Annotated in this window: 118 protein-coding genes and 4 pseudogenes; 51 read left to right on the forward strand and 71 right to left on the reverse strand. The window is 70.2% G+C overall.

Going from position 1 to position 109944, the window contains the following annotated elements:
- Positions 1-195: 195 nt before the first annotated feature.
- From BMY61_RS47375 to BMY61_RS03295, 7 genes are all read left to right on the forward strand, one after another.
- Positions 196-1095: a hypothetical protein gene (locus BMY61_RS47375; RefSeq protein WP_244904195.1), complete on the forward strand. Its 900-nt coding sequence runs from the start codon at positions 196-198 to the stop codon at positions 1093-1095.
- A gap of 611 nt (positions 1096-1706) precedes the next feature.
- Positions 1707-2375 (forward strand): DUF4913 domain-containing protein, encoded by a 669-nt coding sequence (locus BMY61_RS03270; RefSeq protein ID WP_052438723.1) that lies wholly within the window; start codon positions 1707-1709, stop codon positions 2373-2375.
- Between the two features lie 17 nt (positions 2376-2392).
- On the forward strand, positions 2393-2920 hold the full coding sequence (locus BMY61_RS03275) for a hypothetical protein (RefSeq protein WP_042448666.1): 528 nt from the start codon (positions 2393-2395) through the stop codon (positions 2918-2920).
- A gap of 122 nt (positions 2921-3042) precedes the next feature.
- Entirely contained in the window at positions 3043-3696 is a 654-nt protein-coding gene (locus BMY61_RS44710) for a winged helix-turn-helix transcriptional regulator (protein ID WP_161791257.1), read from the forward strand.
- 214 nt (positions 3697-3910) lie between these two features.
- Complete coding sequence (locus BMY61_RS03285; protein ID WP_042448213.1) at positions 3911-4255, forward strand: DUF317 domain-containing protein; 345 nt, start codon at positions 3911-3913, stop codon at positions 4253-4255.
- 53 nt (positions 4256-4308) lie between these two features.
- A complete protein-coding gene (locus BMY61_RS03290; RefSeq protein WP_042448216.1) occupies positions 4309-4653 on the forward strand; it encodes a hypothetical protein in 345 nt (114 codons plus the stop codon).
- Between the two features lie 58 nt (positions 4654-4711).
- Positions 4712-5089 carry a hypothetical protein gene (locus BMY61_RS03295; RefSeq protein WP_052438725.1) on the forward strand — a complete coding sequence of 126 codons (378 nt, stop codon included), beginning with the start codon at positions 4712-4714 and terminating at the stop codon, positions 5087-5089.
- 145 nt (positions 5090-5234) lie between these two features.
- Here BMY61_RS03295 and BMY61_RS03300 read toward each other — a convergent pair.
- Together BMY61_RS03300 and BMY61_RS03305 are read right to left on the reverse strand one after the other, a co-directional pair.
- A pseudogene (locus tag BMY61_RS03300) lies at positions 5235-5543 on the reverse strand (GFA family protein); the annotation flags it as partial.
- A gap of 411 nt (positions 5544-5954) precedes the next feature.
- Entirely contained in the window at positions 5955-6302 is a 348-nt protein-coding gene (locus tag BMY61_RS03305; RefSeq protein WP_042448222.1) for a helix-turn-helix domain-containing protein, read from the reverse strand.
- Positions 6303-7097: 795 nt separating this feature from the next.
- On the opposite strand from BMY61_RS03305, the gene BMY61_RS03310 reads away from it, so the two are divergent.
- Positions 7098-7478: a hypothetical protein gene (locus BMY61_RS03310; protein ID WP_042448225.1), complete on the forward strand. Its 381-nt coding sequence runs from the start codon at positions 7098-7100 to the stop codon at positions 7476-7478.
- 125 nt (positions 7479-7603) lie between these two features.
- On the opposite strand, the gene BMY61_RS45850 is transcribed toward BMY61_RS03310, so the two are convergent.
- From BMY61_RS45850 to BMY61_RS03350, 8 genes are all read right to left on the reverse strand, one after another.
- On the reverse strand, positions 7604-7771 hold the full coding sequence (locus BMY61_RS45850) for a hypothetical protein (RefSeq protein WP_169791855.1): 168 nt from the start codon (positions 7769-7771) through the stop codon (positions 7604-7606).
- 26 nt (positions 7772-7797) lie between these two features.
- Positions 7798-8145, reverse strand: coding sequence for a PRC-barrel domain-containing protein (locus BMY61_RS03315; RefSeq protein ID WP_042448672.1), 348 nt, complete (start codon positions 8143-8145; stop codon positions 7798-7800).
- A 167-nt stretch (positions 8146-8312) separates the two neighbouring features.
- Positions 8313-8684: a hypothetical protein gene (locus BMY61_RS03320; RefSeq protein ID WP_042448228.1), complete on the reverse strand. Its 372-nt coding sequence runs from the start codon at positions 8682-8684 to the stop codon at positions 8313-8315.
- Positions 8681-9103, reverse strand: a complete 423-nt coding sequence (locus BMY61_RS03325) for a hypothetical protein (RefSeq protein ID WP_042448231.1) — start codon at positions 9101-9103, stop codon at positions 8681-8683. Before BMY61_RS03325 ends, BMY61_RS03320 begins: the two co-directional genes overlap by 4 nt.
- Before the next feature lie 47 nt (positions 9104-9150).
- Positions 9151-9459, reverse strand: a complete 309-nt coding sequence (locus BMY61_RS03330; protein WP_042448235.1) for a J domain-containing protein — start codon at positions 9457-9459, stop codon at positions 9151-9153.
- Positions 9460-10008: 549 nt separating this feature from the next.
- Positions 10009-10443: an Hsp20/alpha crystallin family protein gene (locus BMY61_RS03340; RefSeq protein WP_042448239.1), complete on the reverse strand. Its 435-nt coding sequence runs from the start codon at positions 10441-10443 to the stop codon at positions 10009-10011.
- A gap of 120 nt (positions 10444-10563) precedes the next feature.
- Positions 10564-10845: an STAS domain-containing protein gene (locus BMY61_RS03345; protein ID WP_042448674.1), complete on the reverse strand. Its 282-nt coding sequence runs from the start codon at positions 10843-10845 to the stop codon at positions 10564-10566.
- Positions 10846-10928: 83 nt separating this feature from the next.
- On the reverse strand, positions 10929-11384 hold the full coding sequence (locus BMY61_RS03350; RefSeq protein WP_042448242.1) for an Hsp20/alpha crystallin family protein: 456 nt from the start codon (positions 11382-11384) through the stop codon (positions 10929-10931).
- Positions 11385-11507: 123 nt separating this feature from the next.
- On the opposite strand from BMY61_RS03350, the gene BMY61_RS03355 reads away from it, so the two are divergent.
- The 6 genes from BMY61_RS03355 to BMY61_RS03380 all read left to right on the forward strand — a co-directional run bounded on the left by BMY61_RS03355 (position 11508) and on the right by BMY61_RS03380 (position 16372).
- Entirely contained in the window at positions 11508-12188 is a 681-nt protein-coding gene (locus BMY61_RS03355; RefSeq protein ID WP_042448244.1) for a hypothetical protein, read from the forward strand.
- Complete coding sequence (locus BMY61_RS03360; RefSeq protein ID WP_042448247.1) at positions 12185-12544, forward strand: hypothetical protein; 360 nt, start codon at positions 12185-12187, stop codon at positions 12542-12544. The genes BMY61_RS03355 and BMY61_RS03360 overlap by 4 nt, the downstream gene beginning before the upstream one ends.
- A gap of 59 nt (positions 12545-12603) precedes the next feature.
- Positions 12604-12921, forward strand: coding sequence for an STAS domain-containing protein (locus BMY61_RS03365; protein ID WP_042448249.1), 318 nt, complete (start codon positions 12604-12606; stop codon positions 12919-12921).
- Between the two features lie 50 nt (positions 12922-12971).
- The gene (locus BMY61_RS03370; protein WP_042448253.1) at positions 12972-13451 is read left to right on the forward strand and encodes a hypothetical protein; all 480 of its coding nucleotides are present in this window, start codon (positions 12972-12974) and stop codon (positions 13449-13451) included.
- A gap of 97 nt (positions 13452-13548) precedes the next feature.
- On the forward strand, positions 13549-15522 hold the full coding sequence (gene htpG, locus BMY61_RS03375) for a molecular chaperone HtpG (protein WP_042448255.1): 1974 nt from the start codon (positions 13549-13551) through the stop codon (positions 15520-15522).
- Between the two features lie 202 nt (positions 15523-15724).
- Positions 15725-16372 carry a hypothetical protein gene (locus tag BMY61_RS03380; RefSeq protein WP_042448258.1) on the forward strand — a complete coding sequence of 216 codons (648 nt, stop codon included), beginning with the start codon at positions 15725-15727 and terminating at the stop codon, positions 16370-16372.
- A 118-nt stretch (positions 16373-16490) separates the two neighbouring features.
- On the opposite strand, the gene BMY61_RS03385 is transcribed toward BMY61_RS03380, so the two are convergent.
- The 16 genes from BMY61_RS03385 to BMY61_RS03460 form a co-directional block, all read right to left on the reverse strand.
- Entirely contained in the window at positions 16491-16898 is a 408-nt protein-coding gene (locus tag BMY61_RS03385; protein WP_042448261.1) for a hypothetical protein, read from the reverse strand.
- Positions 16895-19039, reverse strand: a complete 2145-nt coding sequence (locus tag BMY61_RS03390; protein WP_042448264.1) for a hypothetical protein — start codon at positions 19037-19039, stop codon at positions 16895-16897. The genes BMY61_RS03385 and BMY61_RS03390 overlap by 4 nt, the downstream gene beginning before the upstream one ends.
- Positions 19036-20766 (reverse strand): hypothetical protein, encoded by a 1731-nt coding sequence (locus BMY61_RS03395; protein WP_042448267.1) that lies wholly within the window; start codon positions 20764-20766, stop codon positions 19036-19038. Before BMY61_RS03395 ends, BMY61_RS03390 begins: the two co-directional genes overlap by 4 nt.
- A complete protein-coding gene (locus BMY61_RS48560) occupies positions 20763-21443 on the reverse strand; it encodes a site-specific integrase (RefSeq protein ID WP_342342506.1) in 681 nt (226 codons plus the stop codon). The genes BMY61_RS03395 and BMY61_RS48560 overlap by 4 nt, the downstream gene beginning before the upstream one ends.
- A gap of 894 nt (positions 21444-22337) precedes the next feature.
- The gene (locus BMY61_RS03405; RefSeq protein ID WP_075003734.1) at positions 22338-23018 is read right to left on the reverse strand and encodes an NUDIX hydrolase; all 681 of its coding nucleotides are present in this window, start codon (positions 23016-23018) and stop codon (positions 22338-22340) included.
- Positions 23019-23254: 236 nt separating this feature from the next.
- Entirely contained in the window at positions 23255-23575 is a 321-nt protein-coding gene (locus tag BMY61_RS03410; protein ID WP_052438727.1) for a hypothetical protein, read from the reverse strand.
- Positions 23576-23782: 207 nt separating this feature from the next.
- Complete coding sequence (locus tag BMY61_RS03415; RefSeq protein ID WP_052438728.1) at positions 23783-25153, reverse strand: MFS transporter; 1371 nt, start codon at positions 25151-25153, stop codon at positions 23783-23785.
- 61 nt (positions 25154-25214) lie between these two features.
- Positions 25215-26969, reverse strand: coding sequence for a relaxase/mobilization nuclease domain-containing protein (locus BMY61_RS44715; protein ID WP_042448269.1), 1755 nt, complete (start codon positions 26967-26969; stop codon positions 25215-25217).
- A 3-nt stretch (positions 26970-26972) separates the two neighbouring features.
- A complete protein-coding gene (gene mobC, locus BMY61_RS43885; RefSeq protein WP_052438729.1) occupies positions 26973-27590 on the reverse strand; it encodes a plasmid mobilization relaxosome protein MobC in 618 nt (205 codons plus the stop codon).
- Positions 27587-27778 (reverse strand): hypothetical protein, encoded by a 192-nt coding sequence (locus BMY61_RS03430; RefSeq protein ID WP_042448272.1) that lies wholly within the window; start codon positions 27776-27778, stop codon positions 27587-27589. Before BMY61_RS03430 ends, mobC begins: the two co-directional genes overlap by 4 nt.
- A gap of 153 nt (positions 27779-27931) precedes the next feature.
- Positions 27932-28111 (reverse strand): hypothetical protein, encoded by a 180-nt coding sequence (locus BMY61_RS03435; RefSeq protein WP_042448275.1) that lies wholly within the window; start codon positions 28109-28111, stop codon positions 27932-27934.
- A 98-nt stretch (positions 28112-28209) separates the two neighbouring features.
- Positions 28210-29328, reverse strand: coding sequence for a DUF2637 domain-containing protein (locus tag BMY61_RS03440; RefSeq protein ID WP_042448278.1), 1119 nt, complete (start codon positions 29326-29328; stop codon positions 28210-28212).
- Positions 29325-29855 carry a WhiB family transcriptional regulator gene (locus tag BMY61_RS03445; protein ID WP_052438730.1) on the reverse strand — a complete coding sequence of 177 codons (531 nt, stop codon included), beginning with the start codon at positions 29853-29855 and terminating at the stop codon, positions 29325-29327. The genes BMY61_RS03440 and BMY61_RS03445 overlap by 4 nt, the downstream gene beginning before the upstream one ends.
- 70 nt (positions 29856-29925) lie before the next feature.
- Positions 29926-30393: a hypothetical protein gene (locus tag BMY61_RS47380; protein ID WP_236656029.1), complete on the reverse strand. Its 468-nt coding sequence runs from the start codon at positions 30391-30393 to the stop codon at positions 29926-29928.
- Between the two features lie 494 nt (positions 30394-30887).
- Positions 30888-31169, reverse strand: coding sequence for a hypothetical protein (locus tag BMY61_RS03455; protein ID WP_042448280.1), 282 nt, complete (start codon positions 31167-31169; stop codon positions 30888-30890).
- Between the two features lie 539 nt (positions 31170-31708).
- Positions 31709-32542, reverse strand: coding sequence for an IclR family transcriptional regulator (locus BMY61_RS03460; protein ID WP_042448283.1), 834 nt, complete (start codon positions 32540-32542; stop codon positions 31709-31711).
- Between the two features lie 316 nt (positions 32543-32858).
- Between BMY61_RS03460 and BMY61_RS03465 the strand changes: the two genes are divergently transcribed.
- From BMY61_RS03465 to BMY61_RS03475, 3 genes are read left to right on the forward strand one after another with little or no spacing between them, the layout of a single operon-like run.
- Positions 32859-34157 carry a helix-turn-helix transcriptional regulator gene (locus BMY61_RS03465; protein WP_042448284.1) on the forward strand — a complete coding sequence of 433 codons (1299 nt, stop codon included), beginning with the start codon at positions 32859-32861 and terminating at the stop codon, positions 34155-34157.
- Between the two features lie 27 nt (positions 34158-34184).
- On the forward strand, positions 34185-35093 hold the full coding sequence (locus tag BMY61_RS03470; protein WP_052438732.1) for a hypothetical protein: 909 nt from the start codon (positions 34185-34187) through the stop codon (positions 35091-35093).
- Between the two features lie 18 nt (positions 35094-35111).
- Positions 35112-35816, forward strand: coding sequence for an SDR family oxidoreductase (locus BMY61_RS03475; RefSeq protein ID WP_075003737.1), 705 nt, complete (start codon positions 35112-35114; stop codon positions 35814-35816).
- 1120 nt (positions 35817-36936) lie between these two features.
- Here BMY61_RS03475 and fxlM read toward each other — a convergent pair.
- The 6 genes from fxlM to BMY61_RS03500 form a co-directional block, all read right to left on the reverse strand.
- Positions 36937-38988, reverse strand: coding sequence for a methyltransferase, FxLD system (fxlM, locus tag BMY61_RS03480; RefSeq protein ID WP_075003738.1), 2052 nt, complete (start codon positions 38986-38988; stop codon positions 36937-36939).
- A 29-nt stretch (positions 38989-39017) separates the two neighbouring features.
- Positions 39018-40085 carry a lanthionine synthetase C family protein gene (locus BMY61_RS03485; protein WP_042448287.1) on the reverse strand — a complete coding sequence of 356 codons (1068 nt, stop codon included), beginning with the start codon at positions 40083-40085 and terminating at the stop codon, positions 39018-39020.
- Entirely contained in the window at positions 40082-42115 is a 2034-nt protein-coding gene (locus BMY61_RS03490; RefSeq protein WP_082015049.1) for a lantibiotic dehydratase family protein, read from the reverse strand. The genes BMY61_RS03485 and BMY61_RS03490 overlap by 4 nt, the downstream gene beginning before the upstream one ends.
- 95 nt (positions 42116-42210) lie before the next feature.
- The gene (locus tag BMY61_RS03495) at positions 42211-42393 is read right to left on the reverse strand and encodes an FxLD family lanthipeptide (RefSeq protein ID WP_042448290.1); all 183 of its coding nucleotides are present in this window, start codon (positions 42391-42393) and stop codon (positions 42211-42213) included.
- A gap of 266 nt (positions 42394-42659) precedes the next feature.
- The gene (locus BMY61_RS44720) at positions 42660-42845 is read right to left on the reverse strand and encodes a hypothetical protein (RefSeq protein WP_143094148.1); all 186 of its coding nucleotides are present in this window, start codon (positions 42843-42845) and stop codon (positions 42660-42662) included.
- Between the two features lie 193 nt (positions 42846-43038).
- Positions 43039-43284, reverse strand: a complete 246-nt coding sequence (locus BMY61_RS03500; RefSeq protein WP_042448292.1) for a hypothetical protein — start codon at positions 43282-43284, stop codon at positions 43039-43041.
- A 246-nt stretch (positions 43285-43530) separates the two neighbouring features.
- Between BMY61_RS03500 and BMY61_RS03505 the strand changes: the two genes are divergently transcribed.
- Entirely contained in the window at positions 43531-44805 is a 1275-nt protein-coding gene (locus BMY61_RS03505) for a helix-turn-helix domain-containing protein (RefSeq protein WP_082015050.1), read from the forward strand.
- Entirely contained in the window at positions 44802-45335 is a 534-nt protein-coding gene (locus BMY61_RS03510; RefSeq protein ID WP_042448294.1) for a flavoprotein, read from the forward strand. The genes BMY61_RS03505 and BMY61_RS03510 overlap by 4 nt, the downstream gene beginning before the upstream one ends.
- Positions 45336-45447: 112 nt before the next feature.
- Here BMY61_RS03510 and BMY61_RS48285 read toward each other — a convergent pair whose 3' ends face one another.
- Positions 45448-45684, reverse strand: a complete 237-nt coding sequence (locus BMY61_RS48285) for a manganese efflux pump MntP (protein ID WP_082015051.1) — start codon at positions 45682-45684, stop codon at positions 45448-45450.
- Positions 45685-45835: 151 nt separating this feature from the next.
- Positions 45836-46063, reverse strand: a pseudogene (locus BMY61_RS48720) (hypothetical protein); the annotation flags it as partial.
- Between BMY61_RS48720 and BMY61_RS03520 the strand changes: the two are divergent.
- A complete protein-coding gene (locus BMY61_RS03520; RefSeq protein WP_236656031.1) occupies positions 46036-46401 on the forward strand; it encodes an ArsR/SmtB family transcription factor in 366 nt (121 codons plus the stop codon). The pseudogene BMY61_RS48720 and the gene BMY61_RS03520 sit on opposite strands and share 28 nt — an antisense overlap.
- Complete coding sequence (locus BMY61_RS03525) at positions 46398-47111, forward strand: cation efflux transmembrane domain-containing protein (protein WP_075003739.1); 714 nt, start codon at positions 46398-46400, stop codon at positions 47109-47111. The genes BMY61_RS03520 and BMY61_RS03525 overlap by 4 nt, the downstream gene beginning before the upstream one ends.
- Positions 47112-47139: 28 nt before the next feature.
- Here BMY61_RS03525 and BMY61_RS03530 read toward each other — a convergent pair whose 3' ends face one another.
- A complete protein-coding gene (locus BMY61_RS03530; RefSeq protein WP_236656032.1) occupies positions 47140-47745 on the reverse strand; it encodes a DUF6529 family protein in 606 nt (201 codons plus the stop codon).
- 48 nt (positions 47746-47793) lie between these two features.
- Positions 47794-48321 carry a COG4315 family predicted lipoprotein gene (locus BMY61_RS03535; protein ID WP_042448296.1) on the reverse strand — a complete coding sequence of 176 codons (528 nt, stop codon included), beginning with the start codon at positions 48319-48321 and terminating at the stop codon, positions 47794-47796.
- Between the two features lie 1635 nt (positions 48322-49956).
- On the opposite strand from BMY61_RS03535, the gene BMY61_RS03545 reads away from it, so the two are divergent.
- Both BMY61_RS03545 and BMY61_RS03550 read left to right on the forward strand, forming a co-directional pair.
- Complete coding sequence (locus BMY61_RS03545) at positions 49957-50196, forward strand: hypothetical protein (RefSeq protein WP_236656033.1); 240 nt, start codon at positions 49957-49959, stop codon at positions 50194-50196.
- 43 nt (positions 50197-50239) lie between these two features.
- Positions 50240-50587 (forward strand): hypothetical protein, encoded by a 348-nt coding sequence (locus BMY61_RS03550; protein ID WP_042448301.1) that lies wholly within the window; start codon positions 50240-50242, stop codon positions 50585-50587.
- A 117-nt stretch (positions 50588-50704) separates the two neighbouring features.
- Here the strand turns inward: BMY61_RS03550 and BMY61_RS03555 are convergent, their stop codons facing one another.
- Together BMY61_RS03555 and BMY61_RS03560 are read right to left on the reverse strand one after the other, a co-directional pair.
- On the reverse strand, positions 50705-51814 hold the full coding sequence (locus BMY61_RS03555) for a carboxylate-amine ligase (RefSeq protein WP_042448305.1): 1110 nt from the start codon (positions 51812-51814) through the stop codon (positions 50705-50707).
- 38 nt (positions 51815-51852) lie between these two features.
- Complete coding sequence (locus tag BMY61_RS03560) at positions 51853-53358, reverse strand: CYTH and CHAD domain-containing protein (RefSeq protein ID WP_042448716.1); 1506 nt, start codon at positions 53356-53358, stop codon at positions 51853-51855.
- A gap of 247 nt (positions 53359-53605) precedes the next feature.
- Between BMY61_RS03560 and BMY61_RS03565 the strand changes: the two genes are divergently transcribed.
- A complete protein-coding gene (locus BMY61_RS03565; RefSeq protein ID WP_042448309.1) occupies positions 53606-53827 on the forward strand; it encodes a hypothetical protein in 222 nt (73 codons plus the stop codon).
- A gap of 396 nt (positions 53828-54223) precedes the next feature.
- Here the strand turns inward: BMY61_RS03565 and BMY61_RS03570 are convergent, their stop codons facing one another.
- The 4 genes from BMY61_RS03570 to BMY61_RS03590 form a co-directional block, all read right to left on the reverse strand.
- Positions 54224-54712: a DUF6328 family protein gene (locus tag BMY61_RS03570; RefSeq protein WP_042448313.1), complete on the reverse strand. Its 489-nt coding sequence runs from the start codon at positions 54710-54712 to the stop codon at positions 54224-54226.
- Positions 54713-54733: 21 nt separating this feature from the next.
- Positions 54734-55852: an enolase C-terminal domain-like protein gene (locus tag BMY61_RS03575; protein ID WP_042448317.1), complete on the reverse strand. Its 1119-nt coding sequence runs from the start codon at positions 55850-55852 to the stop codon at positions 54734-54736.
- Positions 55849-56385: a DUF1360 domain-containing protein gene (locus tag BMY61_RS03580; RefSeq protein ID WP_042448321.1), complete on the reverse strand. Its 537-nt coding sequence runs from the start codon at positions 56383-56385 to the stop codon at positions 55849-55851. The genes BMY61_RS03575 and BMY61_RS03580 overlap by 4 nt, the downstream gene beginning before the upstream one ends.
- Positions 56386-56925: 540 nt before the next feature.
- Positions 56926-57297, reverse strand: a complete 372-nt coding sequence (locus tag BMY61_RS03590) for a helix-turn-helix transcriptional regulator (RefSeq protein WP_042448323.1) — start codon at positions 57295-57297, stop codon at positions 56926-56928.
- A gap of 411 nt (positions 57298-57708) precedes the next feature.
- Here BMY61_RS03590 and BMY61_RS03595 point away from each other — a divergent pair, with 411 nt between their 5' ends.
- Together BMY61_RS03595 and BMY61_RS03600 are read left to right on the forward strand one after the other, a co-directional pair.
- The gene (locus tag BMY61_RS03595; protein ID WP_042448719.1) at positions 57709-58500 is read left to right on the forward strand and encodes a SigB/SigF/SigG family RNA polymerase sigma factor; all 792 of its coding nucleotides are present in this window, start codon (positions 57709-57711) and stop codon (positions 58498-58500) included.
- Positions 58501-58546: 46 nt separating this feature from the next.
- Entirely contained in the window at positions 58547-59941 is a 1395-nt protein-coding gene (locus tag BMY61_RS03600; protein ID WP_042448326.1) for an aldehyde dehydrogenase family protein, read from the forward strand.
- 20 nt (positions 59942-59961) lie between these two features.
- Here the strand turns inward: BMY61_RS03600 and BMY61_RS03605 are convergent, their stop codons facing one another.
- On the reverse strand, positions 59962-60522 hold the full coding sequence (locus tag BMY61_RS03605) for a hemerythrin domain-containing protein (protein WP_042448329.1): 561 nt from the start codon (positions 60520-60522) through the stop codon (positions 59962-59964).
- Between the two features lie 428 nt (positions 60523-60950).
- A complete protein-coding gene (locus tag BMY61_RS03610; protein WP_042448722.1) occupies positions 60951-61505 on the reverse strand; it encodes a type 1 glutamine amidotransferase domain-containing protein in 555 nt (184 codons plus the stop codon).
- 495 nt (positions 61506-62000) lie between these two features.
- On the opposite strand from BMY61_RS03610, the gene BMY61_RS03615 reads away from it, so the two are divergent.
- The 6 genes from BMY61_RS03615 to BMY61_RS03640 are packed head-to-tail and all read left to right on the forward strand — an operon-like array spanning position 62001 to position 66267.
- Positions 62001-62813, forward strand: coding sequence for a hypothetical protein (locus BMY61_RS03615; protein WP_052438735.1), 813 nt, complete (start codon positions 62001-62003; stop codon positions 62811-62813).
- A 6-nt stretch (positions 62814-62819) separates the two neighbouring features.
- A complete protein-coding gene (locus BMY61_RS03620) occupies positions 62820-63536 on the forward strand; it encodes a class F sortase (RefSeq protein ID WP_042448332.1) in 717 nt (238 codons plus the stop codon).
- A gap of 26 nt (positions 63537-63562) precedes the next feature.
- Positions 63563-64207 carry a hypothetical protein gene (locus tag BMY61_RS03625; protein ID WP_042448336.1) on the forward strand — a complete coding sequence of 215 codons (645 nt, stop codon included), beginning with the start codon at positions 63563-63565 and terminating at the stop codon, positions 64205-64207.
- A 39-nt stretch (positions 64208-64246) separates the two neighbouring features.
- The gene (locus BMY61_RS03630; RefSeq protein ID WP_075003741.1) at positions 64247-64663 is read left to right on the forward strand and encodes a cupredoxin domain-containing protein; all 417 of its coding nucleotides are present in this window, start codon (positions 64247-64249) and stop codon (positions 64661-64663) included.
- Between the two features lie 10 nt (positions 64664-64673).
- Positions 64674-65153 (forward strand): hypothetical protein, encoded by a 480-nt coding sequence (locus BMY61_RS03635; protein WP_063773259.1) that lies wholly within the window; start codon positions 64674-64676, stop codon positions 65151-65153.
- Between the two features lie 43 nt (positions 65154-65196).
- Positions 65197-66267 (forward strand): hypothetical protein, encoded by a 1071-nt coding sequence (locus tag BMY61_RS03640; RefSeq protein WP_042448338.1) that lies wholly within the window; start codon positions 65197-65199, stop codon positions 66265-66267.
- Here BMY61_RS03640 and BMY61_RS03645 read toward each other — a convergent pair.
- Positions 66206-66643: an SRPBCC family protein gene (locus BMY61_RS03645; protein WP_042448341.1), complete on the reverse strand. Its 438-nt coding sequence runs from the start codon at positions 66641-66643 to the stop codon at positions 66206-66208. The genes BMY61_RS03640 and BMY61_RS03645 overlap by 62 nt on opposite strands.
- Positions 66644-66671: 28 nt before the next feature.
- Entirely contained in the window at positions 66672-67088 is a 417-nt protein-coding gene (locus BMY61_RS03650; protein ID WP_236656034.1) for a VOC family protein, read from the reverse strand.
- Between the two features lie 298 nt (positions 67089-67386).
- On the opposite strand from BMY61_RS03650, the gene BMY61_RS47020 reads away from it, so the two are divergent.
- Positions 67387-67575, forward strand: a complete 189-nt coding sequence (locus BMY61_RS47020) for a helix-turn-helix domain-containing protein (RefSeq protein ID WP_042448344.1) — start codon at positions 67387-67389, stop codon at positions 67573-67575.
- A gap of 64 nt (positions 67576-67639) precedes the next feature.
- Here the strand turns inward: BMY61_RS47020 and BMY61_RS03660 are convergent, their stop codons facing one another.
- Complete coding sequence (locus BMY61_RS03660) at positions 67640-68797, reverse strand: epoxide hydrolase family protein (RefSeq protein ID WP_042448346.1); 1158 nt, start codon at positions 68795-68797, stop codon at positions 67640-67642.
- 63 nt (positions 68798-68860) lie between these two features.
- Here BMY61_RS03660 and BMY61_RS03665 point away from each other — a divergent pair.
- Positions 68861-69822 (forward strand): annotated as a pseudogene (locus tag BMY61_RS03665) (helix-turn-helix transcriptional regulator).
- Between the two features lie 16 nt (positions 69823-69838).
- Here BMY61_RS03665 and BMY61_RS03670 read toward each other — a convergent pair.
- Positions 69839-70246, reverse strand: a complete 408-nt coding sequence (locus BMY61_RS03670; RefSeq protein WP_143094150.1) for an SsgA family sporulation/cell division regulator — start codon at positions 70244-70246, stop codon at positions 69839-69841.
- A gap of 357 nt (positions 70247-70603) precedes the next feature.
- Between BMY61_RS03670 and BMY61_RS03675 the strand changes: the two genes are divergently transcribed.
- Positions 70604-70840 carry a hypothetical protein gene (locus tag BMY61_RS03675; RefSeq protein WP_042448348.1) on the forward strand — a complete coding sequence of 79 codons (237 nt, stop codon included), beginning with the start codon at positions 70604-70606 and terminating at the stop codon, positions 70838-70840.
- A gap of 218 nt (positions 70841-71058) precedes the next feature.
- Positions 71059-71538, forward strand: a complete 480-nt coding sequence (locus tag BMY61_RS43910) for an SsgA family sporulation/cell division regulator (protein WP_161791260.1) — start codon at positions 71059-71061, stop codon at positions 71536-71538.
- A gap of 34 nt (positions 71539-71572) precedes the next feature.
- On the opposite strand, the gene BMY61_RS45865 is transcribed toward BMY61_RS43910, so the two are convergent.
- Positions 71573-71737, reverse strand: a complete 165-nt coding sequence (locus tag BMY61_RS45865) for a CFAP20 family protein (RefSeq protein ID WP_161791261.1) — start codon at positions 71735-71737, stop codon at positions 71573-71575.
- 199 nt (positions 71738-71936) lie between these two features.
- Between BMY61_RS45865 and BMY61_RS03685 the strand changes: the two genes are divergently transcribed.
- Positions 71937-72224, forward strand: a complete 288-nt coding sequence (locus BMY61_RS03685) for a hypothetical protein (RefSeq protein WP_042448351.1) — start codon at positions 71937-71939, stop codon at positions 72222-72224.
- A gap of 873 nt (positions 72225-73097) precedes the next feature.
- On the opposite strand, the gene BMY61_RS03690 is transcribed toward BMY61_RS03685, so the two are convergent.
- Positions 73098-73337, reverse strand: a complete 240-nt coding sequence (locus tag BMY61_RS03690) for a hypothetical protein (protein WP_143094151.1) — start codon at positions 73335-73337, stop codon at positions 73098-73100.
- 271 nt (positions 73338-73608) lie between these two features.
- Between BMY61_RS03690 and BMY61_RS03695 the strand changes: the two genes are divergently transcribed.
- From BMY61_RS03695 to BMY61_RS03705, 3 genes are all read left to right on the forward strand, one after another.
- Entirely contained in the window at positions 73609-74022 is a 414-nt protein-coding gene (locus tag BMY61_RS03695; protein WP_042448743.1) for an ATP-binding protein, read from the forward strand.
- A gap of 232 nt (positions 74023-74254) precedes the next feature.
- On the forward strand, positions 74255-75769 hold the full coding sequence (locus BMY61_RS03700) for an MFS transporter (RefSeq protein WP_042448746.1): 1515 nt from the start codon (positions 74255-74257) through the stop codon (positions 75767-75769).
- Between the two features lie 276 nt (positions 75770-76045).
- Positions 76046-76936: a SigB/SigF/SigG family RNA polymerase sigma factor gene (locus tag BMY61_RS03705; RefSeq protein ID WP_042448357.1), complete on the forward strand. Its 891-nt coding sequence runs from the start codon at positions 76046-76048 to the stop codon at positions 76934-76936.
- Positions 76937-76954: 18 nt separating this feature from the next.
- On the opposite strand, the gene BMY61_RS03710 is transcribed toward BMY61_RS03705, so the two are convergent.
- Together BMY61_RS03710 and BMY61_RS03715 are read right to left on the reverse strand one after the other, a co-directional pair.
- Positions 76955-77278, reverse strand: coding sequence for an ATP-binding protein (locus tag BMY61_RS03710; RefSeq protein WP_236656035.1), 324 nt, complete (start codon positions 77276-77278; stop codon positions 76955-76957).
- A gap of 116 nt (positions 77279-77394) precedes the next feature.
- The gene (locus BMY61_RS03715; RefSeq protein ID WP_042448362.1) at positions 77395-77775 is read right to left on the reverse strand and encodes an STAS domain-containing protein; all 381 of its coding nucleotides are present in this window, start codon (positions 77773-77775) and stop codon (positions 77395-77397) included.
- Positions 77776-78080: 305 nt separating this feature from the next.
- Here BMY61_RS03715 and BMY61_RS03720 point away from each other — a divergent pair, with 305 nt between their 5' ends.
- Entirely contained in the window at positions 78081-81533 is a 3453-nt protein-coding gene (locus BMY61_RS03720; RefSeq protein ID WP_042448365.1) for a HAMP domain-containing protein, read from the forward strand.
- Here BMY61_RS03720 and BMY61_RS03725 read toward each other — a convergent pair.
- The 3 genes from BMY61_RS03725 to BMY61_RS03735 form a co-directional block, all read right to left on the reverse strand.
- Complete coding sequence (locus tag BMY61_RS03725; protein WP_082015055.1) at positions 81526-83841, reverse strand: SpoIIE family protein phosphatase; 2316 nt, start codon at positions 83839-83841, stop codon at positions 81526-81528. The two genes, BMY61_RS03720 and BMY61_RS03725, sit on opposite strands and share 8 nt — an antisense overlap.
- A 479-nt stretch (positions 83842-84320) precedes the next feature.
- Positions 84321-84812 carry a hypothetical protein gene (locus BMY61_RS03730; RefSeq protein ID WP_052438739.1) on the reverse strand — a complete coding sequence of 164 codons (492 nt, stop codon included), beginning with the start codon at positions 84810-84812 and terminating at the stop codon, positions 84321-84323.
- The gene (locus tag BMY61_RS03735) at positions 84809-85396 is read right to left on the reverse strand and encodes a hypothetical protein (RefSeq protein ID WP_052438740.1); all 588 of its coding nucleotides are present in this window, start codon (positions 85394-85396) and stop codon (positions 84809-84811) included. Before BMY61_RS03735 ends, BMY61_RS03730 begins: the two co-directional genes overlap by 4 nt.
- Positions 85397-85626: 230 nt before the next feature.
- On the opposite strand from BMY61_RS03735, the gene BMY61_RS03740 reads away from it, so the two are divergent.
- Positions 85627-85977 carry a PRC-barrel domain-containing protein gene (locus tag BMY61_RS03740; protein WP_143094152.1) on the forward strand — a complete coding sequence of 117 codons (351 nt, stop codon included), beginning with the start codon at positions 85627-85629 and terminating at the stop codon, positions 85975-85977.
- Between the two features lie 51 nt (positions 85978-86028).
- Here BMY61_RS03740 and BMY61_RS03745 read toward each other — a convergent pair whose 3' ends face one another.
- The 3 genes from BMY61_RS03745 to BMY61_RS03750 all read right to left on the reverse strand — a co-directional run bounded on the left by BMY61_RS03745 (position 86029) and on the right by BMY61_RS03750 (position 86952).
- A complete protein-coding gene (locus tag BMY61_RS03745; RefSeq protein ID WP_042448366.1) occupies positions 86029-86328 on the reverse strand; it encodes a hypothetical protein in 300 nt (99 codons plus the stop codon).
- A gap of 82 nt (positions 86329-86410) precedes the next feature.
- Positions 86411-86578 (reverse strand): hypothetical protein, encoded by a 168-nt coding sequence (locus tag BMY61_RS45870; RefSeq protein ID WP_169791856.1) that lies wholly within the window; start codon positions 86576-86578, stop codon positions 86411-86413.
- A 20-nt stretch (positions 86579-86598) separates the two neighbouring features.
- Positions 86599-86952, reverse strand: a complete 354-nt coding sequence (locus BMY61_RS03750) for a PRC-barrel domain-containing protein (protein WP_425314665.1) — start codon at positions 86950-86952, stop codon at positions 86599-86601.
- Positions 86953-87503: 551 nt separating this feature from the next.
- On the opposite strand from BMY61_RS03750, the gene BMY61_RS03755 reads away from it, so the two are divergent.
- Complete coding sequence (locus BMY61_RS03755) at positions 87504-89594, forward strand: catalase (RefSeq protein WP_042448369.1); 2091 nt, start codon at positions 87504-87506, stop codon at positions 89592-89594.
- A 170-nt stretch (positions 89595-89764) separates the two neighbouring features.
- Here BMY61_RS03755 and BMY61_RS44730 read toward each other — a convergent pair.
- The 13 genes and pseudogenes from BMY61_RS44730 to BMY61_RS03815 all read right to left on the reverse strand — a co-directional run.
- Positions 89765-90235, reverse strand: a pseudogene (locus tag BMY61_RS44730) (DUF421 domain-containing protein); the annotation flags it as partial.
- 109 nt (positions 90236-90344) lie between these two features.
- The gene (locus BMY61_RS45875) at positions 90345-90521 is read right to left on the reverse strand and encodes a hypothetical protein (RefSeq protein ID WP_161791262.1); all 177 of its coding nucleotides are present in this window, start codon (positions 90519-90521) and stop codon (positions 90345-90347) included.
- A 96-nt stretch (positions 90522-90617) separates the two neighbouring features.
- Positions 90618-91673: an AI-2E family transporter gene (locus BMY61_RS03765; protein ID WP_236656036.1), complete on the reverse strand. Its 1056-nt coding sequence runs from the start codon at positions 91671-91673 to the stop codon at positions 90618-90620.
- Between the two features lie 1228 nt (positions 91674-92901).
- On the reverse strand, positions 92902-93210 hold the full coding sequence (locus tag BMY61_RS45880; protein WP_052438741.1) for a sigma-70 family RNA polymerase sigma factor: 309 nt from the start codon (positions 93208-93210) through the stop codon (positions 92902-92904).
- 56 nt (positions 93211-93266) lie between these two features.
- The gene (locus BMY61_RS03775) at positions 93267-94133 is read right to left on the reverse strand and encodes an acyl-CoA desaturase (RefSeq protein WP_236656037.1); all 867 of its coding nucleotides are present in this window, start codon (positions 94131-94133) and stop codon (positions 93267-93269) included.
- A 372-nt stretch (positions 94134-94505) separates the two neighbouring features.
- Positions 94506-94955, reverse strand: coding sequence for a hypothetical protein (locus tag BMY61_RS03780; protein WP_342342508.1), 450 nt, complete (start codon positions 94953-94955; stop codon positions 94506-94508).
- Between the two features lie 112 nt (positions 94956-95067).
- Positions 95068-96945 (reverse strand): complex I subunit 5 family protein, encoded by a 1878-nt coding sequence (locus BMY61_RS03785; RefSeq protein ID WP_042448377.1) that lies wholly within the window; start codon positions 96943-96945, stop codon positions 95068-95070.
- 15 nt (positions 96946-96960) lie between these two features.
- Positions 96961-97314: a sodium:proton antiporter gene (locus BMY61_RS03790; protein WP_042448380.1), complete on the reverse strand. Its 354-nt coding sequence runs from the start codon at positions 97312-97314 to the stop codon at positions 96961-96963.
- Positions 97311-98072: an MnhB domain-containing protein gene (locus BMY61_RS03795; protein ID WP_042448382.1), complete on the reverse strand. Its 762-nt coding sequence runs from the start codon at positions 98070-98072 to the stop codon at positions 97311-97313. Before BMY61_RS03795 ends, BMY61_RS03790 begins: the two co-directional genes overlap by 4 nt.
- Complete coding sequence (locus BMY61_RS03800; protein ID WP_236656038.1) at positions 98069-98404, reverse strand: Na(+)/H(+) antiporter subunit B; 336 nt, start codon at positions 98402-98404, stop codon at positions 98069-98071. The genes BMY61_RS03795 and BMY61_RS03800 overlap by 4 nt, the downstream gene beginning before the upstream one ends.
- On the reverse strand, positions 98401-98712 hold the full coding sequence (locus tag BMY61_RS03805; RefSeq protein WP_042448385.1) for a monovalent cation/H(+) antiporter subunit G: 312 nt from the start codon (positions 98710-98712) through the stop codon (positions 98401-98403). The genes BMY61_RS03800 and BMY61_RS03805 overlap by 4 nt, the downstream gene beginning before the upstream one ends.
- The gene (locus tag BMY61_RS03810; protein ID WP_052438742.1) at positions 98709-99002 is read right to left on the reverse strand and encodes an MrpF/PhaF family protein; all 294 of its coding nucleotides are present in this window, start codon (positions 99000-99002) and stop codon (positions 98709-98711) included. Before BMY61_RS03810 ends, BMY61_RS03805 begins: the two co-directional genes overlap by 4 nt.
- A complete protein-coding gene (locus BMY61_RS03815; RefSeq protein ID WP_042448387.1) occupies positions 98999-99487 on the reverse strand; it encodes a Na+/H+ antiporter subunit E in 489 nt (162 codons plus the stop codon). The genes BMY61_RS03810 and BMY61_RS03815 overlap by 4 nt, the downstream gene beginning before the upstream one ends.
- 162 nt (positions 99488-99649) lie before the next feature.
- Here BMY61_RS03815 and BMY61_RS03820 point away from each other — a divergent pair, with 162 nt between their 5' ends.
- The 8 genes from BMY61_RS03820 (at position 99650) to BMY61_RS03860 (ending at position 109818) form a co-directional block, all read left to right on the forward strand.
- On the forward strand, positions 99650-101464 hold the full coding sequence (locus BMY61_RS03820) for a thiamine pyrophosphate-requiring protein (protein WP_042448390.1): 1815 nt from the start codon (positions 99650-99652) through the stop codon (positions 101462-101464).
- A 26-nt stretch (positions 101465-101490) separates the two neighbouring features.
- Complete coding sequence (locus tag BMY61_RS03825; RefSeq protein WP_236656039.1) at positions 101491-101919, forward strand: hypothetical protein; 429 nt, start codon at positions 101491-101493, stop codon at positions 101917-101919.
- Entirely contained in the window at positions 101916-104360 is a 2445-nt protein-coding gene (locus BMY61_RS03835; protein WP_082015058.1) for a GMC family oxidoreductase, read from the forward strand. The genes BMY61_RS03825 and BMY61_RS03835 overlap by 4 nt, the downstream gene beginning before the upstream one ends.
- 47 nt (positions 104361-104407) lie before the next feature.
- On the forward strand, positions 104408-106180 hold the full coding sequence (locus BMY61_RS03840) for a glycoside hydrolase family 15 protein (protein ID WP_042448396.1): 1773 nt from the start codon (positions 104408-104410) through the stop codon (positions 106178-106180).
- A 28-nt stretch (positions 106181-106208) separates the two neighbouring features.
- On the forward strand, positions 106209-107228 hold the full coding sequence (locus BMY61_RS03845) for an SDR family oxidoreductase (protein WP_042448398.1): 1020 nt from the start codon (positions 106209-106211) through the stop codon (positions 107226-107228).
- 68 nt (positions 107229-107296) lie between these two features.
- Complete coding sequence (locus tag BMY61_RS03850; RefSeq protein ID WP_042448400.1) at positions 107297-108931, forward strand: phytoene desaturase family protein; 1635 nt, start codon at positions 107297-107299, stop codon at positions 108929-108931.
- A 43-nt stretch (positions 108932-108974) separates the two neighbouring features.
- On the forward strand, positions 108975-109409 hold the full coding sequence (locus tag BMY61_RS03855) for an SRPBCC family protein (RefSeq protein WP_052438743.1): 435 nt from the start codon (positions 108975-108977) through the stop codon (positions 109407-109409).
- Positions 109410-109467: 58 nt separating this feature from the next.
- The gene (locus tag BMY61_RS03860) at positions 109468-109818 is read left to right on the forward strand and encodes a methyltransferase (RefSeq protein ID WP_075003745.1); all 351 of its coding nucleotides are present in this window, start codon (positions 109468-109470) and stop codon (positions 109816-109818) included.
- The last annotated feature ends 126 nt before the right edge of the window (positions 109819-109944 follow it).

Below are 109944 nucleotides of genomic sequence, written 5' to 3' on the forward strand. Positions count from 1 at the left end.
AGCTACCTCGCCGGCCTCCACTTACGCGCCTCGATGATCTGGATCAGAGAGTTCGTCGAAGCCCCTTCTTGATCACGACTCGATACGCGCCCTAGTGCAGTCAACAAGGTGGTGATCGAGAACGTCCGAGGAATCCTCTCCGCCGATGCGGCCGTCCACCCGGCCGACGGCGATCTGGAGCCGTGCCCGTGGTGTGTGGGAGACGCTGGAGGCGAGCCTGCTCTGCGGGCACTGGGTGCCGTACTCGGTGACCTGGCCGACCTCGGGTTCGATGCACGCTGGACGTGCGTACGCGCGTCCGACGTCGGTGCTCCCCACCGCCGCGAGCGGATCTTCCTTGCCGCCTGGGCTGCCGACCCCGAAGGCCCGGGACGCGAAGGGCCCCGATGCCGGTCGGGAGGACCTGGGGCATGTAGTGACGCTGCTCAAGACCCCGACCAGCAACCTCGGTTCGAACGGGGGCTCGCAGCATCCGGACAAACGGCGCTCGGGCGGACACGGCCCGAACCTGCAGGACGAGGTCGAGCACCTCATACCGGCGCCGACGGGCGGGCTGCTGCCGACGCCGAGGGCCAGCGACGGCACCCACAGCGGCCCGAATCAGCGCGGCAGCAAGGGCGATCTGACCCTCGCGTCGGCGACCGCCCAGCTGCTGCCGACCCCCAGGGCCAGCGACAGCGGCACGCCGGGGCGCCGGGCCGGGGAGGGCTTCCGCCCGCCGTTGTCGCAGGTGGTGCTGCCGCTGTGGAATCCCCAGGGCGAGGAGCCACCGCCGGGGACGCCATCGGCGGCAAGAGCCGGTGGGGACCGTACGCCGAAGCCGTCGCCCGCTGGGAGCGAGCCACTCGGCCCGCTCCGGCGCCGACCGATGATCGCGGGCGCCTCGCCCCGGAGTTCGTCGAGTGGGTCATGGGCTTGCCCGCGGGCTGGGTTACCGCCACCCCGGGCCTGTCCCGGCCCGCCCAGCTGACCGCGCTGGGCAACGGCGTCGTCCCCCAGCAGGCCGCCCACGCGCTTCGCCTGCTGCGCCCGCCGCTGCCCTGCCGGTGCACGCAACCGACCGCACCGCGATGCTGGTCTGGTCCTGGCGGGTGACGCTGCCCGCCCGGCGCGGCCGGGCTGGATGGCCTCCGACCCATGCGTCCCGATCGATTCGAACACACCCTCCTCGTCGCTGCGCAGACGATCCCCAGCGTCACCGCGGCTGTCTTCGCCGAAGCAGGGAACGCCAAGCACCCCCGTGGGGTGAGCTTGACGTCCGGCGGGAAGACCAGCCAGTGGCAGATCGTCGCGACCTCGGCGCCCGGGGACAGGTTCGACTAGCCCGAAGCCGAGCCGGTCCTCGGGGACAAGCCGGCCCCACCCGAGCCGGCCACCGCCCAGGAAGGCACACCCGAGCATCTGGAGGCCGCGCTCGCCGCCGCGCTCCTGGCCGCCGATCCGGGCGAGATCGCGGCCATCGACCTGTACTCGCGCCGCGCCGAGCCGCCGAAGATCGGCCACGGCCTGACCCTCTCCTTCCACGACGGGTCGAAGATCTACGTGAACCAGGTCTGACCCCACACCAGGGTTCCTCCACCGCGCGTGGGACAGCCACTCGCCCCGGTGAAGGGCGGGCAACGTACCACAAGATCTGGTAACGGCCATTACCAAGCGGGCCGCCAGGGTCGAAGCACGAGACCGTGCAGACCCTCGGAGGCCCGCCCATGCCCAGCACGCCCCCCGCCAACCGCTCCTCCCGCCACGACAGCCCCGCCACCGTCACCGCGGCCGACGTCGAGCGGATCTGGCGCGCGCTGTCGCAGATGCCGACCGCGATCTCCCAGCTCGCCACAGCCACCACCGCGCAGACCCGGATGACGGCGCAGCTCGTCGAGCACCTCGCCGCCGCCTCCCCCGCCGCCGCCGGCATGGGCGGGGCGATGGGGCTGCCCGGGCAGTCCGGCGAGCTGTCGATCCACTCCTTCGAGCCCGACGCCTACGCGGCCGAGGTCGAGGCGATGACGGTGTGGGTCGACGAGATCGTCCTCGGCGCCTTCGGCGCCGAGGTCACCGCGACCCGCCCCTGGTGCACCCGTTGGCCCGACCACCCCGACGCCGTCGGCATGCTGCACATGCTGTGGCTGGGCTGGCAGCAGCTCACCGCCGGCGACGCCGGGCTGTTGGGGCCGGTGACATGGCTGCGCGATGTCTTCTTCCCCGTCATGGACCGCCTCCGCGCCCCCGACGGGCCGTTCGCCGCGTGCACCACCGATCCCTCCCGGCCCACCCACCGCGTGCTCGCGCCGCCGCAGGAGACCGAGCACGACTCCCTGCCCGTCGCCCCGCCCATGCCCCAGGCTCCTCGGGCTGCGCGGCTGGGCGAGACCGCGTGAACGCGGGGTCAGCCGTGATGTCATCGGTGCCGCTGCAGCCGTTCCACCCGGTCCCGGACCTGCGGCCGGGGGCGCCCAGGTTCGCGTTCTCCGCGCATCCGGACGCCGTGGAGGACCTGTACGATCTGCCCGCCGACGTCCTGGACCAGGCCGTGGAGGTGCTGCGCGGCCTGGTCTGGGGCGACTTCGCCGGCCCGATGCTCCAGCAGCACGGCGAGGTGGACCTGCGGGGCTGCCGCAAACTGCGCCTGCGTGGCGCCGACGGCGGGTGGCGGATGGTGTACACCGAGCGCCCGGCCCCCAGGAACTCCCCCTACGCCCGTGAGGTCTACCTCCTGGCTGCGGGGCCCCGCCTGGACCTTGCGGTCTACCGCGCCGCTGGGGCCCGGCTCACAGCCTTGAGGGCGGCGCCCGCCCCGGCCGGTGCCAGGGCGCGCGCCGCCCGTGCCGTCTCACCCAACCTGGCGACGCGCCACGCCCCGGTCCGGCCTGTGCCGGCCACATCAGCCACGGCTTCGCAAGTGACCGCCGCCCCGCGCCGATGACCGCGCCCACCCGTCCTGTCCCTCGCTCTGATCGGAGTACCGCCGTGCGTGCCCTGACCATCCCGCTTCGCCTCCCGGTCTCGCCGAACCTCCCCGCGCCCGCAGACGTCATCCACGGTGCGATGTCCGTGCTGGCGCCGACGATGACCGCACGGGTCATCCAGCAGCTGCAGGCCGGGCCGGCCGATCACGCCGCGCTGCTGGCCCGCATCGCGGACGGCAACCCCAGCACCCTCAGCTACCGGCTGCGGATGATGCGGGAGGCGGGCCTGATCGAAGCCGACGCACATGACCGCCCCACCTGGCAGCTCACCGCCGCCGGGCGCGCGGCGGTTCCCGTGCTGCGTGCGGTGGATCAGTGGGCGCGGCACCGCACCAATCCCGGGCGCGACATGACCGCGGTAGTCCGGGTTGAGAGGGCGATGAAGGTGCTCAGCAAGGTCCACACCACGCACGTCATCATCGGCCTTGCCGACGGCCCCCTCCTGGTCAAGGAGTTGCTTGTCGCGATGCCCGCGGGGATCAGGGAGAACAACCTGCGCGACCGGCTCCGGTTCCTGGCGGCTGAGGAAGTCCTCGCGCAGGACAACTCCGGCGAGCTGATCCGTTACCACCTGACCCTGGATGGGCTGCGCACCGCGAAGATCCACCATCGGGCCGCCGCTTTCGCCCAGTGGCGCGCGGAAGCTGAGGCGTCCACCCAAGCACGGTCCCGCGCCAACGTGCCCACCCTGAAGTTCTCCCACCAGGACCCACGAGGGCAGGTGGCGGCATGACTCCCGCCACCCCTTCGACTCTGCAGGGATGGTTGCGGGTAGGCCCGGCGCGACTGGCCGGACCCGGCTACCGGGCAAGATCACCGTTGCCCCGGCGCCCGATTCGCCCACGGCAGACAGGTCGGCGCCGAATACCGCTACGACATGTGGCCAGGAGCATGCCAACGTACGGGTGTCCGACGAAAGCGCAGGTCAACGAAGGGATCCCTGCACCATGGCCTCCTCCGCAGGCACGCTCGTTCCCGCCTCATCCACCACCTTTGAGCAGCCCGACCCGCTGGCCGCCGACCACGAGGCCACCGCCGTACTGGAGCTGATCGCCCGTTGCGGCTGGGCCGTGGTTGCCACCCCACTGGGCAACATCCACGCCACCAGCCCCGACGGGCGCATCTACCTGGCCTGGCTCCCCGAGGACGCCTCGGCCTGGGCCCGCCGCATCATCTGGGAGCTCCACGTCCATCCCACCGATGGGCCTGCCTGGACCCAGGAGTTCGGCCCGGACACCCCGAGCCAGGCCGTCGCCGCATTCCTGGCAGCCCTGCTGCCGCCCACGCCCTGACAGACCGACACACCATGTCGCTCCCCTGCCCCAACAACACGAACGGACCCCCCGTGAACGACACCAGCGCGTACCGCTCCGTCCGCCTCATCGACGTCGCCGGATACTGCGCGACAGCCCTCAGCCTCGGCCTCGCCCTCGCCGAGCCCTCCTTCACGACCGTCCTCGCGACGTCCGTGAGCGTCGGCGTGACCCTGGGCCACCAGCGCGGCACGCATCGGGACGCCATCCGCACCCTGGCCTTCCTGGCCAAGCACCCCGCCGCCCGCTACGAGCAGGTCCGCGACGCACTCGACCTGAGCAACTCCGACACCAGCGACGCCTTGGCCCGGCTCATCGACGCCGGACTCATCCACGAGACCCGCGCCCAGGACCGGTCGGCCTTCTCCCTGCGGTGACCGCCGCCCCGCCCACCCAACCGGCGCTCGCAAGCTGACCGCCCCGAAAGGCTCACCCGTGCCTCTGGTGCCCGTTCTCGCCCCCAACCGACGCTTCGCCCTCGCCGCGGTCTGCCGCGATCCGATGCCGCCCGGATCCGGAGGCGCTCTCGTCCGCGCCGTCGCCGGAAGGCTCAACGCCGTCTGGCTTCCCCTCGACCACGAGCCCCTGCCGCCGGGGCTGATCGCTCTCACCTGGACCATTCACGGCGGCGAGGTACGGGTGAGCGCGCGTATGGGCTTTCCCACCGGCGACGAGTTGCTCGGCACGTGGCCCTGCCTTGGCCTGGACTGGACCGACATCGTCGCCCCCACCGTCCGCGAGGCCCAGGGACTGGCTGAGGCACTCGCCGCCACCAGGGCGATGCTAGAAGCCGTCCTCGACTCCTGCCCCTGATCCCCCGCACACGCTGTGGGCCGGGACCGACATCGGTCCCGGCCCACAGCGTTTTCGCACCCCGGCGGGGCGTTCGCCGCTACCGGTCCGAGGTCTCCAGCGTGGCCTGCCGGACTGTGTCGCGTCGGCCCCCGACCGCCTGGTGTTACCGCGGCTGCGGCTCGGGGGCCAGCGTGATGCTCATCCATGTCGGGGCAAGGTCACGAAAGCTGTGCCCGCACGGGACGAGGTCCGCGCCGGTCCGGTCGTCCAGCCCTGCTCCGGTCAGCGAGATCGTCGGTGCGCCGTCCGCGGCCGAGGCCAGATGCGAGCCGCACTTCGGACAGAACGCCCGCTGCAGCGTCGGCCAGGTCGCGAACCAGGCCGGCTCCCCGGTCCAGGTCAGCGCGTCCCGGTCGAACGCCACCCGCCACACGCTGGGCGCGCCAGCGACGCGCGAGCAGTGCTCACAACTGCAGCATTCCCTGTCAAGTCTTTCTGTTCACTCATTAGACGCGGTCGGCGACGGGAGCAAGCCAGTGATCGCGACGCAAGGGGTGTCGCTCGGCCGCATGGGGACCCGGGCGACAGACTCCCGGCAGTGGGACCGCCTCGTCGCCCCACAAGCCTGGCCGACGGAGGCCTCTACCTGCGCCGAGGCTTTTCCTGCCGCCGTCCACCGACCGCATTGCCGCGTCGTGCTTGCTGGCCAGGCCGTCCAATCCGCCCCCGGAGAAGCCGAACTCCTCGCCGATCCGGACCAGTCGGGGACCATGCCTGCGGCTGCTGCAGAAGCCTCCCTCCGACTGATCGCGGGGCCGGCGGGCCCGCGTAGCCGGAGGACGGGTCGTCTTCCTCCCCAGGAAGGGGCGCTTATGGTGCGCTGTTAGGCACCGGTGGTGGGGTCCTGCTCGCTGCTGGCATGGCGCAGTTGTTCGTTGATGCGTAGGGCTTCTTCGAGTTGGTCTTCCAGGATGACGATGCGGCAGGCGGCCTCGATGGCGGTGCCCTGGTTGACCAGGTCGCGGGCGCGCATGGCCAGGCGCAGTTGGTAGCGGGAGTAGCGGCGGTGGCCGCCGTCGGAGCGCATTGGGGTGATCAGGCGGTGTTCGCCGAGCGCTCGTAGGAATCCGGGGGTGGTGCCGGTCATCTCGGCGGCGCGGCCCATGGTGTAGGCGGGGTAGTCGTCGTCGTCGAAGGTGTTGGCGGAGTCGGGGCTGGTCGTGGGAGTCACTGCACCTCTCTGGTTCTCGCGAGAACGCGTCGAGGGGCCCCGGGACCGCTTGGCCCGGGGCCCCGAAGGGATACATCACCATCTACCGGCCTGAGCCGGTCCTGTTCTTCCGCACCGCCCGGGGGGAGGGGGCGTGCGGGGATCGCGTAAGCGTGACCGGAAACCACCGTCCTTGCCTTGGGGTCTGCGGTATCCGCCCGGGCGCGTGTTCACCGGCCGGGCGATCCTGATGGCGCCTGCGCCCTCCTTCGTCCATCTCGTGCTGACGGGGGAAATCTTGGTACTGCCGGTCCTGCCTTGCGGCTGGGCCGTTGGCCGCCGGCCGTCCGAGCGCGGTGACCACTGCTGTCGATGCTGTCCGGCACGCGCGCCCGCAGTCATGGCGCCTTTGCCGGGTTCCCTGCTCTGGTTTTCGTGACTGCGGGCACTTCTGTAACTGCAAGGCGGCGGCCCCTGAAGAACCGCGGGCCGCCCGGTCCGGCAGCCAGCCCCGTCGCCCTTCCTGCGCTTGCCTGGCTTCGGAACTCTGCTGCCGGACCGTCGTGCGAACTTCTGTCCTGCGTACCGCCAGTTCGTGTCTGGCGGGTGTGCCCGACTGCTGACTACGACAGAAACATTAACCGCCGGCAAAGCCAATGTCTACTCCAGCGAGCATAGATTTTGCATCGGCAACGAGAGAGCTAACCTCCCGCCTGGACCCCCTGTCCCGGGATCAAGGGCCCGCGGCACGACCGCCGGGATTGACACGCAGCGTCCCTGCGAAAGGGGTGCCCCGGCGCACTAAAATCTGGCGCCATGTCGAAACCCGATGGGCTGCTCGCCGACATCGCCGCGATGGTGGAGTCCGAGCACAGCAACCAGATGCCACTCACCGTGGTCGTACCCGGCGCTGTCATCACGGGCAGGCTCGCCCCGGAAAGTCTGTGGCGCGAGCGTGTCGCCGAGGTCCTCGAAGCGTCGGAACACCTCAAGCCGTTCTCCGCGCCTTTCGCCGCGGCCGAGGCGCAGCACGCCGCCGACCGGGACGAGAGCGGACGGCCGACCCACTTGCATCTGCACTTGGCGCGGATCCTGCAGGGCAGCTACGGGCTGCCCCACACCGGCGGCATGTATCGCATCCGCATCGAGGACATCAACAGCTGGACCGTCGGAGACCTCAGCTACTCCGATCAGTGACCGCGCGCCAGGACCTGGGGCCGTCCGGCGGCCTCTTGGCCCCGGGGCCTGGCGGGAGCCCGCTGGAGGAACGCGCCGCTCCCAGGATCGTCACCGGCTTGGAGGAGGCCCGGCAAGCGATGGGGTCAGCGGGTGGGTCGCCGGGCGCCGTGGCGGACTCTGAGCCCGCCCAGGAGCAGGGCGGCGAGGAAGACGATCACACCGATGATGAGGAGGTAGAACAGGCCCTTGGCGACCGCGCCGATGATGCCGAGCGCGACGGCCGCCAGGATGAGCAGCAGCACGAGGACCATGGCTTGGGGGCCTTCCCTTGGGTTGGTCAGCGTCGGGCGAGGCGGCGTTCGCCGCCCGCTCCGGGCGTGTAGGGCAGTTCGTAGTGGGCGAAGACCGCGGGTTCTTCCTCGGCGGGTAGCACTGCGTCGGTGTCGATCGCCGGCGCGTCCTTCACCTGGGACTTGGGGTAGGCGACCTTCAGGTAGCTGGGCCCGACCAGGGCGCCGTCCAGCGGCACGAACACCAGACGGTGGCGGGTGGGCAGGCCGACGGTGACGGTGCCGAAACTGGGCTCGTCGGTGGCGGTGTCCACATACACCGACTCGAGCGTGCCGATCTTCTTGCCGTCGGCGTCGACGACGTCGTGCATGCGCCACTCCCGGACATCGGCCATCGCGATCGCCACCACCGGTCTCCCTTCCTTTGCCGTGCTCCTTGGTCGCCAGGGCTGCGGGTGACCGCCGGCCCGGCGATGATCATGTCGTGTGGTGGCAGTGGGGTGCCGCCACCGCGCGCGAGGGCGGGCGGCGCTCCACTCGTGCGGGTGAGGTGTGTCCGTCGTCATGATCCGGGGGTGGGGCCGGTGTAGAGGAGTTCCGCGGCGGTGTGCTGGGCTTTGCGCAGGTGGGTGGCGGCCTGTTCGAGGGCGGCGATCGCGTGGCCGAGTTCGGTGGCCACGGCGGCCTGGATCAGTGAGGGGATGGGCGGGTCGTCCAGGACGGCGAGATGCTCGGCGGGCATGGCGTTGATCGCCGCGGCGGTCTGGTGGAGGGTCAGGGGAAGCTGTTCGAGCATCCCGGCGAGGGCACCGAGGGTGTGGTGGGCGTCGATGGGGTAGGGGTAGCAGCCGGGCCGGGCGGTGAGTTCGCCGAGGCTGCGGACCTGCTCGGCCGCGGAGGCCGCGGCCTGGTGCGGGCTGCGGACGCCGGTCATGGCCGGCTCCGGTCCGGTGCAGGCCGCGCCGGGTCGGGAACCGCGTCATCGATGGCGGGCGGGCCCAGCTGGTCCGGTTGGCGGTGGGTGTGGGCGCCGAGCATCGGGGCGTGGTGGCGCTCGGCGCGGTGACCCACCGGGTCGGTGACCTGTTCGCGGGGCCGGCCGTCCGCGCCCGGTGGAGTGAGGACGGGGCGGCGGGCAAGGATGCGGCCGACCCAGTGGCGGCCGCAGCCGGGACAGGGCTGCGCGCCGCTGGGGGTGTAGGGGGACTCGGCCGGGTGACCGTCGAGAGCGAAGTACTCCCAATCCTGGCTGGTGTCGTCGGTGTAGCGCTGGACGTCGTAGTCGCAGCTCCACTGGTGCCAGCAGTGGCCGCAGGTGAACTCCACCCGTTCCACCGCGAGTTCGGTGATCATCGGTTGTTTCACCTCCCAGCCCGGGGCCGGGGCCCTGCCCCGGACGTTCAGTCGCCGGGCAGGGTGTGGATGCGGACCGGTCCGGCCACCACGGTGGCGCCACGCGGCCGGGCCGGCTCCCGCATGGGCCAAGATCGTGCTTGGGCCCGTTCCGGTGTCAGTTCCTGTGGTCGGATCCGATCCTGTGCCGCCGGTCTGAGCAGGCGGTAGGCGGCGACGATCTCGGCGAGGCGGGCGGGGGAGGCGGGGTCGGGATTGGCGTCCGGGTGCCAGGCCCGGTAGGCGCGGGTGATCTGCTCCGGGCCGGCTCCCGGCCCCAGTCCAAGCACCCGCAACGCCTCGGTCCGGCTGCCCATGGCCACCTCCCTCACACCGCCCTGACAGGTCTTCGACCCGTATCAGCCCTGGCCGGAGGACTTCGCACCCTCCCCGACGCCGCCGAGGGCGCACGGTGCGCGCCCGACGGGGGCCACTTCGGGATATCCCAGGCGGGGCGGACAAGCCACGGGGGCGTCCCCGCGGGGCGGTCGGTCGGCGGGATGCGGTCCGGCGGGGGCGGCACGCAGTCGTGTTCGGCCAGGTCCCGCAGGTCGGAAGCCAGAAGGTCGGGATCGGACCAGACCAGCTCCCAGAAGGCCTCGTCCACGTCCACGGCCTCGGTGGTGTACGTCTGCCAGGTCATGGTGGCTGCCTCGCAGAGGAGTCGGGGTGTCGCGCGGACCGACCGGGGGGATGTGCGTGGTCCGCGCGACACCGTTTCCTATGGGGCACCAGGCCCGACGGGGGGACGGGCCTGGAGTCGTGGGATGCCCGGGTGCGGTGAGGGGTTGCCGTGCGGGCGCCGGGGGGATTGTTCCGCCCGCACGGCCGTTCTCCCTTTCCCGCGTCCAGGCCTGAGGGCCAGGTCAGGCCTGGAGTTCCTTGCGGTCGCTGCCGCCGCTGATCTGGATCTTGCGGGGCTTGGCGGTCTCGGCGACCGGGATCGTGAGGGTCAGCACGCCGGCCTCGTAGGCGGCGGAGATGTGGTCGGTGTCGAGGGTGTCGCCGAGGAACAGCTGCCGGGAGAACACTCCCAGCGGCCGCTCGGAGACCTGGACCTCGGCGCCGTCGCCGCGCTGGGTGGGGCGGCGTTCGGCCTTGACGGTGAGCACGTTCTGCTCCACGTCCAGGTCGATCGCGTCCGGGCTGATGCCGGGAAGGTCGAACTGGACGTAGAACGTGTCGCCGTCGCGCCAGGCGTCCATCGGCATCGCGGACGGTCGCGACCAGGTTCCGGTCGTGCCGAACATCTGCTGGGTGAGCCGGTCCAGCTCGCGGAAGGGGTCAGTGCGCATCAACATCGTCGAGCCTCCTCGTCGAATCCGGTTGCAACATCGACGCGCTCACACATCCGTGATAGCACGTCGTCCAGGAAGTGACAAGTTCTTCGTGTCGCTTGATGGACGACACTTCAGGGATGGTTACGCGTGGTGGGTGAACAGGTGATGGGTGCCGGTGGCCTTGAGCAGCCGGGCCACCAGCGGCGGGGTGCCGCGCAGCACCGGCCTGGGGCGGCCGAGCTCGGCGGCGAGGTTGCGGGCGGCGACCAGCGCGGCCACGGCCCGGCAGTCGGCGAACGTCACGCCCGACAGGTCGACCACGATCCCGGCCGGATGGCGGCGGACCGCCTGCAGCAGCCGGGCGCGCAGGTCCGGCGCGGTGGCCAGATCCACCTCGCCGTTCGCGGACACGACACCCGCCACGGCCGCTCCGCGCGGGCGCTTCGCGGCACGCCGCCCAGGCGGCGGGCCGGCCTTGTGTCGGCACGGGGCCTCGGTCAGGGTGCTCACGCCGCGGCGGGGGCCGTGGCGTCCTGCTTGGGGCGCGGCTGCGTGCCCGCGGAGCCCTGCACGGTGATCCTGCGGGGCTTCGCAACCTGCTTGACCGGCACGGTCAGGGTCAGGACGCCGTCGCCCAGAGCAGCCTGAAGGCGGCCCGGGTCGAGAGTGTCGGCCAGCTCGATCCGGCGGGCGAACACCCCGTGCCGGCGCTCACTCGCCTCGACGCGCGCCCCCTGGCCCAGTTGGGCGGGGCGGCGCTCGGCCCGCACCGTCACCAGCCGGCCGGTCACCTCCACATCCACGGCCTCGGCCGGGATGCCGGGCAGGTCGAGCGCGATCACGAACCGGCCGCCCTCGCGCCAGGCGTCCACGGGGATCGGCGCCGGCCAGGACACGGAGCCCGGCCGAGTCGTCCGGACCGTCGGGTCCACCTGGCGGGTCACCGCAGTGCGCATGAACATCGTCGGACACCTCCGGTCCACAGGGACTTCTCCTTGCGTCGCGCCGGTGTCGGTGCGACGGAAACCGTTGTAGCATGTCGTCCAGACGATGACAAACACGCTGTCAGCGAAAGAGTGACCAGCATGGACGTGCACGACCACACCGGCGAGGCCGGACCGGCCTCGTTCCTGGCCGCCGCCGCCGCTTTGGGCATGATGGACGCCGCCGCCCGCACCGCCCGCCACGCACCCGCCGACACCAGCGACCAGGACGACCCCCGCCAGGCCCTCGCGGCACTGATGCTGCTGCGGCACGTGCGCGAGGAACTCGCCGGCTGGGAGACCGGCCTGATCGAAACCGCCCGCACCGCCGGCGCCACCTGGGCCGACCTCGCCGAACCCCTCGGCGTGCAGTCCCGCCAGGCCGCCGAGCGCCGCTACCTGCGCCTGCGCCCCGACCAGGCGGCGGGCACGACCGCGGGCAGCACCGGCGAGCAGCGCGTCAAGGCCGCCCGCGACCAGCGCGCCGCCGACCGCGCGGTCACCGGCTGGGCCCGCGACAACGCCGCCGACCTGCGCCGCCTCGCCGGCCAGATCGGCGCCCTGGACGACCTCACCACCAGCGCCGCACCCGCCATAGAGCGCCTGCTGGACGCGCTCGGCGACAACGACCCCGCCCGCCTGCTCGCCCCGCTCGCCGAAGCCCGCCCCCACCTGGTCGAGGCCGGCCACCCCAAGATCGCCGACCGGCTCGACCAGCTCACCGCCCGCACCGATCAGCTGCGCGCCGACAACACCCGGCAGCGCCGCACCCCCACCCCATGACCACCGGCGGCATCCCGGTCAGCGTCAGCCGGGATCCGTTCACCGCCGGCAGCCTGGCCAAGCTGACCTGGTTCCTGCGCGACCGCATCCGCGACGCGATCGCCGCCGGTCACCCCCACGCCCGGCAACTGCACGACAGCGTGGAGGACGCGGTGCGCGGAATCCTCGACTACATCGACCAGGCCGCCCACACCGCGGACCCGCTCACCCTCGCGCCCGCCCGCGTCCGGGCCCACGCCCTGTGGAGCGCGCTGCAGACCGCCGCCGACTTCTGGCACGACCACCCCCAACACCCCGACCACACAGTCACCCAGACCCCCAAGGATCCGCGCCGCGTCTACGCCGCCGCCAGCTGACACCCGCCCAACCGCCGCCAGAACGCAACCCGAAACCGAATCCGTGCAGGAGGCAACCGATGCCGCTCACCCGGCCGCTGCGCGCCGCCCTCCACCCCCGCGCCCAGACCGGACCACACCCCGGACAGACGCTCACGGTGCGCGGTGAGATCGACTTCCACACCGTGGGCCAGCTCTGCCGGCAGATCGAGGACCAACTGCCGCAGGCCGGGCACCTCACCCTCGACCTGACCCGAGCCACGTTCTACGACCAGGCCGCGATCGACGCCCTGGCCGAAGTACAGACCCGCGCCACCCGAGCCGGCCACCGCCTCACCGTCACCTGCTCCCCCACTGTGCCGCGGTCGCGCACCACACCGGCCCTGACCCCCGCATAGCGGGAAACCGTTCCCGCCTCCGACCCCTTCGACCCCTTTCCCGATGACCTATGACGCCTTCCGAACTCCAGCAGCTGCTGATCGAGCGCACCCCCGCGATCCCCGGCATCGCCGACGCCGCCAAACGCGACGACGACAGCCCCTACGGACTGACCGTCACCCTCACCGATGGCGGCCGGGTGTGGTGGAGCATCACCGGCGCCAGCGGGCCGGCACCGGCCACCGCCACCACAGCCGACAGCGGCGACATCGACGCCACTGCCGTGGAGGTGCCCGACCTGACCGGCACATCGGTCCCAGTGGCCCACGTCGAACAGGCCCTGGTCGCCACCGCCACCGGCGCGGACGACCCCTCCAGCGGCGTCGTGCGGGCCGACCGGTACAGCCTGCGCCCCAACCCGCCCGCCGTCCGCTACGGCGCCACCCTGGAATGCCGCGACGGCTGGAAGCTCTTCCTGTCCTGCTACGGCACCGCCCGCCCCGGCCGAACCAAACCCGACCAGCCATACCAGCCCCTCAGCCACGTCTGAGACCCCGTGTCCGGGCAGAGCCTCCCCGCCCGGGGCCCCTCGAACCTGACCGACTTTTCCCCCGCACCAACTTCCACCACATCAAGGAGACGCTTCCGTGGCCAGCACGACCGAGACGCTCGAGTTCCAGGCGGAGACCCGCCAACTGCTACAGCTGGTGATCCACTCGATCTACTCGAACAAGGACATCTTCCTGCGCGAGCTGATCTCCAACGCCTCCGACGCCCTCGACAAGCTCCGCCTGGAATCCCTCACCAACCCCGACCTCGACGCCGACACCTCCGACCTCCACATCACCCTGGAAACCGACAGCGACGCCCGCACCCTGACCGTGCGGGACAACGGCATCGGCATGACCCGCGACGACGTCGTCGACCTGATCGGCACCATCGCCAAGTCCGGCACCGCCGGGCTCCTAGCCAAGATCAAGGAAGCCAAGGAGAACAAGGACACGGACACCGACGCGGCCAGCCTGATCGGGCAGTTCGGCGTCGGCTTCTACTCCGCCTTCATGGTCGCCGACAAGGTCACCCTCCACACCCGCCGCGCCGGCACCGACCAGGGCACCGTGTGGGAATCCGACGGCGAGGGCACCTACACCATCGCCGACGCCACCGACCTGCCCGTCGGCACCACCGTCACCCTGCACCTCAAGGCCGAGGACAGCGAGGACGGCCTCGGCGACTACCTGGCCGCCTGGAAGATCCGCCAGATCGTCAAGCAGTACTCCGACTTCATCCGCTGGCCCATCCGCATGGCCACCCAGGCCACCGGCACCGGCACCGAAGATGACGCCGACAGCAGCATCGACACCGACGGCGAAACCGCAGGCACGCTGGAGACCCTGAACTCGATGAAGGCCCTGTGGGCCCGCCCCCGCGCGGAGGTCAGCGAGACGGAGTACCACGAGTTCTACCGGCAGATCAGCCACGACTGGCAGGACCCCGCGCAGACCATCCACATGCGCGCCGAGGGCACCTTCGAGTACGAGGCGCTGCTGTTCCTCCCCGCCCACGCGCCGTTCGACCTGTTCTCCCGCGACACCAAGCGCGGCGTGCAGCTGTACGTCAAGCGGGTGTTCATCATGGACGACTGCGACGCGCTGATGCCGAACTACCTGCGCTTCGTCAAGGGCGTCGTCGACGCCCACGACCTGTCCCTGAACGTCTCCCGCGAGATCCTCCAGCACGACCGCCAGATCACCGCCGTGCGCCGACGCCTCGTCAAGAAGGTCCTCGGCGCGATCAAAAACCTGCAGACCACCAACACCGACACCTACCTCAAGGTGTGGGAACAGTTCGGGCGGGTGATCAAGGAAGGCCTGATCGAGGACCGCGACAACACCGACGCCCTGCTGGAATTGGTCTCGGCCGCCTCCACGCACGACCCGGAGAAGACGACCACGCTGCGCGAGTACGTCTCCCGGATGAAGGACGGCCAGAACACCATCTACTACCTGACCGGCGAGAACCGCGCCATGGTGGAGAACTCCCCGCACATGGAGGCCCTCACCGCCAAGGGCTACGAGGTCCTCATCCTCACCGACCCCGTCGACGAGGTCTGGACCGACCAGGTCCCCGCCTTCGACGGCCACCGCTTCCAGTCCATCGCCAAGGGCCAGGTCGACCTCGACGACACCGACACCGACACCGAGGACAGCGAGGAGGCTAAGGCGAACAAGGCCCGGCAGAAGCAGGACTTTGCCGCTCTCCTCGCCTGGCTGCAGACCACCCTGGACGAGCACGTCAAGCAGGTTCGCCTGTCCACTAGGCTCACCACCTCCCCGGCTTGCCTCGTGGGCGACGCCCACGACCTGACCCCCACCCTGGAGAAGATGTACCGGGCCATGGGCCAGGACCTGCCCACCGTCAAGCGGATCCTCGAGCTCAACCCCACCCACCCCCTCATCACCGGCCTGCGCGAGGCGCACGAGACCAACAGCGACGATCCGGCGCTCGCGCAGACCGCCGAACTGATCCACGGCGCGGCCCTGCTCGCCGAAGGCGGCGACCTGCCCGACCCGGCCCGCTTCACCCGCCTCCTGGCCGACCGCCTCACCAAGACCCTGTAACCCCCGTGGGGTGCGGCCGACCGGCTACGCGACCGGGCCGGCCGCACCGCATGCCCGACACCGCCACGACGCGCCCGGACAGCGTGCGCGAAACGTCTGTGCACGCGGGTAGCCAGGCAGAACCGAACCCACCGCTGTTTTCGGCGCCCAGAACGGAACCGGCCGCTGCCGACGGCCCCGACTGACCACGGAGACCTCAAACGTGTACGAGTACACCGACCGCAAGAACCGCACCCTGACTGAGCGCATCGCCGACGCCGCTGAACGCCGCCCCGCCAAGGGCGGCACCGAGCAGGACAGGGCCACCGCGACCGCCCTGCTCGCCGACATGCTCCAGGCCGCTGCGAAGCACGGCATCGACCTCGACGCCCTCGACCTGGTCACCGACCTGCCCGGCGGCTGCTACCGCGCCGTCACCAGGCACGGCGACTTGGCCGACCGCGTCAGCACCGCCGCCGAACGCCGACCCGCCCACCCGCGCACCGAGCAGGACAAGACCGCCGCGACCGCGCTGCTCGCGGACATGCTCCAGGCCGCCGCGAACCACGGCATCACCCTGGACACCTTCGACTGGGTCACCGACCTGCCGAGCACCTGCCTGCGTGCCGTGGCCCGGCACCGCGAACTGGCCGACCGCATCAACGACGTCTCCGAACGCCGCACCACCCCCGGCACCGAAGAGGAGAAAGCCGCCGCGACGGCCCTGCTCGCCGACATGCTCCAAGCCGCCGCCCAGCACGGCATCAACCTCGACGCCTTCGACTGGGTCACCGACCTGCCCGGCGGCTGCCTCGCCGCCATCGCCTCCAAGCTCCGGGCACGCGCCACCCAGTGGGTCACCGCCAGCTGAACACGCCAAGCCCCATGCATGGGATCCACGAAGCCGGGTCCGCCCGCAACGGTGCTCCGCGAATCAGCCCAGGTTCGCGAGGATGTCCAGCGGGGCGGGCGGCTCCGGTCCAAATGGATCACTGCGGCTGCTGACGGAATGCGATCACGTTTCCGTCCCGGGCCGGAGCAGTTGTGGCGGGCGACTGGAGGAGGAGTACAGCGGCGGCGAGGGCGATCTGCTCGGCTCTCTGCCGTGCCGCTGCTTCAGCTGCCCGCGAGGCCGCGAGGGCTTCCTTGAGTCTCACCACCTCCTTGCGCAGCCGACGCTCCACTTCGGGTGTCTGGTGCGTCTCCGCCCGGACCCGGGCGTAGAACTCCTCTTTCAGGTCGGCGTGGCGCTTCATCAGTGCCATCCGGTGGACGTCTGCTTCGATGGCGAGCGCGGCGACGGTCAGGCTGCCGTTTGAGTGTGTGGGCTGGCCGGCCAGTAGTCGGTCGGTCGCTGCCCGGATGCGCGAGCGCTCGTCCTGGTGCTGCTGCGTCATGCGAGAGCCTCCTGGCTGAGCTGGGTATCGGTGTCGTGCGCATCGGCCAGGGCCCGGAGCCCGCCGGCGGTCCTCCGCAGTCGGCTGCCGAGAGGCTTGGGGAGATGGTCGGCCTTGAGGTCGAGCTGGTCGGCGTGTTCCCGGGCGGCGCGGGCGTGGGAATCGGTCCGAACCGCGTTGCCGCAGCCGAGCTGGCAGGCGAACTGGTTGGGGGCGATGGCGTCGGTGGCTGGCCCGCACAGGGCGGTGCTGCGTTTGAAGGCGCAGATCAGGAACGCGTCGGGGTTGTCGAACAGGACCAGGCCGTCGCGGGCGAGGTACTTCGCGGCTGCTTTGGGGGTGGTCAGGGCTCCTTCGAAGCGCGGGACGGAGGCTGCTCCGACGATGGCGCGGCGGGCGGCTGGGCCGGATACCTTCTCGCCGGCGGCGATGGCGTCGCGCAGCCGGGCCGCGGTGTCGGCTGCGGCGAGGGCGGTCTCGACGTCGAGTTCGGCGTGGATGCCTCGGCGTTCGCGGCTGCCGTAACCGGTGGAAGTGCGGGCGTCCAGCACGGTGCGCATGTGACCGTACTGGATGGCCAGTGCGATAAGGCCGCCGGGACGGCGGGCGATGTGCCAGGCCAGGGTCCTGCGCAGGCGGCTGAGCCCGATGCCGCCGTGCGGGTCGTTGGGGACGATTTGGTCGGGCAGGCCTTGGGCGATGGCCTCGCGGTTGATCCAGGCGATGAATTGCTCGACGCGGCTGTCGATGCTGGTCCGCTTCAGGGCGCCGTGTTGCGTTCGCTGGTTCACGATGTCGTGGTGGCTGGCACTGAACAGTACTTCGCCTTCGGGGACGATTCGCTCCAGGGCGCGAATGGCGTTGACGACCGGTGTGATCGCGACCCAGGGGACATCGCGTTCCTCGCCGGCGGAGACGTGGTGGCCGTCGCTGTCGCGGACGTTCTTGTAGTGATGGGCCCTGATCAGGTGCCGGGGTGTCGTGCCGTCGGGGGTGGGCTCCGGGTCGGGGCAGCAGCCGGACCGCAGGGTCCTGGATTCCTGGGAACGCATCCCGGTCAGGTAGGTGATCACGATTGCTGCGGCGGTGACGAGGTGCCGGACCAGTGTGAGGGTCTCCTCGTAGTCCATGTGCTCGCGCCATGGACGTCCCTCGATGCGGCCGGTCACCGGGATCTGCATCGGTGAGGGGCCCGGGTTGCGGGAGGTCAGCTCCTTCAGGCTCAGCCGGGAAACCAGTTGGCAGACCTGTGACTGGCTGGCTCCGGTGGCGTAGGCGACGTAGTGGTTGGCCAGCGTGAGGCCCCTGCCGCGGTGCACCGTGGCCGGCAGCGGGGTACCGGCGTCGATTAGCGCCGTCACGTAGCCGAGCAGTGCGGCCCGGCTCTCGGGCGAGGACTTGGTGGCGGTGGCGATCGCGTGCATGCGCCGGCGCTCGGCGAAGGCGGCCAGGATGTCGTCGGCGAAGTCGTCGACCATGCGGATCGACCAGGTCAGCAGTGGTCCGATCACTGCAGGGTCGAGGGCATCGGTCCGGTTCTCCCCGGCCGCGCTGGCGGTCTCGGCGGGGAGGTAGTCGTCGATCCCCTGGGCCTCCCATGGCGGGCAGGTGACGCCGCATGGGTGGGCGGAGAGCTGGTCGAAGGCCCAGATGTCCGTCAGCCACCTCAGAATGCCCAGCATGTGGTCGCGGCGGATTCCGTCGGCGGCCCGCGTGGCCGCGAACGCAGCCCAGTGGTCGGCGGTGCAGTCCTGCAGGCGGGTGACGCCCTGGCCGGCGAGCCAGCGTGCGAACTTGAACCACTGCAGGACGCAGTCGCGCATGCTCAGCACGCTGTCACGTGATCGCTGCTGACACGCCCGCTCCTTGACGTAGGTCGGCCGGAGCTCGCCATTGATCATGGTCCAGACGATGACCCTGAACTGCGCCTGGAGGACCGCGGGACATCCGCTCCAGCGGATGCGGTGGATGCTCTCGCCCGGATTGTCGGTCAACGGCCCCAGCGACCAGAGGTCCTCGCTGAAGCGGGAGTTGGGGAAGGTGTTGGCGGGGCTGATCCAGCGGGCCTGGACGACCGGGGTGTCGGGGCCGGGTACGGGCAGCACGTAGGAGTCGAGTTCCGCGGCTCGAACCGTCGTCATGGCGTGAGCTCTCCCCGGAAGACGTGGTCGATGATCTCCCGGTCGCGGTCCGTCGCCCGAGACAGCGCGGCATCCCACGCTGTCTCGTTCACCTTGGACCGCAGGTCGGTTAGCCGCTGGAGGTGCTGGTCCCAGCGCTTGCGCCACAGCTCTTCCGGCCAGGCGGAGCGCATCGCGATCAGTTGGCGGTGCAGGAGCGCGAGCCGCGGGTGGTGTCCGTGGTGAACCCTCGCGTTCTCGCAGGCCAGGCAGAGCAGGAAGTCGGCGCCGCAGCCACCGTCCGGACCGGGCCAGGGGGTGGAGCGCTCATCCGCGCAGTCCGCGGTAGCGGTCTCCTGGTGCTCGGGATCGGCGAAGGTGGCGAGCTGGCCCTTGAAGGTGTACTCGCGGGCCTGCTGGAGGGCCGCTTCGGCTCCGGCCGCGATCACCTCGACAGCTCCCTGCTGGACGTTCCGGTCGGGCAGAACGTAGACGCTCTCATGGGTTCCGCGACTGTGCTGCAGCGGCTTGCCCTCCCTAACGACGGCCGTGCGCCGGCTCCGGCGAAACGGGGAGCCGACACCGTGCGAGGTCGCCCAACGTCGCGCGTCCGCCTTGGTCACGCCGAACGACAACGGCCATACCGGACGGGGCTGGTCAAGATCGGAGTCCGGCCGCCCCGGACTGTGCAGCCGGGCGACCATCAGAAGGTCGACACCGGGAGCGATGACGGCTCCCATCGCCCTGGCATGCTGGGTGGCCTCCAGCGCCAGCGTGATCAGTCGGCCTGGGGAGTCGGCTCCGGAGTCGGTGTGGTTCTCCGTGTCGAACCACCGTCCGCTGCCCCTGCGGCGCTTCTCGATGGTGACGGTGTAGGTCACCGTGGTCGCCTCGCCCACTGAGGCTGTCGTGACGGGGACCGGCAGCCGGTTGTAGGTCGAGTGGTTCCAGCCGAACCGGTCCGTCATCAGCACGGCCAGGGAAGTCAGCTCCCGCCTGGTCAAGAACAGGCGTCCCCAGGTGTAGACGCGCGTGGTCCCTCCCAGCAGAACGCGGCTGCTGCCGGGGATCTTGCCATGCGTGAGCCGGGGGATGTCACCCGTGGTGGCGATGTGCTGGAGGAGCTGGCTGACCTGCCACTCAACAGTGCCCTCGGTCAGCTCCCCGGCGCGAAAGCGGCCAAGGAGAGCCGTGTTCTCCCGAATTCGCAGCAGCGCTGGCCGAAAGCAGCGCTCGGCAGCCAGCATCACCGCAGCACGTTCGGACGGCTTGTAGGAGGACTTCCCTGAGATCTTGCCCTTGTTCGGCACCGGTCGGGCCAGTTCTTCCGCCGCGGGGCCGCGGGCGAGGCGCGGATCCTGGTTCAGCAGGGTCCTCATCTTGGCCATGGCCTCGCGGCCGCCGGGGGTGTCCTTGTGGTTGTTGCGCCAGAGCTTGAGGGTGGCCGCGGTCAGGTCCTCGAGGTCCTGCGCCGGCTGCCCCTGAACCTCGAGGAACCGGGCGAAGACCAGCAGCGACTGCCAGTAGGCAAGGCCGCTGGCGTGGCTGTGCCAGGCCAGTGACTGGTCTGCGTAAAGCCGGGCCAGCGAGCGGCGCATCGGCTCCGGGACGGGCATCTTGGCGAAGTCGAAGACCCGCCCGTAGCCGTCCTTGTTGATCACCGTGACCTGCAGCCCGTTCAGAGCCAGGCGCTCGGCTGCCTGGAAGTCCGCCGGCGGCAGGACCGCCTTGCGCCCTCGGCCACTCATGACACCTCCAGCGCAGGCAGCGCCCCGACCAGGTACTCGATGTCCTGGATACCGGTGGTCTCGCGGGCCAGTCGCGCGAACAGGCTGTTCATGTCCCCGCCTTGCTCCTCGTCCGGCCGGTGGTCGTCGAAGGCGAGGACCGACTCCAGGTGCAGGTGCATAACCGGGGCGAGGTAGTGCTCCTTCGTCGTCTCCACGTCCCGGTGTCCGAGCAGCGTCTTCACCAGCCACCACGGATCGCCGTAGAGCTGGGCGAAGTCGCGCCGGTCTGCGGCGGTCAGCCCGTACTTCTTGTCCATCAGCTCGTTGAGCAGGATCAGCATGTAGAGCGCCATCGAGTGCCGCATGGAGTGCGGCGTGGCGTACGGAACCCGCCCGCGGACCTCCGCGACCCGCAGTAGCCGAGGTGCCTCCCGCTCCTGGGCAGAGAGCAGCGCCTGCTCACACCGCTGGTTCGCCTGCCGGAACACGGTGTTCCACCGGTCCGGCAGCATGGGCAGTCCCTGCTCGGTCAGCCACAACCACGCTGGCTCCGGGCCTTCCGGGCCTTCGACGAACAACCACTGCCGCTCACGCCAGTCGAGCAGGGTCAAGTCGCGCCGGCCCTCGGCGCCGTCACGGTCGACCCAATGAACCACTGTGGTGCGGCCCGATGTGACCTTGGTGATCAGCCGCATCTGCGGCAACCTTTCGTAGCGCCCCCTGCCTCTGGGCCCGCTCGACGGCCCAGGCCCGCTCCGATTCCGCATACGCGCTGACCTGCCGCAGCGAGTCGACCGACGCGTAGAAGGTCCGGTCCCGTTTGGACCGGGACAGCGCCCGGGCCACCTGCCCGTGGCAGTAGCGCCCCGAGCGAAGCGGACGTGACGGCACTTCGAACGTGAGCAGCGCGCCGGACTCCTGCCGCCGCAACCCCGAGCTGAGCGTGAACCCGACGAAGGAGGTGTTTCGCAACTCGGTGCGCCCGTCCCAGCCCCCCATTGGCGCCCCGTCAGGGCCAAGCCCTCGAAGGCCCACGTCCTGCCAGAGCGCCCACGTCCGTGGGGTCAGCCAGGAGACCCGCGAGCTGCGGGCATGGGGAGCGCGGTCCGTCCGACGACGGCTGTCCACTGGCAGCGGAGCGACCCTCGCCCACCGGTAGAGCCGCGTGAAGGCCGGAGCCTCTCGATCCCACTTCGTCCCGCTGATCCGGGCCGGATTGAGCGGTGACTCGCACCGAAACTCCCGGTAGGCCCGCAAGTCCTCGCGCGTAGCGTCTCGCCATGGGATCCCGCGTCTCCACAGCCAGGTCAGCAACAGCCGGATGTCGGTCGCGTAGTTGCGCCGCGTCTCCCGCTCGAGAGGACGGAACTCCGAGGAGAGCGCGAACTGCAGCAGCTCTCGGTCCACTGTGAAGTCGGGCCGAACGAAGACCGGATCACCCGGCCGAAGCCCCACACGATCAAGCGCACCTGGAAGGTCCTGAACCCCGAGCACGCCCTCGTCCGGCAGCGGCCCCCACCGTTCCGGATCCGGAACGAAGACCAGCAACCACTCGTCCACCTACACCCCCGTGAACCCTTTGAACTCACTCAAGCATCAGGGAAGCACAGGTAACTGTCTCGGACGGGGCCAGTCACGGTGTACGCGACGGTGCCGCACTGGCACCTGCCCGTCCTGGTCCCGGGCGCGGCGGCCGGTTCGCTCGGCTGGCTGGACACGGGCAGTTGGACCAGAGCCCGCTGCACGCCTTCGCGGAGCCGGTCGTCGACCTGTGCGTCCATCGGTCGCCAGGCGGTGGCGTGCACTTCGTCGGCCTGCAGCCGGAAGTCGGTGCGCCCGGTCGTCAGCAGAAAGCAGAAGTCCAAGTGGAGGTGGTCGGGTTCGCCGCGGGTCTCGCGCCCGGGGATCGGGAACACATCGATGTGCACGGGCGCGTCCAGCAGCCACACCAGGTCCTGCGGCTTCAGGCCGACTTCTTCCTCCAGCTCCCGCAGGACGGCGCCAGTGAGCGAGGCATCCTCCTCTTCAAGGTGGCCTCCGATCGCGGGCAGCCACTTCCCGCTGGCCGCGTGGGCGATGTGCAGGACCAGGCCGTCCGGGTTCAGCACCACGGCGCTGGCCGTCGCGTGGCCGCGCCACTCGCGCCGGTCAGTCAGATCCACGCCCTGGTCCAGCAGCTGGATCAGCGGATCCACGAAGTCACGCTGCTCGGGCCTCGTGGCCAGGTAGGCGGTCACGGTCCTACGCAGATGATCAGCGGTGATGCCCAAGGCGCACACTCCCTACTGGGTCGGTCGACCCTCAGAGACTGACAGCCGCCGCTGACAACGCGTCACCCACTCGTGTTGCCGCCAAGGCACAGCCCGGTCGGCGTCCCCATTTGGCATGTTCTTGAGTTGACGGCTGATAGCCAGACCGCGCCGCAACCTGAGAGACTTCCTCGCTGAGGGTGGACACCTGGGGCTGATCGTCCACTTCAGAGAAGATCACTTCCTGGCTCCCGGTACTACATGTAGGTGCCGGAGAAGAGGCCGTCGAATCCGGTCGCCTCGATTATGGCCTCGGCGCTGTCGAATTCCTGCTCCGGGTAGATGTACATGGCCTCGAAGCTCTCCAGGTCGAGCTCCGGGTCGATCCACTGGTGCGCGCAGCGGCATCTGATGAAGACTCCCCGGGTGCGCGGCCGGTGAATGAGCAGCCAGTCCCGCTCTGCCCCACAACTCGGGCAGGTGATCGCGAACCCGCGAGGGCGAAGTGGCGCCGAGTGCTTGATGATCCGGACCGGCTGGTCCTGCGGCATGGCCGGGTTCGGGTCTGGGTCGGTCATCTCGTGGTGCCTCTCGCCGGCGCGGTCCCTGCTCCGCGGATGCGGATAGGGAGCACACATACTGCCCCGTCTCACGTGGCAGTCAAGGGGATTCCGCGCGGAGAGAACCGCAGGCCAGCGCCATCACCGGAAGCAGACCCGACGCGGGCCATTCGGTCCGCGCCGGGTCTGCTTCAGCAACGTTGCACTGGGCTGTTCTCCGCTGTGTCACGCGGCCTTGCGGGTACCGGATGCAGCAGCGCGTGCAGGTTGGGCCGCATCGGCGCTGGTGGTGCTGGGGATCGCGTCGAGGACCGCCCGGTGGCGGGCCAGGCCAGTGAAGCAGGCGGCGGCGACCACTGCCTGGAAGATCGCGGAGGCGATGACCACCAGCTGGAGGTCGTTGGGGCTGACGGCGGCGACCAGGGTGCCGGCAACCGGCAGGGGCAGGGTGGTCATCGCGATCGTCGCGGCGAGCGTGGAACTGAACCCGGCGGCGGGAATGAGGCGGGCACGGCCGGTGCGCAGGACCACGGCGAGCGCTCCTTCGGCGGCCATCATCGCGGTGACGGCGGCGGCGTAGAGCGGGAAGGTGGGAGCGGCTCCGGCCGCCAGGGCGGCGGTGGAGGCGCAGGCGGCGGCGACGGCTCCAGTGCGGAACAGGCCGTTGTGGGCGATGGTGCGTCGGGCGAGGGCGACGACGGCGAGGGATGCGAGGGCGCTGGCGGTCCAGATGCCGGTGCTGGCTTCGGCCAGGTGGTGGAAGCGCTGCTGGGTGAGGATGGGTGTGGCCACCAGGAGGACGCCGGAGACGAGGTTGCCGGAGGCCAGGCCGGTGATCAGCAGGGCCAGTGCCGGGGTTCGGGCGACGGTGCGGGTGCCCGCTGCGAGCTGGCGCGGCAGGCTCGGGGCGGGTTCGTCGGTGACCAGGCGCAGCCGGGGCCGCGGGTGGGCTTCGGCGAGGAGGAGGGCCTGGAGTGCGGTTATCGCGCAGAGTCCGGCGACGGCGGTCAGCAGGATCACCGGGGAGCACCACAGCAGCAGGCCGGCCAGGACGGGGCCGACGAGTTGGGCGACTTGGTCGATGGCGGTGGCGGTGGCCTGGACCTTGTGTCCGTCGGGTCCGGCCTTGCGGCTGGCCTCGCTGGTCAGCGACTCGGTGGCCAGCGTGCCGGCCTGGGTCAGGATGCCGCCGATCACGGCGTAGGCGAGCACCGCGGGTGCTCCCGCGCCGAGGACGAGTGCGAGGAGCGTGGCGGCGGTGGCGGCGGTGCGCAGGACGGCTGCGGTGAAGGCGCTGGTCTGCGGGGTGTAGCGGTCGATGAGCGGACCGGCACCGAGGATGGCCAGGATGCGGGGCAGCCACTCGATGCCGAACGCGGTGCCGGTCAGGGCGGCGGAGCCGGTGAGCTGGAGCACGATGAGCGGGACGGCGTAGGCGAGGACCGCGCCCGCCAGGGCGTCGGTGGAGCGCAGCAGGTAGCAGTCGAGCAGCCACGGGCGACGAGGCTGGTCCTGTCGTTGCTCTGCGCGCGGGCGGCGGCGCTCGGTGGAGCCGGTCGCGCGGGTGGGAGGGGTGGTGCGGGCGTGTCGGGGCACGGAAGGCCTCCTGTGTGAAGCGGTGCGGGAGCTGGTGGCGCAGGGGCTGGCCGAGGCTGGGTCAGCGCTGGCGGCCAGGGCCGTCCGGGGTCTGGGGGCGGTCGCCGTGGCGCCCGGTGCGCTCGGGTCGCTGCGTGTCGGCGGCCGGGGCCGGTAGGTCGACGAGGTTGCGGATACGCCAGACCAGGACGGCGGTGACGTCTTGGGCGGTGTCCAGTTCGCGCCATGCGGTGGCTTGGCGCAGGAGTTCGCCGGGGTCATGGCCTTGTTGTTCGGCCTGGTGGAGGGTGTAGGCGAGGGCGTCGAACGTCGCCCGGTCCGCCTCCTGTCGCGGTTGGTGTGGGTGGTAGCGCAGGAGGCTGTTGCGGTGGCGCTGGCGAACGGGTCCGGGGAGCCGTCGGCCTTCTCGCTGGAGTGCTGCGAAGTTGGGGCCGGCGGCTTGCTGGTAGGCGCGGCGCAGGTGTTGGGCACTTTCGCGGGCGGCAGCGGCCTGCTGGTGGTGGCCGCGCTGGGCGTGCCAGTTGGCAACGGCGAAGACCGCGAGGACGAGGGCGGACAGCAGCCAGGCGCTGGCGCCTCCATCCTTGCTGCTGCGCAGCAGGTAGCCGGAGTGCCACAGGTCGTTCGCGGCGCGGCGCAGTGCCCGGTCCTGAGTGCGGACTGCGCGGACGTGGGAGCGGGAGGCGCGGTCGTAGGCGCGGGCTGCCGCGAGCAGTTCTGTGCGCTGCTGACCGGGGGTGGTGGTCTCAGCGAGCGCGTCGAGGACCTCGGTGAGGTCGCTGATCTCTCCCGCTGCCGGCTCCGGTTCCTCGGCTACGATCACGGTGACGGCGTTCTCAACGGCCGCGGCGGCCTGGCGGCGTGCGACGACCGGGCGTTCGATGACGGTGTCGGCGTCGGTCCCGCTGCCGGGGTCGCGGGACTCCTGGACCGGTGCGGGGGCGTCCTGCTCCATCTCTGATCGGAGGAAGCGGCTGCGGATCTTGGGCAGGGACAGGTCCGGGGCCAGCTTGGCGCCCGGGTACCAGATCGGTGCTCCCTCGGCGTTGGTGTCGTCCAGGACCGCCAGGCTGTACCCGCGCGGATCGCCTGAGGGGAAGTAGCTCATCTTGACGAGCACGCCCTCGCCCTCCAGGCAGGAGAAGAACTCCTCCTCGGAGTGGGCACCGGACAGCGCGCGCCGGGCGGCCTGCTGCAGGAGCAGCCGGGAGGGCTGCTCCTGGCCCAGACGCTCGGCCTTGATGATCTCGGCGCTGGTCGGGCGCTTGGCGGCCGTGCCATCACCGGCGTTGAGGCGGCGCAGGCCGAACTCGTGCTCCATCTTGCGGCATTCGGCCTGCGCCTTGATCGCGTCGTTGTGGTAGCGCGGCGCCCGGCCGTCCTGCCGAGCCAGGGTGGCGACGATGTGAATGTGGTCCTCGGCGTGGCGGACCGCCACCCAGCGAACCGCCTGCTCGTCGCCCTCGCGGGCCAGGTTCGTGGCGTGCATGATCCGTCGTGCAACCGTGGCCCATTCCTCGTCGCTGAGCAGCCGGTCCCCTGGTGCGTTGCGCACCGGGCAGTGCCACACCCAGCCGTTCGCGGGGGGCTGGCTGAGCGCCTTGACGGACAGGTCGAGGTAGCGGGCCAGCGCGCTCATCCGCTCGGTGTGCCGGTCGGACAGGAACGGGAACTCGCCCGGGTCCTGGACCAGGAGCGGGTTCCAAGACGCCACGATGTGGGGGTCGGTGTGCTCCTCGCGCTTGCCGGGACCGAAGAGGTAGTACAGCAGCCCTTTCGTGTCGCGGCCCTTGTCCTCGTTGACGTCGGGCACCATCGCTTACCGCCCCGCCAGCTGTTCGGCGGCACGCTCCACCCGGACGACCGCGACAGTGACTCGCGCGAGACAGGCGCGCAGATCTTCGGCGATCACGTCACCGCCCGAGTTCAGGGTGCGCGTGATCTGGTTCAAGTTGTTGCCGACCCAGCCGAGTTGCGCTGACGCGCGCATCAGCTCGTGCACCATCCCGCGCTGGTTGACGATGCCGGCCCGCGCGGACTCCTCGTCCTGGGCCGCGGTGACAGCGGCGTTCGCCGCGAAGCCCATCGGCCGCAGCCCCGTCCAGGCGGCGGCCTGGCGGATCTGCTCGAACTCGCTCCGGCTGAGCCGGATCGAGTGCTTATGCCGCTGGACCCGGCCGTAGGGGCGCTTGCGACCCGACGGCCCGGACTCCTCGGCGCCGACGGGCGGCGAGGAGTCCGCTTCTTCGTCCTGCGCCCCCCGGTGCTGGACGTCCTCCAGCGCGCCCCCCGGTGCGCTGGAGTCAAGCGCCTTGGGGGCTCCAATCCCGGCAGCGCCGGGATTGGAGCCCCCAAGGCTATAGCTTGCTCCCGCCTCGGTGGGGGTCTGGCCTGCGGCGATGTCATCCTCGTCGCGGGTGGGCTCGTGCGTGGTCACGCGACCACCGCCGGCGGTTCAAAGCCGTAGCCGTGGAAGAGGCTGAGCATCACAACGGCGTAGTCGAGCGCCGCGTGGGCGTCGGGGACGGCGAGCAGCGGGGAGGTGTCGCGGACGCGGATGCGCCAGCTGCCGTCGCCCTGGCGGCGCGCGGCGCGCAGGTAGCCGAAGCGGAGCAGGTGCTGCATCAAGGCGAGCGCCTCGTCGTCAGCGTTAGCTGCGGCGCCGGGAGCCTCGGTCGGCTGGGGAAGCACCACAAGGGGGATGGTCTGTGGGGTTGGCATGGCTGGACTCCTTGGCCTGCGGTCGAGTTGGACGACTGGGGGCGGGTTCGGGGGCGGTCAGCCCCAGGACCCGGACATTGCGCGGAACATGCGGGCGCGCTCGGCCTGCTGCTCGGCTTCCTGGCGAGCCGAGAGCAGGTCGTTCAGGGCCGGGTCCTCGACGAACGTCCAGCGGCTACGCAGGAGAAACCAGCGGCCGGTCGGGCGAACAGCGGACTTGGCAGGGAAGCGGGACATGGTGGGGCCTTTCAAGGGCGGTGAGCTGTGGAGTGGTTCGAGCGGGTGGCCTCCGCCGCCGGCGTCGGGCTCGGCGGCGGAGGGTAGAACGGGGAGGCTCAGCGGCGGTGTCTGCCCGGCGGCTTGGCGGGCGGGTTCGGCGACGTGCGCAGCGCCTTCATGACGGCGGTGACCCGCTCATTGCTGATCTTGTGGCCGGAGGCGCGGATCCCGTCCGCGACTACCGCGCGGTTCAGCCGTCCGGCCTGCGCGGCGGCGTCGCGGGCAATCGGCAGCAGGGCGTCGAGGTCGGCGGCCGGATCGACCCGGGCGGTCAGCGCCGGTCGGCGCATCACCTCCGCGCGAGTCGACGGCCCCCAGGAGCCGGGCAGCGCTGCCTGACCGCGGTCAGGGCCAGGACTGACCGCCGGGCCGCCGGTCCCGCCTTGCGGTTCGGGCGTGTCTTCGACCTGCCGACCCGCCTGCGCGTGCCCGGATGGGGCCGGATCGACCGGCCCGGTCAGCTGGTGGTCGGCCGGTGGCTTCGGTGCTGTGGCCTGGGGCTCGCGCGCCTCCTGCGGCGGGGGCCCAGCCGCTTCCTTGACCGCTGCGGGGCTGACCGGAGGTCGGTCGACCGCAGTCCAGGCGCGGACCGGCCTCCGCGTGCGTCGGCTCCGGGCCCTGCGGACGGCGCGGGTGCGGTCAGCGCTCTGACGCAGGCCGGTTGCGGATTCGGCATCCGCGGTTGTCTGGCCTGGTCCGTGCTCTTGGTCGCCTGCCTGCGTGTCGGCGTCCTGGGCGCTGTGGTGGCGGGCGATGACGATGTAGAGGTGGACCGCGCCGCCGAGTGCGAGCGGTGCGAGGGTGCTGAGGATGCCGACCGTGAGGTTGCTCAGCCGCAACCCGGTGGAGGGCCGTTGGGCGGCTTCGTTGTTGAGGGTGACTGCGTGCAGCGCGTTGGCCCATACGCTGGCGGCGGTGGCGGCCGAGAACAGGCTCCAGGCGTAGGCGCGGGCGTGGAGCGCGGCTCGCCGCAGCAGCACCACGGCGCGGACGCCGTAGGCGATGAACCCGTCGAGCAGCAGCGGGAACACGTAGGTCAGCTGGGGGCGGACGTGAATGGCGACCGCCATCTGCCGGAGTGCGTCGTAGGACAGGGCGCTACCGGCCGCGCCGAGTGCCAGGATCGCGGCCAGGTCCCAGCCGGTCAGACGGCCGCGTGTCTGCAGCTTGCTCACGCGGCCTCCCGGGCACGTCGACGGGGTCGGCCAGGGTTCGTGGCAGCGCGCAGTGCGATGGCCCGGCGCTCGTCGGCGATTTTCCGTCGCGCGTATGGGAGTTGAATGTCCAGGGCGCGAGCCAGTCGCTCGGCTGGGAGTCCGAGCTGGATCGTGCGCACGACCGCGAGGTCACGTTCGGCCGGTGACAGGTGGCCTCGTGCACCTGCCAGGACCCGCTCCACGCGCTCCGGGTCGCATCGCCCGAGGCCACGGGCGCGCATGGTGCTTCGTTCCTCGGGGACGGTGCAGGCCCGCACCCCGACGTCCTGACTCTTAGGCCGAGAGACGGCTTCGAGCAGGCAGGGGTCGATGACCGGGCAGTCGCGGCAAACGGTTCGGGCGTGGCGGATCCGCTCCGGGTCCTTGACGTCGGAGAAGAACACGTCTGGGTCGTCGGCATAGGCGCACGCCGCGTCAAGGCTCCACGCGTCGACCGCGGAGGCGATCTGGTCGAGCTCAGGCGCGCTGGTGGGCTTCACGTTCATGGGGTCTCCGAAGTTCCGCGCGGCGACGGCCGTGCGGAGTGAGCAGGTGGAGGTGGAAGCAGGGGGCTGGTCAGGCCAGAGCGAGGGGCCGAGAGGCGCTCTGGGCTGCCCTCCAGGCGGCGCGCACCTTGGCGGCGCCGGCGGCGGATGCGGCTTCACCTGACCCGACCCTGACCTTGCTGCGGTCACCGAGTCCGGCACACGGGAGGCACACGCCGCTCGGGCCAAGCGGGTCGCGGCAGCTGGGGCAGTCGCCGAGGCGCGTCCCTGAGGCGGCACCCTGGTCGGAGCACGCGCCCGAGATCGGCGGCATCTTGCGGGTCAGCCTGATCCGAAGGAGCTTCAGCGGGTTGTAGACCCGGGGCGGCAGACCAGGCAGCAGGGCGTCCGCGAGGTCCCGCTCGCCGACGCGGGCCAGCCACGCGGCCACCAACGGCGCGAGTTCCAGCGCTTCGACCGCGCCTAGGCGAAGGCGCGGCTCCGAGCGGATCACCCGGTACAGGACTGCGACCGCCTCACGGGTCTGCGGATTGCTCACCTCGGCCGGTCTGGTGTCCTCGGTCGGACAGGTCGTGTCGGCCGCCCCTCGCACCTCCGAAGCGTCCTGTGGCCCCTCGCCGCTGCGCTGCGAGGGGAGGGAGGGTCCTTTCCCAACGTCCTTTACGGGGTTACCACCCGGAGAATCGCTAGCCCGACGACCGGAGCCCGGGTTCACGGTGCTCGGCGGCACCGGATCACTGGAATGAGGGGCATCATGGATATGAGTGACAGTCAGGAAGGTGCCGTCTTCCCGCCTGATTCGCTCGATCCGGTAGTAGCCGGCCTCACGCAGCTCCCGAAGAGCCCGAGCCACAGCGGTTCGGCCCTGCGGGCTAGAGTCCGCCATGGCGCGATAGTCTTCTCGCCACCCGTCGGGGCGCGAGAGCAAGTCCGCCAGCAAGCCACGAGCGGTGAACGAGAGACGCCTGTCCTGGGCAACACGGTTGGGCAGAACGACATAGGAGCGGGTGTGCTCCCCTCGGTGGACCCGCATCAGACGACCTCCGCCGTCCCAGCGGCCGCGAAGTCAGTCTCCAGCCACGGGTGCAGTCGGCCCGTCGCAAGATCGAGGGCGAGGTCCGCATCCCAGACCGCATCGGGGTGGTCTGCGGCGATCCATGAGAGGGCGCATCCCCGACCGAGCACCTGGAGGCTGTGCAGACGCAGCCAGGCGACGCCAGGTATGTAGACGCGCAGGGTGGGGGCCAGGTGGCTGGGGACGGCGGGGCTGTCCGGGGCGGGCCGGGGCGCGGCTGTACGCCGGAGCTGGTCCATGACACACTCCACTGATAGGGGCAGTCCGGCGGTGTCTTCCAGGACGGTGAGCCGGGTCTGCTTCGGTTTTGCGAGCCGTGTCCCCAGCGGGTGCGGTCGGGCGTCCGGGAGTTCCCGCTCCTGGACGCCTTTCGCGTGCCCTGGGTCGCGTCTCGGTCGTGCACGGCGGCGGCATCGGGCCGTTGTTCGCCGTCCTTCGGTGGTGATCACCTGCGGACCGCGACCATACGAGCCAATTGGCCACTACAGCAAGCGATTGCCCGGTACCGCTGCAGGCGGCACTCGTGCGTCGGCTTCGCCCGTGGCGAGTGGCCGGGTCGGGCTGAGGCCTCGTGGGCGGCCGCCGATATGTGGACTCTAGGCAGATGCCAAAGCCGGATTCAATACGTTCTCGTGGGTGGGAGGGGTACTTGGGGTCGATATCCCGCGCAGCGGGATGACGGCCCATCACACATGCTGCCGACGCGGAATCCCTGGCACGATCCGGCATTCCGCAGGCCGGTCGAGCAGAGCAGCCCGGCGGCAGGGCCAGCGCGCGACTATTCGCCACGCCGCAGCAATGCTTCGATGCGCGCGGCTGCGGTAATCACCTGTCCGGTGTCGCGCATCAGGTCCGGCCTGAGACGCAGGCTCGATGTGGGCTTTGCCAGGGCGACAGCGCCGATCACGTCGCCCCAGCGAATCGGCGCGGCAATGGTGTCCCAGCCGGACCACAGTTCCTGACAGGCGTGGCCGTAGCCGTCTTCGCGCGCGGTGATGACCGCCGCCCGGAATGCCTCGGGATCGGCAATCGCCCCCGGGCCGTGGTCGTCGGGGAGCGGTTCGGCCGCGACTTTCTTCAGCAGAGTGCGGGGCATGGAGGCCAGCAGGACCCGGCCGGCCGCGCCCACACGCAGGGGGCGGGCGGTGCCCAGGAAGCGGGTGCGGCTGATCCGGAGCGTTTCCAGTTCCCCGTCGTGGGCCCAGAGGTCGATGCATGAGCTGCTGGCTCCGCCCAGCATGGTCAGGCTCTCGATCGTGCAGACACCGCCACCCGTGCTGGCATGCAGTTCTTGGAGGATTGCGCGGCGGTCCAGTCCGTGACCGCGTCGGACCGTCGCCCGGACCCCGAGGGTCGCCGAGAGCGGGCCGAGCCGGTAGGTTCCGTCGCGCTCACGCTCGAACGCACCCGCGGCCGCACCTGCATGCAGGATGCGCTGAACGACGGAGGAACCCAAGCCGGTGCGATCGCCGAGCAGCGTGGGGCCGCTTCCGCCTGTTTCGTCGACAGCCAGGGCCTGCGCGACCCGGAAGACCCGCAGCGGCCCTCGCGCGGGTGCAGTCTCAGGGGCTTCGGATTGGATTCCATCGCCAACTACGGCGTACTTGTGCATCACAACTCCTTGGTCGGTACGGCGGACCCGACCCGCGGAATCAGGCTTCGCGGGGAGCCGGGTCCTTGATAAGTGCCGGAGGCCAAGTTGTTGAGGCGCTCCCCGGCTGCGGGACCATCATCGGGCAGCACCGTGGGAATCCGAGTTCCCATAGGCCGCCCTTCCTTCCATTCGGTCCAGATACGAAGTGACCTAAGCCACTGGGGGCGGCGGGCTTGCCGGATCAGCATTGATCTGGGGGAAGTGACTGGGTCATCGATTCGGCGACGGGGAGTAGCCGCCCAGGTTCATTCCGTAATCCGAAAGTGGATTCTCCATGCATTCCGACAGCCAAGGGCGCGTCGCGTCGTCCACCCCGAGCCTGCGCGTCGCGGCGGCTATCGCCGCCGAGGAGACCATGGCGCGGGCGGGCCTGCTCAAGCGCGCGCGTGCCGAAGCGGGCATCAAGCGGGGCCGCCCAGTGACCCAGGAAGAGGCCGCCGAGGTGCTCGGGTGGTGCCGCAAAACGTACGCGAAGTTCGAGAGAGGCGCGCACCGCGAGCTCACCCTCGACAAGGTCGAGGCGCTCGCGGACCTATTGATGGTCGACGAGGTGGACCGTAATGCACTGTTCCTCTACACCTTGGGCTACATTCCGGGAGGCCCACGTTCTGAGCTTCCTTCCGGTGACACCCATCGGGATCTCCAGCTGCTGTTGGACGATCTGAACCCGAAGCCGTGCTATATGACTGACGGCGCGTGGAACATCATCGGCTACAACGCCGCGATGGCCCAGTGGTTCCCATGGGTGGAACGGCCTGGGGCGAACCTGATCACCTGGGCCCTGTTGGACCCGGAGGCCCAGGATCAGATGGTGAACTGGGAGCACCACGCCCGCATTTACGTCGGCCTGGTCCGCGCCGCCCTCACGGAGTGCCCCGACGACCCCGAGGTCTGCGCCCTGTGGGAGCACATGATGGCCAACCCGAAGATCCACGACATGTGGCATGCCGAGGACCGGGTCGTCGACTACCGCGACGGCGACCACTGGCGACTACACATCAAGCGCTTCGACCACGAGGATCTGGATGTCGAGGTGACCGTGCTGCTGCCTGCCAAGATGCAGCACATCCGCGTGGTGGTCATCCGCTGGCTCGCGGAGGAGACCGCGGATCTTCCCGACGAGCTCGCCCACGACCACCGGGACACTCCCCTCCACCTGGTGCAGCCAGCAAGCTCCGACCTAGTGACCACCAACAGCCTGGGCGAGATCCAGGCCTTCGCCCTGGCCCACCAGTGCCATTCGCTGCCGAACCTCTCCGCCCAGGTCGGGCCGCGCGCAGACCTGCGGCTCGACTGCGGCCAGGGTCGCGAGGACGGGCGGCCCGTCGTGATGTGGTCGACCCGGCAGAGCAACGGCAGCTACAAGGTCCAGCCGGTCGACCTGCGGATCGCACTGCGCCGGCTGTGCCCAGCCGACCCGAACAGCCCCGCCGCCGCCGAATACCTCACCATCCTCGCGGCACTGCTGCCGGACGACCGAGAGCAGGCCGTCGAGCGTCTGGGCGAGCTCGTCGAAGAGACCCAGGCCCGGTCAGCGATGTACGAGCGCATGCTCGCCTCTCTCGCCTCCTGAAGCGCCTCATCATCGACGGAGAATCCCATGATCAGCCCTACCGCTTTCCCTGCTCCCCTGCCAAGCTGCGGCAACCCCGCGGAGACCGCCAAGGACCTGGCCGGTGGCGATACCAGCGTGCCGCTACCCGCCCTGTCCCGCCTGGCGGGCCGAGGGCACATCCTCCACCTGGACGCCGGTGAAACCGCTGACACCACAGCCACGGTGGTTTGGGTGGCCCCGGCCCCCGACGGAACCTCCCAACTGCACATTGTCGAGCCCGCACAGGCCCTGGACGCCCTGCTGCCGGAAGTCCGCGATGACGCCGAACTGGCCGAATGCCGCTCCATCCTGCGAGCGCAGCTCAGCCGCACGCCGGATGCCGCCGCAACCGAGCTCGGACGTCTCATCCACCGCGCCACCCGCGAACTGGCGCTCTACCAGAACCTCGACCTCGGCCCAGGCGCCCGGGAAATCACCGATGCCCACGTCCGTTTCGGCACGTCCAAGGCCAGCACCGCCAACGCTTGGAACTCACCCAAGCGCCCGTACATCCTGCTCGACACCGAGGACGAGGTCGAGCATCTGGCTCCCGAGCACTGCATTCCCCTTCCTGCCCTCGCCCGCGCTCAGGGACCCGGCCACCGGATCTACCTCGATGAAGGCGTGCCCGGCACGTATGGCCCCACCCTCCTGTGGGGATGTGAGCGGCCTGCGGGCGGCTGGTACGTAGAACTGATCGTTATGAGCGACATCGACCAGGTCCTCGACAACCTGCGCCCAGCCGACACCGCTGGCCCCGCGGCGCAAGAGTTCCACCTCCTGCTCGAAACCCGCCGCACCGCAGTACGCGCAGACGCCACCACCGCCCTCCAGCACCTGGCCGACCAGGCATCCATCAGTGCATCGCTATACGAAGCGCTGCGCAAAGAGCTCAGCAACCCCAAAGCTGCCTGACCCCGAAAGGAACATCCTGTGTCCCGCTCTGTGCTGGTCACCGGCGGCAACCGTGGCATCGGCCTCGCCACCGCCCGCGCCTTCGCTACCGCCGGTGACCGCGTGGCCGTCACGTACCGCAGCGAACCGCCGCCCGACGCCAACCTGCTGGCACTCCCTTGCGACGTCACCAGCGCCGAGCAGGTCAATGCCGCATTCGACACAGCCGAACAAGCCCACGGCAAAGTCGAGGTCCTGGTGGCCTGCGCCGGCACTCACGCCGACGAGCTCAGCGTGCGCATGAGCGACCACGACTTCGACCGGGTCCTGGACACCAACCTCACGGGTTCGTTCCGCGTCGCTCGCCGGGCCGGGCGCAGCATGCTCCGCGCCCGTCGCGGCCGAATGATCTTCTTCTCATCAGTACTGTCCAACGGATCCGCCGGGCAGGCCAACTACGCTGCATCCAAGGCCGCAGTCATCGCGATGGCCCGGTCCATCGCCGCCGAGATGGGCTCGCGCGGCATCACGGCCAATGTGATCTCCCCCGGGTTGGTCACCACCGAGATGACCAAGCAGCTCAGCGACGCCCGCCGCGAACAACTGCTCTCACGCATCCCGCTCGGACGCGCGGCAACCCCCGATGAAATCGCCAACCTGGTGCTGTTCCTTGCAAGTGACGCCGCCGCCGTCCTCAACGGCATCGTCCTCACCGCGGACGGCGGTCTCAGCACCGTCCTCTGAGGTCCCGGAGGGCGTCGACCCGCCGAGCAGCTCTCGCAGGCCTTCGATGCCGGCATGCACGGCTGTGTCCAGCGCCAGGCCATGGGCTGGCTTGAGGCTCCCTGCGCCCAGGCCTGACACATCCAGGACCTCCTGAAGCGTACTCAGCTGCTCACCGCTCAAGGTGGAGCGCACCCCCCGGTGGCCGAGGATTTCCCTGGCGGCGTAGGCGTCCGTTGTCCCAATCTCGGCTATCGCCGTGCAGAGCTGAGCGGCGTGGTGGTCCTGGGTGCCGTCGAGGAGATCCAGGGCGGTCAACCCGGCCCGGGCCTGGAAGACCGCCACACCGGCGTCTGCTGTTGAGATCAGGGAGATCACGTTCCGCACCGCAGCGGGAAGACCCAACCGGACGCGCGCGTCGGCGGGCCGGCAGTAGTACCGGAGGAGGCCGGCGACTGCGACTTCCCACTCCTCTGTCGTTGTGGTGCTGTCGATCAGGGCGCAAGCTTGGTCGGGCCGACCCTGCTCCATCAGCGACATGATCTTGATCTGCCGGCCATCGAGCAGTCGGTCTCCGATGCCGCGGTGGGCTGCCATCGCTTCGGCAGCTTCGGTCCAGCGGCCGAGGCTGGCCAGGGCACGAGCACCGTCGATCAGTACCGAGATCCACAGCTCTTTGCAGATCCTCGCGTGGTCCTCGGGATCGTTGGTGAGTGTGGACAGGTCGACGACGTGGCCGCAGATGTCGACCGTGCTGCGGCGCAGGGCAGCAGCGTGGAGCCGGTGGAGCACGTCGTAGGCGGCTTCGCCGTCGCCTTCACGGGTCAGCAGGCGCGCGATGTTGACCAGCGGCATCAGCGCGTACACCGCGATCTCGCCGGAGAGCATGCCGGCTTCGGCGAACACCTGGTGCTGCTCCCAGCAGAGCTGCGCGGCGAGGTCCGGCATGCCGGTGTCGGAGGCGATGAGGGCGGCGAAGTTCAGGACCCCGCAGGCGCGGGCCACCTGATCCTGGTGGCTCGCGCCCGCAGGCGGAACAGTCAGCGCGCTGAGTTCGTCGAAGCGCCGCTGTAGGGGTAAGCCCGGCGCCTTGGAGCGGCGTACCAACGGGATGCGGCTGGCTATCTCCGGAAGCATCGACTCACCCCTTTCGCGGCCAGTCGACGACCAGGCGGCTGTACGACTTGTCGACGACGAAGCGCGGGTCGGCGGCGGTCAGCCGGTGGCGCATGTCGCCGACTGCCATGCGGAAGCCCGGCCTCGGGCCGTCGTTGCCCCAGCCCTCGTCCCAGGCCCGGACCTCCATGACCACCCGTTCGGTGAGGTCGGCGGCACGTGAGCCGTGACCGACGATGCCGAGCTCCCAGAACTTGCCCTGCTGGTTCTCACCCTCGCGGATGGTCATGTAGGCGAGGCTGTCGCCGTCGAGTGCGGCCATCGAGCCCCAGCCGAAGTGCGGGGTGAAGCCTGCTCGCGAACCCGGCAGCCGGGAAAGGCCGTTGGGGAGCACACACGCCAGGTACAGGTACAGCCACTCGAACGGTGCGCCCTTGTAGAACTTCACGCCCGTGTACTGCTTGACCGACGGCTGGTCCAGCACGGTGCGCATGGCCTCACGGTCGACCTGCTGCTCGCTGAAGGTCTCCAGGCGGACGTCGCCGTCACCGTCGTGCTGAACGCGGGTGTAGACGTCGTCGCAGATGCCCTTGCGTAGCGGCACGAAGGTGCTCATCTCGTCGCTGCTTGTCTTCCAGGTCTGGCCGTCGCGTTCGAAGGCGAAGCTTCGGGAGATGCTGCCCCGGATGCGCATCGGGAGGACGAGACGGCCGCCAGGGGCGATCTGGTCGAGGATCTTCACGGGGATGTCGCCGGTGCCGACGGTGAACTGGATGCGGTCGTACGGCGCATGCTCAGGCAGTCCGACCGCGGCGTCTCCCAGGACAGCGGTGGCGTTGTCGACGCCGGTCTGCGCGAGGTTCTTCGCGGCCCCGTCGACGAGGTCCTGGTCGACGTCCAGTGTCCAGACCTGACCGCCGGGCGAGACGAGGCGGCTGAGCAACGCGGCGTTGTAGCCGGTGGCCGCGCCGGCTTCGAGGACCTTGTGTCCGGGCTGCGCCTCCAACTGCTCCAGCTGGGCGGCCACGACGGACGGAGCGGAGATGCACGAGATCATCTCCCCGTCCTCGTCGTACTTCGTCGGGACAGCGTCCTCGGTGTACGCGGTCTGGACATCGACGCCGGGCAGGTAGCGCTCGCGCTCGGTCACGCGGAAGGCGGCGATGACCTCGGGGCTGTGCAGACGGCCGTTGTCGATCAGGCGGTCCACGAGCGCGTTGCGCAGCTCGGAGGGTTCAGCGGTGGTGCTCAAGGTGCTCTCCATTCGTGCGAGGTTACGGGTCCGGTTTCCAGACCAGGCGGTAGACACGAGGGCGTCGGATTCCGTGTCGCCGAAGACAACTTCGCCCCCCAGCCACGCCGTTGCCGCCTGGTCCTCCGGGGTGACCCCGGCCCGGTTGAAGGCGAAGACGGCGTGGTGGGCGAGGACAGCGCGGAGCCCGCGTATCAGGTCACCGGCCGAGTTGAGCCGTCGTAGCTGGCGGCCGGCGTGCTCGAAGGCCGCGACGCGCTCGCCCCAGCCAAGTTCGGCCCCCTGGCGTTGGGCGGCGTCGGCGTACATCAGCCTGCGCATCGCGGCGACGGCCTTCTCGCGGACCGCGCCGGTGGGCGGGGCGACCGGCGGGCGCAGGGCGGCGAGCCGGACCCAGACGTCTCCGGTCTCGAAGGGGTCCAGGCCTGCGGCCCGATACATCGTCGACAGGAGCAGGACGCAGCGCTCCCTGCCGCCGGGGATGCCGAGCTCGGCGAGCCCTGGGCCGCTGTCCGCGCAGAACAGCTCGTGAGCGAGGTCCATGGCCAGGTGTCCGCCGAAGGCTGTGGTCTCCGGCTCGTACACACCAGGGTTCCAGCTCTCGATGGTCTCGCGGGCGACGAGGGTGTCGAGGACGTCTGCCACGGATCGGTGGGTGCGCAGGCGCAGCCCGCCGTCCTTGCGCAGGAAGTGATAGCGCACGCCAGTGAGTAAGGCAGCCAGCTCGGCGGCGGCATGCTTGGTGACCTTCTTGTCGTGGAACGCGATGTTGACGTGCCACCAGTCTCTGTCCGGGCCGGTGAGCGGCAGGTGTTCGTCGTCCATGGGTCGGGCTCTCCTTGCTGCGGGTTGGGTCAGTTGATGAGGAGTGCGCGGGTCCAGCCGGTGGTGTCGTGGCCGTCGAGGGTCAGCTGCGCCCCGGCCCGGCCTTCCAGGAATCCGGGCTTGTCGAGTTGGTCGATGGCGTGGGCCAGTCGGGACTGGATGTCGCTGATGGGCCGGGCGAACTCGTCCGGTGCGAGGCTGTCGCTGGCCATGGAGCGGGCCACGGTGAGCAATCCGGCCCAGCCGTGACACAGCGACGCGTCCGTGACGAGGCGCAGGCGACGTGAGTCGGTCAGCACGTCGACAGCGGCGGCTTCGACCGCGGCCGCGCGGATGCTGTCCCCGAGGGCGAAGCAGGCCAGGTGCCGACTACGGAGCAGGCCCAGCTCGCCGTAGCACCACGAAGGGCGCGAAGACGGCGCTTCGGTGTCCTCGGGGCCGCTGGAGAGGTTGCCGAGGGTGATCCAGTAGCCGCCCCTGTACTGCTCCAGCCAGCCCGTCATCACCTCGATCGCGACCATCTGCCCGGGCACCTGGTAGCCGCGGCGAGCGGCAAGAGACAGCAGGGCGAGGGGCCCGGCGACGCCATGAGCGACACCCAGGTTTGCGTGGCCTCCGGGCATCTCCTCGTCGCATGGCCCGGTGCTGGACCACCAGCCCGGCACCTCGTGTCCCGTGAAGTCGACCGGCCAGGCCAATCGGACCAGGTAGGCCAGGATCTGCGGCAGCAGTGGCGACGTCGTCTCGCGGGTGAGCAACACTGCGCCCAGACCGGTGAGTCCGCGGATCAGGTCGAACTGCGCTGGGGTGGGCAATACGCCGCTGCGGCCCTGCTCCTGCGCGGCGCCGAGGCGTGCCCGAACGACCCGGTCTGTTGCGTCGCGGACCGATCGGGTGTCCTGGCCGGCGCGGCTGAGGACGAACTCCAACCCGGGCGCACCGTGGAACAGAGACGCGTTCGCGCCGGTGCTCACCCCGCCCTCCACCACCTGGCCGACAAGGTGCGCGGCTTCGACAAGATCGCCGCGCTCGATGTGAAGCAGTGCGACACCGAGCTGGCCTTCGGCGAGCTGCTGTGGCCCGGCGCCTGTCGTCACGACGCGACCAGCGGGAAGACGATGCTGTGAGCCCGGCCACCCAGCCAGCCGTTCGCGTCCGGCGGCGGCGCGTCGTACAACGTCACGGCTCCGGTCCGGCTGACGGACAGTCGACGCCGCAGCAGGTCGAGATGCATCGGCTGGTTCAGGTCGAGCGGAAGCTGCTGGTCGTCCTCGGCCACCAGGACGCGGTCGGGCAGCCGGACTCGGCTCCGCCAGGCGTACAGCTGTGTGGTCCACTCGTTGAGGCTCGCGTGCCGGCCCGGCAGGGTCGTGGACTTCAGCTGCCATCGGGCCGGGATCAGCACCGTCCGCCGGTGGCGCAGGGCCGGTGTGAAGGGCAGCGTCCAGGCGGCACCCCAGTCGAACCCGTTCACCTGCGGTGTCGCAGCCCGACTGATCTCCGCGATGAATCGGGTGAGCGGGTGGGTGTAGTTGTTCCACAGGAAGTTCAGCGCGGTTGGGGCCAGCACCTCCAGGCGGCGGCCGGTGGCAGCCTCGGCCAGGAAGAGCTGGTCCTTGTCGATGCCGACGGCCAAGTCCGCCGGGAGCAGCACCCCGGGGCCGGGGTGCCGGAACTCGCCGATGCTGACCACCCTGGGCAGCACCTGAGGTACGCGGGTGAGCAGGTCGGCGTGCACTCGGCTTGGGTGGAAGCTCAGCTGCACCAGCTCCGCGTCCGGGGCGAGGGTCGGCAGCTCGGCATGCTCGGCTGCGAAGTCCGGGAACATGTCCCAGAACCGCCCCGTCATCGACCCCGCTGACCGCGACACGGTGGCGACGCGCAGCCGGAACTCCCCGCGGTTCATCGCCAGCACCGAGGCGGCCTGGACCTGCGCGCATAGTTCGAGATGCGGCGGCGTCAGCTCTCTGCGGCCCGCAGCGGCCTCCAGCTCCTCGATCATCGCCTCGGTCAGGGTGACGGCGTGAGTACCCTCCAGCGCGGCGGTGCCGGCCAGCCCGAGCAGCAGGCGGTCTCGGCGGGTCATCGGGCGCGGCGCCTCGCCCGACTTCCCGAAACCGTCCGGGAAGCCGAGGCCTTGGGCTTGGTCGGTCAGCAGCTCCAGTGCCACCAGCACGCCGTCGCCGTACCTGGCCGCGAACCGCTCGGCGTAGCGCCGCCAAGGCTCGATACCGGTGGGGTGTGCGACGAGACGGGTCAGGACCGTGGCGGCGGTGGCGGCCTCGGTCGCCACCGCCGCCGACAGCACCACAGTTCCGTCCAGTCGTACGTCCGTGGCAGAGGGCATGTCGGGGCTGACGGGCACGGACCGGGGAATGGCGCTCGGTGGAAACACGGTCGTGGCCGGTGCCCGCATGGCTGACCGCAGCAGACGCACGCGAAGCAGCTCCGTCAACAGTTCGTCGCGCTGGACCGCTGTGGTGGTCGGGAAGTCGGCCTCAAGCTTGGCCCCCAGATCGGCGTAATGGATCGGAGCCCTGGCGGTGTCGAGCACCAGCTGCACCGCGTGGTTCAGGGCGAGCGAGAACTCCGCATCGCCCTCGGACGGGATGAAGACCCGGCCTTCACGGACGATGGCGAGGGAGTTGACGCAGACCTCCATCGCCGCCATCCGCTCAGGGTCGGCCTCGACGGCACTGATCAACGCGTCCAGATGGAGCGGGTGGGGCCGACCAACAGCGTGGTGCAGGTCCGCGAAGCGCTGAATCTCCGCATCCTGCTGGACGTCGCAGAGCGCCACACCGGCGAACAGACCGAACGGCGTCGAGCGTTGCGTGTACCTGAGCGCGTAAGAGGCGACGGACAGCGCCATCCGCCTCGCGCGGCGAAGGCTGACCAGCTCTCCGGCAAGGAACGCGTCCACGCGCAGCCCGAGGTCGGGGGTGGCCGCCGAAAGGGTGGTCCGGAAGACTTCGTCGAGCCAGACCGCCGACAGCCAGTCGCGCCAGCTCTCCAACGGCTCGACGGGGTCGGGCCAGGCCGGCAGGTTGGGAGGAGTGAGGTTGACCGCGGCTCGCAGCATCGCACGCGTCGACCGCTGGTACAGGCTCCTGCGCGAGCGCGTCATCGTCACACTCCGGTCGTTGGCTGGGGGGCAAAGGGACCTGCGGCGGGTGCGGGCCGGACACTGTTGCCCGGCCCGCACCCGCTCCGCAGCAGGTACTAGGAGGTGGCGCAGGCGCTCGGGCAGGAACTGCCGCAGTTGTCGCCCGTGCCGCACATCAGGACCGTCTCGGACTCCGGCGTGCCCTCGATGAAGTGGATGTCCAGCTCGAACGGGTTCGCAGCGGGGCTGGCGAGCTCGTCAGGCTTCGTGCTCGGCGGCGTGATCGTCGGTGTGCTCATACGAGATCCACTCCTTGTGGAATCGGAGGATTGCTGCGGCGCGGCCCTCGGCGACGGCGGCTCCCAGGTCGTGGGCCGTCGCCGAGGGGGCGTGGTGGGGACGGACCCGCTCACCTCCCAAAGACGGGAAGGAGAACGATGCTCGGGTCCGTCCCTGAGGCCAACGGTCAATGGGCGGTTCCCCAACCCGGGCACAGAACCATCGCGCCCCTGCCCACTGTCCGCTGACGGTTCCTACCTCTGCCTCGCGAGCAGAGGAAGGAAGCTCAGTCGCCGGTGTCGCGCTCGGCTCGCAGGCGAGCGACCAGCGCAACTGCGGCTTCGGGGCTCAGGCCAGCCATGGCCAGGCCGGTGAGTCCGACCGGTGACCCGTCGGGGTGTCGAACCGACCGGCGCGGGATGACGCGGGTGCGGGTCTCTTCCGTTCGTCGAGGCAGGTCGGTGGCGGTCATGGCTCCTGGTCTCCGATCGACAGTTGGTGAGCGGGTCGCTGCCCGGCCCCGGCGGGGAACGCAGGGCCGGACAGCGACGCGGGGAGGCCGGGACTGCCGGTTTTCAGGCGGCAGACCCGCAGGGCCCTCGGCCCCGCCTCTGGTGTGCGGAGTGAGTCCCCGAGATCGGGGCCAAGGGAGCTTGGGTGGCTGGTCAGTCAGCCGGCAGAGGAGGATTTCGCAACCCGTACGCGAGGGCTCGTGCTTGCCGCGGGGTGAGCTTCAGCGCGGCGGGTACCGCCCGACCGTCACTCAGGTGCGCGTTGACGGGCACCGTCCAGTCGCGGGTCGTCCAGTCGTAGCCGAGCGCGAACTTGCTCTCGTCGCCGGCCGCCAGAGTGAGGTGCGTGATCTCCGGCTGACTGCGAACCGGAGGCGCTTGTTGCTGGTCGGTCGTCATCGTTGGCTCCTGACACAATCCGGTCCCGGTTGCTTCCGGCGAACGCCAGGAGCGGGCAGCTTGCGATGAGTTCGGAACGAGGCCCGGCGGGATCGCCGCGCCGCACTACCCAGAGAACTCGTTGGAGAGGCGGTTCGGGTGAGGGGAAGCGGATTCTGCTTCGTTTAGGCAGATCGTGCATACAGGGCCGACATCGGCCGCTTACGCTCGTTGGACCGGGCAGGATCATGCAGCGCAGGAGGCGCGGTGACACAGACGGATGGTCAGCGGGGTCAAGACCCCAAGCACGTCGGCGCCGTGATCCGGCAGGCTCGACGCCTGAAGGGCCTGACTCAGACTGAGTTCGCCGCCCGCCTCGGCTACCACCAGACCAAGATCTCTCGCCTGGAACGCTTAGGCACCCAGGACATCCAGGTACTGCGGATGGTTGCCGATCAGCTGGACATCCCTCTGCGGGCCCTCGGGCTCTCCAACATCGGCAACACGGATATCGAGACCGAGAACATGCACAGACGGAGCTTCCTCGCCGCAAGCGCCAGCGCGGTCGCGGGGCCGACCTTCGGGCGCAGAACTCGCAGCAACGCTGGTGACCTCGTCCTTGCGCTGATGCCTGGCCGGCCAACCGCACCTTCGCACATGCCGGTGATCGACGAGCTGGAGCAACGCACGCTCGACGCCCGGGGTCTGTTCGGCAGCTGTCGCTACCGTGAGTTGAACGCCAGCTTGCCTGTCTTGATCACCGACCTGCGGTCCGCCCGTGCGGAGCAGGACGATCCGAGGGTCTCCCGACTCCTTGCCACTGCCTACCAGGTCGCCGCCAGCACGCTGTTGAAGCGCGGCGACTTGGGCAACGCCTGGCTCGCCGTCGGCCGAGCCGTTGCGGAGTCTGAGCAGAGCGGTGACCCGGCTGCCCTCGCCGCCAGCGTCCGCATCCAGGGCCACGCGCTCATTCGAGGCGGGCACGCTCCAGCCGCAGTCACCTCCATCCGGCACAGTGCAGGACAGCTGTCCGGCAGTTACGACCACCGCTCGCAGACCCTCCTCGCTGCACTTGGCCTGTTGCTGCTGCGCGGTGCAACTGCCGCGAGTCGTGCGCACGACCGCGGATCAGTCAAGGAATTCCTGACGGAGGCCACGGAGATCGCCCGCTACGTTCAAGTCGACCGTCCCGACTCCTGGGCCAACTTCAGTAGCACCAACCTCGCGCTGCACACGGTCAGCACCCATGTGGCGCTCGGCGATGCGGGGGCCGCCTTGGACGCTGCGACGCCACTGATGAGGCGCCGCATCCAGTCGCCGGAGCGCCGCGCCGCGCTCTGGCTGGACATCGCCCGCGCCAATTCCCAACTGGGTCGGCTCGACGAGGCACACCGAGCGCTGCGCATCGCCCAGCAGGCCGCCCCAGAGGATGTGGGACGCCCCGCAGTTCTCGAGCTCATCGCCGACCTCACCACGCGCGACCGCTCGGGTAAGGTGCCAGGACTTAGGCGTATGTGCGACGAACTGGGAGTTTTGGTGTGACGACCGGGAAACCGTTCCTCTACATCGTGGTCTGCGCTGCCGGCGTCGCCGACGACGTAGACCAGCTGATCCGCTACGCACACCGCGAAGGCTGGGAGACCGGCCTCATCGCCACCCCCAACGCCCTGCCACTCATCGATCAGCCGGCGCTGGAGGAGCTGACCGGATATCCCATCCGCTCTGCTTGGCGAACACCCGGACAAGCACGTCCGCTGCCGCCGGCCGACGCGATCGCTGTCGCACCGGCCACGCTCAACACGATCACCAAGTGGGCAGCAGGGCACGCCGATACCCTCGCCCTCGGCATCCTCACCGAGGCATTCGGGCTCGGTATCCCGACGGCCGTGCTCCCGTACATCAACAAGGCGCAAGCCGCCCACCCGGCGTATGAGCGGAGCCGCCGAGACCTCGAACTGATGAACGTCCGGTTCGGCAGCTACGAACCCCACCCGCCAAAGGCCGGCGGAGGACGGGACCGCTTCGACTGGCCCGAAGCGGTCGACCTTCTTCGAATCGAGCGAACCCGCTAGCCTCGGCACAATCAGAACGTCGTGCCGATTCATTGCACAGCCGTCACCGCGTTCCGCGGCACACTACGCCCTCGATGCGACTGGTCTCCTGCCGCGTGACGGCGACCTGGGTTTACAGCACGTCGGCGAGCACACAGGTGTCGACAGCTACGAGGACCAGGCCGCCGAGGAGCTCTCCGCGTTCCCCGGTCTTCGTGCCGAGGCGGTTGCCGAGTTCCAGGCCGAGCAGGGACAGGGCGACGCTGACGAGGCCGATCACCACGGCGGCGAGGGCAAGGCTGAGGTGGTAGGCGCCGAGTGCGAAGCCGACGGCGAGGTTGTCGATGCTCAGCGCGATCCCGGTGACCAGGAGCTGCCCGGTCGCATCGCTGCCGGGCTTGCTGCCGCGTCCTCGCCCCCGCTGCTGCGGAAAGCGCCGACGAGGCTGTAGGCGCCGGGGCGATCAGCAGCCCGCCGCCGATCCAGTGCGCTGCGCCGCCGAGTGTGCGGGCGAGGCTGTGACCGAGAAGAAGGCCGAGGAGGGGCATGCCGGCCTCGAACAAGCCGAAGACCAGACCGACGCGGAGCCGCGTGCGGGCATCGACCCCGGACACGCCGATTCCGATGGCGGCGGCGAAGCTCGACAAGCCGAGGGACAAGGCGACCAGCAGCAGCACAAACACCCGACAACCCCTATCGATATCCGCGCTAACATCGCCATATGGCGATGACAGTTCCCCGGGCCGCATCCGACAGGAGCAGCCTTCAACCCGCGGCTTCCCTGTTCCGCTCCCTCGGCGATCCGGCCCGGCTGGCGATCATCCGCAGGCTCGCGGTCGGCGAAGCCCGGGTGGTCGACCTGGTCGACGAGCTCGGCCTGGCCCAGTCCACCGTCTCCAAGCACCTGGCCTGCCTACGCGATTGCGGCCTCGTGGACTCCCGCCCGGTCGGCCGAGCGTCGCTGTTCACGCTCACCCAGCCCTCGCTGGCCGAGGTGCTGGCAGCAGCCGAGGCAGTACTGGAGGCCACCGGTCAGGCCGTCGCGCTCTGCCCCACCTACGGCACCCCGGACGGAGGAATCTCGTGACCACCTCCGACCCCACGACAGAGGAGACCGCCGGGGCGGAGGCCAGCGGCGACTGCCGCTGCGAGCCGGGCTGCACGGACGCCTGCTGCCGCCCATCGGTCGTCAAGGACGCCGCCTGGCACGCGGCCGCGCGCAGGGCGAAGCAACTGTCCTGGCTCAGCCTGGGCTACATGGCGGCCGAAGGCGCCGTCGCCATCACCGCAGCCGTATTGGCATCCTCCGTCGCGCTGCTCGGCTTCGGCCTGGACTCCGTCATCGAGGGCTTGGCGTCGGTCGTCGTGGTGTGGCGCTTCAGCGGCGCACGGACCCTGTCCGAGACAGCCGAGACCCGCGCCCAGAAGGCCGTCGCAATCACGTTCTTCCTGCTCGCCCCCTACATCGCCTACGACGCCGTCTCCACCCTCGTGGCGCGCGAGAAGCCCTCCACCAGCTGGCCCGGCATAGCCCTGTCCGTGGTTTCACTGATCGTCATGCCGTTGCTCGGCCGCGCCAAGCGCCGCCTCGGCGCCTCCCTGGGCTCCGCAGCCACCGCGGGCGAAGGTTCGCAGAATCTGCTCTGCGCCTGTCTCGCAGCCGCCGTCCTGATCGGCCTGCTCGCCAACACCCTCCTCGGCCTGTGGTGGCTCGACCCCGCCATCGGGCTCCTCGTCGCCTGCCTCGCCGTCCGCGAGGGCCGCGCATCCTGGCGCGGCGAGGAATGCGCCTGCTGACGGAGAAGGAGGACGCACGGTCATGGGGTCATGAGCCGGGCAGGTGGTAGTCGTTGAGGTACCACAGGGCGGCGCTGTACCAGAGCGCGCCGACGCACACCAGCAGGAGCCCGCCGACGACGGGCAACGCCCAGCCGGGCAGCCTGCGGCTGTGGACCAGCAGGACTTTGGCGGCGAAGGCCCCGTAGAACAGGCAGCCCGCGACGGCGTGAACGGCCACCCTCGGGCTGGACAACTGGACGCCGTAGGCCAGTACGCAGTGCACGGCGACCGGGATCGTGGCGGCGAAAAGCAGCAGGCCGAGCAGGCGATGGAGCAGGGGCACGGCCCGCGGAACCCCGCGGACGGCTGGCAACCGCCTGTACATCCACAGGGCCAGGGCCAGCTGCAGCAGCGCCAGGCCGAGAATGCCCGTGGCCAGCTGCGCCTTGAGCGCGACCGCGTCCACGCCGGCGTTGCCGAACAGGCTTCGGTTGTAGTCGGGCGTGTGATTGCGGCCGAAGGCGAACAGCGCGCCAAAGACGACCAGAGCCAGTACGCCGGCCGTCGCCAGTCGGGTGACGGCCCGGCCGCCTGCGGCGCGTGAGCCGGATGATGGCGGCTCGGACCGCGGGGCCGGGTCGTGGTCCGCCACGTCGTGCCTCCTTCGCGGGTGGGTCGCACCGGCGTGCGGTGCTCCGGGTCAGCTGTTGTCGATCTTGTTCCCGTTGGGCGCCACGACGTACCAGCCGGCGCCGAACGCCTTGGAGCCTTCGCCCTTCGTGTCCCCGGGCTTCTGGTCGCCGGAGAACCGGTAGAGCGGGTGCCCGTGGTAGGTCAGCTGCGTGCTGTGGTCGGTGCGCATCGTCGTGCCGAGCAGGCCGGCGGTGACGCCGCTACTCGCATGCGGTGTGCCGGTCACCGTGGCCGGGGGCCAGGCCGAGGCGCAGGGGCCGTTGCAGGTGGAGGTCGTGGAGGTGTCCTGCTCGAACAGGTAGAGGGTGCGCCCCTGCCCGTCTACCAGGATCTTGCCGAGCGGGGTCTGCTGCACGGCGACGCTCGCGGCCGCCGAGCCTCCGGAGCCGCCCGGCGAGGCGGGAGCCGACGAGGCGGGCGGCGCCGAGGACGCCGGGCTGGACGATCCCCCGTTGGAGTGAGTCGAGCTGCTGCAGGCGGTCGCGGTGAGCCCGACGGCGGCCAGGATCACGACCGCCGAGGCGGCGAGCTTCATGGCGATTGTTCCCTTCCGGATGAGCCGCCACACGAGGTGGCCTGAGGGTGCGGGCCCGCACCGAGAGCTACGCCCCGACTGGCCGAACGGTTCACCTCGGACGCACACGTGTGCACGCCGGGCTCGCTGACACGGCCATCACGGCGGCCGCACACACGGCCGGGGCGTCGCAGGACTTACGGCGTCGTCGGCGAGCTCGCTCAGGAGACGCCTTGGACGGCAGCGTCGGCGGCGGTAGGGGTCGGGCCTGCGTGGAGACCTTCGATGGCGAGCTGGATGTCGCGGCCGCCGATAGTGCGGAGGTAGCTCAGGATGTGGGCGGGTCCGGCTCTGTTGCCGGAGCTAGTGATCAGGGTTCGCCGCGCCGCCTTGATGGCCTCGGCGATGCGCGGATGGCGGCAAGGTTCTCGGGCGTGTTCAGCGCGGTGATGTTTCGGGCGTCCCGCCGCCGGGTCTGGGCTGCGGGGTCGGCGACCGCAGCACTGGATAGGAAGGGTCCAGCGGTGACGGATGCGAGGAAGGGGGCACGGGCTGCCTCGCGCAGCTGCGGCCAGCGATCGAAACCGAGCTGCTTGAGGTGGGGGCTACGGTGGAGACCTTGACGCCGGCACGATCGGCGATCTCGCTGGCTGAGGAGTAGCTGACGGATTGCGGCGCCCGGGCCAGGAGGTGGGCCTCCCGTTCGGCCTGCGGCCCCAGCGCCCCGTTCGGCGCGGTCAGCAAGCCAGCCTCGATGGCGCCACCATCCCCACTCGGCGACCGCCGTCCCCACGGGGGAGCGCGACCGCGGGGGAGCGAAACATTCTGATTCTGATCATGCAGGTCGTGGGGAATTGCACGACCGAGGGCACCTGTTCCTGCACCGGAATTGCTCACGCCCGGAACTCGGACCTGTCTGGTCCACTGCACAGATCCGCCTCGAGCGCTGCCCGCAGCTCCATCAGGTCCTCGAACTCGGCCAGCGCGCTGAATCGGCACAGCAGTTCCTGGGTCGTCCGTGCGTCACCGCACCGGACTGCCTGCACTAGGTGGGCGATCACCTGGGAGGTCCCGCCCCGGAGCGGATTTCGGCGGTCTGTCGTCGATCGGGCTGTGATGTGTCGGGCGCCCATTCAGATCTCCTCAGCCGTCTCCTGGGGGACGCGGCCGGGGGCTGGGGCTGCTGGAACACTGCCGACGAAGCGGCGCTGTCGATCGGCCAGGCCGAGCATGCGCCCACGAACACGGCTTCGCACGCTCACACCGACCAGGGAGCAGGTATTCCACGGCAGACTGTACGGCTGATTCGGTCGTCCCGATACTCCCGAGGCCGTGCTCAGATTGGCTCTGCCGCGCGAAGCAGGGGCAGAGCCTCGTGGGGCGGGCAGGCGACGTGGGGAACGCGCCGCTGCGCACGAACATGCCAGAACACGCCCGGGGGCGGCGCCGCAGGACCCGGCGAGGCGCCAGCGCCCTGACACCGCCTCAGCGCGCTGGAGCATTCACAGCTCGTCGTGCCGGGCTGCCGTCCCCCTGACGCAGGGCCAACCCGGGCTTGACGCCAGGAAGGCCTTCGCAACCTACGCACCGTTTCCGCGCACCGCAATGGGGCAGGCGCGTTGGGAACAGCGCTTGGGCGACCACCACACCGAAAGGATGGGTGAGCTTGTGGGTATTGGAGGTTGCATCCTCGTCTTCGCCGGCGGAGCTGTGCTCACTTTCGGCGTCGACTGGCGCCTCAAGGGCGTCGACGTACCGGTCGTCGGCGTAATCCTGATGATCGCCGGCCTGATCGGGCTCCTGGCTTACTGCGCCGTCTACCGACGCCGTCGTCTTCTCGGCCGCCTGTCGGACACCGAAATCGTCGAAGAGCGGCGCTACCACCAGGATTACTGACGTCTCGACAAGACCAGGCCTGCGGCACGAAAGGGGTAGAGCCATGAGCAGCGAGAACGCTGGCCGGGATCGGCTGAGAACCGCCAAGCACGCCGCCGACGTCGTCCGCTCGGAGGCCGCCAGGGTCAAGAACGCCGTGCGGGACAACGCCAAAGAGGCCACCATGTGGAGCAAGGAGGCAACCGAGCAGGCACGCGAGGCGGCGGAGCTCGCGAGCGGCCGAACCTCCCACCAAGTGAGCGGCGCCTCAGGTTCGTTGATCGCCCGGGCCAGGCGTGCTGCGGGCGGCGACCGCTCGTGGCGGGCGTCGACGGTCGTGACGCTTGCCGCTGCCTGGGCTGTGGGGATGCTGGTGTGGCGTGTGGCCCGGAGCCCGGGCGCCGCCTCCTGAGGATTCCACCCTGAACGAACGGTCGGAGTGCCGATTCCGGCCTCGGCCCCGTGGTGTCGACACGACACCGGACTCGCAGGACCGTTCTGGCAGAACCACGCACCGGGTCGCCGGCACTCAGCACGCCGTGGTTGCGTTTGCAAGATCGGTAACGACGCCGAACAGGTCCCCGTGGTGATCGAAGGAGGCGCGTTGCCGGTCCGCGCCGTTGCCGTGGCGGCGGACCCGGTCCACCAGCTCCGCCGCGAGAGCATCGTCCCCCGCAGCTCGCAGACCGGGCCCGGCGCGTTCCACCAGGGTGGCAAGGCACAAAGCGAGTGGACGCCTATCGCCGGTGACCGGGTCGGGGACGCGGCCACGCAGACCGAACCGGCCGGCCTGCTCATGGGCCTCGAGCAGCGCCGTGTCGCCCACGTGCTCCCGCAGGGGTACGCCCGCGCGGGCCTCAGCGAGCAGGACGGTGCCGAGCCCCCGGAGCAGGACCGCGAGCAGGAGGTCGAGGTCCAGGTCGGCGTTGACGTCACACAATCGGACCTCGAGGGTCGGCCAGCGTTCGGAGGGCCGGGCGTACCAGTAGATCATCGCCCGGTCCCGGATCTCGCCCGCCGCCACCATCCGCCCCGCCAAAGCCTCGTAGCCGAGGGTGTCCAGGACGGGCGCCGGGCCGACGGTGGGCCACTGGGCGTAGCGCGCAGCCCGCCAGCTGGCCCAGCCGTGCTCGCGCCCGGCGGCGAACGGCGAGTTGGCACACAGCGCCTGCAGGACGGGAAGCCAGGGCCGCAACCCGGCGCTGAGGGCGAGTGCCTCGCCGCGGTCGAGGGTGCCCAGATGCACGTGGCAGCCGGACAGCTCGCTCTCGGTGGCCTGGACGAAGGAACCGAGCCGATGGGCAATGTCCCGATAGCGGTGGGTGTCCGTCAGGCGGGGCCGCTCAGTCGTCATCACCGAGCAGCCGGAGCCGACCAGCGCGGCGCCCAGGCGCGACGCGGCGTCTGCACAGGTGCTCCGCGCCTCGGCCAGGTCTGCACGCACAGCAGTCGCACGGAGCGCGGGCGCGCTGCGGATCTCCAACTGGGCGGCGTAGAACTCCTCGCCGACCCGCTCCCCCAGCCCTGTCCCCGCCTCCGCGACCACCTGTGCCGCGCACGGCACAGTCAGGCCCGTGTTCCGGTCCACGAGCACGAACTCCTCCTCGACGCCGATCGTGAGGACCTCGTCGATCACCATCGGGGTCCCGGCGGAACGGCGCGATGAGCGCGGCCGGGTCACAGGCCTGCGGCGCGGCGGGCGGCGTCGATGTCCGCCGGCGTCTCGTCGTGTTGGTGTGCACGCAGGACGCCGAACGCGAAGGCCTCGTCGGAGCGGGTGCCGTCGGTGTGGGCCAGGACGGTCAGGGCCTGTTCCGCGCTGCGGGCGTCCTGGTGCCTCCCGAGCCGTTTGTGGATCTCCCTGTGCCTGGCTTCGCTCTTGCGCGCCGCCGAGCCGAGCACGGGCTCCAGTGCCTCCGACAGGTAGCGGGTCCGTTTGGCCGCCTTCCGGGCACGGTGCAACGCTTCGTCCCGCCGCGCTCCCCCGGGAAGTTCCAGCGCCCTGCGAAGTCGCCTCCTGGTCCGACGCACCTCGTGACGGAGGATGCGCTTCGCCCGGCCGCGGCCCGCCTGCTTCTCCCCTCGGACGGGTGGATCAGCGAGGAACTCCTCCAGGCGGTCCAGCAGCGTGAAGTAGCGGGCCGACGACAGCGCGGCCACGAGTTGGCGGTGCGCTCGGCGGCGCCGACGGCCGAGCACCTTGCGCAGCTTCCACTCGGCCCGGTGCGGGTCGCAGTCGGCGGGCACGTCGCGGGCCTGGGCGGTGAGTCTCTCGCGCAGTGCCTCCGGCTCGCGGTAGGTGCCGAGCTGGTGACCCAGCCAGCGCAGGTCCACCCCCAACTCGTCCGTCGCGCGCGGGTCGAAAAGGCGACTGCAGGCCCGCAGCAGGCTGCGCAGCCTGCGGGCGGTGACGCGCATCTGGTGGACTGCGTCGTGCTCGTCAAGGCGGACGGCCGGGTCGAGGCCGGTGAGACGGTCCGCATGCCGCCTCATTGCCGCGACGGCGGCCTCCGTCGCGGCACCGGCGTGCGCGACGGAGACGCGCGGCACTCGCTGTGTGTCCAGACCGGCCGCGCGCAGTGCCCTGGCAAGTTTGATGCCCCGCTCGGCGGGGTCGAGGCCCTGCCCGGTCAGCTGCCGGGCTGCCGCGTCCAGGAGGTCCGTGTCGCCGCCCGTCAACTCCACCTCGGTCTCGTCCCAGGTGGTCAGCTCGGGCAGGGGCCCGAATGCACCGGGCTGCGCGGACAGGTCCAGGACGCGGGCCGCCACATGGTCGGCGGCCAGTTCCGCGAGCGGCCGTCCCTTGGCGTCCAGCCAGAGCACACGTCGGCGATGGGTCAGCAGATGAGCCACGGGCCTCAGCCGGCCGCCGCGCGCGTAGGCGCAGGCGAGCGTCCGCAGCTGCCGCGGTACCTCCCCCTCGGCTGCTCCGCCGTCGAGCGGACAGGCGATCTCGCGGCGGCCGCCGTGCTCGTCGGCGATCTTCAGATGCCAGCCCGGGTCGTGACCTCCGGCCCTGCGGCGCAGCGTCGCACCGTGCCGCAGCAGGTCGTGTCCGGGGGTGTCGTAGTAGACCGCGTCCAGGACCTCGGTCTCGGCTGCTTGCGTCCGCGCCACGCCGGCCGTTTTGACGTCGGTCAGGTCTCCGGCCGGAATCCCGTCGAAGGTGATCTCATGTTCCATGTGTGCGTTGCTGGGCATGCAGGGCGTCTGCCCTGCACGCCGGACGTTACGCGACAGCGAGCACATGCCTCTTTCACCGCTGCCGCTGCTGCCCCCGAAGGGACGGAAGAGCTGCCCGCATGGGTTTACCCATAGGGCGAGCGGTCATACGCCTAGTGCCGCTGCTGTCCCTCAAGACGTGGCGGCCAGGCGTCCCGGGCCACCCCCCGTACCCGGGGCGCCGCCATCGACTGCTGCGGAGAGCACGATGTCCCGCTACCAGCTGCGTGCAGAAGAGACCTACCCGGACGGACACAACCACACCTGCTGGCACATCGCCCGCCCCGGGGCAGTGTTCACGCTGTGCGCACACCGTCTGAATGCTTCTATGCCGGTGCGCCCCATCGCCGCCGCCGAAGGCATCCGGCCCGACGGCAGGTGCCCCGAGTGCTGGCAGCACGCGTTCGACGACCTGACTCTGCCGACGTGAGCCATGGTCGGGTGCCTCGTCCGTCGCTGAAGCTCACGCCGGGTGCCTGGCGTCGAGATCGCGGACGAGCAGGTGCATGAGCACCGGCCCGGGACGCCCGCGGCACCGTCGAGGGGATACAGCAGGAAGGCCACGTGGTCGCCACCATCGACACAGGCGCCCACCTGGCCCACGAACCAGGCCGCAACCTGGCCGGGCAGCGGCACGCCCTCCGGCCCCGGCCGCAGGGGACCTGCGCGAACCTGTCCGACTCGACCATCAACCGTGCCCCGTCCGTGCCCCGTCCTGCCTCTCCCCCGCGGGGTCCGACCGACGCGAGCCTTCTGGCCGACGCCTCGCACCGGCTCCGCCCCTGTCAACGTGACCGATCCAGGTGACCACGCGAAGGCACCTGCTTCACGTTCCCTGACCGCGCTCATGTCGCTGCTTCAGGAAGATCGGCAGCGCGACCCAGCACAGGGCGAACCAGACCAGTACCAGGCTCGCCACCAGCCAGGCCGCCCACCCCAACCCCGCGACTCGCAGCAGCAGGAGCAGCGCGCAGCCGACGGCCAACGCGAGCAGGGCCGCGCCCAGCCCGACGAGATGGCTGACGGCCGTGACCATGCGGGGTTTGACGTGGTGCCCCGCCAGGATTCGGTGGTAGGTCACGGGTGCGATCAGGGTTCCGGTTGCCACCGCACCCAGAATCACGATCACGACGTAGAGGCTTCGATCGAACCCATGAAGTCGGGCGAAGCGGTCCGTGAAGGCGACGGAGAGCAGGAATCCGAACATGATTTGGGCGCCCGTCTGGGCGATGCGAACCTCTTGGACAAGGTCGGTCCAGCGGCGGTCCGCTGCCTCCTCCACGGTTTCGTGACGGCCTTGGCCGGAATCGGGCATGTCAGTGGCTCCTCCCCCTCGTCAGGTTCCGGTCCGACGCCGCTGTTCGAGTACATCGCGACGGGGTGTCAGGCCGAGGCCTGGCGCCCCGTCGTGCCCGGGGCGGAGCAGACCGCCGGTCGGGTCCAGGCAGCCGTCGAAGAGGGCGTTCTCGATCCGCACGTGGTCGTGGAACCACTCCAGGTGGCGAAGGTTGGGGATGGCGCAAGCGGCGTGGGCGTGGATGTGCGGGGCGCAGTGCCCGGACAACTGCAAGCCGTGGGCCTCGGCCACGGCGGCCGCGCGCAGCCAGACGGTGAGTCCGCCGCACCGGGTGGCGTCAGCCTGCAGGCAGTCGACGGCGGCCGCCATGGCTTGGAAGTACGGCAGGGTGAAGCCGTACTCCCCTGCCGCGACCTCGGTGTCCACGGCGGCACAAATCCGGGCGAGGCCGGGAAGGTCGTCTGAGGAGCAGGGCTCCTCGAACCAGCGGACGTCGTACTCACCCGCGAGCCGGCGCCCGAGCCGGATGGCCTGAGTGACGCTGTATCCGCCATTGGCGTCGACATAGAGCTCGGCATCGGGGCCAATGGTCGTGCGGGCGAGTTCGATGCGCGCCAGATCTCGGTGCTCGAGGCCGCCCCAATCCTCAGCGATCTTGATCTTGACGCGCGGTATGCGGCGCCCCTCGGTCCAGGCACGCAGTTGCCCTTCCAGGCGGGCGTCGTCGTATGTGGTGAATCCGCCGCTGCCGTAGACGGGCACGCTCCGTTGGGCCCGACCCAGCAGGTCAGCAAGGGGCAGTTGCAGCAACCGCGCTTTGAGGTCCCACAGCGCGATGTCGACCGCGGAGAGGGCGAAGCCGCCGATTCCGGGGCGACCGGCGTTGCGCAGGGCCCGCGTCATGGCCTCGTTGGCACCGGGCACGTCCCAGGCGCTGCGGCCCACGACACTGTCGGCCAGCAGGTCGTGGACGACCGAGGCAGCACCCGCGGCACCGTAGGTCCAGCCGAGGCCGGAGGCCGTGCCCGAGCGGGCCTGGACCAGCACCATGGTGGTCGAGCTCCAGGTCGCGGTCCCGTCCGCCTCGGGCGCGTCGGTGGGGAAGTCGAGAACCTGGACGGTCAGTGCCTCCACCACCGGGTCGGTGGCGCTCGTCATGTTCCCTCCTCTGCGGCGTGCTGAGCCCGGACGCGCCCGAACTGGAGGAGGTCCGCAAGGGCGAGGGAGGCGAATGTGGCGGCCGCCAGCCGAGTAGCACGGGGTACGAAGACCGAGCCCGCCGTGAAGCCGGTGGTGACCCAGAGCCCGGTACAGAAGGGGCAGGTGACCAGTTCCCCCACCGCCTTTCTGGCCCCCTGCCCGCGGACCTCCTCGGCCAGTTCCGCAGGCCCACTGGTGCCCTCGAAACGTGTGAACGGCGCCCGTAGCGGGCTGGTGACCGGATCCTTGGCGAGGAGGCGGCCGAGCTGGTGGGTGGCGAGCGCGGTGAGAGTCACATCCCAGGGCGTCGGCTCGGGCAGCGGGCGGCGTGTCCATCGGGCGACCGCGCCGATGCTGATCACGCCGGCGGCGTAGACGCCCATGGCGCCGACGTAAGCGGCAAGCGGGCGCTCGTCATCGGGGGCGTAGGCGCTGGCCTCGCGCTGGAGGCGCTGGCGGAGTCGGTCCAGTACGTCGCTGACGGGGTTCATGGTGTCCTCCGGGAGGGCCTACGCCGCGGCAAAACGGCCATCCGGCCCTTGAGCCTCAGGTCCACCGGACGCGGGCTCGGGCCCACGGCCGGGGCGGCCAGGTGGTGGGGGCGGCACCGGGTCGGGGCCGAGTGGCTCCGGGGGCGGGGGCGGCAATGGGTCCGGACCCAGCGGCTCCGGGCGGGGACCGGGATCCGGGCCCGGTCGCGGGCCGCCCGGCGGTGGGGGTGTCGGAGTCGGCGGGACCGGGTCGGGGTGGGTTGGATCCGCAGCGGACATGAGGTTTCAGTCCTCCTTGGTTCAGATCCGGATCACACGGGGCCGGGGAGGGCGCCTACCCGGGTGCTGCCGATCGAAGCGAACGCGAAGGCGCAGGGTGGCGCGGAGGCCCGAAGGTACGCACCAGGGGCGAACCGTCTTGCCCGGCGGTCTGGAGCTCACCCTGGATGGACGCTCTTCCGGTTCACACCGATCTTGGTGCCCGATGGACGCTCTTCCGGTTCACACCGATCTTGGTGCCCGCGCTTCAGGCCGTGTGCCTCAAGCGGGGCGGTGAGCGCCGGATGCAGAGTCCGCAGCGCCGTCGGACGTGTCGGTGGGGGCGTCGCTGCCGGGAGCGTGGTCACTCAGCAGGGCGAGCAGGTCGGCCACAGACGGGCCGGCGTCGGCAGGGTGCCGCAGGGGGCGGGCGGCTGTGACCCGGTAGAGGTTGGTGCGCCCGACTCGCGTGTGCGTCAGGTAGCCGCCCTGCTCCAGGTCCGTGATGATCCGCTGCACCGCCCGCTCGGTCAACAGACAGCGTGCCGCGATGTCGCGGACCCGCATGCCAGGGTCCTTGGAAATCTGGACCAGCACGCGGGCGTGGTTGGTAAGGAACGTCCACGTCGGGTGGCGTTCGGGCGCCTGATCCATACCCGCTATCGTACGACGGCCGTTTCACGCTTTGTGAAGCTCGACAACTCGTTCGAGCTACTCGGATCGGGTTCGAGCCGACACGACCAAACGCCCGCGCTCGCGCCTCGGGCGACCTTGAACGATCGCCCAACGCCACGCTGGCAGCCGAACTGCGATGGCGCACGCTACGCCTTCCGGTCGCGGCCGGGCACCCGGTCGCCTCGGCCCCAGCCGACCGGAGCCTTCGCGCTCGTGGCTGACCGGGGAAGGGGGATCCGGTCGCATGCCCGGCCGGGGATCGGGTATGGGCCAGATCAGGACGCCCCGAAGAGGGACGGGTCCACGCCGCCCATCGGTGACGCGGACACCACACCAGCTGAGGAGCCCTTCCCCATGTCCCCGACGACGCTCGTCGGCACACAGCCGGCCATGGCCCGTCTTCCCTCGCCCCACGCCGTGGACACCGAGGACGCCCGGGCCCTGTCGCAGCTGCTCTTCCAGCGCCTCACCGAGCTGGAGGAGGGCACTGCCGACTACTCCTACGTGCGGAACACCCTGATCGAGCTCAACCTCGCGCTCGTGCGCTACGCCGTCGCCCAGTTCCGGCACCGCGCCGAACCCACCGAGGACCTGCTCCAGGTCGGCATCGTGGGCCTGATCAAGGCCATCAACCGCTTCGACCCCGCACGCAACGTCGAGTTCTCCACATTCGCCCTGCCCACGATCACCGGCGAACTCAAACGCTTCTTCCGCGACACCAGCTGGTCCGTGCGCGTCCCCCGCCGCCTCCAGGAACTGCGACTGCGCCTGGCCAAGGCCCGCGACGAGCTCTCCCAACAGCTGGAACGCGACCCGGACGACGCCGAGCTCGCGGAGTACCTGCACGTCAGCGAGGCGGACATCGCCGAGGGGCAGGCCGTCAGCAACGCCTACACGGCCGGTACCCTCGAATCGCCCGAAGCCGACGAGGGCGAGGGGCTGCAAACACGGCGCCTGGGCTACACCGACCGCGGCATCGAAGGCATCGAGAACGTCGAAAGCCTCAAGCCCCTGATCGCCGCGCTCCCGGAGCGGGAACGCACCGTGCTGGCGCTGCGCTTCACCGGCGAGCTCACCCAGTCCGAGATCGGCGCCCGCCTCGGCATCTCCCAGATGCACGTCTCGCGAATCCTCTCCCGGACACTCACCGACCTGCGCGAAGCACTGCTCGCGGAGGAGTGATCCCCACCCACCGGCGCGCATCACAGCTGGGAAAGGAGCGAACGGCGTGGCGATCGCGACAATCGACCCGCGGTCCGGAGAGACCCTGGCCACCTTCCCTCCCTACGACGACCAGCGGGTCCAGAGCTGCCTGGCCAAGGCGGCAGAAGCGTTCGACAGCTACCGGACGATCCCTCTCGATCACCGCTCGCGGCTACTACGCGGCGCCGCGGACCTGCTCGCCGCCGACCGCGAGGCGGTTGCTCGCACCATGACGACCGAGATGGGCAAGCCGGTCGGGCAGGCCCGCGCCGAGGTGGACAAGTGCGTCAAGGCCATGCACTGGTTCGCCGACCGGTCACCCGACCTGCTCGCCGACGACATGCCGCAGGCCGAGGACGTCGCCGACAGTGGGGCCCACGGTGTGCGCGTGCGCTTCCGGCCCCTCGGGGTCGTTCTGGCCGTCATGCCGTGGAACTTCCCGCTGTGGCAGGTGATCCGGTGCGCCGCGCCCGCGCTCATGGCGGGCGACACCGTCCTGCTCAAGCACGCCTCCAACGTGCCGCAGACCGCACAGCTGCTCCAAGACCTCTTCACCCGCGCCGACTACCCCGACGGCTGCTTTCAGAGCCTTCTCGTCAGCGCCGACCAGGTGGCCGGAGTGATCCGGGACGATCGAGTCGCGGCAGTCAGCCTCACCGGCAGCGAGAGCGCCGGGCGCGCGGTCGCCGCCGTGGCCGGCGAGCAGCTGAAGAAGTGCGTACTGGAGCTCGGGGGCAGCGACCCGTTCCTGGTGCTGCCCTCCGCCGACCTCGCCGCAGCAGTCGAGACGGCGGTGCGGGCCCGGGTCCAGAACAACGGCCAATCCTGCATCGCGGCCAAACGGTTCATCGTCCACATCGACGTCTTCGAGGAGTTCGAGAGCGCCTTCGTGGCCGGAATGCGTCGCCTCGACGTGGGAGACCCCTTCCTCGAAAGGACCGACATCGGCCCGCTGGCCACCGAACAGGGCCGCACCGAGGTCGAGGCTCAGGTCGACGACGCCCGCGACAAGGGCGCCCACGTCCTGTGCGGCGGTCGCCGACCGCCGGAACAGCCGAACGGCTGGTACTACGAACCCACCGTCCTGACGGAGATCGACCCCGCGATGCGCGTGCACCACGAGGAGGTCTTCGGCCCCGTCGCCACCCTCTACCGGGTCGCCGACCTCGCGCAGGCCGTGACTGCGGCGAACGACACGCCCTACGGGCTCAGCTCCAACGCCTGGACCCGCGACCCGACCGAGCAGGGCGTACTCGCTCGCGAGCTGCAGGCGGGCGCGGTGTACTTCAACGGCACGACCGTGTCCCATCCCGCCTTCCCCTTCGGCGGGATCCGGCGCTCGGGCTACGGCCGTGAGCTCGACGGGCTCGGGCTCCGCGAGTTCACCAATCCGACGACGCTCTGGTACGGCGCCACCTGACTGAGGGCCCGCAGCAGGGGCTACGAGCGGCCCCGGCCGGAGAGCAGGTCGCGGGCGCGGTCGACCAGGCCCAGGCCCGGGGCGAGCAGCTTGTTCATGGGCGGGGTGCCGGGCACCGAGGGATGCGGGCGGGTCGGGGACGTCGCCTTCGCGGAACGGATCTTCTCGCCCAGTTCACTGAGGACAGCGGTGGTGGAGGCGGCGGCCAGCGCCGGGAAGAGGTGGGTCTCCTCGTCGTAGATGTGCGTGGAGACGTCAGCGATGACCCGGGAAACGAGAGCGTCGAAATCCGGGTGGTCGGCGTCCATGCCCTCCAGATGCTTGAGCAGGTCCTCGACCCGCGCGTGGTCCTCGATCTCCCGGTCGGCCATCGCGTTGCCCTCCGGGACGTGCTCACGCACCGCAGGGTAGAGGTACATCTCCTCGGCCATCGCGTGCTGGACCAGCTCGATCGTGAACTCGTCCACGACCTCACGCCGCTGGGGGTCACCTGGCGCCAGGGTATTGATCCTGTCGAATGTGGCCTGCACCTCTCGGTGGTCGGCCTTCAGCTCGTCGATGCCGTTTACGACCTGCACCATGGCGCGACCTCCTTTCACTACTGCGCGGGGCCGGCCCGGCTTCGGACGGCCGTGCCGCTCCCCTGCCCTGCGGCTACCCGCGGGCCGCCGAACAAACCCGGCGGCGTCGCCGACGAGGCGTGACGCCCGCTCGCGAGGGTGGGCGCAGGTCCGAACAGGCGGCATCCGCTGTCCTCGAAGCACCCGCCATGGCCGCTAACGGCAACAGCTTCGCCGCAACCGCAACCGCAGACGCGGGTCGGCGGAGTGCGGGGGCTCCGGATCCGGGTAGGGCAGCGGGTCTGGATCGGGTCCCGGCTGCGGCACTGGTCGGTCCGGGTCCGGCGGCAGCGGGACCGGTGGGTCGGACGGGCCCGGGAACGGGACCAGGTCAGGATCAACAGGGGCGGGGATCGTTGCAGACACGGCGGGTTCCTCCTTGGCGCACGTCAGCTGTGGGCCACCCAAGTGACCAGTGCCTCGTCGAAGGCGGCGAGGTCGTCGGGTTTGCGGCTGGTGATGAGCACGTTGCCGCCGTTCTCGCAGACGACGAGCTCCCGATCGACCCAGTTCGCGCCGGCGTTGGTCAGGTCGGTGCGCAGGCTCGGCCACGAGGTCACGGTGCGGCCGCGTACGGCATCGGCTTCGATCAGCGTCCACGGGCCGTGGCATATCGCGGCGACGGGCTTGCCCGTGTCGAAGAAGGCCCGGACGAAGCGCACCGCGTGCTGGTCGGTTCGCAGCAGGTCGGGATTGGCCACCCCGCCCGGCAGGACCAGTGCGTCGTAGTCGTCGACGTTCTCCTCCCCCACCGCCGCGTCGACCGGGAACTGGTCCGCACGGTCGAGGTGCCGGAACGCCTGGACCCGCCCGGCCCTGGTGGAGAGCAGGCGAGGTGTGCCGCCCGCCTCCTGGACCGCTGCCCACGGACGGGTCAGCTCGACCTGCTCTGCACCCTCCAGGGCCACCAGGAAGGCCAGCTTTCGGCCTTGCAGTGTGATCATCTGCTCACTCCCGTCCATTGCGTCTCGGGCCTGCCCGAGGCTGCTCGCTCTCGGCGACTACCCCGGTCACCAGGCCGTACACCCGACCGCTTGGCGGGTGCGTGGCGCCGGTCCACCACGGCCTGGGCGCCGAGAACGCGCAGCTCCGGTAGGTCTGGTTCAACCGACCCGTCGGACTGCGTGGACCCGACGGCCAGTTGTCGACGAGGAGAAGTAGACCGCGGTGTTGTTCGACCACCTCGGGGCATCCGACATGACCGCGATCGCAACCCATCCGCGGCGCGGTCGGCTCCGAATCACCTGCAGAGGCTCGATTGGATGCGCCCCGGACCTCGGCGCTCGGCTTCTTCTTCACGTCCCTGACTCCGGCAGGCGGCGCGCGCTACCCACCACCGCTGTTCCGGATCCGCCGGAACCGACACGCGGTGCCCTCGTGCAGCGCTTCCCGAGGAGTCTACGAATTCCGAGCACCACCCTGCAGTTCAGGAGAGCGCAATGACGCACACGAAGAAGACGACGGCCAGGGTCCTGGCGATGGCGGCCCCGATGGCGCTGCTCGCCCTGCCGCTGACCGCGTTCAGCGCCTCGGCCGCGACCTCGGCCGCGAGCGCGCAGTCGAGCGGCGGCACCACCTACATGGCGACGCTGAACCCGCTCAACCACGCCAGCGGCTCGGGCATGCTGATGCTCCAGCTCAACGGCTCGCAGGCCGTCATCACCGAGAACGTCAACGGCCTGGCCACGACGTTCATGAACGCGCCGTACCCGCACGTGCAGCACATCCACATCAACGGGATGGGCACGTGCCCGACCACCGCCGCGGACACCAACGGCGACGGCGTCATCAGCACCACGGAGGGCGGCCCGGCCTACGGGGCGATCGGCACCACGCTGAGCGTGAGCGGCGACACCAGCCCGGCGGCCGGCACCGACGTCAAGACCGCGCCGTCCGGCGGGACCTACCAGTACTCCCGGACCATCACCCTCGACTCGGCGACCGTGGCCTCGATCAAGGCCGGCAAGGCCGTCATCGTGGTCCACGGACTGGACCCGACCACGCTGAGCGCCAAGGCCCAGTCCGAGAAGAGCGACCTGGTGCCCTCGCTGCCGCTGGCAGCGACCTCCCCCGCGCTGTGCGGGCCGCTGGCCGTCTCCCAGATGGCCATGGTTCCCGGCGGTGGAGTGAACACCGGTGGCGGCGGGACCTCCGGCGTCCACGACATCGGGCTGTACGCGGCCGGTGCGGGCCTGGCAGCCGCCGCGGGCGGTGCCCTGGTCCTGCGTCGACGGATCACCGTCGAGAAGTAGACGCTCATGTCCTGGCTGACACGACAGTCGGGTCGTGGCCGCCGGCGCCTGCTGGCGTCGGCGGCCACCGGCCTGCTGCTCGCAGCGGGAGGGACACTGGCCCTGGGGGTCTCCGAACAACAGCACGCGCCCAGGCCACCCGCCTCGGCCGCACTCCCGAGCAGCAACCCGGCCATTCCGCACCCGGCCGCCACGCCCGCCGGCGCACCGGGCACCAGCGGCGCCCCGTCCGCTGTTCCGCCCGCACCGGCCGCCCGTGCGGTGACGCCGACCGCGATCAGCATCCCGGCGATCGGTGTGCAGCACGCGCTGCTGAGCCTGGGTCAGAACTCCGACGGCACCTTGCAGGTACCGCCCCTCTCCGACGTCTCCGCCCCCGGCTGGGACCACAACTCGCCGGTCCCCGGCCAGGTGGGACCGGCGGTCGTGGTGGGCCACATCGACGGCACCACCGGAGCGGAGGGCGTCTTCTACTCCCTGGGTGCGCTGCGTCCGGGTGACACCGTGTCCATCACCCGCAGCGACGGCACCGTGGCGGTGTTCCGGATCGACGGCGTGAACGTCTACGCCAAGGACGCCTTCCCCACCCTGACGGTCTACGGCAACACCACCAACCCCCAGCTCCGCCTGATCACCTGCGGCGGGCGGTTCGACCACGCCACCCAGCACTACCTGGACAACACCGTCGCCTACGCCACGCTCACCGGCATCCACCGGGGCTGACCGCGCCGACACACGAGGAGGAGACGATGAACACCCGAGAACGGACCGTCAGCGCGGCGCCGGCGAACGGCCAGCGACGCGGCGGCCGCCGCTTCCTGCTCGCCACCACCGCGGCAGTCGGCGCCCTGGCAGCAGGATGCGCCGGCACGGGACACCTCTCCGCAGGCCCCGCCCGCGCACCGGCATCCCTGAGTGCCTCCGCGGCACCAGGGATGCGGATGCCCGCCTCGGAGCAGACGGCCGGACCGTCGGCGTCCGCGCTGATGGTGTGCTCGCCCGAGATCCGCAAGGACGTCACCAGCATCCTCGCCCCGCTGAAGGTGCCCACCACGACCACCAGCTGGACCGATCACCTCTACACCTGCACGTACCAGCTGCCGACCGGCCGGCTGGTGCTCTCGGTGAAGGAATCACCCGACCCCGCGAGCGCGACCGCCTACTTCGACACGCTGCGCACCCACCTCGGCCGCACCACCGCGCTGACGGCGGCCCAGGCTCTGGGCAATCCCGGTTACGAGTCCGCCGATGGCACGGTCGTCGTCCTCAAGGACGGCAAGACCCTCCGCGTCGACGCCACCGGTATGCCGACCGCGTCCGGACCGCACCAGCTGTCCCGAGGCGACCTGGCCTACGAGATCGCCAGCGACGTCCTCGGCTGCTGGAACGAATAGCCCCGGACCCCAGCCACCCTTCACGCGAAAGGACATGAGATGCCAAGACTTCGCCTCCGGGTCGCGCTCCCCGCAGCCGTCCTGATGCTGGCGGCGGGAGGCTGCTCCTCCGCAGCCGTCCAGTCCAGTCCGACGCCGGCCACTCCCCCGAGCTCCCAGAGCGCTCCCAGCACCCCGGGTCCCCCGAGTTCGCGACCCAGCACCGCCGCCGCGCAGATCGTGATCGACAACTTCGCCTACAGCCCCGCGAACCTCACCGTGCACCCGGGGGAGAGCATCACCGTGGTCAACCACGACTCCGCCACCCACACCCTCACCGCGCGACCGGGCAGTGCCTTCGACACCGGACCCATCAACCCGGGCAAGTCGGCCACCTTCACCGCACCCGCCAACCCCGGCACCTATCCCTACGTCTGCACCCACGCGTCCATGCACGGCACGCTGACGGTCGACTAGGGAGCCACTGATGAACGCGCTGCGCATGGCCCTGCGAGTTGCCGCTGCGGCGGGCCTCGCGGTCGACGCCTACGTCCACCTGAAACTGGCTCACCAGTACTCCGCCGTCGCCTCCACCACCATCAGCGAGGGCACCCTGTTCCGCATCGAGGGCGCCGCCGCCATCGTCGCGGCGCTGCTCGTACTGGTCTGGCGGCACCGGCTCGGCGACGGCTTCGCCTGGCTGACCGCCGCCGCCGGGCTCGCGGCGATCGTGTTCTACCGCTACATCGACCCAGGAGCACTCGGCCCGGTGCCCGACATGTACGAGCCGATCTGGTTCAACGACAAGGTCCTCGCCCTGGCCGGCCAGGCCCTCGCCCTGGCGGCACTGACCCCGCTGATCATCGGAGGGCGCCTACGCCGACGGCACGTCAGCCGTCGCTCTCGGCAGCACGCCGACGAGGCAGCAGCCCACCACCCATCCGTCCACGATCACCCCGGTGCGTGACTGACGCCCCGCGCTCGCCCACCGCCCGGCCCCGGAGGCCGCCATGACCGTCACCCGCCGACACATCCAGATCGCCCTGGGCGTGCTCTGGCTCCTGGACGGAGCCCTGCAACTGCAGTCGTACATGTTCACCAGTGGCTTCGCCCACCAGATCATCGAACCCGCCGCCGCCGGCCAGCCCGTCGCCGTCGCCGCACCCGTCCACTGGGCGGCGCACCTGATCGCGACCGCACCCGTGCTGACGAACCTGATCTTCGCACTCGGCCAACTCGCCCTCGGAGCAGGACTGCTGTGGGTGCGCACCGCACGCTGGGCGCTCGCCGGCTCCATCGCCTGGGCCCTTTCGGTATGGCTCCTGGGCGAGGGACTGGGCGGACTCGCCGGCGGCCACACCCTGCTGCTGACCGGCGCGCCGGGAGCCGTGCTCCTGTACGCCATGGCCGCCGTCCTGGCCTGGCCCCGGCGCACGCCCCGCCCCGTCGGCGCCACCGGCCGGCTGCACGGCGACACACCACCCTCCGCCTGGGCGGCACCGGTCTGGGCCCTGCTGTGGAGCGGAGGCGCGGTCCTCCAGCTCCTGCCGGGCAACGGCGCGGTACCGGCCATCGCCTCCTCGGCCGACTCCGCACCAGGGCCACTGGCATCCGCGGACCGCTCACTCGCCGCAGCCATGTCCGCTCACGGCACCGTGATGACCGTCGGACTGGCCCTGCTCATGGCAGCTGTAGGCCTGGGAGTCCTGGCCCCGCGACCCTGGCGCACGACGGCCGCGTGCACCGGGATCGTTCTTGCCCTGGTGTTCTGGATGTTGGGAGAGGGAGCCGGATTGCTCACCAGCGGTCACTCCACCGACCCCAACACCGGGCCGCTGCTCGTTCTCCTCGCTGTCGCTGTGCTCGGAGCGCCAACCGATCTCAACCTCTCTCGCTGGCTGGGTGCACACCTGTGGGAGCCCGATCTATTGGGCGAGGGCCGGGGCTTCCGCACCCGGCAGGCCGACGAGTTCGCACAGGCCGGCTTGCCTACTCCGGCTGCGATCGCCTCGGCGGTGACTACACCTGAGAAGACGGACCCAGAGGGCCTGCACCGGCTTCCCGATCAAGGGTGCGCTTGATCACTCGGAGTCCCTCGTCGACCATCTCGGCGATGGGTTCGCCGAAGCTGTCCGGGGTGACGTCGATGATCCAGACGAAGCGACTGCGACCCTCGGAATCGCTGATGACCTGCATGGACGCGTGGTGATGCTTGGGCTCCAGGGAGCCGCCGACCACCGCGTAGGCGATGCGCCGGGCCTCGTCGTCGATGTCCACGATCAGCTCGTGCACGACGGCACCGCTCGCGAAGGTCACGATCCTGATGTCGCCCTCGACGCTGGTATCGGTGACAAAGCCCGGCGCGAGGCGTTTGTCGACCTCACCGAAATCGCGGACTGCTGCCCAGATGTTTTCGGGAGTCTCGTGGATCAGGATGTCGCGGTGGATGGACGCCATCGGTCGGTCTCCTTTGTCTGCGGGGTGCTCAGTTGCCGGTGGTGTCTGCGGTGAGGCAGAACGGGTGGCCCTCGGGGTCGGTCAGGACGATCCACTGGCCGTCGCCTGGCTGGAACGCGGGGCGGGCGGCCCCGATGCCGAGGAGCTCCTCGGTCGCGCCGTCCAGGTCGGTGACGGTGAAGTCGAGGTGCATGTGCGTGGCGCCGTCGGGCCAGTCCGGCGGCCGGTGGCCCCCGATGCGGACGAAGGCGAGCTGGACCGAGGGTCCGTCGCCCAGAGACGCGAAGTTCTGGTCGCTGCAGGTGATCTCCCAGCCGGTGGCCTTCTGGTAGAACGCGGCGAGCGCGGCCGGCTCGGCGCAGTCGATGACGACCGTGCTCAGTTGCTTGCCGTATCCCCTCAGTGGCTGTGCTGCACGAGGTGCGAAGGGAACGGCCCCTCGCACCCCGCCAGCGTGCCCGCCGCGGTGGGCCCCGTCTTGAACATCCTTGCGCGGCTGTCAGACCGGCCGCGTAGCGTTCGAAGGGTGCTCACCGCCACTCCCGTCGCCACCCGTCCCGACTTCGGCATCAGCGCGGTGGCCTGCCGCGACGACCACACCCGCTGGTCGGCACCGGAGGTCCGCAGCGACTACCGCGTCGTGCTCGTACGCCGCGGGAGGTTCCGCAGGATGACGACCGGGGTTCCCGCCGACATCGACGCGACCCTCGCCTACGTGGGATATCCGGATGAGGAGGAGTTCGGTGACCCACTACCGCCACCGCGTCCGCATCGGCCGCGCCCTCGACCGCCTGGAGGCCGGTGAACCGAGCCTCAGCGCTGTCGCGGCAGACCTCGGGTACGCCGACCAGGCCCACCTGACGCGGACCATGCGCCAGCACCTCGGCCACACGCCGACCGTCCTTCGGCGCCTTCTGACTCCCCCGCGCTGATCGCCGCACAGGGCTGGCCCTTCTTGTTGGTCGGGCCTCGGGTCCTCGGATGGCGAGCGGACGGTCACCGCAGAGGACCGAAGAACGTCCGCACGTCGGCGACCAGGAGGTCGGGTGCTTCGAGGGCGGCGAAGTGGCCGCCGCGGTCGTACTCCGACCAGTGCGTGATGTTGTTGCCGTATTCGGCGTAGCGACGGATCGCCACGTCATGTGCGAAGACGGCGACGCCGGTCGGCGTGGTGGCGGGCGAGGAGTGCCAGGTGCCCGCGTGCATGTTCTCGTAGTACATGTGCGCGGCCGAGCCCGCCGTGCCCGTGAGCCAGTACAGCATCACGTTGGTGAGCAGTAGATCGCGGTCGACGGCGCTCTCGGGAAGCTCGGCGGCCGGGAAGGTCCACTCCTTGAACTTCTCCACGATCCAGGCGAGTTGTCCGACCGGGGAGTCGTGCAGCCCGTACGCCAGGGTCTGCGGCCGGGTGGCCTGGATCTGGAAGTAGCCACCCCCGTCGTCCAGGTAGTCCTTGAGGCGCTCCAGCCGCGCCAGCTCCGCGTCGGTGAAGGTGGCTCTCTCCTCCTCCGACACGTCGCCGAAGGGGATGAACCCGAAGGTGGCGGCGTTGACGTGCACCCCGACGACCCGGTCGGTGGCGGTCCGGCCCAACTCCGGCGCGACGAACGCACCCAGGTCACCTCCCTGGGCGCCGTACCGCTGATAGCCGAGCCGGCCCATCAGCTCGGCCCAGGCAGCGGCGACCCGGCCGGTGTTCCAGCCGGCCTCGCGGGTCGGCCCGGAGAAGCCGAACCCGGGCAGCGAGGGGATGACCAGATGGAAGGCGTCCGCCGCGACACCGCCGTGTGCGACCGGGTCGGTGAGCGGGCCGATGACGTCGAGGAACTCCACGACCGACCCGGGCCAGCCGTGGGTGAGGACCAGCGGCATGGCATCCGGCTCGGGCGAACGCACGTGCAGGAAGTGCACGTTCTGCCCGTCGATCTCCGTGGTGAACTGCGGTATCTCGTTCAACTCGGCCTCGTGCTTGCGCCAGTCGTAGGACGTGCGCCAGTACTCGACCAACTCCTTGAGATAGCCGAGTGGCACACCGCGGCTCCACTCGGCTCCGGGCAGTTCGGCCGGCCAGCGGACGGCCGTCAGCCGCGCAGACAGGTCGTCAAGGTCGCTCTGGGGAATGTCGATCCGGAAGGGAGTGATCGTTTCGCTCATGAAGAGAAAGCTATCGGCACAAGCGGACACCTTCTGTCCTATAGAGCTGGCAGGCTCTGCGACATGAAGGAAACCTCCGCCCGCCTGCTCCGGCTGCTGACGCTGCTGCAGTCGCACCGCGAATGGTCAGGCCAGGACCTGGCCGACCGTCTCGGGGTGAGCACCCGGACCGTCCGCCGGGACGTCGACAAGCTGCGCGACCTGGACTACCCGGTCAACGCCGTCAAGGGCATCGACGGCGGCTACCGTCTGGGCGCCGGAGCCCAACTGCCACCGCTGCTCCTGGACGACGAGGAGGCGGTGGCGATCGCGGTAGCGCTGCGCACGGCTGCCGGCAGCGGCGTCGCCGGGATCGGCGAGACGGCCCTGCGCGCCCTGGTCAAACTCGAACAGGTTCTGCCCACGAGGCTGCGACATCGGGTCAAGGCCCTCCAGGTGTCCACCGTGCGCGCCCACAGCGCCGCCCCCACCGTGGACGCCGAGGTTCTCACGATGGTCGGGACCGCCTGCCGCGACCACCGGCAGCTCCGGTTCGACTACCTCAGCCACGACGGCGACGCCAGCGCCCGCGTCACCGAGCCGCACGAACTCGTCACCTGGGGCCCGCGCTGGTACCTGGTGGCCTGGGACCTCGAACGCCACGACTGGCGCACCTTCCGGGTGGACCGGATCCGCCCCCGGACCCCCACCGACGGCCCGCGCTTCACCCCCCGCCACCTCCCCGGCGGAGACGCGGCCGCACACGCCGCACGCGGCGTCGCCCAGATGTGGCCCTACCGGGCCACCATCCGCCTGAACGCCCCGGCCCACTCCGGCCCGGCCCGGGACGCCGCCACCTACGGCACCATCGAGCCCGTCGACGAGCACAGCTGCCTGCTGCACGCCGGCGCCGACAGCCCCGCGCACTCGCCTTCCTCCTCGGCGCCCTGGAGATCGACTTCCACATCGAAGACGCACCGGAGCTGGCCGAACACCTCCAGCGCACCGCCGACCGCTACCGCCGCGCCACCACCACAGCGGGCTGACCGGGCGCCGTCAACGTCACGGGACCAGGCCTTGTAGCTCGGTGTCCCAGTCGATGGTGTCGCCTTCGTCGCCGAGCGCCACGATCCGCAAGGTACGGCCGAGGAAGACGCGTATGTCGCTGCTGGCGATCAACAGCAGCCTGACCTCCGTGCCCTCGGGTAGGTCAAGGAGGGTCCAGTCCAGGGTGAGCGGTCGGATCCGAAGAGTCTGGCTGCCGCTCGGTTGACTGAGACCGAGCGTGAGGAGGTCGCGGTCGAGGCGCCATGTCTGTACGTGGGTGTCGGCGTGGATCTCGACCGTGACAGCGTAGGCGTCGGCCTGGTTGTACCGGAAGTGAACGCGTACGGGCACGGTGTGCCCGCAGGGCGTGCTGATCAGCACGCCGGTCACCTGGCAGTGCAGTCTGACGTTGTTGCGCTTCATGGCACTCACCTGCCTGGGCTGTCTCTGCCTGATATTCGTCGCCGAGCGCCCCACGGATGGGATGCCAAGCAGACCTCCTTTCGCGCCTGCCCAGTCTCCGGCGGCCTTGGCGGCAGGGCTGGCCTCGCCGCTGCCCCGGGAGGTGAAGCTGAAGGCGGGACGCCAGCCCCTCTTGGCTGCGCCCTCTTGCGGTTCGCGCCACCGACGCTCAGTGCCTACCTCTGACCGGACACCGCAGTCCGTTCGGCCCGCACCGGAGGCAGCGCGCCTTGAAGCTCGTGGGCCGCGTCGTTCATTCGGGCGGCGAATGGCTGAACGCGGATGCGATCAACATGGGCGCGTCGCAGGCTGGGGCGCATGACCGAGCCTGCGTCCGCCGAGCGCCATCACGCCCATGTCGTCGTCCACCCCGTCGTCTCCGAGGGTGTCGCCCGGCCGTTCCGCCGCGTGGACATCCTCGGCACGCAGGTCGGGAAGGCATACGGGCTCGATGACGTTACAGAGTTCTGCCGGCGCGCGGGCATGGACGAGTTCGACCTTGACGCTGAGCGCATGGTGGAGTGGCAAGGCGGCGGTCCCGACGTGTGGGAATGACGCGCGACCAAGCCCAGATGGTGGCCCTGCCGACGGGAGATGGACTTGGACCCGCTTCCGGTCGGGGTCACCAGCCTCATCACGGCGATCAACTGCTTCGCCCCCGAGCGCAACATCGGGTTCCCCGGCTTCGCCCTATACCGCCATCACCGGCGGACATCGTCGAACACGTGGAGAGGCTGAGTCCCCCTGATCACCGGCTCCGCCGTTTGGAGTTGATGACCCTGGGCAGACGCGCACTGCTCGCCCGGGCCTGGGCCAAGCTGTGCGAGCTGGGAGGGGAGACCATGCGCGTGGTACGGGCCGTGCAGGCACTGTTGCTGAAGGCGAAGCAGGCAGATCTGTCCATTCCCTGCAGCCTCGGCTTCTCGAGCGCCGATCCTTATGCCGTTCGGCTCTCGTTCCCCTCGGTCCGCGACGCCGGCGGACGGCCACTCACCTGGTGCTTCGCCCGCGAGCTCCTGCTGGATGGACTCCGGCAGTTCAGTGGGAGAGGCGACGTTTTCGTTCTGCCCGCACGCGAGGGAAACCCCTTCATTGAACTCCACAGCGGCCGGGGTATCGCCTTGCTCCAACTGGCCACGGGCGACCTTGTCGGCTTCCTCGCCGCGTGCGAGAGAGTGGTCCCCTTGGGTACCGAGAGCAACCTCGTCGACTGGGACGAGGTCATCGACAAGCTGCTCGACCGGGCCGCGTGAGCACTCTTCGCGGCAACTGGGGTGTTGCCAACCCTCAGGCGCGATCCCGACGCGCGTGGGCCGGCCGAACGCGATGCGTGTGAGCCGTCGAAGCCCGGCGGCGCGGCTTGTCGTCCGAGAGTTCGAACTCCTCCCACCGCCCCAGGGCGAGCACTACCAGCAACAGGAACGGGGGCATGAGCAGGGCCAGGAAGATCACGTCGCTCTCCTACGTGCTGAGGACCACGAAACACCCGAGAGCGCCTCACCCGGATCGGTCCGCCCAAACAATCCAAGTGCCGCGGTGCGCCTGAGCAGCAGATACGGGTGAGCAGACGTCGAGCGGGTAGACGCGGGCCGGGTGGGTCGAGCCCGGAGAAGTGGGCACGAGGCTCCACCGGGCGCAAGGATCGGAAGAGATGGAGGACGCGATGACCTACTGGAGCGAAGTTCGCATAGAGGAGGACCGGTTCGAGGCGGCTCGCGTTCTGGTGCCGGCGACCGGCGAGGAACTGTGGGTGACCGCGCAGGAGTGCGCGGACCAGCACCTCCTCGCCGAGCTGAAGGGACGGTTCGTGATGCACGAGGAGCCGATGCCCTACCGGGTCGAGGTGCGCGTATGGTCGGACCAATTGGAAGGGCCACCCGCAGCGACCGCCGCCTGGGACACGGAACACGGCTTCCTGAGGCCGAGCGGAACCGCCTGAACGCAATAGGCCGATCGGCCGTCGACCGGGGTGACCGCTGACCCTCGCCTGCGCGGGATTGTGCTGGCCATCCGATGAAGAGCAGCGCCCTGGCGCTCAAGCCCCTGCCAAAGCCGGTACCCGATGCAGTGCGCCGACACGCTGTCGAGCATCGCCTGCGCCCCACCCCGGCAATGCTCGCCATCGGCCACAGCCAGCGACCCAGTCGTGGGTTGTCCTGGGCGCCAGCGTGAGCCGAGGGTCCCAGACAAGGGACGGCAGACGCCTCTGGGTGAACTGCCGGCCCGGACCGGACGGTGAGCAGTCATGCACTGGGGAGACGCGGCCACGAACCAAACGAGCCGCAGTTGTACTGCGACGTGGTTCCGACTCGCTCGGGCGGCGCGTTCCTGGCGAGATGCCCTGCCGCCCTACGCCGAGACCCGGCCGTGCCGAAGGCGGGGCGGTGCCAAGCATTCGCTCTCACCTTCTCCACCTTCTGTGCCGCCGCGGCGGCTGGGCAGTCGACCCGTCCGGCTCACTGGGCGGGTTGTGTCGACGCGCCGCGGAGTGTGGCCCCCGCCGCGAGACACCGACTCCCGTAAGGACGACGAGCACGAGCATCACAAGTAGTGGGACCAAAACCGCGTAGCCCCCCGAGCCAGCGGACGCCTGGGTCACCCAAACGGCCGTTTCAAAACTTCGGATCATGGCGTGCGGACCTCCTTCCGGCCGCGCTTGCCCAGGGCCAGCAGGAACAACCAACCATCCGGCGCAAGGGCAGAGCCCACGGCGCGGGCGAGCTTCGTACCCCGGAGCCAACCGAGCGGCCCGGAGCGCGGCGATCCGATCCACGAAACGGGAGCGGCCCCCCGGTTCGCCTGGACAGCAGGCTCAGGTCTGCTGTCGCGCATCATCCTCAACGAGCCGCAGTACGCTGGCGTGCTCTGCTGGGCAGCTTCCCGAGCGGCCGTCTGCATAGCGGACTCTCAGCCGCACGCCGGATCCGGCGCTGACCACAGTCGCACACTCGGCCGCCGCCTGGGGCGAGTCGCGGTGGATGATGATCTGGTCACCTCTGTGGTAGCCGTCGGCGTGCATCTCACGGGTCACTTCCTTGGTTTGCTGTTCCATCCGCGCCTACCCAGCGTGAAAGCCCTCACGCAGAGTGGCCCTGACTGACCCATCCCAGCCGACCGGAAAAGTACACCGATGCGCGGTGTGCGACCACGCCGACGGGGCAGGTGCGAACCGAGAGACGACTCAGAGCAGCGCGGACGGCCCGCCCTTCTGCGACTGCCGCTTGCCGCCTGCCGCGTCACGAATGGGGATGCGCATGTCCGCCCGCACGCCCAGCCCTCCGCACCGAGTGCGCCGACGCACCGACCAGCCGGTCGGACGCGCCGTGCCCGAGATCCGGCGCTTGGCACTGGGCGGGTTCACCAACGAGGTTGCTGCAGGCCGCGGCTTCACCCGAGCGGCACTGACCGACTGGGGTTGGACTGACACGAATCAGCACCTCAGCGGGAGGCCCGAGGCCACGGACGACGTGCTCCTTGTCGTCTCCGAACTGCTCTCGAACGCCAGTCGACATGCCGGCGGCACCCTTGTCCTCGAGGCGAGGCGGCTCACCGCGCGCAGTGTGCGGGTCGAGGTCTTCGACAGAAGTTCCACCCTGCCGACGCCCTCCTCGCCCGACTATGCAGGACAAACCGGCGGCTACGGTCTGCGCATCGTGCACCGGCTCTCGACCCGTTGGGGTGTCACCCTGCGCCGAGCGAGTCCGGGCAAGTCGGTCTGGGCGGAACTCAGCCGCTGAGTCCTGGCTTCCGGCACGGCCGCAGTCCAGAGCCGCATACGCCGACGTGTCCGTCCTGCCTCACAAGGTGCCAAGATCACAGACGCCGCGCATGCAACCGACGCGAGCGGGCAGCCGCCCAGGAGTGCGAGAACTGATGTCAACGTTCCGCTGACGGATCGCTCTGGCGGCCGGGCCGCCATCGGCAAGCCTGGGTCCTGACGACGGAACCCGCAGGAAAGCGGTGATGGTGATGCAACGCGCGGACAGCAGCGGCAGTCGCAATGACACTGTTGGCGTCAAGGACGAACCCACCGTCCAGACCAGGGTGCCGGGCAGGTTGGACCGACTGCCCTGGTCCAGGTGGCACTGGCGCATCGTGATCGGGCTCGGCACGGTCTGGATTCTGGACGGCCTGGAAGTCACGATCGTCGGCAACATGGCCTCGCGACTGGCGGAGCACGGCAGCGGCATCAACATCACCACCGCTCAGGTCACCACCTTCGCGGCGGCCATCTACGTCGCCGGGGCCTGCTGCGGAGCGCTCTTCTTCGGGCGCATGACCGACCTCCATGGCCGCAAGAAACTCTTCATGATCACCCTTGCCGTCTACCTGTCCGCCACGGCCCTCACCAGCCTGTCCTGGACAGCCTGGTTCTTCTTCGTCTGCCGCTTCTTCACCGGCTTCGGAATCGGCGGCGAATACGCGGCCATCAACTCGGCCATCGACGAACTGATCCCGGCCCGCGCCCGCGGCCGTGTGGACCTGATCATCAACGGCAGCTTCTGGGTGGGGGCGGCGGTCGGGTCCCTGGCCTCCATCGTGCTCCTCAACACCGCCATCTTCGCCACGGACCTCGGATGGCGGCTGGCCTTCGCCATCGGTGTCGTGCTCGGACTCGTCATCGTGCTGGTCCGGCGGCACGTACCGGAGAGCCCTCGTTGGCTGTTCACCCACGGCCGCGCCGAAGAAGCGGAAAGGCTGGTCGCCGAGATCGAGCAGGAGATCACCGACAACACCGGCGTGGAACTCGAGCCGGTGGAGGAATCCGTGACTGTGCGACAGCGGCACAGCATCAGCTTCACGGAGATCGCACGCACCGTGATCCGCGAGTACCCGCGGCGCGGGATCCTGGGCTTGGCGCTCTTCATCGGGCAGGCCTTCCTTTACAACGCGGTCACGTTCGGCTACGCGGTGATCCTGACCACCTTCTTCAAGACCCCCACCGGCGACACCGGCTACTACTTCGTCGTCATCGCGGTCGGGAACTTCCTCGGCCCGCTGCTCCTGGGCCGGCTATTCGACACCGTCGGCCGCAAGCCGATGATCGCCGGGACGTACATCCTGTCCGGCGTTCTGTTGTTCGGCACGGCCTTCCTGTTCCAGCGCGGTGTGCTGGACGCGGTCACGATGACCGCCTGCTGGACAATCGTGCTCTTCTTCGCCTCAGCCGGAGCGAGCTCGGCCTACCTCACCGTCAGCGAGATCTTCCCGCTGGAGACCCGGGCCCTCTGCATCGCCTTCTTCTACGCGGTCGGGACCGCACTGGGTGGCATCACCGGCCCGCTGCTCTTCAACGGGCTGGTCAGCAGCGGCAAGACCACCGACACGACACTCGCCTTCTGCATCGGCGCGGGTCTCATGGTCGCAGCGGGTCTGGTGGAGGCTGCCATCGGCGTCCGGGCAGAGCGGCGAAGTCTGGAATCGATCGCCCAGCCGCTGAGCGCCATGGCGGTACCGCAGACGGCGACCGGACGCCAGGTATGAACGCCTGCTCGTCCCCCCGGACCGGCTGGCACTCTCGGCGGCCCTGCCCCTTCCGGCGTCCAGCCGGCCGCTCGACACCGTCCCCGAAGTGGCGCAACCCAATCATCACAAGGAGCTAGTAGGCGTCACGGAAAGTCACTGGGCTGGGGTCAGATCACGGTTCGGCAACGAATGGGCGCATCATTGGGGCGCCCCTGGGGTAGGCGAACGGAGATGCCTCAAGAAACCGAGTCCCGCCGTACACCCAGGCGCGGACCACGTGCCAAGAGGAGCCGCATGTCCAGGACCTTCACCCAAGCCACCGCCGCAGAGCAGGTCGGGACGCACGACGGGCCTGTCGGCCACGCGCCGGCAGTACCCGAGCTGGACGGCATGCCGGTGATACCCGATCCAGCTGGTCTGGCGACCGCGGACGCGCGCGAACTCTCCAAGGTGCTCTTCACCCGTCTTCGGTCGCTGGAGGAAGGCACCAGCGCGTACTCCTACGTACGCAACACACTGGTCGAGCTCAACATGGCGTTGGTGCGCTACGCCGCCTCGCGGTTCAGCCACCGCAGCGAGCCCATGGAGGACATCGTCCAGGTGGGCACCATAGGGCTGATCAAGGCCATCAACCGCTTCGACGCGGACCGCGAGGTCGAGTTCCTGACCTACGCCCTGCCGACCATCACCGGTGAGATCAAGCGCTTCTTCCGTGACACCAGTTGGTCCGTCCAGGTCCCCCGGAGGCTGCAGGAGCTCCGACTGCGCCTGGCCAAGGCCAACGAGCTCCTGGAACAGCGGCTCGATCGCGAGCCGACCGTCGCCGAACTCGCCGCGCACCTGGACATCACCGAGGCAGAGGTCGTCGACGGGCAGATCGCCGGCAACGCCTACACCGCCGGCACTCTCGAAGCGCCCGCGACGGCCGACCCCGAGGACGAGGGACCGCTGGAGCGTCGCCTGGGCTACGTCGACCCGGCACTGGAGAAGGTCGAGTCGATGACCGCCCTGAGGCCGCTCATCGCGCGACTGCCCGACCGCGACCGCGCGATCCTTTCCATGCGCTTCGTCGAGGAGTTGACGCAGACACAGATCGGCGAGCGCATCGGAGTTTCCCAGATGCAGGTCTCCCGGCTGCTGCACAGCACCCTGGAGACTCTCCGCGAGGGCCTCCAGCACGATTAGCCTCAGCCGAACCGGTGCTCACACGGCGTCGAACTCCGCCCAGACGAACTTGCCGTCGGCCAACGGAGTGGTGCCCCATCGTGCGCACAGCCTGCGCACGACCAGAAGTCCGTGTCCGCCCGGTCGCGCGGGAACCTCCGGTTCCCGCGCGACCGGGCGGACAGGACTGAGATCGCTCACCCCAACCGTCAGCCGCACCGGATCGACATCGAGCACCAGTTCCACTGCCCCGCCACCGTGGATCATCGCGTTGGACACGAGCTCGGAGACAACCAGCAGGACGTCCTCGATGGTCTCCTCCGCGTCAGCGCCCGCCGGATCAGCCCAGCCCCACTCGGTCACGACATCCCGGCTGAAGTCACGGGCCCTGCCGACCACACCCGAGGACCCTCTGAGACGCAGACGCCGCACCTGGTGCGCAGTCCGCCCACCGACCTCGGGCCTCGCCTCCCGGCCCGTCACGTGTCCACCCGAGCAGTGTCCAGATCCGGGTAGACCTCGAAGACCTCCGCAGCTCCCGTCACCGTGAGCAACCGCTGGAGCTGAGGACCGGGAGCGACCAGCCCGAAGCGCCGGCCCGCCTCACCGGCGCTCAGACGCGCTCGCAGGAGGGCATTGAGTCCGGTGGAGTCACAGAAGCCGAGCTCACGACAGTCCAGCAGGACTCTGGAGACCTCCGCCTGCGTCAGTTGATCAAACGCTGAATCCAGCGCGCCGACAGAGTCGTGGTCGAGCTCGCCGGCCACGGTGACGACCCCCATGCCCGGTTCCACCGCAACCGCCACCCTGAGTCGGCCCGATTCCACCGCCGGCCCGCCCGGCTGCGGCTGCTCGGTCATGCTGGACGTCTCCCCAGCTGCTCGCCAATAGTTTGCGTACTCCTCACCACTGCCTGCTACCCATTGCCGCCCGCATCACTCGCCGGGCGATGCAACGTGAAAGCGCAGGCAAAGCAGCTCCGAGGCTACCGCCGGTTTGACGGATGCGCTCTCTTGCCGCCCTCCGGCTCGGACAGGCGCCGCTCCAGCGACGCCCCTCGCATTGTCCAAGGTCCAGTGCCCCAGCCACCGCGACCGTGGCACGATGGCGACGGGACCCGACCAGGCCACCCGCTGACCTGCCACCTTCGAGGACGTGAAGCGTGATGGATACTCCGGCGAACGGCGCGCGGCCGGACGGCTCCGCCGGCCCCGGTGAGAAGGAGCTGCGGCAGCTCTTGGCGGGGCTGACAGCGGTGCGTGACGGCGACTTCTCCGCGCGTCTGGTCGTCGGTGCCGACGGGCTGCTCGGTGAGATCGCCCAGGTCTTCAACGGCATGCTCGACCAGCTTTCCCTGGTCACCTCCGAGGTGACCAGGGTCGCGCAGGAGGTGGGCGGCCACGGCAGGCTCGGTGGACAAGCCCAGGTGCCCGGCGTGGGCGGGGTGTGGCGGGAGCTGACCGACTCCGTCAACGCGATGGCCCGCAACCTGACCGACCAGGTCCGCAACATCGCCCAGGTCACCACGGCGGTCGCCAAGGGGGACCTGACGCAGAAGATCGAGGTCGACGCGCTCGGCGAGATCCTCGCGCTGAAGAACACGGTCAACACGATGGTGGACCAGCTCTCCGCTTTCGCCGACGAGGTCACCCGCGTGGCCCGGGAGGTGGGAACCGAGGGACGGCTGGGCGGGCAGGCCCGTGTGCCAGGGGTGGCCGGCACCTGGCGGGATCTGACCGACAACGTCAACTTCATGGCCGGCAATCTCACCAGCCAGGTGCGGGCCATCGCACAGGTCGCCGGCGCCGTAGCGGGCGGCGACCTCACCCAGAAGATCGCCGTGGACGCCCGCGGCGAGATCCTGGAGCTGAAGGAGACCATCAACACCATGGTCGACCAGCTCTCCGCCTTCGCAGATGAGGTGACCCGTGTAGCCCGCGAGGTCGGCACCGAGGGCAAGCTCGGCGGCCAGGCAACGGTCCGCGGCGTCGGTGGAACCTGGAAGGACCTCACCGACAACGTCAACGTCATGGCCTCCAACCTGACCAGCCAGGTGCGCTCCATCGCACAGGTAGCCCAGGCGGTCGAACGGGGCGACCTGTCCCGCAAGATCTCGGTCGAGGCCCGTGGCGAGGTGGCGGGCCTTGCGGAGGCCATCAACACCATGGTGGACATGCTGTCCGCTTTCGCCGACGAGGTCACTCGCGTGGCCGGCGAGGTCGGCACAGAGGGTGTCCTCGGCGGCCAGGCCCGGGTACCGAACGTAGCCGGGACCTGGAAGGACCTCACCGACAACGTCAATTCGATGGCCACCAACCTGACCAACCAGGTGCGCAACATCGCCCAGGTGACCACCGCCGTCGCCCAGGGCGACCTCACCCGCAAGATCGACGTCGATGCCCGCGGGGAGATCCTGGAGCTGAAGACGACCATCAACACCATGGTCGACCAGCTCTCCGCCTTCGCCGCCGAGGTCACCCGCGTCGCCCGCGAGGTTGGCAGCGAAGGCAAGCTCGGCGGCCAGGCCGAGGTCGAGGGCGTCTCGGGCACTTGGAAGCGACTGACCGAAAACGTCAACGAGCTGGCCGGGAACCTGACCCGGCAAGTCCGCGCCATCGCCGAGGTCACCAGCGCGGTCGCGGAGGGGGATCTGACCCGGTCGATCGCGGTCGAGGCCCCCGGCGAGGTCGGCGACCTCAAGGACAACATCAACGCGATGGTCGAGTCGCTGCGTGAGACCACCCGCCGCAACCAGGAGCAGGACTGGCTCAAGAGCAACCTGGCCCGGATCTCCGCCCTGATGCAGGGCCCGCGGAGCCTCTCCGCAGTTGCGGAACTCGTACTGGACGAGGTCACGCCGCTGGTGAACGCCCAGATCGGCGCGTTCTACCTCGTGCAGGAGACCGAGGAGGGAACGCGCCTCAACCGCGTTGGCGCCTACGGCGTGCCCGGCGGCCGGCAGCTGAGCTTCCGCATCGGCGAGTCCCTGGTGGGCCAGTGCGCACGCAACCGGCGCGCCCTGCTCATCGAGGACCTGCCGTCCGGCTACCTCACCATCGCCTCCGGATCGGGAAGCGCGGAGCCCGCCTCGCTCCTGCTGCTGCCCATCGTCATGGAGGACCAGCTGCTCGGCGTGATCGAATTGGCGTCGCTGCGCCCCTTCGCCCAGGTGCACCGGGACTTCCTGGTCCAGGTGACCGAAGCACTCGGCGTCAACGTCGGCTCGCTGCTGGCGAACACCCGCACCGACGAGCTGTTGACCGAGTCCCAGCGGCTGACGGCGGAACTCCAGGAGCGACAGCAGGAGCTGCAGCGCTCGAATGCCGAACTCCAGGAGAAGGCAGGCCTGCTGGCGGACCGCAATGCCGACATCGAGGCGAAGAACCTGGAGATCGAGCAGGCGCGGCAGGAACTGGAGGAGCGGGCCCAGCAGCTGTCGACGGCGTCGATGTACAAGTCGGAGTTCCTGGCCAACATGAGCCATGAACTGCGCACCCCGCTCAACAGCCTGCTGGTCCTGGCCCAGTTGCTGGCGCAGAACCCCGGAGGCAACCTGACGGACAAGCAGGTCGGCTACGCCACGGTGATCCACTCGGCGGGCTCGGACCTGCTGGAGTTGATCAACGACATCCTCGACCTGTCCAAGGTCGAGGCCGGCAAGCTCGACCTGAATCCCGACCGGTTCGCGCTACGCCCGCTGCTGGACTCGCTGGAGACCACCTTCCGGCCGCTCACCGGCGAAAAGGCGCTGGAGTTCCGCGTCAGCACCGGCCCCGACCTGCCCACAGAACTGGTCACCGACCAGCAGCGGCTGCGCCAGGTGCTGAGCAACCTGCTCTCCAACGCCGTCAAGTTCACCAACGCCGGGCGAGTGGAGCTGCGGGTCGAGAGTGCTGATCCGCAGCAGCTGCCCGAACAGCTGCGGGGCGCGGACAGCGTGGTGGCCTTCCGGATCGAGGACACCGGCATCGGCATCGCCGCGGAACACCTGGAGAGCATCTTCGGCGCCTTCCAGCAGGCCGACGGAACCACCAGCCGCCGCTACGGAGGCACCGGACTCGGGCTTTCGATCAGCCGTCAGATCGCCCAACTGCTGGGCGGCGTCATCGAGGCCGAGAGCACCCTCGGCCAGGGCAGCCGCTTCACCCTGCTGCTGCCGGTCCAAGCGTCTTCACCCGGAGAGGAAGTCTCCGAGCACGAACCCTCTGCGGACCGGGGTACGGCGGCGGTCCGGCTGAGCAGCGACCTGGACGGCCGGACGGCGCTGGTCGTCGACGACGACCAGCGCAACGTCTTCGCGCTCAGCGGCATCCTGGAACTGCACGGGGCGAACGTCGTGACCGCCGAGAACGGCCGCGCCGCGCTGGAGATCCTTTCCGGCCGTGATGACATCGACGTGGTCCTGATGGATCTGATGATGCCGGAGCTGGACGGCTACGAGGCCACCCGGCAGCTCCGGGGCATGGCCGGGTACGGCGATGTGCCGGTGATCGCCGTGACTGCCAAGGCCCTGCCCGGGGACCGGGACGCGATGTTCGCGGCCGGCGCCACGGACTACGTGGTCAAGCCGGTGGACGCCACCGACCTGCTGGAGCGGATCCGGCGCAGGCTCAGGTGATCCGCACCAGGACCAGGCTCGCGTCGTCGTCGGTGTCCCCGACGGCGGTGGCCAGCAGGTCGTCCGCCCGGACGTCCAGACTCTCCTCGGGAAGACGCTCGGCCGCTCGGCGGAGCGTGACCAGGGACTGGTCGATTCCGGCGTGCCGCCGCTCGATCAGACCGTCGGTGAAGAGCAACAGCATGTCCCCGCTGCGCAACGTGGCCTCGGACTCCTGGTAGGTGATGTCCGGGGCGGCACCGAGCAGCAGGTTGGCGGAGGAGGCGAGCAGCTCCGCCCGGCCCTCGCGCAGAAGCACTGGCGGGAGGTGCCCGGCGCTCGTCCAGTGCAGCCGGCGCAGCTCCGGATCGTAGCGGGCGCAGACAGCGGTGGCGGTGGGATGCCCCGGGGTGTGCAGAGTGACCTCGTTGAGCCAGTGCATCAGCCGGCCCGGCGGTTCGCCGGAGAACGCCAGGCCGCGCAGGGCATTGCGCAGGGCGACCATCCCTGTCGCCGCGTCGATCCCGTGCCCCGCCACGTCGCCGACGGCGATCATGACCTCACCGTTCGGCAGTCTCAGCACGTCGTACCAGTCGCCCCCGACGCGGTACTCCTCAGCCGCGGGCCGGTAGCGGGCGGCGACCTCGACGCCCGGCAGGTCGTGAGAGGAGGGCAGATCAGGGACGATGGCCCGCTGCAGCTGCAGCGCGAGCTGGTGCCGGATCGCGGCCTTGGCCTGGACCGAGCCGAGCTCGTCGAACGTCGCCGCGAGAGCCGCCTCGGTCTGGTGCTGGATCGAGACGTCCTGGAAGAAGCCGGTGATGCCAGTGAGCGTGCCGTGGGTCAGCAGCGGTTCGGCGATCAGCCGGATGTGCCGCACACCGCCCTCGGGCCGAGGCAGCCGCAGCACGGCGCTCACGCCTTCGAGGCGCACCGTCAGCCGCTGCAGCGACTCCTCCAGCTCGGGCCGGTCGTCCGGGAGCAGGAGGGCCCCGAGGGCGTGCAGCGGGAAGGGAGGCGTCCCCGCTGGGAGCCCGAGACAGCCGGGCACCAGCTCGGCCCACTGGGCGGTCCCTGACGTGAGGTCGTCCTCGAAGGCCGCGAGGGATCCCAGCCGGCCGGCTCGTTGGAGCACGGAGAAGCTGTGGTCCTGGTTCTCCTGGTGCCAGAGCACCACGCTGCGCTCTTCGCCGAGGGCCAGTACCCGCACATTGAGCAGTGGAGCCGGGCCTCCCGGGGGCCGCGTGGGGGGTACCCGTGAGGCCCGCTGAGAGTCTCCGCTGCGACGGGACGCGTCGACCATGGTCAGAACGTCGGCGTGCACGTGGGGAAAGACCTGCGCGAACGGCCGTCCGACAGGATGGGGAGCCCCAGAGCCGGCCCGACGGGCGGCAGCGTTCAAGTACTCGACGAAAGGGCCCCCGGGTGCGCCGCCGCCGTGCAGCAGAACCGCGGGCTGAGCGAGCAGGTCAAGCACGGCGGCGAGGACCGGCCGGGACATCGCCGAATCCTTGAGTGACTGATCCTGGCCGAGCACCCGGGCGAGCACCTCCACCGCCCCGGCCGCCTGGAGACGGATCTCCTCGTCCAAGGGCTGCTGAGCGGACCACAGCAGCAGCACGACCCCGACGGCGACCCCGCCGTCGCGGAGCGGCAGGACGGCGCGCGGGGCGTCCTCGGCGCCCGGAAGCGTCCCCTCCACGCTGATCCCGGCGGGAAACCACTGGGGCACTCCGGAGGTCGTCACGTGGTGCGGCACCGTCGACCACTGCGGTGGAATCCATGACCATCGCGCTGCCGCGAGCGGGCCGACCCCCACGGCGGCCTTCAACGCCAGACAGTCGGCCTGGGCGCGTTGCCAGACCATCAGCGCGTCGACCCCGAGGCGGGCCAGTGGCCCTTCCAGCAGCATGGCCGCGACGTCGTCGAGGTCCAGGCCGAGCTCGGCGGCCCCGCTGACCCGACGCCTCGATCGCGCCTCGTCCACGACTCGACGACGGCCGGCGACCGGAGCAGGGCTCGTGCTCGTGCTCGTGCTCGCGGGCGCGGTGCCAGGATCACCGCTGGCCTCGTTGACGATGTCGGCCGCGAGATCGGCGACCTCGACCGCGGCCCCGGAGGCCATCTCCTCGAGCATGGAGCCGGCCGCCGCCGGGGTGACCTGGTGGCGCCCAACGAGCACGCCCGTGGCGAGATCGAGCAGGTGCCGACGCTGGAGCTCCGCGCGCAGCGCGTTGACCTCAGCCACCAAGGCGTCGATGGCCGCTCCGGTGGACCCCTGGTCCACGCGCCGGTCGGCGTCGCCCGCGTCCGGGAGGCCTTGGGGCATTCCGTCTCCATCCACCTGCCCGAGCCGGCACCGCGCCCGGGCGACACCTCGTCCAGCCCAGTCACCAGCCATGCTACCGACAGCCCGCCTCTGCGGCGGGGCAGAGCACGCACGACGGGCAGCCCGACCGCTTGCCCTCCGGCGGCACGGTGCGGCCCTGCGCGCCTCCTGCGGTCGAGGCCGCGCAGGCGCGGCATGACGGAACGTCGAGAGCCGCCCGATCGTGTCGCAGCCGCCGGCGTCTGCGTTCTGCCGGGCCGGCCGACGCCCTCAAGGCCGCAGGCCCGTCCGTCGCTTCGTTCGTGACGTGTGACGAGTCCGGCGTCGAGACCGGCCGGAAGGTGGACGGCAACCGCTGGAGCGCCGCGGGGTGCCCGCTCCGGACGGGTCGGCGCGCAACCATCCCGAGCTCCGCAGCAGGGAAGCCGGGCTCATCGCCCGGCTCCCTTCCTTACTCGTCCTGGCGCGGGCCCTGGTCGTCAGAGATCCAGGACCCGGTCCAGAACGTCGCGGTACTGCTGCAGGGCGACCCTGAGCTGTTCGGTCGAGGTCCCTGTGTCCTGCGCGGCGCTGCCCGGTCCGGTGGGACACCATCCCTTCCGGACGTCGGCGTTGCGTTCCAGTACCGCCTCGGCGAGTCGCCGGGCGGCACGCACCACGATCGCGTCAGCCCGCTCCACCGCCTGATGCGGGTCGTCGACGAAGTCGTACTGGGCCTCCTGCCAGTCGTCGCGGAGACGCTGGACGACGAGGGGATCCAGAAGGGGCGACCGGTCCCGGTCCGCGCTCGCCTCCGACCGTGTGTCCCAGCCGTCCTGGCGCAGTTTCTCCGCCCGAGGCGGCGTCTCCTGCCGCTCTTCCCCCGGCCGGACCTCCTCCGTCGCTCGCGCGAACGCGCCGTCCATGCGAACCGCGTACTCGGCCGGCCCGATTCGAGCCGCCTCCTCCTGCGTGGCCTGCTTCTCGATCACGACACCCTCCCGCTCGTCAGCCGGGCCCCACGGGCACGCGCGCGGCGCGACGGGGGCTGCGCCCCGGCCAGCAACTCGCAGACGCTCCGGGCGCTCACAAAGCTCTGGCGGAGTTCCTCCGTCGACACTGTTCCGGAGCCTGTGCGATCCACCACCCCGTGCGCATGGCGGTAGCACCGCACAGCCCGCTCATCCCAGGACCTCAGGAGGATCTGCCGGTCCTCACGGTTGGCAGGCAGGCCCATGTCATCCAACAACTCGTCCATCGCCTCGACCGCGCAGGCCACCACGGCTACGGGCGCGTTGACGAACTGCCGTTGCAGTCCGCGCCACCGCGTCCTCAGTCGTTCCGTCCGGGCGGCATCGAGCGTGCCGATGGGGAGGGCTTCCAGTTGTCGCTCATGCTCCCGCACAGCACGGTTCGCCTTCCTGGCGCTTCCCTCATGGGCCTCCACCGCACTCACGTACTCGGGCCCGAACCGCTCCCTGAGCCGCCGGGGCCGGCGTCTCGACAGCGCGAACACCGGAACGCCGAGCGCGGCTGCGGCGACGACTGCCAGGATCAAGGACCACTCGACCGGCATGACGCAGGCTCCCTTCACGGTGGTCGCATGTATGACGGCCAGTCACCTGGCGGTCACCCCACGTGCGCCACTACCGGGCTCCTAACCTGTGCCCGGGCGCCCAAACGGTCAGGTTGGAGGCCGTTCCGTGGCATCCGAGGAACACGTGTGGGTGCTGTGATCCGGGGCAGGCGCTCGGATGCGGGTCCGTGAAGGGCCCGCATCCACCGAGCATCCAGGAGGATCAGATCGTGGAGAGCAGCAACTGGACCTACCGTCAGGGCACCGGCTACCAGAGCGGAATGGACTTGGCCGGATTCGAGGTGGAGGCGACGGACGGCCGCATCGGGAAGGTCGACAAGCACGACGACGAGACCGATGCCCGCCACATCCTCGTGGACATCGGAAGGTGGATCTTCGGCAGGCAGGCCCTGCTGCCCGTCGGCATGATCCTCAAGGTCGACCCGGTCGACCGCGTGGTGTACGTCGACCGCAGCAAGGACGCGATCAAGAACGCCCCGGAGTACGACCGCGACCGGCTCGACGGCACGCCCGACTACTACCAGCAGGTCAGCGGCTACTACTTTCCCGGCCCTCTGTAGGCAGCTTGCTTGCTTGGACGGGGGCCGGCCGGGCGCATTCGACCGAGTGCCTCACCGGCTGGGCGCGTCGCGCACCGGCACGCAGACGAAGCCCTCGGTCCAGTGATCCCTGTCGAGGTCGTACTCCCCGAGATGGAAGCAGTCGGGCTCGGCGGCGAACCCCGGTAGGAGACGCGCGCGCAGCATCCGCTCCCCGGCCCCGGCCTCGGACGAGTAGATGCCGAGCAGCGTGACGTCGTCACCGTCTTGCTCATCGACGAACACGTCGCCTCCGTCGTCGAGGTGAACCGTTTCGCCGACGGGGCCGGCTTCGTTCTGGTGACCGATGTGCCAGAGGGGATAGACCTTCACCGGCGCAGGCTACTCCGGGCCGCGCGCGCCGGAGTCATCCTGCGGGCATCGCTCACCGGGCGAACCTTTCCGGTCCGAGTATTCAACGCGTGGGTCGCCGTCCGGTTCGCCGGAACCGGAGGGCGCTCAGCAGAAGTGCGACCGCGAAAACGGCGATGCCGATGAGGAGCAGAAAAAGCAACCCTTTGACGACGGATCCGATGATGCCGAGCAGGACCGCGGCGAGGACCAGCAGCAGGATCAGGACCATCTTGGTCACCTCTCCCCTTGTCAGCGACGGGCCAGGCGGCGTTCGCCGCCGGCGCCCTGGCTGTACGCGAGCTGATAGTGGGCGAAGACCGCAGGCTCTTGCTCGGCGGCAAGGACGCCGTCGGCGTCGATCGCCGGCGCCCCTTTCACCACGGCCTTCGCGAAGGCCACCTTGACGTATCCGGGACCGACCAGCGCGCCGGCCAGCGGCACGAACACCAGGCGTCTTCTGGTCGGCAGTCCTACCACGACGGTGGCGAAGAACGGCTCGTCAGTGGCGGTGTCGACGTATACCGACTCCAGCGTGCCGACCTTCTTGCCGTCCTCGTCGACCACGTCGTTCTCGCGCCACTCCCTTATGTCCACACTGTCCATGATCAGCGCCTTTCCTGCATCGGTGACAGACGGCCTTCGCCCCCCCAACTCCGGTCTCGTGTCAGCGGGGCCTTCCCACCCTCCCTAGGCGTGTCAGGGCAGGAGGCTGTCGTTCCTCGCCCCGTCCGCGCCACGGATCGGCCGCCCAGGAGCCCGCGAAGACGGTCGACAGCGCCAAAAGCCAGGGGTATGGCGATCTCCTTCCGCCTGCACCCGCGTGTGCCCATCCCGGAGGGAGCCAAACACGAGGAGGGAGGAGGGTGTTTAGCCAGGCCGTGGTGGGACAAGCGCGGAACATGCTGCAGCCCATCAAGGACACGCTGCTCGAAGATCGAGCAACGTGCCGACCACCAGACAGTGGCAGCCAATTCATCGACGCCGACAGGAGGTGTTCTGAAGCCTTCTGGACCGTGACCAGGTAAAGCGCGAGAAACAGCGGAATCGAGACCGTCATGACACTCGTCGACCCAGAACAGCCCCGCGACCGCGACAGGCGCGCAGGCCGCACCGAGCCCCCACAGGAGGAACGGGGCGATCAAAAGGGGCGGCAGTTGGACAGCTCCCGCGCTACGCCTACGAGCGGGGCCCTGACCACCGACCAGGGGGTTCGAGTCGAGGACAACGACAACTCGCTGCGACTCGGCGAACGTGGGCCCACCCTGCTGGAGGACTTCCAGGTCCGCGAGAAGCTCACGCACTTCGACCACGAGCGGATCCCCGAGCGGGTGGTCCACGCCCGGGGCGCCGGCGCGTACGGCTTCTTCGAGCCGTACGAGTCGCTGGCCCGGTACACGTGCGCCGACTTCCTGCAAGACCCCGGTCGGCGAACGCCGGTCTTCGTACGGTTCTCCACGGTCCAGGGGCCGCGCGGATCGGCCGACACGGTACGTGACGTACGCGGCTTCGCCACGAAGTTCTACACCCGGCAGGGCAACTACGACCTCGTCGGCAACAACATGCCCGTCTTCTTCATCCAGGACGCCGCGAAGTTCCCCGACTTCGTGCACGCGGTGAAGATGGAACCGGACAACGAGATGCCGACGGGCGGGTCCGCGCACGACACGTTCTGGGACTTCTGCTCGTTGCAGCCGGAGTCCACGCACATGCTCATGTGGGCGATGTCGGACCGGGCGATTCCGCGCAGCTTCCGGATGATGCAGGGCTTCGGCGTCCACACCTTCCGCTTCGTCACCGCCGACGGCCGTGGGACGTTCGTGAAATTCCACTGGCGTCCCAAGCTCGGCGTGGCGTGCCAGGTATGGGACGAGGCCCAGATCACCGCCGGACGCGATCCGGACTTCCACCGCCGCGACCTGTGGGACGCCATCGAGGCGGGCGACTACCCGGAGTGGGAGCTGGGTGTCCAGCTCATCGCGGAGGAGGACGAGCACGCCTTCGCCTTCGACCTGCTGGACCCCACCAAACTGGTGCCCGAGGAACTGGTGCCGGTCAAGGTCATCGGCCGAATGGTGCTCGACCGCAATCCACAGAACTTCTTTGCCGAGACCGAGCAGGTCGCCTTCCACACGGCCAACATCGTGCCCGGCATCGACTTCACCAACGACCCGCTGCTGCAAGGGCGTAACTTCTCCTACCTGGACACCCAGCTGATCCGGCTCGGCGGCCCTAACTTCTCCCAGCTTCCGGTGAACCGACCCCTGGCCGATGTGAACACCAACCACCGTGACGGCTTCGGTCAGCAGGTGATCCATCCCGGCACCAGCTACTCGCCGAACTCACTCGGCGGTGGCTGCCCGGCAGCGATGGGCGGGGGTCTGGCCACCGGAGTGTTCCAGCACCACCAGGAGCGGATCGAGGGCGCCGTGATCCGGCACCGCAGCCCGAGCTTCGCAGACCACTACAGCCAGGCCACCCTCTTCTGGAACAGCATGACCGACTGGGAGCAGAGGCACATCGTTGCGGCGTTCCGCTTCGAACTGGGCAAGGTCAACGACCGTGCGGTGCGTACCCGCATGGTCGACAACCTGACCCGGGTTGACCCGCAGCTGGCCGCCGACGTTGCTCACGGCATCGGGGTCCACGAACCCGAGGCCGCCGCGCCGGCGGTCGCGACCACCGAGGCGAACGCCGGGAAGACCGTGGCCGCCTCTCCAGCGCTGAGTCTGGACAACCTTCGGGGCACGTCAGTTCGCACCCGCAAAGTCGCTGTGCTGATCGCCCCCGGCGTCGACGCCGAAGACGTGGCCGGCGCTCGTGGACTCGCCGCCCAGGGATTGATCGTCGAGACCCTCGCCGCCGAGGACGGCTCCGTGCGCGGTCGAGACGGCGCGCGGGTTCCGGTGGACCGGGCGATCGCCACCGTCGGCTCCGTGCTGTACGACGCCGTCCTGGTCCCGGGAGGACAAGACAGCATCGACGCACTCGCAGGCGACGCGGCCGCACTCCGATTCCTTGCCGAGGCCTATCTGCACGGAAAGCCCCTGGCCACTCTCGGGGAGGCCACCACACTGCTCCGAGCCCCTGGCATGCTCCCCGGCAGTCTCGCCACGCCCAGTCTCGCAACCATGCCCGGAGTCCTCGCCGCCGGTCCCGGCCAATCCCCCGGCCCGGACTTCTGGAAGCACTTCATCCAGCTCCTGGAACACCATCGCTTCCCAGAACGGGAGACGCGCCCCACCTGAGCCTCCGCACCGCATCGCGTTCGACGTCCCGCCTCTTCTGTCTGCCCCGGTCGCCGCAGTGGCGGCTTGGCAGCACGCGTGCCGACCACGGTGGTGAGGAGTTCCTCGATCGCGGCGAGCCGGGCGTCCAGCGCCTGGATGTCCTCTCGGGTGGAACCCTGGCGGTCGTCCTTGAGTGTGATCGCCAGGTGACCGTCCGGTTCAAGGCTCCCGACGGCAACATCACTGATGGTGCCGCCGTTCTGCATTCGAACCGCGAGCTCGACTTCTCCGCTGCGTAGCGCCAGGTGCCGGAGGGCGTCCGGTACGACCTCTCCGTCGGCGATCACCGTGGTGGCGGTGCCCTCGAGCAGGCGCTCGGCTCGGCGGTCGCGAGCCACCCATCGGTTCACCGCCGAGTTCAGGACAACGAGGGTCACGGCGCCGATCGCACCACCCAGGAGGCTGTTGTCCGATCCGATGACCGCGTTCTGAACCACGTTCGACAGCAGGAAGATCACGACGAAGTCGAAGGTGTTGAGGTTCGCCAGCCCTCGCTTCCCGCTGATCCGGAACAGGCCGAGGATCAGCACGTAGACCAGCACGGTGCGGATGATCTTCTCCGCGATGGGAACCTGAACGACCCACAGGTCATGCCACATCGGCCGCACCTCCCGCTGCTGCTCACGATCTCAGGACTCCGTGGGCCTTGTGCCGCACCGGCGCGGCGCCACTCGGAGCAGGGGCATCAGGGAGCTGTCGCCCGATCAGCTACTTGTCTGCTGAGGGCGGCTCGCTCTCCTCAGCGTCCTCGCCATCGTCCTCCTCATCGTCGCCTTTGGCCCGGACGTCCTTTGGAGTGGGCGCTGTGATGTTCCGCTGCTCTGCAGACCGCTCCCTTGTCTCGTCGTCTGCCTGGGCCTTGTCGCCATCATCCGAGGTGCTCATGGCCCCATCATCACTGCCGGGCGGCCGGTTTCCGGGCAGACACGTGGGCAAGCCACTCCAATCGACCAGCCACAAGGTCAGTGGAAGCTTCCGTGTTCAGGTGGCGCGGGCCCCGCGGGTGCTCCGCTCCGGGGACGCCGGTGTCCGCAGGGCCTGGGTGACAGCCCACACGACAGAGACGGCGGGAACAGCGAGAACCGCGCCGATGATCCCGAGCGCGATGGTTCCCGCGATCACCGAGACGGCTACGACGACGGGGTGCAGCCGCACGGCCCAGCTCATGATCAACGGGTGCAGGAGATGCCCTTCGATCTCCCCGATCACGACGATCAGGCCCAGCACGATCACGGCAGTGATCGGGCCGCGGGCCGCCAGCGCCACCGCACTCGCGACGGCGAGGGCCACGGGTGAGCCGATCAACGGCACGAACGCGGCCAGGAATTCCAGCATGGCCAGCGGTCCGGCCAGGGGCACCCGCAGCGCGAACAAGGCGATGCCGACCAGCACTGCGTTGGTGGCCGCGACCAGGATGATGCCGCGGATGTAGCCGGACAGCGTGCCCAAGGCCGCAGTCCCGCCGCGCTGCCAGCCATCCCGCCGCACGGCCGGGAGTTGGTCTCGGCAGAAGTCCCACATCCGCTCCCCGGAATAGACGAAGAACACCGAGCAGAACAACCCCAGCGCGGCCACCGTAAGGATCTCCACGGCCTGCGTCGCTCCGTTGACCGCGCTTTGCAACAAGCTGGAGCGGTGGGTGGAGATGAAGGCGGTGATCTTCTGTTGCAGACCCGTCAACGCGCCCGGCCGCACATGGAACGGCGACCCCTCGAGCCAGTGCTCGACGCGGCCGATCCCGGTGTCGAACTGCGCCACCACCTTCGGCGCCTCGTCCGCGACCAGCAGGCCGGTGACCGACAGCAGGACAGCGATGATCAACACCGCGAGCACGTACGCGCACAACACCGCGGTCACGCGCGGCATCACCCTGCTCAGCCGGTCGGCCAGTGGCCGCAGCAGCGCGGTGACGACCAGCCCGAGGAACACCGCGATCACAACCGGCTGGAAACGGACGAGCAGTTGGAACAACGCGTAGGCGGCAGCTCCCAGGACCAGCAGCCGCCATGCCCACCCGGCCGCGGTCTGCACGAACACCGGCACACCTGGTGAGGGACGGGACGTCCGCTGGACCGTGGTGGGCGGCCGGTGACCCACCACCTGTCGTCGGGGCCGCCCCGCCCGGGCTCGCCCGACACGGCCACCAGGGCCGCCTCTGCGGTCGGCCCCCTCCGGCACCCGCCCCAGCAACTGTCGCCACCGGCCCATCCACCAGCTCCTCTGCGCTCTCGTCCATCCGACGCCCACGCGGCCGCTCCCCGAGGTCCTCTGCCCGCGGTTCTACACGCCAGCCCCTCGCGTTCCGCCACACCGCGCCGGAGAGATCAGCGCCGAGCTGAGTGGCGCCCGCGACGGCGCGTCGGAGACACCCGGGGCGCCGCCCGACGGCTCCGTCGATCGATTGGGGAGACCCCCACCGGTCGCCGCGATTGCGCACCGCGCGACGGCGAGGCCTCTGAACCGTCGTGACCCTTGCCGACCGACTGGGCGCCCCCGTGAGGCCGCGGCGCCTGGTCGTGGTGGGGCCCAGGCGCCGCGAGCGGGCACGCCCCGACACTGAGGCCGGGGGCCCGCATCCCGCTCCTACCCGTGGCCTTCGCCTGGCATCCGCCCAGCTCGACGCTCGGGCCAGACCACGCGCCTGCGCCTGGTCCCGGTTCCAACCTGGGCCGCGCGCGGGAGCCGCGCGGGTCGAACGGCTAGGCGCCCCGGGCGAGGGAGTGTCCGGGGCGCCTGCTCCGCCGCTCTACAGGCGCGTTCAATTCGCCTGCCAGGGCGAGCTGCCGGCACAAGCCGAGATGGACAGCCTGGCCATTCTCATCGCGACGGACACGTTGGAGGACGTCGGCTTCATCCCGGCCCCTGGGCGCATCTGCTTCTGATTCCCGTCTGGTTCATGCGGCCGAGCGACGGGGTGACGGCAGGACCCGTCTCCGTCGCCCCGGTCCGGCGGTCAGCCGGTCCCACTCCGGGTCCGGGCGCCCCGGCACCATCCGGCCCGACGCAGCCCACACCACCGCGATCTCACGAAACAGCGGGGTGCCGTCCGACAGACTGGCTTCCGTTGACGACGGCGGCACCGGATCCGAAGGGGTCACATCGCGCTCAACGAGCTGGTCGGCCGGGTAGCACCGCGGTGTCCTCCGGACGGGCGAGCGCACGGCACCGCCCCCACAGCAGCACGTCCCGGGCTCCCCGGGCGCGCCTTCGGATTCGACACTCCAAGCAGGGCCCGAGCTGACATGTGCCGGGGGCGACGGCGCGCTCATTCGGAGTCGGGCGGCTCAGCATGCAAACGCAGCACACGGTGGGTGAGCCTCAGCAACCGGCTGACCGGGCAGTCAGGTTGAGCAGCCAGCAGGGGCGCAGCCCGCCACAACTCGACGAAGACCTGCTCGGTCGCCTTGCGGGCTGTCGTAGCGTCGTGGCACACGGCGAGGGCCGCGAGCCAGATGTCGGGCACGAGCACGTCGTACAAGGCGGCGAAAGCGGCCGCATCCCCTTGCGCGGTCCGCCCGAGCAGATCGGCGATTCGTTCAACCGCGGGGCCGGGTCGTGCGCGTCGGCCGCTCACACGTCCTGCTCCGGCGCCCGGCGACCGCGGCGCGCCCGCGATCGGGAGTGGGATGTTCATAGCCGGTGGCCTTCCAAGCGGCTGGTGGTGGGCCAGCGCACGTCGGTCGCCCAACCGGCGCGCTCGAGCAGGCGGATGACGGTGGCGCTCAGGTCGATCTGCCGGCGGTCGACGCCGTGGCGGGCGCAGGTCGGGTCGGCATGGTGGAGGTTGTGCCAGCTCTCCCCGAAAGACGGCAGCGCCAGCAGCCACAGGTTGGTGGCGCGGTCGTGACGGCGGGTGCGGAACGGACGGTGGCCGATCATGTGGCACAGCGAGTTCACGCTCCAAGTGACGTGCTGGAGCACGGCGACGCGGACCAGGCCTGCCCACAGCAGGGCCGCCAGCGCGGCGTGCAGGGTGCCGCCGATCGCCCATCCCAGCCCAAGGGGCAGGGCCAAGGAGAGGACGCACAGGGCGGGAAAGGCGGCCGAGACTCTGAGCATTGCGCGGTCGGCCAGGAGGTCGGGCGCATATCGCTCGGCCGGAGTGGAGTCACCGGTGAACAGCCAGCCGACGTGGGCGTGGGCCAGGCCCCGGAGTTGGCCGCGGAGCGTGGTGCCGTACCGGAAGGGCGAGTGCGGGTCGCCGGGGCGGTCGGTGAAGGCGTGGTGGCGTCGGTGGGTCGCGACCCAGTTGATCACGTCGCCCTGGAAGGCCATCGACCCGGCCATCGCGAGTACGACTCGCAGGGTCGGTGTGGCTGTGAAGCTGTGGTGGGTCAGGCATCGGTGGAGCCCGACGGTGACGCCTAGGCCCGTGACGACGTACAGCGCCGCAGCGAGCACGATGTCGACCGGGCCGATCAGCTGTCCCCACAGGACCCACGCGGCGAGGACGACCGCGAGGAGCGGAAACGCCACGATGACAGCCGTGACTGCCACCCGCCATCCCTGTGGTTGGAGTTCCAGAGCGGTTCGCGTCGAGGGGAACGGCTCGACGCCCGTATAGCCCGGCTGCTGCGTGCTCACCGTCGACGCGCGGGAGGGCGACGTCGACATTGCTTGTTCGATACTGGACACCGGCACTCCTGGCCGTCTTGGTTGCGACGCAGCCAGGGTCAGGGGCAGCCGAACAGCACCATCGGTGGGATCATCACCCCGCGAGCAGTGAGTGCGTCGCGTCTCGGACGGTGCCGGTCCATCCAGACTAACGCCATCTCCCGTCGGCGACCCCGCTCGCCGCTGGGCGGCTCTGCCCGGTGAACCCGATCTTCCTGCCACGCCCCGCAGAACAGGGCCGTCGGCCGGCTTGGCTCAGGTGTCCTCCTCCATCCGGATAGCCCGCTCCAGCGTCTCGAAGGCTTTTCCGCCCTCTCCTTGCTGCTGCTCCAGCAGCGCTCCGGCAATGGCGTCGAGTTTTCGCTGGATTGCGTGTTCAGCACGCCGTTCGGTGTTCTTGAGAAGGGCCAGTAGCAGCAATGTGACCGCCGACATGGCGTCACTTGCCAGAAGCTGCGAGCTCAGAGACATGCCCGTGAGGCGCACGATGAGGACGCCGCCCACAAGGAGCAGACAGAAGGAGAAGAACGCGGGTGAGCTGGTGAGGTTCGACGCCCGCTCGGAGAAGCTCCCGAAAGGACTGCGTGCGTCACCCCCGCGCTCCGAGGGATGCTGGAATGTCATAGGAACTGCCTCCGGAAGGAAAGCGACCTCGATGCCCCGCCCCTCCGCGAGGGCCTGTGCTTGGCTGCGCTCGGGGAACACGAATCTCCCAGGGGCTGCTGCCCAGACTACGCATGGGAAGGCGAGCGACTCCCGGTCCCGACTCTCCGTCGCCGGCGTGTCCGCCCTCTACTCCGGCCGGGCGGCGCTCGCCTCAGGGCTGTACGAGGGTGCTGAACGCCACCAGAAGTACGGCGACGCCGGTCGCGAGCCAGACCGCGTTGTCGCCGAGCCGCCCGGAGTGCAGGCTACGCAGCGGGGCCACGAGGCGTTGGGTGACGGCTGCGGCGAGGCCGCGCAGGCGGTGTGCGGCGGCTCCCTGCAGCGCCGGACCCCAGAGGGCCGTCGCGGCAAGCGCTGCTGCGAGGATGGTCGAGAGCAGGCCCAACGCGATGCCCTCGCCCGTCCACACCACAGGCGGCGCGACGGGCGTCACGACGGGCATCGCAGGCTGATTGGTGGGTGCCAGACCGACAGCGGCCAGGTAAGCGGCTCTGCTGGTGAACAGCTGGCCGGCACGGGTGAGCGCAGTGACCGGGCCGGGGAGAAGACCGAGGACGAGTGACCCGGCGAGCAGGAGTGCGGGGACGACCAGCATGGGGGCCGGGACGGGCCGTCCGGGATCGCGGACCTCGGGTTCCTCGTGGTCGCCGCGCGTCTGCGCCCCGGCGGTGGCGTCGGGGCGGCCTCCGGCCCCGGTGAACACGCGAGCCGCAGTACGCAACACGGTGGCGCCGGTGATCGCGGAGGTCAGGACGAAAACGGCGGGGAGCCAGCCGAGGAATTCTCCGGCGGCGTGTTCGGTGAGCGCCTTGCCCAGTCCGGTGCCGAACGGCGGTAGGCCGGCGAGAGCCAGAGCCCCGAGGACGAACATGATGCCCGCGCTGCGACGCAGTTCGCGGGCACGCCCGTACAGGCTGTGTTCGTCCACCGATCCGTGCTGGTCGAGTAGTACACCCGTGAGTGCGAACAACGCGGCCTTGACCCCGGCATGGCCGGCGACGTACAGGGCTGTGCCGGTGACACCCTGCGGGCTCAGCAGGGAGATGCCGACCAGGAACAGGCCGACGTGACTGATCGTGGAGAAGGCGAGCATGCGTTTGATGTGCCGCTGCTGCCAGCACATGACCGCGCCGAGCAGAGCGGTGACCACTCCGGTGCTGGTGAGAACGTCCCGCATCGCGTGGGCGGGGATGCCGCCGGGCCCCGAGAACAAGGTCCAGTAGACGCGGGCGGCACCGTAGACACCCAGTTCGACCATGACGCCCGACAGCAGCATGCACACGGGCGTCGGAGCGACGGCATGGGCGTCGGGAAGCCAGAAGTGGAAGGGTGCCATCGCACCCTTGACCAGGAGGCCGGTCAGCACGAGCACGAACGCCACGACGATCAGCGCATCGGCCGAGTGGCCGGCCAGGTGCCGACCGATCTGTGCCATCCCCAACTCGCCCGTACGGGCGTACAGGAGCGCGATGCCCATCAGGGAGCAGTACGCGGCCAGGGAATTGATCACGCCGAAGGTCAGCGCCCCTTGCAGCGGCCTGGGGTCCTCGACGTGGTAGCCGGTGAGCGCGTAGGCCACGGCGCCCATCAGTTCGAAGAACACGAAGGCGTTGAAGAGGTCGCCGGTCAGCGCGAAGCCGCACATCCCGGCCTCGAAGAGCAGAATCAGAGCGGGAAACGTACCCCGGTGACCGGCGGGGGGTTCCTCGAAGAAGCGCCATGCGTACAGCAGGGCGGCCAGGATCAGCACAGTGATCAGCAGGGCGAGCCCGATGCCGATCCGGTCGCCGACCAGGACGATGCCCACGCCCTCGCCGCCGGTGGGCTTCCAGGCTCCCACCCAGTTCACCTGAGTGCCTCGGCTCGAGCAGTGCCAGAGTCCGGCGAGGAGGACCACGTCGGCCGACGCCCAAGCGGTGGCCAGAATGTCGCAACCGAGTCGGGGAAGCAGCCGGCCCGCCAGCGCCAGGGTGACTGCGCCGAGCAAGGGAACGGCGACAGCGAGGGGAAGCAGTTGTGCCGCGGTCATCGGGTGTGCGTCCCCCTAGCCTCGAAGCGCGTTGAGCCGGTCGGGGTCGATGGTGCTGTGGCGATTGTGCAGTTGGATCACCAGAGCCAGCAGCAGGGCGGTGACGGTCGCCCCGACGACCACGTCGGTCAGGGCCAGAGCCTGGACCACAGGGTCGACGACCACGGAGCGGGGTGAGGTGTCGGAGTAGACCGGGGCAGTGCCGCCGCGCCGGAAGCCGACCGTCAACAGCAGGACATACGTGGAGGACTGCGCCACCGCCAGGCAGCCGACGGCATGGATCAGGTTGCGACTGGTCACCAGCCCGTAGACACCGACCAGCAGCAGCCATCCGGCGACCAGGTACGGCAGTGGCCCGAGCAGGTTCATCGCTCCGCCTTCTTGCGGAATGCTCCCCCTGCGGGGCCGGTCGCGAAGAGTGTCTGATCCAGGAAGTAGGCCAGCACGACGATGACACCCGAGGCGACCTCGATGCCGACAGCGGCGTTGATGACGGGGACCAGGCCGCCTGAGGACAGTGTGTTGAACGTACCCAGCGGCAGCACGTTCTGCAGGTACGCCACTCCGGCGACCAGTCCGGCCAGACCCAGGACGGTGAAGGCCCCGGCGGCGACGGCATCGGCTTGGTCCAGCAACTCGCGTGGGCGGATCCGCTGCAGTGCCCGGTAGTCGGCCGCGACGTAGGCCAGGTGGAGTGCGGTGGCCAGGACGACACCGCCCTGGAAGCCGCCGCCGGGGCTGAGCTGCCCGTGGGCGACGATGTAGATACCCGTCAGCAGCGCCACCGGCAGCAGCAAGGCCCCGAACAGGCGGGTGGAGGGCAGGACGCGCACCGGTCGCGGGCGGGTGTTGTGGTCGTGGCTGGTGCGCCGTAGCAGGGCGGTCGCGCCGAGGACCGCGCCGAAGAGGATGGACTCCTCGCCCAGGGTGTCGAAGGCCCGCTGGTCGAAGTTGATCGAGGAGATGGTGTTCGCGGTGCGCTGTCTGAGCGTGGCGGCCACCGCGCGGTCCCCGTACGGGTGAACGGCGGTTCCGAAGTGCGGCAGGCGCAGGCACGCCATCGTGTACAGGGCGGCGATGACTGCGGCGGCGCCCCAGAACAGCCGGATGCGCGCCGTGCGGCTCACGACCCACCGCCCCGGCCGTTGGCCCCGGTCCCGTCAGGTCCGCCCCGTTCGTCCCGTTCACCTTGCCGAGCCTGGTGTTCCTTGCTTCGGATCCGGCGCACCGTGAGCATGATCAGCAGCGGCGTCACCGCGGTGCCCACACCGAGCTGAGACAGGGCCACGTCGGGGGCTTGCAGCACGGTGAAGAGCAGGGCCAGGCCCAGGCCGAGCACGGCCAGCACTACTGCCTGGCGGGAGGGATCGCGGGTGAGCACCGCGACCGTGCCTACCGCTGCGACCAACAGCAGCGCGAGGAGCGCCAGGACCTCGTTCAGTGTGGCGACGCCGGTCATGTCCCGGCGTCCTCAGGACTGTGGGTGTTGTCGGTGGCTGCGGTGACCCGGCCGATCGCCATCGTGGTGACCGGGCCGCCGGCCGCCAGCAGTGCGCCGATCACGAGAAGCTTCACCGCGCCGCGGCCGGGCCCGGTGTCCAGGGCGAGCGCGAGCGCCACCAGTGGCGCGCCGAGGGATGTCGCGGGCGCCAGCGCGTGCAGCCGGGCGTACGGGCGGGGCAGCACCAGCAGAGCGCCAGCCGACAGCAGGAGCGTCGCGGTGGCGACCACCAGCATGGCCAAGGCGAGGACGTGGCGGACGGTCATGCGGTGTTCCCGCCGTTGGGACTGCTCGTCCGCGACTCCCGTGCGGGTGAGAGGAGCCGAGTGAAGACCAGCGTTCCGGCCGGCCCCAGCACCGCCAGAACCAGGGCGAGGTCGACGTAGGAGCTGCGGCTGAACCCCTGCGCGAGGAGGAGGAACAGCACGGTAGTCATCACGGTGGCCAGGTTCGCGCCGGCGAGGCGCTGCGGCGCGGAGCCGCGGCAAGCCACCCACACACACGGGCCCAGTCCCAACGGCAGCAGGAGCAGAGCCGCCAGCAGCCAGGCGTTCACGACGCCTCCGCCCCGGTCAGGACCGACTCGAGGCGTGAGGGCGAATCGAACAGCGAGTGCAAGGACAGGACCGGCACCTGTTCCTGGTCCTCGTGCACGTCGACTACACAGCTGCCCGGTGTGGCAGAGAGCAGCGCACAGGCCCAGGGCACGCCGACCTCCGGACGGAGCCGCACCCGCGAGAACCGGCCCCGGGCCGGGCGTCCGCGCGCCGCAGCCCAGGTGAGCCGCGCCAGGTGGACGGTCTCGGTCACCACGGCGCCCGGCCACGCCCACAGCGCCGCCCCCAGGTGCCCGGCCGGACCCACGACTGGCCGCGCGGCATGGTGGACGGCCATCGCGCCAGCAGCTGCGAGTGCGGAGGCGACCGCTCCGATCATGAGTTCCAACGGGGCCAACGTGCTGATGAAGACCAGGTAGACCACGAAGAGCAGCGCCCACCAGGCAGCCGATTCGAGGGCGGTCCGCCACCCGTGGTCAGGCATCGGCACTCTCCTTCGTCGGCCTGCGGGTTGCGGCACGTTCGACGGCCGATGTTCACCCCGCGTCCCGACCGCGAGCAGCACGTTGCGGTCCGGGGGGTTTCATCCGAACGCGAACGGCTAGTCGCGCTGAAGGGACTGTTGTCTACCGCGAGGGAGATCAGCGTGTCCACGAAGGTATCCGACCACGTCCTGCACAGGCTGCAGGAGTGGGGTGTCGAGCACGTCTTCGGCTATGCGGGTGACGGGATCAACGGCCTGCTCGCGGCCTGGGGCCGCGCTGAGAACAACCCGCAGTTCGTGCAGGCCCGGCACGAGGAGATGGCGGCGTTCGAAGCCGTCGGCTACGCGAAGTTCTCCGGCCGCGTCGGAGTGTGCGCGGCGACCTCGGGTCCAGGCGCGATCCACCTGCTCAACGGCCTCTACGACGCCAAGCTCGACCACGTCCCGGTCGTCGCGATCGTGGGCCAGACCAACCGCAGCGCCATGGGCGGGTCCTACCAGCAGGAAGTCGACCTGCTGAGCCTGTTCAAGGACGTCGCCTCGGAATACTGCGAGATGGTGACCGTGCCCGAGCAGCTGCCCAACGTCCTGGACCGGGCGATGCGCACCGCCTACGCCAGGCGCACCGTCACAGCGGTCATCATTCCCGCCGACGTCCAGGACCTGCCGTACGAGGCCCCGACCCACGCCTTCAAGATGGTGCCCTCCAGCCTGGGGCTGACCCACTCCGCGCCGATCCCGGACGACGCCGAGATCCGCCGGGCCGCGGAGGTCCTCAATGCCGGCGAGAGGGTCGCGATCCTGCTCGGTCAGGGTGCACGCCATGCCCGGTCGCAGGTCGAGCAGCTCGCGGAGCTGCTCGGGGCTGGGGTGGCGAAGGCACTGCTGGGCAAGGACGTCCTGCCGGACACCCTGCCGTACGTCACCGGCTCCATCGGGCTACTGGGCACCCGCGCGTCTTATGAACTGATGCGCGACTGCGACACCCTGCTCACGATCGGCTCCAGCTTCCCCTACACCCAGTTCCTGCCCGAGTTCGACCAGGCCCGCGCGGTACAAATCGACATCGACCCGTTCATGGTCGGCCTGCGCTATCCGTTCGAGGTCAACCTGGTCGGCGACGCGGCGAAGACACTCGACGCGCTGCTCCCGCTGGTGGAGCTCAAGCCCGACCGCAGCTGGCAGCAGACCGTGGTCAAGAACGCCACCCGTTGGTGGGAGGTGATGGAGCGGCGCGCCGCACTGGCGGCCGACCCGGTCAACCCCGAACACGTCGTACACGCCCTGGACGCGCTGCTGCCGGACGATGTGATGCTCAGCGCCGACTCGGGCAGCTCCGCCAACTGGTACGCGCGCCACCTGCGCATGCGCGGGCAGATGCGCGGCTCGCTGTCGGGCAACCTCGCCACCATGGGTCCTGGCGTGCCGTACGCGATCGGCGCGAAGTTCGCTCATTCCGACCGCCCCGCCATCGCGATCGTCGGCGACGGCGCGATGCAGATGAACGGCCTGGCCGAGCTGATCACGGCCGCCAAGTACTACCGCCAGTGGGAGGACCCGCGCCTGATCGTGGCGGTGCTGAACAACCGCGACCTCAACCAGGTCACGTGGGAGCTGCGCGCCATGGAAGGCGCACCGCAGTTCCTGCCCTCCCAAGAGCTTCCCGACATCCCCTACGCCCGGATCGCCGAGAACCTCGGCTTGATCAGCATCAGCGTCGAGAAGCCCGACCAGGTGGACGACGCCTGGAAGCAGGCCCTGCACGCCGACCGTCCGTGCCTCGTCGAGTTCCGCACCGACCCGGCCGTGCCGCCGATCCCGCCGCACGCCGACTGGGCGCAGATGAAGGCCACCGCGTCCGCCGTGCTGCATGGCGACAGCGACCGCACCGGCATGATCCGGCAAGGAGTGAAGGCCAAGATCCAGGAGTTCCTGCCGGGAAGCGGCAAGTCCGTCGACGACGGGGGCGAGAAGTGATGCGGCACGAAGGCACGCCACTCGGCGTGACGGCTCGCGCGCTCGACAACGTCCGTACCGGGCGCTTCCAGCGAACGCTCGCGCTGACCACCGCGGTGGGGTCGGTGGTCACCGCTGTCGAGATCTACTTCGAGCACGACCGGGCCGGCTTCGGCAACAGAATGATGTGGTGGCCAGTGGTCCTCGGCCCGATCGGCGCGGTCGCCGGCGTGGCCGGGGCCTGCAACCGCCGGCTGGCTCGCACACTCCTGCCCCTCGCGTCCGTCGCGATCACCGCCAACGGCGTCCAAGGCACCTACCTGCACCTGCGCGGCATCGCCCAGAAGCCCGGCGGCTGGCGCATGGCCCGCTACAACATCGAGATGGGGCCGCCGATGCTCGCCCCCGCGCTGATGAGCATGGTCGGCGGCATGGGCCTGGTCGCCGCCGTTCTGCGCCGCGAAGGAAGCACGTGACTGGGGCGAAGAACCCACGCGGGTTCTCGGACGAGCACAAGGCGCCAGTGCCACGACGCTTCCCCGGCTATGACGTCCTGGGCCAGTCCGAGCACTGGGACCGGGCCATCCAGGGTGTGGTCCTGAGCCGGATCGGGCCGCAACCGGCGCTGCGGTTCTTCACCCCAGCCGAGCAGGCCACGGCGGAAGCCCTGTTCGACCTACTGCTCGACCAGGACGACGACCTCCCCAAGGTACCGGTGCTGGAGATGGTGGACGCCCGACTGGCCGAACTCCAGACCGACGGCTGGCGCTACCAGGACATGCCGCCCGACGACCAGGCCTGGCAGCGGTCGCTTGCCGCCCTCGACCTGGACGCCGCCCACCACGAGGGCGTCGAGAGCTTCGCGGCGCTCCCGAAGGAGCGTCAGGCCGTCCGGGTGCAGGCCGTGCAGGACCTCGACGCCAAGCCCTGGTACGGCCTCCCGGCGGTGCACGTATGGAGCCTTTGGACCCGCTACGCCTGCACGGCCTACTACGCGCACCCGCAGGCGTGGAACGAGATCGGCTTCGGCGGCCCCGCTTACCCCCGCGGCTACCTCCGCCTCGGCGTCGACGCCCGCGAACCCTGGGAGACTCCCGACCAGCACCCCGAACAGGACCCGGTCGCCCCCGCACGAAACCAAACCGAGACCGCCCGACCGCCACGCCTGGAGGAGACCGGCACGGGCGACCCAGGCCACCACTCGGTGCTCCGCGCCGCCCGCGACACCATGCTTCTGACGGGCCGCTCACAGCGCCGGGTCAGGGAGCGCAACGGATCCGCCTGGCTGCTGCCCAACGACGGGACCCGCTTCGACCGGCAACTCATCCGCGACATGCGCCGCTTCGACGACGCAGACGAGGTGGACCTGGTCATCGTCGGCTGCGGCGCGGGCGGCAGCGTCCTGGCACAGCGGATGGCCCGGCACGGCTGGAGCGTGGTCGTGCTCGAGGCAGGCCCGTTCTGGGACCCGGACACCGACTGGGTCAGCGACGAAGCCGGATCCCACCACCTGTACTGGACCGAGCCGCGCGTCATTTCCGGAGCCGACCCGGTCCCCATGGGCTCCAACAACTCCGGGCGGGGAGTCGGCGGCTCCATGGTCCACTACGCCGGCTACACCCCCCGTTTCCACCCCTCCGACTTCCGCACCCACACCTTGGACGGCGTGGGCGCCGACTGGCCTTTGACGTACACAGACCTCAAACCCTCCTACGAGCTCCTCGAACAGGAACTCCCCGTCGCCGGTCAGTACTGGCCCTGGGGTGACCCCCACCCCTACCCGTACGCCCCGCATCCCGTCGGCGGCAACGGCGAGATCTTCCTGCGCGGCGCCGCGGCACTCGGCATCCAGGCCCGCGTCGGCCCCGTCGCCATCACAAACGGCCGCTTCGGCAACCGCCCGCACTGCGTATACCGGGGCTTCTGCCTCCAAGGCTGCAAGGTCAACGCGAAAGCCTCACCGCTGATCACCCACATACCGGACGCGCTGGCCCACGGCGCAGAGATCCGCGCCGACGCCATGGCCACCAGCGTCGAGACCGACGCCGAGGGACGTCTCGCGACCGGCGTCCGGTACGTGCGCGGAGGACACGAACACCTCCAGCGGGCCCGCAACGTCGCGGTGGCCGGCTATTCCATCGAGACACCCCGCCTCTTGCTCAACTCGCACAACTCCCGCTTCCCCGAGGGCCTGTGCAACGACCACGACCTTGTCGGCCGCTACCTGATGGTGCAGGGCGCCCCGCAGACCGCCGGACGCTTCACCGCCGAGATCCGCGCCTACAAGGCTCCCCCACCGGAGGTCTCCACCGAGGCCTTCTACGAGACGGACCCGGCCCAGCCCTATCGACGCGGCTTCTCCCTCCAGACCGTCTCACCGCTGCCCATCACCTGGGCCGAACACGTCGCCGCGCAACGCCACTGGGGCGCGGACCTGCGCCACTACATGGACGACTACATCCACTGGGCCACCCTCGGCGCGCTGTGCGAACTACTGCCCCAGCCCGACAACCGCGTCACCCTGGCCGACGAACACGACCGCTACGGCCTGCCCGTCGCCGACTTCTCGTACACCCAGTGCGACAACGACCGGCAGCTGATCAAGGCCGCCACCGGCGTCATGGAGAACCTCCTCCACGCCGCGGGCGCCACCGAGGTGATGACCATCGACCGCTACGCCCACCTGGTGGGCGGCTGCCGCATGGCCGACAGTCCGCAGCACGGCATCGTCAACGCCGACCTGCGGACGTTCGCGATCCCCAACCTGCTTATCACCGACGGCAGCGTCATGCCGACCCAAGGCAGCGCCAATCCGGCGCTGACCATCATGGCGCTGGTCGACCGCGCCGCCACGCGACTCGCCACCGGCAGCCGCGGCGGTCTGCGCGCACCGTTCCGGCAGGAGGTGACGCGGTAGCACCTTCCATGCAGTGCCCACAGGCGAACGAGCGAAGAGACAGCCCGATGACGAACCCGCGACCAGCCGCCGGCACGGAGCAGTTCCCTCTCCATGTGCTGCGGGAGTACGCACTGTGCGCGGACGGCGAGCGCGGCATCCTCGTCGGCCCGCGCGGCGACATCGTCTGGATGTGCGCGCCACGATGGGACTCCCCGGCCGTGTTCTCCGCGCTCATCGGCGGTGGCGGTGTCTTCGCCGTCACCCCCGCCGACACACCGTTCGTGTGGGGCGGGTTCTACGAGGACGGCACGCTGATCTGGCACAGCCGCTGGGTCACGACCCGCCAGATCATCGAGTGCCGCGAAGCCCTCGCCCTCCCCGCCGACCCGCACACCGCCCGGATCCTCCGCCGGATCCAGGCCGTCGACGGCGACACCGAGGTGCAGGTGGTCCTCGACCCGCAGGCGGACTTCGGACGCCACCCGGTGAGCGACCTGCGGCGCGAGGGCGACGCCTGGACGGCCCGCTGCGGGCACCTCCATCTGCGCTGGACCGGCCTGCCCGACGCCATCGAACGGCCGGAAGGCGGTGTCCGGGCCCGGGTCGCCGTCTCCGCCGGCCGACACCGCGACCTGGTCCTGGAAATCGGCGACCAGCCTCTCCGCCGAAAGCCGCTTGACGCCGAATCCCAGTGGCGGGAGACGGCAGACGCCTGGCGGGAGGCGGTACCCGCGATCACCGGAACGGTCGCCGACCGCGACGCCCGGCACGCCTACACCGTGCTGCAGGGACTCACCAGCCGCAGCGGCGGCATGGTCGCGGGAGCCACCATGAGCCTGCCCGAGCGGGCCGAGGCCGGACGCAACTACGACTACCGCTACGCCTGGATCCGCGACCAGAGCTACTGCGGCCAGGCCGTGGCAGCCCTCGGACCCCATCCGCTGCTGGACGACGCACTCCGCTTCGTCACCACACGTGTCCTGGCCGACGGACCGGATCTCAAGCCCGCCTACACCGTTGCGGGCGGGCCGGTCCCCGACGAACAGCCCCTCGATCTGAAGGGGTACCCCGGCGGCACGGACAAGGTCGGCAACTGGGTAACCCACCAGTTCCAACTCGATGCCCTCGGGGAGACGCTCACGCTCTTCGCCGCCGCCGCCCGCCACGACCTGCTCAATCGCGACCACTGGCGAGCCGTCGAAACCGCCGTGGCGGCGATCCGCGAACGCGGACACGAACCCGACGCCGGCATCTGGGAACTGGACAACCGGCGCTGGGCCCACTCCCGCCTCACCTGCGTCGCAGGGCTCCACGCCATCGCCGCCCACGCCCCGGCCGCACAGCGCACCCAGTGGAGGCAACTGGCCCAGCACATCCTGGCCGACACCGCGCGCGACTGCCTGCACCCCACCGGCCGATGGCAGCGCGCCCCGGACGACCAACGAGTCGACTCGGCCCTGTTGATCCCCGCCATCCGCGGCGCCGTCCCCGCTCACGACCCACGCACCCGGGCCACCCTGGTCGCCGTCATGACGGAGCTCAGCGAGGAAGGCTACGTCTACCGCTTCCGGCAGAACGCGCAGCCCCTGGAGGAGACCGAAGGCGCGTTCCTGCTCTGCGGCTTCGTGGCGGCCCTCGCTCTGCACCAGCAGGGCCGCACGCTCGAGGCCAACCGCTGCTTCGAACGCAACCGGGCCGCCTGCGGAACCCCCGGCCTGTTCGCTGAGGAGTACGACGTCACCCAACGCCAGCTGCGCGGCAACCTGCCCCAGGCCTTCGTCCACGCCCTGCTGCTGGAGTCCGCGCACCGCCTCGCCACACCCTGGCCCGAACCCTGACCACCCGTTCCCAGCCCTGGAGGCCCTCGTGAACACCCCGCCAACCGGACAAGTCGTCGTCATCACCGGCGCCAGCGGCGGCATCGGACGCGCCACCGCCCAGGCTTTCGCCGCCCGCGGGGCGAAGGTGGCGCTGCTCGCCCGCGGCACGTCTGGGCTGGACGGCGCCGCCGCCGACGTCAAACGGCTCGGCGGCCAGGCCCTGCCCATCCCCACGGACGTCGCGGACCCCGACCAGGTCGAGGCCGCCGCCGCGCGGGCGGAGGAGGTACTCGGTCCGATCGAGGTGTGGGTGAACTGCGCCTTCACCTCGGTGTTCGCCCAGTTCACCGACATCTCACCGGCCGAGTACAGGCGCGTCACCGAGGTCTCCTACCTGGGCTACGTCTACGGCACCATGGCCGCCCTGAAGCGCATGAAGCCCCGCGACTACGGCACGATCGTGCACGTCGGCTCCGCCCTGGCCTACCGCGGCATCCCCCTGCAGACCGCGTACTGCGGCTCCAAACACGCCATCCAGGGCTTCCATGAAGCGCTGCGCTGCGAACTCCTGCACGACGGAAGCCGTGTGCGCACCACGATGGTGCAGATGCCGGCGGTGAACACGCCCCAGTTCGACTGGGTCCTGTCCCGACTGCCGAAACCTGCCCAGCCGGTCCCGCCGATCTACCAGCCCGAGGTCGCCGCCCGCGCGGTGGTCCACGCGGCCGACCACCCCCACCGCCGCGAGTACTGGGTCGGCGGCAGCACGACAGCCACGCTCATCGCCAACGCCGTCGTTCCGGCGCTGCTCGACCGCTACCTGGCCAGAACCGGCTTCTCCTCGCAACAGGACAACCGCCCCCAGGACAAGCACCACGCCACCAACCTGTGGGAGCCGGCCGACGGAGCCAACGGCCACGACTACACCGCCCACGGCAGCTTCGACGCCCGCGCCACGCACCGCAGCCCCCAGCTGTGGGCTTCCCAGCACCACGCCGCGATCGCCCTCGCTGTCACATCCGGTCTCTTCGCCGCTGCGATCACGCGGCGGCGCAACCGCCCATAGCCAGCCGCCGAGTGCCTCCCGAAGCGCCGGACGGCGTGCTTCGCGGGGTTGAGGTGCAAGGGAGCGACATGCCCGACGCGATCGTCATCGGTGCAGGACCCAACGGGCTGGTGGCAGCGAACCTACTCGCCGACGCGGGCTGGGAGGTCGAGGTCCTGGAGGCCCAGCCACTGCCCGGCGGAGCGGTCCGCAGCGACAACGGTCTGGACCCCGCCTTCGTCCACGACCTGTTCAGCTCCTTCTACCCCCTGGCCAAGGCCTCGCCCGCCATCGCTACCCTCGACCTGGAGCGGCACGGACTGGCCTGGAGCCATGCCCCGACCGTCCTCGCCCATCCGCTCCCCGACGGCCGCTGCGCCACCCTCCATCGGGGTCCCACCGCGACCCGCGACCAGCTCGAGGACAGCTTCGGCGCCGCCGACGCGGCCGCATGGGAGCGACTCACCGCCTTGTGGAGTGACCTGGATCCCCACCTGCTGCGTAGCCTGTTCACACCCTTCCCGCCGCTCAAACCGGCTGCGGCGATGGCGGCCAGGCTCCGGACCACCGAGCTCCTCCCGACAGCACGCTTCATGACGCTCCCCGTCCGCCGCCTGGCTCAGGAGGAGTTCACCGAGCCCGGTGCCGGTCTGCTGCTGGCCGGCTGCGCCCTGCACACCGACCTCGCGCCCGAGGCCGCAGGCAGCGGCGCCTTCGGCTGGCTGATGGCCATGCTCGGCCAGCACGTTGGCTGGCCGGTCCCCGTCGGCGGCTCCTCCAACCTCACCCACGCCCTGGTACGAAGGCTGGAATCGATCGGCGGCCGAGTGCACTGCAACCAGCGCGTCGAGGAGGTGATCGTGCGGGGCGGTAGAGCCCTGGGAGTGCGCACCGCCGACGGCCAGTGCTACCGCGCCGTCAGGGCCGTGCTGGCCGACGTGGCGGCCACCACGTTGTACGGGCAGCTCGTGGACTGGGAGCACCTCCCGCCAGAACTGCGCCGGGATCTGCGACGGTTCCAGTGGGACTTCTCCACCTTCAAGGTCGACTGGGCGTTGTCCGGCCCGATCCCCTGGACTGCGCCATCGGCCGCGCGAGCCGGTACCGTCCACCTCGGTGCCGACATGGACGAGCTCAGCGACTACGCCCACCAGGTGGCCACCGGCCGCCTCCCCCGTCACCCGTTCGCGCTGCTGGGGCAGATGACGACAGCGGACAGCAGCCGGTCCCCCGACGGCACCGAGTCAGCCTGGGTCTACACCCACGTCCCGCAGCGGATCGCAGGCGATCTGGGCGACGACGCCATCACCGGGCGGTGGAACTCGCGCGAAAGCGAGGCGATGGCCGACCGCCTGGAGCAGCAGGTCGAGCGGTTCGCCCCCGGCTTCCGGCAACTGATCACCACCAGGCGGATCCTGGCCCCGCCCACGCTGCAGGACTTGGACGAGAACCTGGTCGGCGGCGCCCTGAACGGCGGCACCAGCGCCATCCACCAGCAACTCGTCTTCCGGCCTTCCCCAGGCACGGGCAGACCCGAGACACCCATCGAGCGGCTTTACCTTGCCTCCGCCTCGGCCCACCCCGGCGGCGGCGTGCACGGCGCCTGCGGAGCCAACGCGGCGCGCGCCGCGCTGCGCTCGCATCGCGTCATGGCGGGACGGATCCTCTCACCCGGACTGAGCGCGGCCCAGCGGCTGCTGAGCGGCCATCCACCACGCACGTGACAGGAGCGACCAAGCAGGGCACCCCCGGAAAGGACGAGCGAACATGGCGCAGCGCCAGCGACTGATCGAATACCCACCCAGCCAGGTCTGGGACACCCTGGCGGACGGCGAGAGCTACGCCCAGTGGGTCGTGGGCACCAAGGAGATCCTTCACGCCGACAGCCGCTGGCCGGCGGTCGGCGCACAACTGCGGTTCCGTGCGGGACTGGGACCGTGGACCTTCGAGGACACCTGCGAGGTGAGAATCTGCGAAAGCGCTCGGCGGCTGGAACTCGAAGCCAGTGCCAAGCCCTTCGGCACCGTCCGGATCGCCTTCACACTCATCCCTTGGGCCAGGAACACGCTGGTCATCCTCGACGAACACCCGCTGCGCGGCCTCGGGGCTCGCCTGCAAGGGCCACCCACCGAGTTCGCCCTCCATCTGCGCAACCGGCAGCTCCTCGACAACCTGGCCCGCACCGCCGCACGGGCACGCTAGAACACCTCACCCGCCCGGCGTAGTACATCAGCTGGGCACTTTTGGGCACCCGCGTACCATGCTCCTCATCACACCGCCCGGTGTGTACCGGGCCCAAGGTGAGACCGAGCTCCTGATCAAGGCCTTCGACGTCGACGGGCTCAGCCGGAACGCTCGCGTACTGGACGTGAGCACCGGCAGCGGCGCGGGAGCTGCGAGCGCCGCCCAGCACGGCGCAAGCGTGACAGCGGTCGACGTGTCTTGGACCGCACTCGCCACGGCTCGGGTCAACGCCGCCCTGCACGGCCCGGGATCCAGGTCCGCCGCCACGGCGACCTCTTCCAGCCTGTGCACGGCCATGCTTGGGACGCCGGGCCGGACGGCCGGATCCTCGTGGACCGCATCTGTGCCAGCGCGTCGCGGATACTGAGTCCCAATGGGGTCCTGCTGCTCCTTGCAACCGCGCGGATACCCCCGTTCCACACGCCACACCCGTCAGTTGTGCCGCTCCTGTGACCGCTGTCAGCCCGATGTCCTTGGCGACTCGCGTGCCTGA

This window comes from Streptacidiphilus jiangxiensis (genome assembly GCF_900109465.1).
Taxonomy (GTDB): domain Bacteria; phylum Actinomycetota; class Actinomycetes; order Streptomycetales; family Streptomycetaceae; genus Streptacidiphilus; species Streptacidiphilus jiangxiensis.

What these genes read in the sequence shown, in the direction of transcription:
- BMY61_RS03715 (WP_042448362.1), bottom strand. Translation starts at nt 77,775, where the DNA reads ATGACCGAGCAGCCGCAGCCGGGCGGGCCGGCGGTGGAATCGGGCCGA.
- BMY61_RS03435 (WP_042448275.1), bottom strand. Translation starts at nt 28,111, where the DNA reads ATGTCCCGCTTCCCTGCCAAGTCCGCTGTTCGCCCGACCGGCCGCTGG.
- BMY61_RS03700 (WP_042448746.1), top strand. Translation starts at nt 74,255, where the DNA reads ATGCAACGCGCGGACAGCAGCGGCAGTCGCAATGACACTGTTGGCGTC.
- BMY61_RS03410 (WP_052438727.1), bottom strand. Translation starts at nt 23,575, where the DNA reads ATGACCGACCCAGACCCGAACCCGGCCATGCCGCAGGACCAGCCGGTC.
- BMY61_RS03555 (WP_042448305.1), bottom strand. Translation starts at nt 51,814, where the DNA reads ATGGTGATCGACGAGGTCCTCACGATCGGCGTCGAGGAGGAGTTCGTG.
- BMY61_RS03705 (WP_042448357.1), top strand. Translation starts at nt 76,046, where the DNA reads ATGTCCAGGACCTTCACCCAAGCCACCGCCGCAGAGCAGGTCGGGACG.
- BMY61_RS44720 (WP_143094148.1), bottom strand. Translation starts at nt 42,845, where the DNA reads ATGACCGCCACCGACCTGCCTCGACGAACGGAAGAGACCCGCACCCGC.
- BMY61_RS03320 (WP_042448228.1), bottom strand. Translation starts at nt 8,684, where the DNA reads ATGACCGGCGTCCGCAGCCCGCACCAGGCCGCGGCCTCCGCGGCCGAG.
- BMY61_RS03545 (WP_236656033.1), top strand. Translation starts at nt 49,957, where the DNA reads ATGGGTGAGCTTGTGGGTATTGGAGGTTGCATCCTCGTCTTCGCCGGC.
- BMY61_RS03675 (WP_042448348.1), top strand. Translation starts at nt 70,604, where the DNA reads ATGACCGAGCCTGCGTCCGCCGAGCGCCATCACGCCCATGTCGTCGTC.
- BMY61_RS03685 (WP_042448351.1), top strand. Translation starts at nt 71,937, where the DNA reads ATGGAGGACGCGATGACCTACTGGAGCGAAGTTCGCATAGAGGAGGAC.
- BMY61_RS03285 (WP_042448213.1), top strand. Translation starts at nt 3,911, where the DNA reads ATGGCCTCCTCCGCAGGCACGCTCGTTCCCGCCTCATCCACCACCTTT.
- BMY61_RS03670 (WP_143094150.1), bottom strand. Translation starts at nt 70,246, where the DNA reads ATGAAGCGCAACAACGTCAGACTGCACTGCCAGGTGACCGGCGTGCTG.
- BMY61_RS44710 (WP_161791257.1), top strand. Translation starts at nt 3,043, where the DNA reads ATGTCCGTGCTGGCGCCGACGATGACCGCACGGGTCATCCAGCAGCTG.
- BMY61_RS03860 (WP_075003745.1), top strand. Translation starts at nt 109,468, where the DNA reads ATGCTCCTCATCACACCGCCCGGTGTGTACCGGGCCCAAGGTGAGACC.
- BMY61_RS03275 (WP_042448666.1), top strand. Translation starts at nt 2,393, where the DNA reads ATGTCATCGGTGCCGCTGCAGCCGTTCCACCCGGTCCCGGACCTGCGG.
- BMY61_RS45875 (WP_161791262.1), bottom strand. Translation starts at nt 90,521, where the DNA reads ATGAGCACCTCGGATGATGGCGACAAGGCCCAGGCAGACGACGAGACA.
- BMY61_RS03330 (WP_042448235.1), bottom strand. Translation starts at nt 9,459, where the DNA reads ATGGGCAGCCGGACCGAGGCGTTGCGGGTGCTTGGACTGGGGCCGGGA.
- BMY61_RS03550 (WP_042448301.1), top strand. Translation starts at nt 50,240, where the DNA reads ATGAGCAGCGAGAACGCTGGCCGGGATCGGCTGAGAACCGCCAAGCAC.
- BMY61_RS03610 (WP_042448722.1), bottom strand. Translation starts at nt 61,505, where the DNA reads ATGATCACACTGCAAGGCCGAAAGCTGGCCTTCCTGGTGGCCCTGGAG.
- BMY61_RS03365 (WP_042448249.1), top strand. Translation starts at nt 12,604, where the DNA reads ATGCCGCTCACCCGGCCGCTGCGCGCCGCCCTCCACCCCCGCGCCCAG.
- BMY61_RS03430 (WP_042448272.1), bottom strand. Translation starts at nt 27,778, where the DNA reads ATGCAGCACCTGCTCCGCTTCGGCTACCTGCGCGCCGCGCGCCGCCAG.
- fxlM (WP_075003738.1), bottom strand. Translation starts at nt 38,988, where the DNA reads ATGGACGACGAACACCTGCCGCTCACCGGCCCGGACAGAGACTGGTGG.
- BMY61_RS03340 (WP_042448239.1), bottom strand. Translation starts at nt 10,443, where the DNA reads ATGTTGATGCGCACTGACCCCTTCCGCGAGCTGGACCGGCTCACCCAG.
- BMY61_RS03805 (WP_042448385.1), bottom strand. Translation starts at nt 98,712, where the DNA reads ATGACCGTCCGCCACGTCCTCGCCTTGGCCATGCTGGTGGTCGCCACC.
- BMY61_RS03490 (WP_082015049.1), bottom strand. Translation starts at nt 42,115, where the DNA reads ATGACGCGCTCGCGCAGGAGCCTGTACCAGCGGTCGACGCGTGCGATG.
- BMY61_RS03565 (WP_042448309.1), top strand. Translation starts at nt 53,606, where the DNA reads ATGTCCCGCTACCAGCTGCGTGCAGAAGAGACCTACCCGGACGGACAC.
- BMY61_RS03350 (WP_042448242.1), bottom strand. Translation starts at nt 11,384, where the DNA reads ATGTTCATGCGCACTGCGGTGACCCGCCAGGTGGACCCGACGGTCCGG.
- BMY61_RS03605 (WP_042448329.1), bottom strand. Translation starts at nt 60,522, where the DNA reads ATGGTGCAGGTCGTAAACGGCATCGACGAGCTGAAGGCCGACCACCGA.
- BMY61_RS03615 (WP_052438735.1), top strand. Translation starts at nt 62,001, where the DNA reads ATGACGCACACGAAGAAGACGACGGCCAGGGTCCTGGCGATGGCGGCC.
- BMY61_RS03855 (WP_052438743.1), top strand. Translation starts at nt 108,975, where the DNA reads ATGGCGCAGCGCCAGCGACTGATCGAATACCCACCCAGCCAGGTCTGG.
- BMY61_RS03630 (WP_075003741.1), top strand. Translation starts at nt 64,247, where the DNA reads ATGCCAAGACTTCGCCTCCGGGTCGCGCTCCCCGCAGCCGTCCTGATG.
- BMY61_RS03785 (WP_042448377.1), bottom strand. Translation starts at nt 96,945, where the DNA reads ATGACCGCGGCACAACTGCTTCCCCTCGCTGTCGCCGTTCCCTTGCTC.
- BMY61_RS03560 (WP_042448716.1), bottom strand. Translation starts at nt 53,358, where the DNA reads ATGGAACATGAGATCACCTTCGACGGGATTCCGGCCGGAGACCTGACC.
- BMY61_RS03270 (WP_052438723.1), top strand. Translation starts at nt 1,707, where the DNA reads ATGCCCAGCACGCCCCCCGCCAACCGCTCCTCCCGCCACGACAGCCCC.
- BMY61_RS03500 (WP_042448292.1), bottom strand. Translation starts at nt 43,284, where the DNA reads ATGACGACCGACCAGCAACAAGCGCCTCCGGTTCGCAGTCAGCCGGAG.
- BMY61_RS03360 (WP_042448247.1), top strand. Translation starts at nt 12,185, where the DNA reads ATGACCACCGGCGGCATCCCGGTCAGCGTCAGCCGGGATCCGTTCACC.
- BMY61_RS03790 (WP_042448380.1), bottom strand. Translation starts at nt 97,314, where the DNA reads ATGAACCTGCTCGGGCCACTGCCGTACCTGGTCGCCGGATGGCTGCTG.
- BMY61_RS03580 (WP_042448321.1), bottom strand. Translation starts at nt 56,385, where the DNA reads ATGAACCCCGTCAGCGACGTACTGGACCGACTCCGCCAGCGCCTCCAG.
- BMY61_RS44715 (WP_042448269.1), bottom strand. Translation starts at nt 26,969, where the DNA reads ATGGTGCCCGACGTCAACGAGGACAAGGGCCGCGACACGAAAGGGCTG.
- BMY61_RS03570 (WP_042448313.1), bottom strand. Translation starts at nt 54,712, where the DNA reads ATGCCCGATTCCGGCCAAGGCCGTCACGAAACCGTGGAGGAGGCAGCG.
- BMY61_RS03370 (WP_042448253.1), top strand. Translation starts at nt 12,972, where the DNA reads ATGACGCCTTCCGAACTCCAGCAGCTGCTGATCGAGCGCACCCCCGCG.
- BMY61_RS03750 (WP_425314665.1), bottom strand. Translation starts at nt 86,952, where the DNA reads ATGGACAGTGTGGACATAAGGGAGTGGCGCGAGAACGACGTGGTCGAC.
- BMY61_RS03720 (WP_042448365.1), top strand. Translation starts at nt 78,081, where the DNA reads ATGGATACTCCGGCGAACGGCGCGCGGCCGGACGGCTCCGCCGGCCCC.
- BMY61_RS03840 (WP_042448396.1), top strand. Translation starts at nt 104,408, where the DNA reads ATGACGAACCCGCGACCAGCCGCCGGCACGGAGCAGTTCCCTCTCCAT.
- BMY61_RS03725 (WP_082015055.1), bottom strand. Translation starts at nt 83,841, where the DNA reads ATGCCCCAAGGCCTCCCGGACGCGGGCGACGCCGACCGGCGCGTGGAC.
- BMY61_RS03620 (WP_042448332.1), top strand. Translation starts at nt 62,820, where the DNA reads ATGTCCTGGCTGACACGACAGTCGGGTCGTGGCCGCCGGCGCCTGCTG.
- BMY61_RS03385 (WP_042448261.1), bottom strand. Translation starts at nt 16,898, where the DNA reads ATGACGCAGCAGCACCAGGACGAGCGCTCGCGCATCCGGGCAGCGACC.
- BMY61_RS03535 (WP_042448296.1), bottom strand. Translation starts at nt 48,321, where the DNA reads ATGAAGCTCGCCGCCTCGGCGGTCGTGATCCTGGCCGCCGTCGGGCTC.
- BMY61_RS03520 (WP_236656031.1), top strand. Translation starts at nt 46,036, where the DNA reads ATGGCGATGACAGTTCCCCGGGCCGCATCCGACAGGAGCAGCCTTCAA.
- BMY61_RS03690 (WP_143094151.1), bottom strand. Translation starts at nt 73,337, where the DNA reads ATGGAACAGCAAACCAAGGAAGTGACCCGTGAGATGCACGCCGACGGC.
- BMY61_RS03660 (WP_042448346.1), bottom strand. Translation starts at nt 68,797, where the DNA reads ATGAGCGAAACGATCACTCCCTTCCGGATCGACATTCCCCAGAGCGAC.
- BMY61_RS45870 (WP_169791856.1), bottom strand. Translation starts at nt 86,578, where the DNA reads ATGGTCCTGATCCTGCTGCTGGTCCTCGCCGCGGTCCTGCTCGGCATC.
- BMY61_RS03315 (WP_042448672.1), bottom strand. Translation starts at nt 8,145, where the DNA reads ATGGCCGATGTCCGGGAGTGGCGCATGCACGACGTCGTCGACGCCGAC.
- BMY61_RS03465 (WP_042448284.1), top strand. Translation starts at nt 32,859, where the DNA reads ATGCATTCCGACAGCCAAGGGCGCGTCGCGTCGTCCACCCCGAGCCTG.
- BMY61_RS03850 (WP_042448400.1), top strand. Translation starts at nt 107,297, where the DNA reads ATGCCCGACGCGATCGTCATCGGTGCAGGACCCAACGGGCTGGTGGCA.
- BMY61_RS03355 (WP_042448244.1), top strand. Translation starts at nt 11,508, where the DNA reads ATGGACGTGCACGACCACACCGGCGAGGCCGGACCGGCCTCGTTCCTG.
- BMY61_RS45850 (WP_169791855.1), bottom strand. Translation starts at nt 7,771, where the DNA reads ATGGTCCTCGTGCTGCTGCTCATCCTGGCGGCCGTCGCGCTCGGCATC.
- BMY61_RS03595 (WP_042448719.1), top strand. Translation starts at nt 57,709, where the DNA reads ATGGCCCGTCTTCCCTCGCCCCACGCCGTGGACACCGAGGACGCCCGG.
- BMY61_RS03310 (WP_042448225.1), top strand. Translation starts at nt 7,098, where the DNA reads ATGTCGAAACCCGATGGGCTGCTCGCCGACATCGCCGCGATGGTGGAG.
- BMY61_RS03635 (WP_063773259.1), top strand. Translation starts at nt 64,674, where the DNA reads ATGAACGCGCTGCGCATGGCCCTGCGAGTTGCCGCTGCGGCGGGCCTC.
- BMY61_RS03640 (WP_042448338.1), top strand. Translation starts at nt 65,197, where the DNA reads ATGACCGTCACCCGCCGACACATCCAGATCGCCCTGGGCGTGCTCTGG.
- BMY61_RS03590 (WP_042448323.1), bottom strand. Translation starts at nt 57,297, where the DNA reads ATGGATCAGGCGCCCGAACGCCACCCGACGTGGACGTTCCTTACCAAC.
- BMY61_RS03390 (WP_042448264.1), bottom strand. Translation starts at nt 19,039, where the DNA reads ATGACGACGGTTCGAGCCGCGGAACTCGACTCCTACGTGCTGCCCGTA.
- BMY61_RS48560 (WP_342342506.1), bottom strand. Translation starts at nt 21,443, where the DNA reads ATGCGGCTGATCACCAAGGTCACATCGGGCCGCACCACAGTGGTTCAT.
- BMY61_RS03815 (WP_042448387.1), bottom strand. Translation starts at nt 99,487, where the DNA reads ATGCCTGACCACGGGTGGCGGACCGCCCTCGAATCGGCTGCCTGGTGG.
- BMY61_RS43910 (WP_161791260.1), top strand. Translation starts at nt 71,059, where the DNA reads ATGACCCTGGGCAGACGCGCACTGCTCGCCCGGGCCTGGGCCAAGCTG.
- BMY61_RS03625 (WP_042448336.1), top strand. Translation starts at nt 63,563, where the DNA reads ATGAACACCCGAGAACGGACCGTCAGCGCGGCGCCGGCGAACGGCCAG.
- BMY61_RS03575 (WP_042448317.1), bottom strand. Translation starts at nt 55,852, where the DNA reads ATGACGAGCGCCACCGACCCGGTGGTGGAGGCACTGACCGTCCAGGTT.
- BMY61_RS03325 (WP_042448231.1), bottom strand. Translation starts at nt 9,103, where the DNA reads ATGATCACCGAACTCGCGGTGGAACGGGTGGAGTTCACCTGCGGCCAC.
- BMY61_RS03445 (WP_052438730.1), bottom strand. Translation starts at nt 29,855, where the DNA reads ATGAACGTGAAGCCCACCAGCGCGCCTGAGCTCGACCAGATCGCCTCC.
- BMY61_RS03735 (WP_052438740.1), bottom strand. Translation starts at nt 85,396, where the DNA reads ATGCCGGTCGAGTGGTCCTTGATCCTGGCAGTCGTCGCCGCAGCCGCG.
- BMY61_RS03800 (WP_236656038.1), bottom strand. Translation starts at nt 98,404, where the DNA reads ATGACCGGCGTCGCCACACTGAACGAGGTCCTGGCGCTCCTCGCGCTG.
- BMY61_RS03395 (WP_042448267.1), bottom strand. Translation starts at nt 20,766, where the DNA reads ATGAGTGGCCGAGGGCGCAAGGCGGTCCTGCCGCCGGCGGACTTCCAG.
- BMY61_RS03460 (WP_042448283.1), bottom strand. Translation starts at nt 32,542, where the DNA reads ATGCACAAGTACGCCGTAGTTGGCGATGGAATCCAATCCGAAGCCCCT.
- BMY61_RS03470 (WP_052438732.1), top strand. Translation starts at nt 34,185, where the DNA reads ATGATCAGCCCTACCGCTTTCCCTGCTCCCCTGCCAAGCTGCGGCAAC.
- BMY61_RS03645 (WP_042448341.1), bottom strand. Translation starts at nt 66,643, where the DNA reads ATGGCGTCCATCCACCGCGACATCCTGATCCACGAGACTCCCGAAAAC.
- BMY61_RS03455 (WP_042448280.1), bottom strand. Translation starts at nt 31,169, where the DNA reads ATGGACCAGCTCCGGCGTACAGCCGCGCCCCGGCCCGCCCCGGACAGC.
- BMY61_RS03495 (WP_042448290.1), bottom strand. Translation starts at nt 42,393, where the DNA reads ATGAGCACACCGACGATCACGCCGCCGAGCACGAAGCCTGACGAGCTC.